Consider the following 105571-nt stretch of genomic DNA (forward strand, 5'->3'; position numbering starts at 1 on the left):
CACTCTTTTGAGTATTCCCCTGTGCATTACTATTCTTGGCTCTAGCGGCCTCCATATTATTCTTAATTTTTGCTGCCAAACCGGATGACGATGTTCGAAACGGTCCTGAACGTCCTGGAAAACTCCCACGAACTATCTGAATCGCCATAAACACTTGGGCAAACTTTAGAGAGGTAACCATGGTTCGAGCATAAGAATCAGAGACAGTTTCTCCTGTATAGGGATGTATTCCGTTCTGGAATGCCTTGATCTGTAGTGAAAATATATCATCTCCAGGTGGTTCAACCTTCACACCTTCCATGCGATTAACATCCAGATGTCCATGATCCTTCTCATACGCCTGAAGGGCAGCCTGATCCGCATCACCATCCTCGTTGACAGGCATCCACACCCACTTTCCAAACATATTGATTCGTGCCATCCGATATCCCTTATCACCCGAGCTTGAATCACCTGCTGAATTGGTCATGATTGCTGCGGCACCGACTGCTCCAGTTGCACCACCCAGACTTACCAACTGAGCATCTGCATCCTGGAAGCGCGTAGCGATGTCCTTCAATTCCTTTGATGTACTCACCATACTCTCCAACGCTTTATCCAGTATAGGGCGTGATTGCTCAAACTCATAGTAAAACCGCTCCTGCGTAGCCCCCATCCACATCGTCTGAATGAACATGATCTGTCTCATCAGATCACCCCGTATATGCTCCAACTGTTGTCTGGCCTGATCCATCTGATTCGATACGTGATGTAGTTGTTCAGGGGTAACTTTAATTGTACTCATACGTTTCTCCGCTCATTTAAAATAGGATTAACCAATGTTAGCAGAAGTTTGTAACATAGACCATCCGGCTAACATCCTGATTTGACCATTTTTTTAAAACATAAGCTGTACCCATCATCGGTGCTATAGTCCTATATGCATTTACCCATTTCAGAGTACTTATCACCAGCAAATAATCCCCTTACCCTATCTCCTCCAAAAACGCCCGATACCGCCCAACCTGCTCCTCCGTCGCACATTCCCGCAACGATTCCAATAGTGCCGCGCATTTTTTGAAATACCGATTCATCTCAAGCTCATCCGCTAACCTGAGTGCCTGCAAAATGAACTCCACCGCTTTCTTTTGCCTTCCCATCCATTGTTCGTATAAAGCCCGGTGATAACAATAATGGTACATATCTGCGTTGTTTGAAGAATCCAATTCTACACCAATACCTTGCACCTGACTCGCAAACATATGTAAAACTCGATCAATCTGCCAACAATACCTGACTGCCGCCTCAATGATCGTTCTCAGACCTGCTATACATTCCTCCGGATGCTCTAGCAGAAAATTCACATACTCCTCCAACAGCTCTGCATGCCCCGCTTCAATCTCCAGCGCATAACGATTCACCTGTGCTCGATGCCTCAACTCCTGCACTACCTGCGTTCCCGCCTCATCCAGCTCTTCCATCCACCCCGGCTCTGCATACTGGTCGATACACGCCCGCGCCTGATCCACCTGTCCCATCTTCTGGTGAGCCAACCCTCGCATCTGGAGGCTGAACCCGTGGTAATAGATCAACGGATGCTCAGTATGGATGTATTGTAAAGGTAATCCCTTGGTATAGTGTTCCTGTCGCTCTTCATGAATGCACTGCACACATTGATACAACATGTCCGCCCTCTCCATTACCTTGTTCCAATTTTCAAAAGCAACAGCCATGTCCAACATTTCAACAATGATGTCCGGTTTGAATGATTTTAGGATAGATTTACGCAAAAGGAAGCCTCCTTTATTATCTATTATCAAATCATTGTATAGTTAAATCAAAAGAAGATCAATATAAATTGTACTTATAAGTACTATTATATTCACAATCAATTTGTATCTGTTAGTCTGTAACGATTCTATAACCTCTTCTAACCTTAAGTGGAGGTGATCATATGAATTTACCAGAAAGTGTAGGGAATCGAATACGCGAGTTAAGAAAGGCCAAGGGTTGGACTCAAGAACAACTAGCAGAAGCAGCAGGTCTTCATTACAGCTATATTGGTGGGGTTGAACGGGGAGATCGAAATATTTCTCTGGAGACTCTAGAAAAAATAATAAATGGATTTCAGGTTCCTGCTGAAGAAATCTTCAAATTCAACGAAGAATCCGAATACAAAAGAGCTTTGGATGAACATATAACATTAATAAGTGGTAAAAACGCAGATGAAATCGCATCATTAACGAAAATTAATAAAGAGATTCTGAATACTATAGAAAAGCTACAAAAAAGTTCTGATTAAACACATCAGCATCGAAATCAAAAAGAGTGGAGTAACCCTCACACTCTTTTTTAATTTCATGAATCTACAAAACAACACCCTCAAACTCCGCAAACTCAATCCGATTACGCCCATTCTGCTTCGCCTGATATAACGCCTTATCCACCGCAGCGAACAGTTGAATCAGATACCCCTCCGGGTTATCCGGTACATGCTCCAATTCAAAATCCTCAATGGACAAAATTCCTATACTGATCGTAATGGACACCTGTTCAATCTCGTGATCCACTACAATGCGGTTGGACTCTACCGACAATCTCACGCGTTCTGCAATTTGATTAGCCACGTCATGCTCCGTGTGCGGAAGGTAGATCATAAATTCCTCCCCGCCATATCGCGTTAGAATATCGGTACTCCGAATGGATTCTTTGACAGCCTGAGCCGTGCGATGCAGCACTTCATCCCCGATGACATGTCCGTAGCGATCATTGATCGCTTTGAAATAATCAATATCCAGCAGTATGAGTGAAAACGGCGTTTTATATTGAATGTTGGTGATAACCTCGTGATTCAGATGTTGGGTCAGATAACGACGGTTGTAGCAGTTCGTCAGACTGTCCGTCAGGGCGAGTTCTTCCAGCTTGCGATTGGCCTCGGACAACTCCAGACGAATGCGATCCAGGGCATGATTACGCTCCTGAAGCGTCTCATTCTGCCTATTCATTTCTTTGACATAGAAGCGCTCTTGAGAGACATCCTGGAACGTAAGGATATGACCCCTGGGTGCGCGCGCAGCATCCACAATGGGAGACGCTTGGAGGATATAATGACGGATGTCATCCCGCCCCACGAGTACTTCAATTTGAGACAAGGTGTTGTCTTTTTGCTTATACTCCTCCAGGAACTTCTGGCGGCTACCCTCTACACGAACAAAACCCAGAAATGCCTCCATATCAAAACAATCCCCCACATGCAGATCCATGAAGGATCGGGAGGCTTTGTTCAATTCAATAATCATCTCATTCTCATCCAGTACAAGGATGCCGTAAGGAATGGTATTGATTACATCCTCATGGGCGATGGAAACCAGATCAAACACATTGTACCTTTTTATGACATAGACGAAGAAAAGGTCGGACACGAAAATCCCCAGTGAAGTCAGTCCGGGAATGATGAACGGTAAATACGCTCTTAGAACCACATTAAGCAGAGCATCGATTGTTGCAAAAGCAGCCAGCACGAATATGCCCCTTAGCGTAACTTTCACCTGATTTTTAATCATGGAAGACGTTCGAGAAGAATAAAGTGCCCGGAATAAAATAAAGAGGGACGTTACAAAGTAACTCACGAGTATAGCCATGACAACCCAGAACCAGTGTCCATATTCCCGCTCGACATAACCGCCTTCAAGTGGAGTTACAAACCACCCCCATGGGTTCAGGATCACGCCAACCGCTCCAATAACCGCAGGTATGAACAATAGTAAGGATCTTTTTGGGCCTAATCGCTCCGCCTCACCCGTAATGAAGATTGTAAGCAGCAGCCAACCACTCCCGAGTAAGGAAACGGCAACAAAAGATAACGTAACATAGAACAACTGCAAGCCTGGATCTTTCGTCAACGTACTCGCAAATTGACAGAATGGCCAGAGCATCATCAACCCATGAAACAAAAAGTAAACCTTATGTAAGTTCGTAATTCTAACCGTAGCAAAAACATATACGTATACACCAAACAATAGGACGAATAGAAAGAGATCATACCATACTAATGGGCTCACGAATCTTCTCCTTTTTGCATGCGACAACGAGGATAGTATTGAACTGGGTTATTCCTTAACGCTATGTGAATCTTCGATAAACCTATAAAAGATATTCCTATATTATTGCTATTGGTTAATTTAACCACATCTTATCACACCGCTAATGGGGTGAGTAGCCCATACAATGGCAAACCAACCAACCTCTGTTTGAATTTTGCGCAATTTTTGCGTTTTTGTGAATGAAATTGAACGTTTAGATGTAAACCGGGAGGAAAGAAGACCTTGTTAGCTGTCGTAAGAAGCAAGCAGGTACGTATGTAGAGCCCTCCGTCACCGGACGGCCCTCTCCTCATTCGTGTACAGTAGTCAAAGGCAAATTGTCCGAGAACAAATCCGGATTATCTTGGAGCATGCTCGTGATTACTTCCGTCAACAAGGCCGCATCACACACTCTGACAGCCGCATCGCCAAGCTGCCCCTTACGCATCGCACCTTTACGTTCAAGAACGTCATCCACTTTCCAAAAATGCTCCGACCACGACAATCCGCAATGTCTCCGAGAAGGCACTGAAATTTCGGTTCCATCGGGTAAAACCGTGCGTAACATCTCAGGCTCATCCGTTAATCTGCCCGGGATGTCGACCCATTCTTCGATACCATGGATAAACGTATTCCGTTTCAGATCAACGCCCACCAAAAGGATGGTTGCCTTCCGATCGAGCAGCTTCCCCCAGGCTGAGCCTCTAGCACAAGGTGTATCGAAAAGATGATCGTCCTTCGTAAATGCTTCGGCGTCGCGTCCCAGAGCAGCTACCGAATGTGTAGGGTGCCAAGAACGTACTACTTCAGGTCGTTTGCGAAATAGCTCAGGCAGAATACCGACACAGCATGGTGAGGATTCCACGTGGAACATCGGATTGTCCGCATTGATCGTGGACCATGTATGCGTTGGCAATACCAGCAGTCCGTCCTTCATATACTCGGTGAATGCATCCAACACCGTATCCGCACCGCCTTCGACTTCGCCCATGCTTTTCATGGAAGAGTGAACGAGCAGCGTCCCTTGGTCGTCAATACCGAGCTGACGCAGTTGGTGGAGCAAACTTTCTTGCGTATGTATCATGAATAGATAACCTCCTTTGGGCTATTATAGCAAAATAGAACGTAGACGACGGTACTAACGTTATCCTTTGTATTGGAGAGAGCATGAGACCCGTTTCAGGCCATACACCATGCGCCTCACGGCAAGACAAAGGGCCGGGGAACCCCCCGGCCATAAGGAAAGAATTTGTATAAGTTCATGATTAACAAAACTATTTAATCACAACGTACTCCAGGTTCACCAATTTCGCATAGGTCACGATTTGATCCGTAGTCAGGTTCAAAGATACTACGGTATGGTGACCGCCGCCATTCTCGATCCAAGCTCTAACCCCATCCTGGAAGTTGGGCTTCACGTTCCACAATACACGTGCTACAGGCAGATTAGGCGCTGGAACTGTCGGTTCAAATGCAGATACTTCGTTGATCAACAATTTGTAATGTGTTCCGAAGTCTGCCATGGAAACCACGACGCCTTCTCCTGCTTTGCCATCGAATACGAGACGCGCAGGATCTTCACGATCGCCAATACCCAGTGGGGACACGATGATTTTAGGTTTATTGCTGGCGAGTGTCGGGTCTACTTCAAGCATATGGGATTGAAGGATAGCCTCTTGACCAGCTGCCATCTCGTACGTGTAATCCTCCATGAAGCCCGTGTTTTCGTTATGGGCCATGACTTTGAGCAAGCGGTCGAGTGCAGCCGTTTTCCAGTCACCCTCTCCAGCAAAGCCGTACCCTTGAGCCATCAGACGTTGAACAGCCAGACCCGGAAGTTGCTTCATGCCATGCAGATCTTCGAAGTTAGTGGTAAAGGCACCGTATCCACCCTCGTCCAGGAAACGTTTGATCGCAATTTCATAACTTGCTTGTACACGTACGCTAGCTTCCCAAGCTTCCTTACTGTTCGTGCCATAATCTAATTCATACAACTCTGCATACTGAGCGATCAAATCATCGATTTCTTGCTCCGTTACGGCATTCACGTATTGCACGAGGTCGCCGATACCGAAATAATCGACAGTCCATCCGAATTGGATCTGTGCTTCCACTTTATCGCCTTCGGTTACGCCCACATTGCGCATGTTATCACCGAAGCGAGCAACTTTGATGTTAAAGCTTTCATTATAAGCTACAGCTACATCCATCCAATCCGCAACCTGCTGCTGCACTTCTGGACGCTCCCAGTAGCCAACGACGATTTTATTTTGTTTTCTCAGGCGTGCATTGATGAAGCCATATTCGCGGTCACCGTGAGCCGCTTGGTTCAGGTTCATGAAATCCATGTCGATTGTCGCCCATGGAATGCTTTCATTGAATTGTGTCGCGAGATGAAGCAACGGTTTTTGCAGCAATTTCGTACCCCGAATCCACATTTTCGCAGGTGAGAACGTATGCATCCAAGTGATCACACCCGCTACCTCGTCGCGATAGTTGACTTCCTTCATCGTACTCGTGATTTTATCTGCGCTTACCGCGAGATCCTGCAATACGAGCGGGTATGGCAGAACGCCACTTGCATTAAGGGCATCCGTAATTTTCTGTGCGTTGGCTTTAACCTCACCCAGTGCTTCTTCCCCGTACAGATGCTGCGAACCTACGACAAACCAAAACTGTTTAGCTGCTGTTGCTGACATGTAATCATCCTCATTTCATTATTTTATAGTTGAACATATGGGTTTACACTAACCACTCCGATGACAGAATAACCTTCTTATCGCTGTTATCCCCAGATTTTTTGATTCCCTTTTATAAAGGGGAAAATCCGGGGATAAAGGCGAACGCTCCGCTTCTTCAGGTTATTTCTGCCCTCTCCGTTATCGTGTAAAAAGTATAGTTGAACAAGTCATTCCCACACTAAACCACTTGGAAGCCAGAACATGCTTCCAGTCACTGTTATAACCAAATTACTTTTGTCCGTAGTACGCGTCTTTTCCGTGTTTCCGCAAATAGTGTTTATCCAAAATGCCTTGCGGCAGTTCTTTTGCAAAGTTATTCAATTGCCGCGCATACAGGTTCATTTTGCATACTTCCTCCAGCACGACGCTGTTTACAACCGCCGACTTGGCGTCTTTCCCCCATGTAAACGGTGCATGTCCATGAAGCAGAACTGCCGGGATTGCCATCACATCCAGCCCGCGCTGTTCAAATGTTTCAATAATGAGACGGCCCGTCTCCGCTTCGTATCCGCGATCAACTTCATCCTGGTTCAAGAAACGGGCACAAGGTACGGCACCATAGAAGGTGTCAGCATGCGTCGTCCCCATCACGGGTACGTCCAGACCAGCTTGCGCCCAGATGGTCGCCCAAGTGGAATGAGTATGCACAATGCCGCCGATTTCCGGGTAATGTTTGTATAGCACCGCATGTGTCGCAGTATCCGAAGAAGGCCTCATGTCCCCCTCTACTACATTGCCGTCCAAATCCACCACTACCATGTCGCTCGCTTTCATCTTGTCATAGCTGACACCGCTCGGTTTGATGACAAACAGACCACTTTCCCGATCCATCGCGCTGACATTACCCCATGTGAACTTCACAAGTCCGTGCTTCGGCAGCTCGAGATTCGCCTCATAGACCTCTTCTTTCAGTTGTTCTAACATGTGTTAGTCCCTCCCGTTCTCTACCAGATGATCTACCGCCGCCTGCTCAATCGCGAGGCCCTTCCGATAACGTTCGATAAATGCTTCAAACCCTTTGACATCCGATGCATCCGGTGCAACTTCCTCACCCTCGACATCGCTGAAGACCTTCTGCTCAAGGAACACATCCAGACTCTCCTGCTGATCTTTGTTGATCATGTACGAGGCCAGAAGCGCCATACCCCATGCGCCGCCTTCACCCGCTGTAGACATGACTGACACCGGCACGTTCATCGCTGCGGCTACAATCCGCTGACCGACGACAGGGGTCTTGAACAGACCACCATGAGCCAAAATGCTGTCAATCGCCACATGCTCGTTCTTCGTCAAAATGTCCATGCCGAGCTTGAGTGCACCAAAAGCGGTGAACAGATGCGTGCGCATGAAGTTCGCCAGATTGAAGTTGCTTTCCGGGGAGCGGACGAACAATGGACGGCCTTTATCGATGCCGGTAATGTTTTCACCCGAGTAATAACCGTAGCTCAGCAAACCGCCACCATCCGGGTCGGCTTCCAACGCCTTATTGAACATCACGCTGAACAATTTACCGGTGTCGACTTCGTATCCCATCGCCTCGGAGAATTCACGGAATAATCCAAGCCAGGCGTTGATGTCACTGGAGCAGTTGTTGGCATGCACCATGCCTACCGGACTGCCGTCTGGTGTTGTAACCATATCGATCTCGGGATACACTTTGGACAATTCCTTCTCCAAGACGATCATTGCGAACACGGAGGTGCCGACGGAGATGTTGCCCGTACGCTTCCTCACGCTATTCGTTGCTACCATGCCCGTTCCGGCATCGCCTTCTGGCGGACACAGTGGAATGCCTGACTGCAAATCATTCGAAGGGTCGAGTAGCTTGGCTCCCGCTTCGGTTAACTCACCAGCATTCTCACCAGCGAGGTAAACCTTGGGAAGAAGGTCTTCGACCTTCCACGGATAACCTTTACTTGCGATCAGTTCATCGAACTGCTTGATCATGGATGGGTGATAGTTATGCGTAGACTCGTCGATTGGGAAAATGCCGGAAGCATCGCCTATACCGATGGCTTTATTGCCCGTCAGCAGCAAGTGTATGTAACCAGCCAGAGTTGTCAGGTGATCGATGCGAGGTACATGGGTCTCTTCGTTCAAGATCGCTTGGTACAAATGAGCGATGCTCCAACGTTCCGGTATATTGAACTGTAGAAGATCCGTCAGCTCCCTCGCAGCCTTCCCGGTGGTCGCATTACGCCACGTCCGGAAGGGTACAAGCAGTTCTCCAGCGCTGTCCAAGGCTATATATCCATGCATCATGGCGGAGAATCCGATGGAGCCTACCGTTTGCAGCGTGATCCCGTATTTCCGCTCTACATCTTGCTTCATCTCACGATACGCAGTCTGAAGACCTGTGATGATATCCTCCTGGTTGTATGTCCAATATCCGTCTTTCAGGAGGTTCTCCCATTCATAACTGCCTGACGCGATGGTCTCAAAACGTTCGTCAATCAGCACCGCCTTGATTCGCGTCGATCCAAATTCGATGCCTAGTGAAGTGGCTCCCTTGGTAATCGCTTCTTTCATATCCACATGACTCATGATCACGTAGTCCCCTCTCTGACCACAGTAGGTAAAGTAACAATATAATTGCCTTAAAGATGATTAAATTGGATTCATATTTCGGTTCATTGAAAAGAATGCGCTTTCCTTTTATGACAGCCTTAGTATATTTTTTGTACGTACATTTGTCAATAATATATAATAGTTATACTTACATTAGTTAAGATATAACGTCTAAACGATCTCATTTCTGTCCTCAAAAGGTTATGTTGTAAGGTACACATCTCTATTTCAAGACGGGATTTGTACGGTTTATTTTGTAAAACTGGCTGCTTTATTTCCATTCAGATCGATTCATGATAAAATATGTACGTACAACTATGAATATGACGATGTTTTTTTATAGATAAGTAACGATGAAAGAAGTGGACTGCGTGAAGCCAAAGTATCAGGTCATCATTGACGATATCAAAAGCAATATCCTATCGGGAACCTATAGCGTAGGCGAACAAATCCCTACCGAATCCGCACTGCAGGACAGCTACAACGTGAGCCGCCAGACGGTACGAAAGGCCATTTTGGAGCTATCGAACGAGGGATTTTTGAGAAGTGAGAAAGGTTCCGGCACCTATGTAAGCAATCTGTATAGATCCAGAACCGGCGGGAACACGATGAAAAAAACAATCGGCGTCATCACGACGTACATCTCCGATTACATCTTCCCCTCCATTATCCGCGGTATTGAAGGCCGATTGAATGAGGACAATTATTCGTTGCTGTTAGCCAGCACCAATAACGATGTTGAACAAGAGAAAAAGGCGCTCGAGATGATGCTGTCCTACGGTGTGGATGGCCTGATCGTCGAACCGACCAAGAGCAACTTGTACAACCCCAACATAGCGTACTATCTTTCCTTTAAGGAACAGGATGTACCGTTTACAATGATCAATGCCTTTTATGAAGAGCTGGAGGTGCCTTTCTTCTGTCTGGATGACGTGCAGTCCAGCTATCTAGCTACCCGGGAACTGATCGCCAAAGGACATAGCCAGATCGGCATTATCGCGAAAATGGATGATTTACAAGGGAAGTATCGGATGAAGGGATATATCAAAGCGCTGGGCGAAGCCAAGTTACGGTTTCATCCCGAGCAAGTGCTGTCGTTCGATACGGCATCGAAGCCGGACCTCTCCACCAATCTGGAGGTGTTTCTGGAGGAAAACAAAGATGCGCTAACATCCCTTGTCTGTTACAACGATGAGGTGGGGCTAGAAGTCGTACATGCATGTAGAAAGCTGGGCATTTCCATTCCTGACGAGTTATCCATTATCGGCCAGGACAATTCTTATATCGCCAAGAACGCCAACATCAAACTCACGACATTAACTCATCCCCAAGAGCAAATGGGCCGTGACGCTGCGGATTGGGTCATCAAGAAACTGCAAGGCAAAAAGGATCTGCCCACCAACACCTATTACCAGCCAGTGCTGGTTGAGGGCGAGACAGTAAAAGAGATTGAGTTGGAATAGTATTGGGACTAAGCATGAAAAAAGGGCCGTTGAATTATTCAACGGCCCTTTTTTATATATAAGTAATTAACTTACTCCCACCGAGTAGAAACCGAATCTACTTCGTTTCAGCTTCATCGTCATATTCCAAACTTACAATGACACCTTTCTTCTCCAGTTTTTTTATAACCTGCTCCGCCTGTTCATTCAACGGATTGCCGGCCAACGATACCTCTATTAAATGGGGTATGGTGTCGAGCACTGCAATATCTTGAATGAGGTTATCCTCCACATAAAGATACTCCAACGTCGGATGGTTCTTTAACGGACTTAAATCTTGAATTTTATTTCCACCCATAATAATCCACTCTAGATTTATTTTCTGAAGAGGACTTAGGTCTGCTACCTGATTGCCGCTGGCAAGCAAACTGGTCAACTTATGTAAATTTTTCAATGGCGTTAGATTTTTAATTTGATTACCACTAACCAGTAGACTTTCTAGATTACTTAACCCGGAGAGTGGGGATAAATCTGAGATCTTATTCCCTTCAAGAACTAAAAACTCTAGTTTTTTCAACTTGCTGAGCGATGTAATATTTCTTATTTTATGACCGGGCATAATTAGATCCACCAGGTTAACGGCTTGTTCAAGTCCTTGCAAATTGGAAATCTTATTTTTGGTATCCTCGGCATATAACGATTTTAATTTCTTCAGATCGCTCGTCTTCACTTCTTTTTCAGATGATATCTTCAATGTTTCCCGAATAACTTTTGCCAGGGCCACATCTTTAATAACAGGTGCAGCCGACATGGTTGTTGCCGGTAATAATATGAGAACCAAACAAAATACAATCATATTTTTTACGAATTGAATGGGCATTTCGAGTCTCCTTTAAGCATCTTAAATTATGTGTCAAATGTATATATGAAATTTCCAAAAAAGTACATCTTTTACGATGGTACTTCCTTTCTATACCTTTGTCCATAAGATCCTGTCATTCTATCATCAGTAGCACAGCAGGCAAGCAATATAACAATTTTGTTCAAATAAACTTCAAAACATCATATAATAACCACTTAACAAACCATTAAAACTGGTATATTATACAATTGTAGCAAAATTTTATTATATTTCGAGAGGGGATTTTAAACTTGAAAAAGACGCTTTCTATGGTTGTCGTCATGAATCTATTTCTCAGTTTTGCCTTCGGCTTTCAAGCGTTTGCAGACGATGACATGGCCGAATCGGGAGTTCACCCTGATGCCCATGTCGCAGAACAGGTAATGCAGCCAAGTGAGGAAATGATATCCACACTTACCAAGGATGTTTCTGAGTTGGATTCGTCCAAACTGAAGAATCATCGGGTAAAAGTACCTGTAAACTTGGAATCGGCTACCGCGTCTTCAGAATTACAAAAGGGACTCATTTCGGCTCCGCAATCGATTATCGCTACAGCCACAGCAGAGACTAATACATACACGGGCTACATCCAACAAGAAGGTACGTCCAGCTTTTTATACCCTATTTATGTACAACCGGGAAGCATACTGCAAGTACAAATGGATAATCCGGCATCGGCGCAGCTAGATTACGATCTATATCTCTACGAATTTGACATGTCCACTGGTGATTTGAACCCAACTCCAATTGATTATTCAATATATGGAACGTATCTGAATAACTACGGAAACGGATCAAGAACCTTGTCTGAAAATGTCGGCACGAAAAATAGCACCGCCAGTTCCAAAGCCTACTTAATTGAAGCCTACGGCGCAGTTGGAGGCAGCATCAATGAAGCATTCACCCTAACCGTTTCAACTAGCTCAACCTATGATTCATACGAGACAGATGAAAATGCACTTCATGCTTATCCTTTCACGGTTGCGACTGGTGGCTCTACTCTTTCAAGCCGCTCCATTAATTCGGAGGTCGATCAGGATTGGTATAAGATCACGGTTCCCGAAAGCAGAAATTACGATGCCATGCATATCGATCTGGATCAAGCCTCTGTAGGTAATGGCTATAAGGCGGAATTGTATGGTGCATTAAGCAACAATCGTATGGCACTAATGCCCTCCACCAACGGCAATGTGTCTCTAGGCACGGGCACATATTATTTGCGAGTGTATACAGCAAGTAACTATTCGGATAACAACTATTCATTACACCTTCAACCAGTGTTAAGAGCGGATAAAGTCGTGATCACAGGTTATAATTCTAATGGCGGTCCGAATGACTACCCCACATATGCCTATGGACGCTACTACCGGATTACGGGAACCAGTTTTACGGTGACTGGCGTTGCCGCGACTTCAGATAACTATGCGGTAGCCAATGCGGAAGTAGAAGTCCTTTGGGAGAATGATTATTGGACGGAAGGCAGTAACAACAGATATCGGAGTGCAAAGGTTATGACAAACAGCAGCGGCCAATTCACTGCTACGTTATCCCTGCCTCCTTCAACCGGGAGCATAAGTCAATACTTGCCTGGAGCTATAAGCTTCACTCACTACTATGATATTTGTGGTGTGCTGGCGAAGGTAACGAATCGTCCGAGTGCAAATGATACAGATATTGTGTATCACTTTGCCTACAGTATTTACGGAGGTTAAACAGATCAAGAAAAAGCAATGGGCGATTCGTCAACATGCCTGTTGCTTTTTTTGTCCAATCATATTAAAAATATGGAATATTATTCCGATAGTATGAAGAGAAGTGAATTATTGGAATACATTAATCGAATAGGAGTGTGTATTTATGAAGGTTCAAAGTACGACTCAGTTTGACCTCAATACCTACATTCAATCGAAACAACGCGCGGATAAGCCCTCTTTAGTCACAGGCACGATACCCGAACTGTCGCATAACAACGACACAGTGGAGATTAGTCCGGCTTCCAGGCAGTTGGCAGCATCCGATATTGTAAATCATTCCGCTACATATTTTGGAACCGTTCAAATCAATGATTCCTTAAATCGCCTACTCACAGATCAACCCTCGGAGGTGAAGGAGGCTGTCTATGGCATCATTCAAGCCAACCTCATTACTAACATAACCGAGGAAGAGGACAGATCAGCATTGCTGGAATTGGGTCTCACACAAGCAAAGTATATCGCGGATAACTATATGAAAGGGGATAAAGCGACGGAATTCATGGATACGATTCGTCAAATCGCCGCCATCTCCACAACCAGAACGGTAGATCCTGAGACGAAAGAAATCCATTATGAGACTCCTCCTCAGAGACCTGTTGGCGCTCCAGATGATTATATCGATCTAACCTATATGATGAAGAAATTTGAACCCAAAACGCTGGATAAGCTCCAGGATGCAATTGTGAACGGAAAAGACTGGAACAGCATTCTTCAAAGCTTCGCCAAAAATGTATCGACTAATCAGGACTGGTTGAAGGAATACAAAGAGGACGTAGCCAAATCTACGGGGAATATCGCTGGGGAGAACAGATTCGAAAAAGCCTCTACTTCCAGCTTGTCTGAGTTTGCCCAAGATATCAAGAACATGATCGCTCATGCTGGATTAGTAAATAGCGATTTTCTGACAGACAATATAGAAGCATTTATACGAACCTTGGCAATCCCGAAATCCAATGGATAATGGAGAAGATTCACCAACATGAGTGACAAGCATGCCACTGAGAATCAAGATAAGAATGTTATACATACCTAAATTGATTCTCAGTGATGTCATGCCCTACACCACTTTTCTTTATTTGAATTTAATGTCAGCCACTTGGCCACTTTCAACAAAACCTATATTTTGATAAACCTTATTCGCATCAGGGTTCTTCAAATCAGCATATAGCATCGGATCTAAACCCTCTGATATGAGGATAGAACATAATTCTGCTACAACTGCACTTGCATATCCTTTCTTACGAAAGGCAGATGGTGTATATACTGCATTAATTCTCGCATGTCTTGGAGAGCGATGTGCAATATTAGCCATGGACACAGGGTAACCATCTACCAGCCATAGATACAGATTACCTGTTTCTATAGCCGACTCTGCTGCTGAGAGTTGACTAGATGGTTCAACTTTAACTCCATAAGCCCCTTCTGAGAAACCAGCTAAAAATTCCGCCACGGTCTCCAAATGCTGTCTTGTAGCTAGGTGCAGTGTCCCTTCTACATGAACTGGTTTCCTTACCTCTGAACAAACGTAGGATTCCATCATCATATAAGGAACAGATTGAACCTCGTTAGCCTCTGAGAATACCTCAGAAAAGTGTCCAACAGTCGCCTGATCTCCTGATATCCCCGGAAGCTCATTTCCCTTGAGAAATTCTAAAAGTTCTTGCAAGAGCTTGTTCTTTGGTTCAGCTGCAAGTTCTTTGGAAATCCACAACCAAGCGTTGTGCCCTTCGGTCTGGGCAAAGATCATTGTTTCATTAGATGCTTTTAGACAGGTTGAACGCTCTGACTCGCATATACGATGAATAAGATTGTACTGGACTTCATCGGCCATAAACATATTCTGATGCAGCACTTGATCGTTTACACCAAACTTCTGCAACATACCCATTCCTCCTCTATTCATGTAGAAGACACAAAAGCCCCATCCGTAGCCAAGAAGCGTACCGTAACGGTCGTTCCAACACCTTTTATACTTTCATAATTAATTTCCCCGTCATATTTTTCTACAATATTAAAACAGATCATTAATCCTAGTCCGGTGCCATTACTTTTTAATGAATAAAACGGCGTCCCGAGCGACTTCACCTCATCCTCTGACATTCCGCTCCCTTCATCCATAATTTTGATCTCAATATAATGTTGATTCCTCTTGGCAATCACAGTGACGGGTTTCCCCATATTCGATGCTTCCAATGCGTTTTTAATTAAATTCATCATCAACTGCTTAAACTCAATGGGATTAATAAAAATGAAGCAATCCTCTTCTGCCTCGATATGCATCTGATTATCAGATAACATCGCATAGGAACGAACCAGACCTGTTACACTCTGAAGAGCATCGTTCACATTCACTTTTTCTGGCTTCTGATCTTTATTCGGCTTGGAAAGGGTTAGAAACTGAGAGGTAATCTGTTCAACGGTATTCAACTCATCAATCATCAATTTGAACTTGTTTTTGACCGGATCATCAAATGCAGGATCTTCTCTGTATAACTGCAAAAAACCTCGAACAACGGTGACTGGATTTCTAATCTCATGCGCCACAGCAGCCGTCAAATGGGCTATCATCTTTAAACGCTCCGATTGTTGTAATTGTTCATGATAGAGCTGTTGCTTTTTCATACGACTAAAGGACAAATGGAAAATGAGAAATAATAAAATCTGACTCGCTATAATATTAATGAGGTTCCCTAGGATGTCATGATGTAAATACGAATATATATTACCTTGATCAATCAGGATGATATAGCCAAATGTGATCAAAATTAAAAATCCATTCAGAATGATGGAGAAATAAAACAGTTTTAAATCAAAAAACAGAATGGCAAGTGAGGGAATCAGACAAATGAGAATGTACGTAGTCCAGGTCTCTGGATATAAGAAGAACAGGGTATAGAAATAAGCAAAGCCAAACAGGATGATGATCTTTCTGAAAACATAGGTTTCATGCTTCGGGTAGATCAACAAACAAACCGCTAGAATGGCCACACAAAAAAAATGGATGACATACCCCACTGTAATTCCGCTTAATTCTGTCGTCGATAGGATTAATCCAGATAACATAAGAGCAATGAGAGTTAACATGGAAATATAATATGTTTTTCGGTTCACCTGACTGTACAATTCTTTCATCCACTCACCACTTTAAATTAATGTCGACACCTCGGTATGTATGTAGCTCTTTTCATTCCTATATTTAAAGGCATCCCACTGGATGCCCTTATCTATAATAGCATTGTATCTCATTTAACTAGCTATACAATATGAAAATTTGAAATAAATGATTCCCAACAACATAAACCCAACATTAGTCAAACTAATGCAAGGCCTAGAATGCCAATTAGCCGTACGGATCACTGTCCGTACGGCTAATCTTGGCTAAAAATATGCTTTTAGCTTATGAACTATTTCCAGAGCTCTTCAGCAATTTCTTTGATAAAAGCAAGCTTCTGCCATTGCTGCTCTTCTGTCAGATGATTGCCTTCTTCCGTGGAAGCGAATCCGCATTGCGGGCTCAGGCAAATCCGGTCCAGATCCACATATTGCTTCGCTTCTTCGATACGCTTCAGAATATCTTCCTTGCTTTCAAGCTCACCAAATTTGGAAGAGAACAAACCAAGCACGACCTGTTGGTTATCTTTCAGGAAACGAAGTGGCTTGAAATCGCCTGCCCGCTCGGTATCAAACTCCAGATAGTAGCCGGAGTAGTTATCAATGTTCAGGAGAGTTTGCGCAATCGGCTCATAACCTCCACCGACACCAGCATATGTTGATACGTAATTCCCACGGCATACATGTGTCGTTACCACGAGGTCCTCCGGCAAACCGGATACAACTTCCTCGTTCAACTTCGCAAGTTCGTTCGCATAATCGGCTACATTTACGCCAATCTGCTCCATGAATGCCATGAACTGCTGATCGCACAATGCGCCCCACGTGCAATCGTCAATTTGAACGCTTCGGCAGCCCGCTTCATACAAGGCCAAGATCGCCTCTTTGTACGCTTTGGCAATATCCGAAAGAAGCTCTTCCCGGTTCGGGTAAATGGCTTGCGTACTTTCTTTATTTTCTGCCCGGTCCAATTCAAACAGGAACTGTGCAGCAGCAGGAATGGATTGACGCGCAACGACGTCATCGCCAGCAACACCTTTTAAGAATACATAATGTGAAACGAACGGATGAGTGCTGAAACTTACTTTGCCCGTCAGACGTGCTGTTTCGGGTCTGGATTTGGCACCGTTAAACTCATAGCCTTGATCAATGATGGTCCGGTCAACACCGTCAAGTCCCCAGAAGAAGTCCAGATGCCACCAAGAGCGACGGAATTCCCCGTCCGTTACAGCTTGAAGGCCAACTTCTTTTTGTTTTTGCACGAGCTTCACAATTTCAGCGTTTTCTACTTCCTCTAGTTGCCCAGAAGTAATTTCACCGTTTTGGTATTTCGCTCTTGCCTCTTTCAACGCGCTTGGGCGCAAGAAACTGCCTACAATATCATATCGAAATGGAGTAACGGTCCGCTGTTTAGGTTCTGTTTGAATGCTCATTGTTTAATCTCCCCGTAAATTAATTATAAGATTAAATATAACATATCCGATCGGATTTACTGTTCTATAAAAGAGCTATAGCAGGTTATAGTTATAAGCTATAGCTGAGTCCAACTTTCCTTTACCCGTGAGGTATTTCCCATCCAAAAGATAAATTTATTTACCTTATTGACTTAAACCATGGTTTAAGTCGTATGCTATTCCTGTCGACAGAGTTAACACCTATTTGGAGGTCTCCAACATGAAGTATTTTTCCATTAGCGAAGCTTCAGCTCAATTGAATATTCCAGATTCAACGTTACGTTTTTATGAGAAAAAAGGACTTCTACCCATGATGGAGCGTGATGATGCTGGCAGGAGATTATTTTCAGAAGTTCAGATGGCTTTACTGGAAACCCTTGTTTGTTTAAAAAACACGCATATGCCCATTAGTCAGATTAAGCAATATATGGACTGGATCATCCAAGGGAACTGTACGCTTGAAGCAAGGCTTGAAATGATGCAAAATCACAAGCAGGCAGTGCTGGATGAAATTTCGTTGATGCAGGAATCCCTAAAGGGCATTGATTTTAAAATTACACGTTACACCCGTCAAATAGAGGAAAGAAACGAACAAAAAGATACCTAAGAGGAGAGATACTATAATGAAACTTTCGGGAAATACAGTACTCATCACCGGTGGAAGCTCTGGGATCGGATTAGCATTTGCAGAACGTTTCTTAAGAGCTGGGAATACTGTCATTGTTACGGGACGACGTGAAGCAGTACTTCAACATGCAAAAGAAACACACCCGGACCTTATTACGTATGTGAATGATCTGAATATTGAATCCGAGCGTGTAGCGTTGTTAGATTGGGTAACCGTAAACTATCCAGAAGTGAATGTGTTAGTAAACAATGCCGGTATCCAACAACGGTTTAATATGCTGATAGCGGATGCGAAGAACGATTGGAGTTATTTTGCCAAAGAAATTACAACGAATATTGAGGCTCCTTTTCATCTGTCCATGCTGTTCGCTCCTTACCTTGCAACCAAAGAAGAAGCCACAATTATTAACGTTACCTCTGGATTAGCCTTCACACCGTTTGCCATTGCTCCGATATATTCAGCAACCAAAGCCGCACTTCACTCCTTTACAATCAGCCTGAGACACCAGCTTTCGGATACGTCTGTAGAGGTCATTGAAGTTGCTCCTCCGGCAGTAAGTACAGATCTGGGTGGAGCGGGCCTGCACACACATGGAGAACCATTGGATGCCTTTGCAGATGGAATTTTCGAAGGATTACAAGAAGGTCATAAAGAAATTGGATACGGTACCTCTGTTGCCCGCCTACGCATGTCCCGAGATGAAGTCGACAAATATGCAGAAAGCATGTATCACGCAACGAAAAACCTTATTGAATAACTCACCTACGAGACATCGTGTGACTCATCCGTTTCTCTGTATATTAACAAAGAGACCATTCCAGCTACGGAACGGCCTCTTTAAATTTTATATAAAACTCATGTATCTACTAATCTTGAATACATATGGAGATCGTTAAATGTTCCTTCTAATGTGAAACGGAGCTTTTGTAAGAGCTTTATCGAATTCACATTTTCGGGATCAACCTTGGCTTCGATTCGGTTCAGTTTTAAAGATGAGAATGCATGATCTACCAAAGTAGAGACCGCCTCTGAAGCATATCCTCTTCCCCACGATGATTTAGCAATATCATATCCAATTTCTGCTTTTAAGTTGTCAAAATCCAAAGAATTATAACCGCATGAACCTATAATCTCGTTGGACTCTTTTTTAATTATGGAGAAACGAATAGCCTTACGATCTTGAGAGAGATCATCCAGAAGTTTGATCATTTCTTTCGCTTGCTCTACGTCAGTAAAACAACTAACATTCATAAATTTAGTAACCTCGGGATCAGACCAAACGGTGAACAAGCTCGAAGAATCCGACACCTTCATTTTTCTCAATTGTAAACGTTCTGTGTGTAACTCTGTAATCAATACTTTTACCTCCATTAGGATTTAATAGTTAGGTTTAAGATATTGATATCTGCGCATATTTCAGTCCCTTCATTTCCAGGCTATTTACATTATACCAGGAATTTTGACCAAATCAGACTCCATTCTAATGATCTCAAGTCAGCGTAAGAATGATCTGTTCTCCGGAACGGGTAATCTTGTAGATACCTTCCTTCATGTCAATGCCATAGTGCTTTTTCAGCAACCACTTTGCGTTACGATCCGTCTCCACGACGACCAGATAATCGTATCCGCTCAGGAGGTTGTCCATATTATCCTCATAGAACAACACAATCCCGTCCACATGCGGAGCATACAAGAAATACTTCCCGACATACTGCATGTAATAATTCGTGACCTGCTGGTCCCTATCCGAGGCGTAGAACAGATATCTGTTGTTGTCCTCCTGACCACCTTTATACCAGCGATCACCGGTAACCGCATGGATTTTGTAAGGGAGCGTTGTATCGTAGGTTTTGGCAATCGAGACGATCCCGTTGTATTCCGATAAAAGGATGGTCGCCGCAATCGCCATACAGCCGATGATTCCTTTTTGATAATGCCCCTTCGTCTCGACCGTCTTGAAGGCTTGATAATCAGGCACTTCACCAATCCGATAGTGGAATGAACGCTCCAGGTCGATTGCAGCGCATAGCACCAGCCCACCGGCGAACAGCACCACAATACTCGAGGCATAACGCTCAAAACCTGCCAGCACGATCGCCTCATCCATCGGCATGGAGAAGAGATACAACGCCAGAATGCCTGCATAATACAGCAGCAATACAACATCCAGTGCAATCAGTGCTTTCCACAAGTTCCACTTCTTCTTGAGTACTACATAGGCAAATACCGAAGCCGCAATCGCTACAAGTTGGAAAATGACAATACCGATGACCGGCCGTGTCGTAATATCCGTACTCGATTTTAAGAACAGCCACAGAATCTCATGCATCTGCTCTGCCGTTTTGCCGGATTGAATTCCGGAAGTGGCCACATCGAATTTGTTATCGACGCCCTGAAACACCGTTGCCATCCGCCAGCTCCAGCCGAAGTATGGAATCAGTGAACCGCAGATGGTGCCAATAACAGCCAGCGCAGTTTTCCAACTGAACTTTTGTCTGTGTTTTAGCCATGTATACACCAGGAAGATCAGGCTGATGGCTGCGAAAATAACGCCTGTGCTTTTGATGACTGTCAGCACACCTGCAAGCGGGAGCATGATAATGCATGCTCGTTTGATATCATGACGATATTGGTATATAACCGCCAGGATGGCGAGCGCATAGATAGGAAGCAAGAAATCCACGAGCAGGTTGGTAATCCGAATCGTAAGGTTGAAGAAAGACAGTGTAGATAACCCGAGTCCAAGAAACGCATACAGCAGAAAACGTTTCTTCTCAGAAACGATGCCAAACATAGCGTAAAAACAGGAAAAGATCAGCAAACCTTGTGCCAAGAGCATCACGGACTGGTCATGCCCCATAAATCGACAGACGTAATAAATAAACGACGAGGTCCCTAGCGGATAATTCTTAAAATCAATTAGGTTCGAGTCCGGTGTCGGAAAAGCATCTGTACTGAGCATCTGCTTCAAGACAATCGCCCAGTGGGAAAAATTATCGTAGTGCGTCAATTGATTTTGGAAGAGTACCAGCAAGAAAATGAACGTCCCTGCCAGGAAAGAAAACTGGAATAAGGAAAAAGAAATGCGAAAGGATGCTCCTCGGCGCATTCCGAGAAACACCATTCCTCCGTACAATAGTAATCCCACGAGAAGAAGTACAAGGCTGCCAATGTAAAGTTGCCCTGCCAAACCGCTAAGAAAGACAATACATGCTATGGAGGAAAACACAAATACAGGGATGAACTCCCAACGTATAGATAGTGCCTTTCGAACAAACTGCATGTAACCCATAAAGGAGAATATCAATAAAACTCCCATCACAAATTGAAGCAAATACAGCATATCTATCTCTCCTAACCCTCTCTGGTGAAACGATCGGCATGTGGATGGGTCAAATCACTCAGCAATTGATCAATCAAACCGCGCTCCACGATATCATCAATATTCTCCACCGAGAGAAGTACTTCGCGACGATTGGCTGTTGTTTTCCCTGTGTGCAGCAAGATGACTTCAATATTACTCTTCGTATAAAAAGTAACGACCTCTCCTGCCGTAATATCACCATGAAGACCCGTAGCGGAAAAGAAACGATAATTAAAGCTGCGCAGCGTACATCCAGCATGATTGGTGAAATGAACTGGAAGCTGGAGGGAAAGCCTCGGCATTTTTCGTTGATCCGATCTAGGTTGAACAATACGTTTTTTTACATTGCGAAGCATATCGTCGTAAGCCGTATCCCACAGATTCATCTTCTCTGGCAATGAGTGTTTACGATCGTAGATGATTTGCATGTATTGACGGTTATCCGTCTCATCAATCGGCTGAACCGTAGCGGAATAACGCCAGCCTTCTCCATCCTGTTTCACATAAACGATGACCGCCTTAAGATTGGCCTCATACCGCTCGGATTTTACGACCAGAGAGATCGTCTTCTGTTCAGGTAGATAAATGGGATAGGGGACATAAAAGGCAATACCTTGTTCAGATACATCTACTGTCTTGGCCTCATAGCGCACTTTCGTGTCCTGATCGTGGATCATGACATCCTCCTGCGCCCGAATCCGCTCTGTCTCCCGATATGCACGACGGCCGATCATGAAGAACAGGGCATAACACAGCGCAATCATATTATGAATGAGCCAGAAAATAATGATACTGCTGAAGAACAGCGCGATGCCATACTTGCCGTTAACATATCGAATCACAGCCGCAATCGAAAGCAAAAGCAGAAAGATATGCGGAAGTGCATATAACAGAGCAGACATCCATTTCCGGCCATTCGCTCTGCTTTTATTCGTAACCTTGAATTTTTTCTCGCGGATGCCCAGCGTTTCAAGTAGAACCGGCCATATCAGATAAGGCATAAATATTGTATCAATAACCTGACTCCAGCGCTGATTCCGAATATTGCTCGACAGATAACGCATCGATACACTGTAGAAGAAATAGGACGGAAGCCAGAATATTAAGATTTGCCAGAAGGTTGTGTTTACAATCTTGAAATCAAACAATGCAAATAAAATAGGAGCCAGAATGAAAATCAAACGGTTAAAGAAGGACCACCAGTATAAGAAACTGCTTAAATAGGTTACCCTCGTCCAGAAAGGAAGCTTCTCGGATATAGGAGCACGTGTATTCTGCAGGCTCTGAATAATCCCCCTTGCCCAGCGGATTCGCTGATTAATCATGCTCGGGACTGTTGTTGTCGTCTGCCCGGCAGCTTGAACCTCTTGAGTCGCATAGGTAATATAGCCTTCCTGCTGTAGGCGGATGCTTGTCTCAAAGTCCTCGGTGATTGTGTTCAGCGGAAAACCGCCGATGTCTTCCATGCCTTGCCGGGAAATGATCGTATTACTTCCGGTATAGGCTACCGCATTGGAGGCATTACGCAGGATGTTCACTTCTCTGGAGAAGAAATCCTGTTCATTCGGAATTCCTTGCTCTGCATACAAGTTAAACTGGAACAGATCCGGATTATAGAAGCTTTGAGGGGTCTGTACCAGTCCCAGCTTGAACTTTTTATCTATTTCATCCTCACGGCGAAGCCGCCATCTCCCGTTCTCTTCTATAAACGTGGAGAGCAGGAAATACGGGACGGTTTTCATCAAAAAGGTGTGTTGCGGGATCATATCTGCATCAAAGGTTGCAATGAGTGGAGAAGAGGTTTTGCTCAAGGCATTATTCAGGTTACCTGATTTGGCATGTTTGTTGCCGGGAAAACCCAGATATCCTACGCCAAACTGCTTCGCAAGCTCCTCCACCTCAGGTCGTGCTCCATCATCACACAGATAGATGTGAACCTTCTGCTTGTCAGGGTAATCCATGAACGTACAAGCATTGACGGTTTTATACAAAAGATCAACCGGCTCGTTATGGGTGGCAATGAACACATCCACATGAGGATAAAAATCGGGAGGGACGATGGGAAAGTCGAGCTGGGTACGTTCCTTTTGCATCTTTTGAAAAAACAATTCAAAGGTGGTCAGTACGGTTACCGTTTCAGCCACAATTAAGAGCATGCCGAAGATGACGTTCAGAACGCCTTCTCCCCATGGCAGTGTAAAGAACATCCGCCATAGCAAATAAATCGACATCAGGATCATGGTGATGACAAAGAAAATATGTTGTCTTTTTTCGTTTTGCACTACAGCTGCTTCCTCCTTGCTGCAAATACCCATCTTCGCTGCAATTGAAAACTGAGCAGGAACAGCAAGGCATCACAGACAAATTTCGCGATTTTCTCATCCACGAAGAAAACCGTATGGAACAAATATACCCCCGTACTGGAAAGCACAATCACGAATCCGCACAACGTCAAATAGCGCCATAGACTGCCCTGACTATCCTCTTTACGGAATACAAAGTGCCTATTTAGTACATAGTTGACGACAATAGAAATAATTCTCGCAATCACGGTTGCGAGCAGAATTCTTAGATAATCCTGCTGACCCAATATAGGCCGCAAAAAGTCGATCAAAAACCATGCAATTCCCAAATCAACGACAGAACTCGCAACGGAAGAGGAAATAAACCGCAGGAAGTTGGAGAACAGCACACCCATCACCCGTGCGCTGTCCTGAATCGCTTTAAAATGTGTCCCTGCATTTCCATTCTCATAGATGACTTGAATCGGCATGGTATGAATCGGGATACCGGACTGAATACATGAGATGAGCATCTGCAGCTCATATTCAAAACGAGTGCCGCGAACATCTTGCATGAAAGCAAGTAGTCCGGGGCCAAAAGCTCGCAGTCCGGTCTGGGTATCTGACAGCTTTTTACCGTAAAGCATAGCAAAAATAAAGGACGTCATCCGATTGCCCAGCAAAGATTTCGGCGGTATGCCTCCCTCGCTGAAGTTCCTTACCCCGAGAACCAATGCATCAGGATGCTGCCTGGCTTCTTTCGCAAGTCTGTATACATCCTCTGCTGCATGCTGCCCATCTGAATCCGCAGTGACGACGAACGAAGATGCATCGAACTGCTGTCCGATATACTTAAATCCGGTTTTAAGTGCAGCACCCTTTCCTAGATTTTCCGCATGCCGAAGCAAGACACACCCGTCCTCACTCAGCTCTTCGAAAATCGACTGATACGCCTCACCAGATCCGTCGTCTACAATGACAATATGGGTCAAGCCATATTCTCGCAATTGCCGTACATAGGCTAGAAGTCTCTCATCTGGCTCAAGCGATGGAATAAGGATGATCGTTTTGCCGTCTTCACTTTTATCTATAATCATCCTAGTTAAGCCTCAATTCGACATATTTTCACAAATTCTTTTTGAATACTGAGAGTATAACATCGAAAGAGTATACAGTAAACGAACAACTTGTATATATTTTGGTAAAAAAGTTGTATACACATTCGCATTAATGTATAGGCAAAAAATACTAGAAATAGGACTGTGGTATACACAACGAAAAACTCGCCATAATTATGGCGAGTGCATGTTCAGATATCATGTAACAATGCTATTCTATTCGAATTGCTTCGATATAAAGCTCGATGCTTACTTCATTTCCGACGACAATTCCACCCGTTTCCAGAGGAGAGTTGAAGCTCAAGCCAAATTCATTACGATCGATACTGGCAGTCGAATGAAATCCCACACGTTCCCGGCCTCGAGGGTCTTTATTAAACCCTTCAAAAACGGTATGAAAAGTGATAGGTTTTGTTATGCCATGCAGCGTTAAATTGCCTGCAAGTTCATATTGCCGTTCGCCAGTAAGAACGCAGTTGGTACTTTGAAACGTAATCGCTGGATACTTGGCAGTATGAAAGAATTCATCGCTCCTCAGGTGTTCATCTCGTTGCCGCTGGCGAGTTGTGATACTATTTGTGTCGATGGAAGCCTGAATACCCATAGTTGTTACATCGTTGGGGTCAAAACTTAAAACCGCTTCGAACTGCTCGAATACACCTTTGATTTTATTAATCATTAAATGCGTCACCGAAAACTCAACAGAGCTGTGGTCCGGATCCACTTCCCATTTGACATTGCTCATAAATAAATTCCACCTCTATAATCATATGATGCGAAAGGTCGCCCTATCTCCAAAGCACTGCGCTATTCGCATGCTCTTAATATACAAAAAGGCTACTGACAACGTGATGTCAGTAGCCTTTTAACGTTCTAGCATTTTCTCATAAATATAGACGAATGGCCGCTTATGCTGATCCCTAATTTGAATTAGAATTACCGTAGAAGTCTGGAAAAAGGCTGTGATTCCAATGTTAATCAAAAGAGATAAATGGCTACAGTATCGCATTCTCCGCAATGCATCCTCTCTCGCTGGACGGTTACCTGAAACACAGTTACTTAAAAAGGACACTTTAACGAAGATGCTGCTTCAATATCAAAGCGTCGTACTGAAACCTCGTAACGGAAGTTATGGAAGAGATATTATTTTTATCAAACGTAACGGTGGGAAATCCTATCGTATTCAAAATGAAAATAATGTGGTCATCATGAGGGATACCGACAAGGTACTTCAATGGCTCCACAAAAGAAACAAAAGTCATGGATACATTGTCCAAAAACGTCTGTATCTTGCCCAAATTGGGCACAAGCCGTTCGACATTCGAATCATTGTTCAGCGCAAAAAAGGCTCTTCAGCCAATTGGAACGTTACCGGCTCCTACGCTAAAGTTGCGGCGCAGGGATATCTAGTCACGAATGTGACTAGCCGCACCATTCCAGTGTTGGAGGCATTCAAATTATCTCGAATTGAAGATCCGAGGAGCCTGCTTATCAAAGCGGAACACACTGCACTATCTTCTGCCAAACGACTTGGAGAGCATTACCCTACGCTTAGACAAGTCGGGTTCGATATAGGTATCGACAGTAAACATCGAATCTGGATCATCGAAGGTAATTATAAACCGGACCTACGGCCTTTCCGGCTTTTGAAAGATTCCTCAATGCATCGCAAAATATTATGGTACAAGAAACATTAAAGCAAAAAAGAGACGACCAGCCTTTTTCTACGGCCAGTCGTCTCATTAGGTTAAATTTTGATGCTTATGATGGATCATGATCGCTTCAGTTATTACTTGAGGCGTCTCGTGGCACTTGTAACACGTGTCACTTGGAATTTATTTACTCCTACCTGTATAATGGCAAACTGGCTGTAAGAAGTACCGGAAGAAGTATACGGCTCGGCTTCAATATTTCCACTTGGCGTTCTAACCGTTGCGGTGATTCTAGTTACCAAGCAGACTCCACGGCTGGAAGCTCTCCAAGTCTCGTCACGCAAAACACTATAATTGTCGTCACTACAAAAGATGGATGCATATTCAACTTTTCCAGACGCATTAAACGAAGTAGAGTTATAGATCTGAACGGGGTCATAACCACCTCTTGGTCCTCCTGGTCTTCTATTTCCCATTATCAAAACCTCCTTATTATTGATAGTTTTATTAAATGCATTTCAATTGTTTTGGTAAGGTATAAATGTGGACAAGGAACAAAAAGTGCGTTTGTCCAGTCGCCTGGGGAGCCTTATATTGATGTTCCTCAAAACAAAAAAAGAACCACCTGTGTTGTTACACAGGTGGTTCGAGAATGATAGATTCTTTTTAAATTATGAAGCTTTTGCTGCAACAGCTTTTTGAATTAAAGCTTTTGCATCGTTAGTAGAAAGACCTTGTTTAGGTTGAAGCAGATTTTTCTCTGCTGCACTAAGAATACCTTTATCAATCAGTTTTGCCATAGGTTTCACCGCATAGGTAGAAACGGTTTTGCCATCTTCAAAACCTGCAATAATCGTAGCCGCATTTTTGTCAGAAGCTTGATCTTTCACCAATTTAGCAAGAATGGTAGCTGCTTCTTCACGAGTGATATCACGATCAGGATTGAAGTTACCACCGTAGCCTTGAATGAATCCAGCGTGAGTCGCTTCAGCGATTGCATCTGCATATAAAGCGTTAGCAGCAACATCCTTGAATGCAGGTGCTGCAGCTACTTCGTTCAGTTTCAACAGGTCTACTAGAGCAGTAACAAATTCAGCACGGGAAATAAATTCTGTTGTTGCAGGTGTTTCTGTTTCTTCTTTAGATGCAGCTAGATTCGTGATACGTCCTTCCGTTTTAGCCACAATGTCAGCGCCTTTATACGTATCTACAATGTACTGGTAGAATACATCCAGATCGATAGGACCAGCCAAGGATGATTTAGCATCTACTAGCACTTTATAGTTATCTCCACCTGCAGCCATAAAGTTGTTAACTACAGCCGTATATGTTTTTGCAGGATCAATAGGTGAGCCATCTTCAAGACTAAGACTAGTAACACGTTCCGCCACTGGTTTATTGAAATCTGCAGTATATTTCAAGCCAGAGATCTGTAGAGTTTTAGTGTTTGGTGTACCGTCAGCGTTGGTACCCCATTGTTGCTGCAACAACGTTTTAATTTGTTCGCCAGTCAACTCCAGTTTCACTAGAGTATTACCAAACGGTTGGATTTTAGCAAGATCAGCAAAGGTCACATCGCCTTTTGGCAGATCCGCACGAATACCACCTGGATTCATAAATGCAAAGTCAGCAGCACTTGCCTTATCCCCAAAGTCTGCTTCACGCATTGAATCTGCAATGAGGTTGCCCAGAGCGGCTTCGTTATTATAAGCATCTGTACGGGTAACAGAACCATCCGTTGTACCTACTGGCTTAGTCAGCTCAGGATGCTTGTCTAATGATTTTTTAATAATAGCTAAAGATTCAGGGTCTTCTTTTACACCCTCTTGGAAAGTCGATGTAACTGTAGCTGATTTTTCGGTTACATCCCCAGTAGCAGGGTCAATCATCAATTTAATATCTTCAAATGCCGTACCATAAGAATACGCTTGAACGATCAATTTCCCATTCACTTCTCCATTAGCCAAGGCATGATTGTCACCTGCAACGATAACGTCAACAGGGGAATCTGCTGGCAAAGCTTTTGCTAAATCAGCCGCTTCTCCAGTGGTTACACCTTCTTTGGTTGATGCTGGATCATGCGCCAAAACGATGATCGTTTCTACACCTTGATCTTGCAATTCTTTTGCATATTTATTAACGGCTTCAACTTCTTCTTCTGCGCTTAAGAAACGCACACCAGCTGTCCCAGATGGGGATACTTTGGCAGGTGTGGATTTCGTCACTAATCCGATGAATCCGATTTTGACTCCGCCTACTTCTTTAATAACATACGGCTTAATCAATGTTTTGCCAGTGGCAGTTTCAATGACGTTCGCATTGACGTAATCAAATTTTGCACCAGCATGAGTTACTTTTCCTTCTTTTGGATCAAGGCCACCAAAGATTTGTGCCTTCAAAGCAGCGACACCTTGGTCGAATTCATGATTGCCTAGAGAAGCTACATCAAAGCCCATCATATTCATCCATTCCATGGTAGGCTCGTCACGATCGAGAGATGAGACTGGAGCAGATGCACCCACAGAGTCTCCATTATGGAAGAGTAGGGAATGCTCATATTTTGCTTGAGCTTCTTTTAAGTAGGTTGCTAGAATTGGAGCCGTTCCTGCCTTTTTATCACTAACGATCGATGTGGTATCTAACTGACCGTGGAAGTCATTGATACCAATCAAGTGTACTTCTACATCTTTGCCTGCGGCAGAGACAGAACCTGCTGCGCCCAATAGTTGGGTGAGTAGTAGTGCAGCAGTTGCCACACGAATTGTGCTTTGGCCCAGAACTTTTTTCCAATACATGAATTAACAAAACCCCTCTCCAATTATAGATCCTGAAATATTTTACCATAGTTCAATTCATAAAAGTCGTAGAATATATCAAATGGATGTAAAAAATTTAAAGATTGATAGAGAAAGGAACGTAGTTTTATCTGTTACTACTTCGTAAGAAGCGGATTAAACAAAATTTCAGACCTAAGATTCGCCCAAACTCAACGATTACAGGTGTGCTATAATATGCTCTAACTGATGAATTAAGAGAATAGGTGTGTGAACCGATGGAAATAAAGCCGGGACATCTACCCAAAGAAAAAAAACCGCTATACCTCACCGTATACGATGAACTATTCAAAAAGATCATGAGTGGTGTGTTCCCCTCCAATAGTCAATTGCCTGCTGAACCTGAACTTGCCAAAATGTTCGACGTAAGCAGAATGACGTTGAGACAAGCATTAGCTCTATTGCAAGATGACGGACTGGTGACGAGTATTCATGGTAAAGGGAACTTTGTTACCCGAACTCGAATGGTGCAGAGGAATGTTGGGCTGGAGAAAATCGGAAATCCTATTTATAAGTGCCATACAGAGGACATTGATCATGTCGACATCCAGTTCAGACTGGACCTTGAGAGTGACTACACGAAAGAGGTTCTGAAAAGAAAAGCCACAGCTGTAGTAGCCATTGAACGTTGGTATATGAGTAAAGGACAAGCGGTGGCTTACGGATTTACCTTTATGGCCATTGAGGCCGTAACAGAATTGAACCTGGATCTCCAGAATGAAGAGCAATTGCTGGACATGCTTGAGAACAAGGTATATGAGCTGGCTAACTCTGCAACGGTAGAGGTCAGACATTCCACCGTGATGAATGCCTCATCTCAAAAATATAAACTGGATGCCGGCGAGGGGTGCGATTTGCTGCTGGAAAGTCTATATGTAAATGAACAGTACCCTATTGTATACAATAAATATTATATTCCTAAAGAATTTAGCCAGATTGTAATTAATGCTTCGAAACCATAGGACTTATTATCATTGCAGGGCAGTGACTTCTCCATATAGGAGAGGTCACTGCCCTTTTGCATACAAGATCGACTACCAGGAAAGAATGCGGGAATTTATTCCATAAAAAATTAGTTGATAGAGAATGCGATGTGTGGTACTTTATTCTCATACCAATTAGACAACTTTTTATACAACTATACCAATTTATAAAGAAGAGGAGATTTGAAATGAGCACATCCCCTAAAGAAACGCCGCATATTCAACCTGGAGGAGTAGAAATCGCAGAGACGATTCTATTGCCAGGCGATCCCTTAAGAGCAAAGTTTATTGCAGAGAACTATTTGGAAAATGTCGTCCAGTTCAATAATGTTCGCGGTATGCTGGGCTATACGGGAACTTTCAAGGATAGAAAAATATCAGTGATGGGTACCGGAATGGGAACACCAAGCATGAGTCTGTACTCATGGGAGCTGATTCATGTATTCGGTGTGAAGAATCTCATTCGTATTGGTTCCGCAGGGGCGATTCAAGATCATTTGAACCTGTATGACATTGTTTTCGCGATGGGTTCTGCAACCGATTCCAATTATGGACACCAGTACAACCTTCCGGGTCACTATTCGATTACGGCATCATTCGAACTTTTGGAAAAAGCCAAGAAAATAGCCGATGCGCAGGGGCAGAAGGTTCATGTAGGCAATGTGCTCTCCAGTGACATCTTCTATAATGCGGACCCAACGGCGCTGAAGAGATGGAGCGAGATGGGAATTCTATGCGCCGAGATGGAATCTGCTGGCCTGTATATGAACGCAGCACATGCGGGCGTTAACGCCCTGTGTATTTTGACGATCAGCGATCATATTTTCAGACATGAATCCACGACCTCGGAAGAGAGACAGACCGCTTTTACTAAAATGATGGAAATTGCACTGGAACTTGCTTGATCATCTGATTCCGGAAAGGAATGTGGCGAATGGCTACAATAACTGAACATACACCGCAAAATACCCCGCCCTTTCAAGCGAAAAGGGCAGTCCCTGTCATTCTGCTCTTTTTCGTCTTTGCCTTAATCATCGATAACTCATTCAAGTTGGTTTCAGTAGCAATAGGCGATGATCTGGGAATCTCGGCAACCATGGTTAGCTTGCAAGCTTCATTAGCGGGACTTGTGATTGGGATTGGCGCCGTCATCTATGCCTCTTTGGCCGACTCCATCAGTATCAGAAAGCTGTTGGTTGCAGGGATTATATTAATCTGCATAGGTTCGATTATTGGGTATATTTTTCAAGACTCTTATCTAATCATTGTTATTGCTCGTATGATCCAGACTGCAGGTCTGGCCGCAGCTGAAACTTTATATGTTATCTATGTAATGAAACACCTACCCAAAGATGAACAGAAGAAGTTCCTGGGTCTCAGCACAAGCAGCTATTCACTTTCTCTTGTTATCGGTTCCATTACTGGGGGGTACGTGTCCACCTATTTAAGTTGGTCAACATTATTTTTAATTCCGCTGCTGTCCTTAATCCTAATTCCCTTCATTCTTAAATATTTGCCAAAGGAACGATCTCGGAAGAGCCATGTTGATCTCATCGGTCTGATTCTCATATCGGCCATTACTACTTCTGTGTTGATGTATTTGACGGATTTCAACTGGATCTTTATTATGAGTTTCGTAGCCACTGCAGCACTTTTTCTTGGCTATATCAGTAAAAGTAAGAAGGCGTTCATTGGGATTTCCTTTTTTCAAAATAAACGGTTTGCATCCGTACTTGCCATAGCCTTTGTGATTTATTCCGTTCAACTGGGCTACATCTTTATTTTCCCATTCCTGCTTCAAAAGTTGTATGATCTTCAGCTCGATACGATCTCACTGCTGCTGATACCAGGCTATGTAACGGCGATAATAGTCGGTTCGCTGTCTGGAAAAATAGCAAAAGTATTGACCAATAAGCAAGCCGTTTCCATTGCTATGGGCATAATCGTATTCAGCTTGGCTTTACCCGGCCTTATTGGAGGCTCGATTCCTGTATATGTTCTCTCCATGCTGCTGTTCTCGGGGTCATTCGCATTCATGTACGCGCCTTTGCTTGAATCCTGTGTACGCTCCATCCCTGCAGAAAAGTCAGGAACAGCCATTGGATTCTACAACTTGGTGTTAAATGTATCCGCTTCCATAGGCATCACCTATACCGCATCTCTTATGGATGTAGTATCTTTTGGAACGGTATTATGGATCCTTTCAATCATTACCTTGTTCGCACTAGTGATGTACGGATTGCTTGTGGGCCGACTCACTGAGTCGAAGTAATTAAAGGTATCCATAGATTAAAACGCTCAAAACCACCATAAACACTCTCAGCCTTCCAGAAACAAAGTAAAAGTTATTGCCGCATAAATAAAGGATTGGTACAATATAATGAAATATTAGGGCACTGCTTCACTAGCATTGCTAGAGACAACCCCGCTACTTGTAGCCGGGTTGTTTTTTGTTTTTTTTATTAAAATGACAAGGTGGAGATTCCAATGATGATCATGAAGGAAACAAGAGCGATCCTAACCAAAGAAGACCTCATTCACAAGTTCAAAAGCTGCGGACTCATGGAGGGACAAACCATCATGGTTCATACTTCGTTAAGCAAGCTCGGTTTTGTTGTAGGCGGAGCAGAGACGTTCATTCGATCCCTTCTTGAAATCATTGGAGAAAAAGGAACTCTGATCATGCCATCCCAAACATGGAAAAATCTCGACCCTTCCACAGGTGTGCATTGGGAGGAGCCCGTAGAGTGGTGGCCTACCATTAGAGAACACTGGCCCGCTTATGATAAGGAGGTTACCCCCGCAATCGGTATGGGTGTCGTAGCCGAGATGTTTCGCAAGTGGCCGGGAGCTCATAGGTCACACCATCCTGCGCGTTCCATAGCAGCGGTGGGCAATCATGCGTCATATATAACGGAAAATCATGATTTAAGCAACATTTTTGGAGATGGCTCCCCGTTGGATAAGCTGTACCAGTTAAACGGCCATGTGCTTTTGGTTGGCGTCGGCTACGAAAAAAACACGTCGCTGCATTTGGCGGAAACAAGGGCAAATTTCCCTGGCAAGAAGTACTCCGAGGAAAGTAGCGCCATGATGATTAACGGCAAGCGCGAATGGGTCACTTACAAGACCCAAGCCGTAAACGACGAAGATTTTATTGAATTAGGGCAGCACTACGATACCGAAAAAAACGTGAAGATTCATAAAGTTGGAGACGCTGATGTCCGGTTCTTGGAACAACGACCGTTGATCGATTGGGCAACAGCATGGATGGAGCGTACTAGGGTGCATCTATAGCAGAGAAAAAGACTGTCCTGGAGGGCGCGGTATCATGATGAACAAACTCGAAGGCAATAATCGGCATATCCGGATGAATATCATAAACTTTGCTGCAAGGGAGCCTTTCAGTTTTTGTTCGGTGAGAGACTGGGGGCTTCCCCCGTCTACCCGACCTCGGCTTTAATGAAGTAGTTTAGCCAGGTTCGTGCTATAATGGTGTTTACCTGATTAACATTCATCATTCTGCCGAGAAGGCGATGATTAAGGAGATTGAACTTTGACGAACAACCATGATATTGGATCAGTTAACGAACTACCGGAAAACTTTGAAGAGCTCAAACGAGCGGCTAATCGGTCGGCAAGCTGGAGAGACAGACTGAATGCGGTGAACGAATTGGGAAACTGGGATACAGTCCCTACCATACAGTTGCTACATTATGTTTTGAAAAATGATCAAGTGTTTCAAGTGCGCGAAGCCGCATATCTCAAGCTCAAGCAGTTGGATGAAGATGTACAAATGCCTGCTAAAAACAAAGGCGATCTGTTTAAAGGTCTTAACAAAATTTTGCTACGGATTAAAAAAAGCCTTCCTGAAGGTCACACATTTGAGCAATTTAAGGAAAAACTGCAAAAGACACGTGTGGATATTTATGATACTTACGAGGGCGACAAAGATGCTGAGTTCGATTCCTGGCTCCATGGAATTTGGGAGACACTAGGTAGAAGATAGCCGCCGTGCAGGCTACAATGTAGACTTTCACAGTCTCCATCGGGCTGATTTAATACTGTAACTTTAACTCGACCCTTTGCTTTATCACGATCGCTATTATACCGTTCACCGTATAATAGCTGAGTACAAAGCCACTCCAGAAAAATGGAGTGGCTTCTTTATTTCTTATTATTTTGATTGTCACCAGATTTCATCTCACTCTTTAGCATTTTGAAGTATGAATGCAGTAACATTTCAGCATTTGTATCATCATTAATGCTTTTGAAGTAATTCCACAGTAAAAAAATACCTCTAAAACACTGTTTTAGAGGTCTGTCTTATATACTGATTTTTATTTTACTTTAAAAAGGAAAAGCATCGGATATTCTTACAGCAACATCCCCTGTAAATTTTCTTCCATCAGATGTTGTTACAGATATTGTATGATCACCAGCAGGAACACCTGCTGCATTCCATGTGTTACTTGAATTAGCAGCTAAAGTATGACTTTTACTGTTACCATGCTCTTGAATAGTAACAGTTACTGATGTCGCTGTAGTGTTTTTAACAGAGAATCTATAATAACTCCATGCTGCTGGTTGGTTCCAGAGATTTAGATATGTACCATTGCTCATTGAAACTCCAGAATCACTAATAACTAAATTGTTTATTCTTGGTTGAATTTTTTGAAATTCGTCAATATAACTACCATTAGAAGTAATTGATTCACTAGAAACAGTAATAGGAGTGGAATGATCGCTGGCAAAAACACTACTTGCACCTATAATTAATGCTGCTCCTAAAAGTAATACAGATAATTCCTTTTTATGTTTCATAAATTGTACCTCTTAGTTTTTTTTCTAAACTATACCGAATTATTTTCGGAAAATAGAATAGTAGTAAAAAAGCATTATACTACATATAATAACAAAATAAAACATTTTTATAATAATTATGATTAATAAAAATACTTACGATAGCCGGATATATGTACAAAAATATAGTAGGTATGTGAATAAGTCTGGCTTCCAAATCTCCAAACTCAGACGAATTTTGCTGTGACGGCCGATTAGCGTTCCGTGGAACAATGAAAAAAACCGTGTTTTGGCTAACAAGCCAAACATGGTTTTTCTTCGATTTATTTCTTTTCTCGGGGGTCATCAAATAATATGTTCCTTTATGACTGGCACAGTGAAATATAATAAGCTGAAAAATGAGTATTGGGAACGAGTGGCTGCTTAGAATTTTTCGTCCTACTTGTGGTACGGTTCATTCCGGTTAATCTTCACTGCGCGATAAATCTGCTCCACCAGCACCAGCCGCATGAGCTGATGCGGCAGGGTCATGCGCCCGAAGCTCAAGCGCTGCTTCGCGCGGCGCAGCACCTCATCGGAGAGCCCATGGCTTCCTCCGATGACAAACACGACATGGCTCGTCCCATAGGTGCCGAGCTTGTCGATCTCTGTTGCCAGCTCCTCGGAACTCCAGAGCTGGCCGTCCAATGCGAGCGCAACCACATGCGCCTCGCTCTTCACATGCGCGAGGATGCGTTCACCCTCGCGCTCCTTCACCGCCCGCACCTCAGCTTCGCTCAGGGTGTCGGGCGCCTTTTCGTCTGCGACCTCGATCATCTGAAACTTGATGTACGGGGCGAGCCGCTTGGCATATTCCTGAATGCCCAGCGTCAAATATTTTTCCTTCAGTTTGCCTACGCCAATAATCTGAATCAACATGAAGATTCATTCCTCCTAATCGTCCTGCGAGATAATCTATAAGTAAGATGCTTCAACACATCGTTTGTTCCAATATTTAAAGCTAACGAACTCCACACACCTTATCTAGCCCAATTTCGGCTCCTTTAAAATCTAAAGAATCTGAGAAACGCTATTTCAGGCAAAACACGCCAAAAACACAAAAAGAGCGCTCCGACACGCTCTCTTTGCTTCTTGCCTGTGATGTTCATACCGGATGGCAGGCGAGCGAGTGCATTCATGACAGACGCACCAACTGCGGATGCCTACACAGTACGCTAGACGACTAGATACTCGGCCTTTTGTTCGCACTCGGCGCACTTCGCAGGCGGGTCCCAATCGGCAAATTCCGTCTCCTTCAGATCAACGATATCTGGAGCGTCCTCATACTCATCAACAAACATGTCGATGGCGATGTCCACGTGTTCTTTGCATACAACGTACATCCGTTCAAGCATCCTTTCTGTATCCAGCTATGCTCCCGATTCACAACCGCTTATCCATACAGGATAGCCACTTCTCTGTTCTATCACACCTGCCGCGGAAAAGAAACCCCTAGCCCCCATTTATCGTGTCCAACTTCCACCAGTCCTCTCATTTCAGCACAAAAAAAAACAAAAAAGCGTCACTTCTCGACACCCCGTTGGCATCCCAAAGTAACACTTCTCCCAATTCCGAATCTATCCCACTCATTCGTTACTATTCAGATTACCGCACATATGAAAGCCATCGTCCTATTGTATTCGAATCCATACTCAATGGATATCGATCTTACTCCAGCCCCAACTGCGCCTTCGTCAGCAGCTTGCCACCCTGGAACGCAATTACTGCATTGGCTCCCGAACCCCCGGTGCCCTTATAGTTGTAGACCACCATATTTTCCGCTTCGCTCAATGCTTCGCCTTCACCGCCAAGGATATCGATAACTTCCTCTACCGCCATGCCAACCTCTAGCTTTTCATACTGGGCAAACGTAATCAGCACCCCATCTCCCTTTCCAGCCGATCCGTTGTTTCCCGAGCCAACAGGTGCTTTACCTCCAGGCTCATTCACCGCAATCACGGTGGTGCTCAGCTCCTCCAGCTTTTTCTCCAGATCCGCGATCTTCTTGTTCTGTTGACTATTCTTCTCGCTCTGGTCCGCAAGCTTCTTCTCCAGACCTGTAATCTGCTCCTGTAAACCACTAACATCAGCAGTCCCTGACGGGGACACCTCAGAAGTACATGCGGACAAAACAAACAGTGCAGATACCAGACTTGTTCCCCCCACCATGGTTTTCGTCAACCGTTTCATTGAATTAACCCCTTCCACTCCAGATTGAGAATACAGATCGACAAACAGATGTTACTCGCACAGCCGCCCATCACCAACACATTCCCAACAGTTTACCATAACTGAAACCCTCTATAACAGAGACTTTGGCTCTGGTCCTAACCTATCATTGGGAAACGACAAAATTCCCCCTGTAACCTCATGAATTTGGTTTATATGTAAATCAAGATTAGTGCAATAAAAAAGAGCGGATCAACAAGTTGATCGACTCTCCTTTATTACCCTATTTCTGTGTGCCATGTACATGAAAGCAATTCCCTTTACTCCGGTTTATCCGTCAGCTTCACCGACACCTTCTCGGCGTTGCCGTCCCGGTAAAAGGTGATTTCAATCGTATCGCCGATCTTCTTCTTATCGTACAGATATTTCCGCAGATCAAGCGTAGAGGTAATTTTTTGCCCATCAAATTCCGTAATGACGTCATTCAGCTTCATACCCGCATCGGATGCCGGACCGGACGCTTCCAGCACAACCACACCACTGTCCACGTGGGATGGGAGCTTCAGGTCTTTACGCTGCTCGTCATCCAGTGGGGCGTATGGATTACTCAGATCGACGGTATATACGCCCAGATATGGACGAGATACTTTGCCATTCAGCAGCAGGGAATCGACCGTTTTCATCACTTCGTTCATCGGAATCGCAAAGCCGAGGCCTTCAACGCCTGTATCCGAGATCTTCATCGTGTTGATGCCGACCAGTTTGCCGTTCAGATCGGCCAGTGCCCCGCCACTGTTGCCTTCATTAATCGCCGCATCCGTCTGGATCACGTTTTGTTCCCAGTCATACACACCGTCCTGATTAATGGATACCGGCAGAATCCGATCTGTGTAACTGACAATACCGGATGTCAGCGTACCGCCCAGACCGAGCGGATTCCCGATCGCCAGCACCGTTTGACCGCGCTGAAGTTTGCTGGAATCACCAAGCTCTGCGGCTGGACCGATGCCCTTATCATCTTGCACAGACAATACCGCAATGTCACTAACCCGGTCTTTGCCCACCAGCTTCGCTTTATGCGTTTCCCCGTCCACCGTAACAATCTCCAGATCACTCGCACCCTCCACGACGTGATGGTTGGTCATGATGTAGGCTTTGCCATCTTCCTTTTTGAAAATGACCCCTGATCCCAACGCAGAATCTTCCATCGACAGGCTGCTGCCCGTTTTATGGTTCACGATGCTCACCACGGAAGGGCGAACCTTCGCAGCTGCCTGGATAATCCGGTCGTACGGATCAGCCGCCTGCGCTGTCTGTGTACCGCCTCCGCCGTTCCCTGCAGCGTTCGCTAGAGGTAATGATGCAGGCTGCATAATAAAGCTGAACAGCGTAACGGTCACGATGGAGCTGATTACCGAACTGATCACGGCTACCTTGACCGTGGAGCTAAAACCCGAGCGTGACTTGCGTGGATTCTGCCAGCGGTCCCGTCCCCTGCCCCTGCCTCCAGGGCGAATGATCTGAAGTTTACCTTTCTGTTCAGGTTCGGCGCGTCTTGATACTTTGGTTGAATAAAAATCGTCTCCAAACAATCCCATCGTGATCCTCTCCCCTTCGTTGTCACGCATCAAGACCCTGACTGCCGCCCGATCGTTGTCGCATGGCCAACGACTGTGTCCTTACGTTACCCCACTCCGGCCACAGCCGAGCTTCCGATCGCTGTTACTCACAAATTTTATTGATTACCCTCTAAATAAGGTGAAAATTTGTTCATAAAGGCGAACGCTTCGCTTCTCCAGCTTCGTTCTGTGTCCTCCGTTACGCGTGTACCGTAAATACCAACTCATTCTTCCATGCGTTCCTGCATAAAAAATCGTTTTGCATATCGCTGCCATTCCTGCTAACTCGGAATGAAGCGTCTATGTACAACAGAACGAATATCCCATTCTGTCTGTGACTCTATCAGAAATGCTCTCGCATTCTACGACATGCCTTTTTGCGCGCAAATCAGCCTCTACTATAAAAGCTCCTTATATACTAAACACGCCAAATCTTAAAAAGTTGCATAATTACGAAGATTAACGGAAATTTCCGCTATAACGCGCTTAACAATAAAGGTCCCTAGTATCTATCACCACAAAATCCAGTTGGCTAAGCGCAATTTTGCCTATTCCCGTGAACTTTTTCATCTTCTTAAGCAAAATGCAGCCCCTGGTTCAGCATACACGTCCCTTACGTGTAATTATAGCGGCAAAAAGAGGAATGTTTTCCATCAAGCCTGACTACAATAATAGTAAAAGACAATTCGAAGCTTCATAGAAGGAGGATTCACATTATGGATCGCACGCGTACACTCACAGCCATGGATGAAGTTCATATGGCGGCCAAGCTGGCCGATCTCAAAGAAGAGCATTACCGCAATACCCTTGCCCTAAGCACCATTATTGAACTACTCGTCGACAAAGGCATTCTGACCCGCGAGGAAGTGGAGCGCAAAGCTACCGAACTCGACAGCTTTATGGCTCACCCACCCTATCCCATGGCGTAGGCCGATCATAATACGTATCACAGAGTTTGAACTCATGATCCCGATAAAAGCAACCACGGCTCTCCATCGCATCACGCACGGTCATTTTCGCCAAGTCCATCATATTATGATCCCGGCTCAAATGTGCCAGATACGTGCGCTTGATGCGTCCGTTCATCAGTTCACTAAGCGCAGCTCCCGCCGCTTCGTTCGACAAATGCCCAATGTCGCTCAGAATGCGGCGCTTGGTGTTCCAAGGATACCGCCCCATACGCAGCAATTCGACATCATGATTCGCCTCCAGCACAAGTACATCCGAATCCGAGATCGCATCGCGAACCTTGTCGCTCATATATCCGAGATCCGTCGCAACGGACAGCTTCTCACTGCCATCATCGAATGTGTACCCTACCGGTTCCGCTGCATCATGGGAGATGCCGAAAGATTCCACGCGCAGGGAGCCAAAATCATGCTTTTCACCCGTCTCAAACACCCTCCGGTTTTCCTCTGGAATCGCCCCAACGGACTTCTCCAGTGCCGCCCACGTATTCGTATTTGCATAGATTGGTAAATTATATTTCCGAGACATCGCGCCTAGTCCTTTAATGTGATCGGAATGTTCATGTGTAACCAGAATCCCGTCCAGCTCCGTTCCCGAAATCTCCCGTTCCAGAAACAATGCCTCCAGCCGCTTCGCACTGAGACCTGCATCAATCATGAGGGATGTGCCCCCATGCTGTATAACCGTGGCATTCCCTGTCGAACCGCTGGATAACACGGTAAAATAAATCCCCATAACGCATTACTCCCCTGGTTTGTCTGTCTTGGGACTGAATACATCCCCACTGATGCCCTGCACGTACAACACTTCGCCACTTTCCAGCACGAACCGCCATGCCGGCATCGCCACCTGCATATCTGAATTGAACAACTGGCCGTAATAGCCCAACTGAATATCTTTAACAATCGCATCATTTGGCAAAAAGTTCTCGATCAGCGTACCCAGCGCCTTCGACGCCGGAAGCACCTGCTGATCGCTTTCCTCCGCTGTCGTAATCCGCACCGGAGTCTGACGGTAACCCGTAATTTTCTGATCGCTGTAGAATAGCTCCAGACTAACATTGAAGAGCGGCCATTTGCCATCCACCAACGGATGAAGCACAAATGCCCCATCCTCCGCCATCAGCTGATCCCATCGATACGTACCAATCTGGGGAATCTCGTCCTGTAGTGCATCCTCCAGCTCGCTTTGCGAGAAGATCAGCTTGCTGTCCACTTTATTTTCCAGTTCAACCTCAATGCCTGTCTTGTTATCTTCAATGAACTCATACGACAGCTTCGGCAGCTTCGGCGTCTCATTCGGAATAGGAGCCAGCACCTGGATGCCCTTCTCTTCCATCGCCTGCTGTGTATTATCCGCCAGTGAGGTGAAGTCCAGATTGGCTCCGGCCGTCTCCCGCGCATCCATCCAGATCTGGTATCCCAGCACCAGATTGAGCAGCAGAAAGGCATAGATCAACACATTTTTCGCCCGTCCCCAATCCAAAACATCCACCTCCTTCATTAGACTACTATCACACTTACCACTCCGTGGTCAGAACAACCTTCCGATCGCTGTTATCCCCAGATTTCTTGATTCCCTTTTCCCAAGGGAGAAATCCGGGGATAAAGGCGAGCGCTTCGCTTCTTCAGGTTATTTCTGCCCCCTCCGTTAACGTGTGATTCTAAACCTCGCCCGGATATCAAATGACTTCATATCCTATAACCCATCAAGAAACGGTGGTTTCCTCCCCGTTCCCAAAGCGGATTACCCATACCGGGATGAGCTTCAGTCCATCCTCAATGCTGGATGGACGGTACGCCGGATACACGTCTACGACCTTACGGTTGGTGCCCGCCACCTTCTGGATGAGCGCCTTCAGCTTGTCCCCACCGGGCAGGGTGACCGATTTCTTCGTCTCCGCGCCTTCGTTCAGATATTCGAGCGAACGTTCATAGCTGGATACCGTCTCCTGCTGCATCTCCATGCTGATCGTGCCGAACCGGAACTGCATCGAGTCCATAATCGGGAAGCTGCTGTAATATTGCTGGAACTGAAGTTTCGTCTTTGTATCGGTTGTATCCAGCATCATGCGCGAACGACCTTTCCAGCCGCCATGCTGATTCACAAAATCAACCGCGGACAGCGCATCCTTCGCTGCGTCAATCTGTCCCGCAGGCGGCGCCGCTGGATCGGTGTAGCTAATCCAGCGCTGCTCTTGCTTCACTTGCAGACTGCGTTTGCTGTCTGTATAGATCTCCGAGCCATCTTTTTCCCGAATGTTTCGGGTCATGCTTGGATCAAAGAATAGGCTGCGCTGCATTTGTTCGACAGTGAACTGGCCTGTAGGCACGTCAGCCTCAATCGTTTCCAGTGCTTCAGCCGGGATATAATATCCGCCGTCCATCAGCGTATAAGGTGTCCAGCTGCTGCCGAAGTCGACATGCTGCTGCACGTCCTGTACTGTCAGATCCGCCTGCGTCGCCTCGTAGACCACGTCGCCTTTGGCGCTGAAGAACAGTGCGTGTGCCTTTGTTTCATTTTTGGCCGTATAGATCGAGATCCGGTTAATCGTTTCCCCCTGGAAGAGAGAGTCTGTCCCGAGTCGCATCACGCGCTGTAACAACGCTACAGGGATGCCTTCCTTGAACGACAGCTCAAAGCCAGGATTCTCCTTACGAATCTGATTCCAGTTGACCGACTGCACACTCCGACGCTGGAAATCATCAAACGTACGTCCCTGCAACCGTGAATAGATCAACTGATAGAACGTATTGCCCGGATAAAACACCGTATGTTTGTCCTCTCCCAGATGAATAACCATCTGATCAGGGAAAATTAAATCTTCAATATTGCGCTCCTGGCCCATATTCTCGGTTTTCACATAGTTCGTCTCTGACGTCACAATCGAATCGCCCCCACCGGGCAAACGATAGATCAAGAAGTAACTTTGTACCAAACTGGCAACGACGAGGGAAGCAAGCACCAGAGATTTAATCCGCTCTTTCAAGGTGCTCACCTCCTTCCTCACGCATGGGCAGTGTGAACGTTACCGTCGTCCCCACGTCCACCTCGGACTCCAGTGAGATATTGCCATCATGGGCCTTCACAATTTCCCGGGCAATGGACAATCCGAGCCCTGTACCGCCCATACTGCGGGAGCGAGCCTTGTCTACCCGATAAAACCGTTCAAAAATACGATCCAGATCCCGCTGTGGAATCCCCATCCCCGTATCGGTCACTGATATGGCGAGAGTATGATCATCATTGCGTCTGGCTGCGATTGTAATCGTGCCACCTTCAAGCGTGTATTTCAGCGCATTGGACACAACATTATCAAGCACCTGATCAATTTGGTCGCGATCCAATGGAACCGCTGGAATCCAGTTCTCTACAGAAAGCACAGATTGAATATCCTTCTGATGCATCTGGAACGAAAAACGATCCGACACTTCTTCCAACATCTCCATGATGTCGGTTGGCTGTTTGCGCAGCATCGCTTCCTTGGAATCGAGCCTGGACAGATGCAGCAAATCCGTAACTAATCGAATCATACGCTCCGTCTCATTCTGGATTACCCCAACGAATCGTCCAGCGAGCTGGGGATCTTCGAGAGCTCCATCATCCAGCGCTTCTGCGTAGCTCTTAATGGTAGTCAGCGGTGTACGCAGCTCATGAGAGACATTCGCCACGAATTCACGCCGTGAAGCTTCCAGTTCTTCCTGCTCTGTAACGTCCTGAAGCACAGCAATCGTACCTGTAATGCCTAGCTCGCGACGATGGACCGGTGTAAACGTCATGCGGATGACAACGGGATCTTCCTGTCCCGCAGGCGCAATCTGGAGCAGCGTCGAGCCTGTAAAACCACTGGCTAACGCTTCAGCATCTTCCGGATCAATGCCCAGCAATACGGCAAAGTGCCTTCCTTCAATGTCCGCCGGACGCATGCCCAGAATGCTGCTAGCACGGCGGTTCACCAGAATGACTTTGCCATATTCGTCCGTTGCGACCACGCCATCGCTCATATTGGTCAGAATGGACGTCAGCTTCTCCTTCTCCTCTTCGTTCTGGGAGAGCGCATCCCGCAATCTGCTAGTCATATAGTTGAACGCCCGACTGAGCTGTCCAATCTCATCCGTTCCGAATACAGGCGTCTGCTGATCGAAGTTACCTTCCGCGACCGCCGTCGCCCTTCGGGTAACTTCCTTGATAGGCTGCGTTATCGTATGTGACAGAATGACACCAAGCACTGCGGTTAATACCAAGGCAATCAAAATGCCTGAGATAAAAATCTTGTTAATGCCCTCCATTGTGGCATATAACTCATTCATCGAGGCGGCGATGTAGACCGCGCCGATAATCTTGCCGCCGGACAGCACCGGCTTGGCAACGACCTTTTTGCGAACATTATCCTCGTCCACGATATATTCCTCATTGTCCCGAATGCCTTGAAGCGCACGGCTGACAACGGTCTGGGTGTTTTTGCGTCCAACATAGTCTGAATGGGAACTTAGCGAGGTGGTCAGCACTTTGCCACTGGCATCCAGCACCTGAATCTCGGCGCCGTTAATGTTGAACAGGTTGTTTACCAACACACGCAGGTTTTCCGTTTTATCCTCGCCAGCCTCGGCTTCTCCACCAGCCATCGTCTCTCCCACAAGCACAGACAGCATCTCAGCCCGTGCCTGCAAATCCTCAGTGAAGTTGCTGGTCAGCGAGTTCTTCATCGCACTCACAAAATAAACGCCGATCAATTGCATCGCAATCAGAATCAGCAGTACATAGATAATAATTAGTTTCGCCTGAATCGTTCGAAAGAACGAAAATCGCGAGAAACGCCCCATTATATCCCCACGCTTTTGGGACTGCGCACGAGATAACCCAGCCCGCGGCGAGTCAGAATCGTTTCCGGTTTGCTCGGGTTCTCCTCAATCTTCTCACGCAGACGACGAATCGTAACATCAACGGTACGTACATCCCCGAAATATTCATATCCCCATACAGCTTGCAGCAGATGTTCACGTGTCATTACCTTGCCGGAATGCTTCGCCATATAATAGAGAAGTTCGTACTCACGGTGGGTCAGATCCAGCGGTTCGCCACCTTTGTAAGCTGTATACATGTCCATATCAAACGCCAAATCAAATAAACGCATGACCTGTTTCTCTTCGTCTTCCGGCGCTTCAGCCGTAATGGCAGGCTTCTGCCGTCTGCGCATCTGTGCTTTCACCCGGGCGAGCAGCTCGCGCGTACTGAAAGGCTTCGTAACATAATCATCCGCACCTAGCTCCAGACCGAGCACCTTGTCGATCTCGCCATCCTTTGCGGTCAGCATAATGATCGGCATCTCCAAATGGGCACGCACCTCGCGGCACACATCCATACCATCCTTACCTGGCAGCATCAGGTCCAGCAGCATCAGATCCGGCTTCTCGGATAACGCCAATTCAACCGCACGAATGCCATCAAATGCGCAGATGACCTCGTACCCCTCTTTTTCCAAATTAAACTTCAGAATGTCCGCAATGGGCTGTTCATCGTCCACCACCAAAATCTTCCCCTGCATCGGCTGTCTTCACCCCTATATCCTGCTTGATCCGCCTTAGCGGTCTATCTCTCTTAATCAACTTATATAAATTGTGTTTCCTACGTTTTCATTGAATATAGTTCATATCATATGGCTTGTTGCCTATAGTCTATAGTTTAACATACCTGAAGCACCGTCACATCCCGATCAGGGCCAATGTGCAGCCCAAACTGAAAAATTTTTACAGCAGCAAAAAACAAGGCCAGCATCAACTGCCAACCTTGCCCTGGATTGCGATATAACTAGTTCAAGTATGTCAATGGATTTTCCACCGTTCCGTTCTTGATAATCTCGAAATGCAGATGCGTTCCGGTTGAACGGCCCGTGTTGCCCATTACGCCGATGCTCTCACCTTTTTCAACGACTTGTCCAACCTTAACACCAATGCTGTTCAAGTGCCCATAAAGTGTTTCGTATCCATTACGATGGTTAATAATAATAACATTGCCATAACCACTCTTCTGTCCTGCAAAAGTAATCACGCCCTCATCAGACGCTTTCACGTCACGGTTACCGACAAGATCGACACCTTTGTGCTGGCGACCCCAGCGTTGTCCAAAGCTGCTGCTCATCGTAGCGTTTGATACCGGCCAAGCAAATTCACCTGTACCTTCACCGACCACTTTGGTTCCACTCAGAACCACTTCAGTAACTGCTGACTTGATGACTTCCTGGCCAAGCCATTCCTCCTGAACGACCTCACCATTTTCCTTCGTTATCCGATATTGCATGCTTTTCAGACCGCTTTGACCTGGTCGCACCACTTTGGTTGTGCCTGCTTTGAGCTCAGCACTTTTGCGTACTTCCACCTGCGGTTTAATCTCAATCTGTTCAACCACCTGCTCAACTGATTTAACGGTAACAGCTGGTTTTGGCACCGTCAGTGTAAGCTCGTCCCCAATTTGCAGTGACGTTTCTTTGATGCCCGGATTATGTTTGCGAATCTCACTTTGCGTAATTTCGTATTTGGCAGCAATGGAAGAGATCGTATCTCCTTCACGCACGACATAAGTTACAGGCGCGTCTTTACCAACGGTTAAAGCATCAACCGCCTCGGATACATCCCATATTTTGTTTGGGTCAGCCTTCACCACATCTGTCGCTACATCTTCCTTGATGCCCACCGACTTCAGCGTAGTACTCGGCCCCTCTGCTTTCTTCGATGAGTTTGCCGATACCGACTTCGTCTTGAGCGAACTGCGCACAGCCGATGCCGATATGTACTTGTTCTGCACTTGTTCCAGAATCGCGTCTGCTGTTGCCTGATCCTTCACAATGCCGATTACTTCACCGTCTACCTTGAGCTCTACACCCTTGGCATAGGCGGTAAGCATGTCGCCGAGCTTGTCCAGCGTCTCATCGCTGTTCACTACGGGTTTGTATGCTTTAATGGTTTCGGTCGTGATGCCATCTGTGTTCAGCACCATTTCCGCTTCTGGATATTTATTTTGGAATTCCTCAGTTTTGTCTGCAAATAATTTCTGTAATTGCGTCTCATCCGTGATGGTGCCAATCTCATTTCCTTTAACCATCACTTTATAATATGGGACGGTGTTTGCAGCAACGTATTGTTTGCCTGCGAATCCGATCGATGCAGCGATAAATAAACCACATGCTGCTGTAATGATCCATTTGCGCGAGGCCAGAACGCGCTTTTTATTACTACTGAAGTTGGACATGCTCATGTTGTTTTTGTCTTCGGCCGTCCGGTGTTCACCGGATTGTTCGTGTTCCCGGTTCTTGCCCGGTTGGCGTATGCCTCTGAAACCTTTCATGATTCTCTCCTTTTCAGCACTTCTCAGTTCGCATTTCTGTCAAGACATCACCCACTGTGTCTGTCCCATGCTTGTCGATATTTGTATTCGGGTGTCCGCAAATCAGGACTTTAGCTGCGCTCGTAAAAGTGTCAAAATTTTAACCTTTTATCACACCCGTATACTTTAACACAGGTTTTACACTCATTTCAACTGTACACGTCACAGCGCAAAGCCGCGCCACGCTTGGTTTCCCTGTATTATCCATAAGATGGCAGATCAATATTCTTCCCCATATCGCCTCTACTTCAGGTATACTATGTACTTTTGATCATTTTTTAAGACTAGGTTCTAAGACCCACCGATATGTGTTTTCTTTTTCATAAAAATACAAACTGAAATCCCTCGTCAGATCATCTCTGGTGAGGGATTTCGTTAAACTCTTGCTATAGAGTGCCTCATATTGGCTGGATTATATGCTAACCAATTTCTGCTTTTATTTCATTTCTAGAATGGCCTAATGAATTAAATTTCTCTAATTTATCGCTCAGGATTCGATTTTCTGATTCCTTTATGAATATTCAGCAAAGGGTCGCAGATTTACGGAATTCCCTATATGAACTTAGTTTATTCCGCCTGAAGGACTTCCATTAGATTATCGTATTCTTCGCTCGTCAGATACTTGGAGATCACCTGCTCAATATCCCGCAGCTCCTGCTCAGTCAGGCCGCCTTCCATGGCGCCTGAGATTTGCTGCATCTCTTTCTGGGGCAGCTTGTTCATCAGCAGACTGAAAATCTTTTCTTTTTCCTCCAACGGCAGCTTGTCCTTCTTGCCTGTGATGTCATCCGGAGATACTACAATCTCATCATTCCCTGAAGAAGGCGTGCCATTGGAATTCGTACCTGATCCGTTGCCCGATGCTGTACTGTTGCCAGGCGTTGTCCCAGAATCACTACCCGCATTTGTGCCAGCATCTGCGTCTGTTCCCGTGCCTGAGCTGCCCCCTGGGCTAGATCCCGTAGCAGAAGAATCCGTTCCTGAGCCTGCTCCTTGACCATCGTCTGTTCCCGTACCCTGTTCAGAGCTGTTGCCTGTATTCGCGCCTGTTTCTCCACTTTCTGTTCCATTGCCCATGACAGATATCGCATCTTCTGGAACGTGTTCCTCCTCCGCTCCTGCCGGCTGATCTGTCGTGCCCGTTCCTGGCTTCTTCTCTTCACCGGACTTACCACCTAATGCACCCTGAAACATGGCCGTTAACCCCATGGGCTGGCCTTCCCACTGAATATTGAAACTCGCCAGCAGCGATTTTACATATGACTGAACGATTAATCCGGTTGTCAGCAGGGTCAGTGAACTGACCAGCATCACGGTAAGCAATATTTTAATGAACCATTGAAGCAACTTCATTCCCGTTCTCTCCCTCCGTTTTCCGACCCCATATCACATTCGATGTTTCAGGATCTATGAGTCTACTGTTAACCAGTATTGACGGAAATCCGGGGATTATATCAGGAAGGCGTGCGAAAAACCCCAGCCATCGCTATTTAAGCGATAACTGGGGCTCTATGATGCCTATATAGGCATATCATTTGGATGAACGTTTACTTCGTATTGCCGAGTTAACCTAGCTGCTTATTCGTAGATAGGAAGAACCTGATTCGTTTGCTCACGGTTACGACCTACAGAGAAGATGGCAATTGGAATGCCTGTCAGTTCGGAAACACGTTTCACGTAATTCTGTGTGTTCACAGGCAGGTCTTCCAGTTTCTTCGCCGCAGTGATATCTTCGCTCCAGCCCGGAAGCTCTTCGTATACCGCTTCACATTCTGCCAGCATTTTCAGGCTTGCCGGATAGTGAGTGATAACCTCGCCGCGGAATTTGTAGCCTGTGCAGATTTTCACCGTTTCCAGACCTGTCATTACATCCAGGGAGTTCAGGGACAGACCCGTGATTCCGCTAACACGACGAGCGTGGCGAACAACAACACTGTCGAACCAGCCGACACGACGCGGACGTCCAGTTACAGTACCGTACTCATGTCCGGTCTCACGAATTTGGTCACCAATTGCATCATGCAGTTCTGTCGGGAAAGGACCATCTCCTACACGTGTTGTGTAGGCTTTAGCCACACCGATAACCTGCTGAATACGGGCTGGGCCAACGCCCGAACCGATACATACGCCGCCTGCTGACGGATTGGATGAAGTAACAAATGGATAAGTTCCTTGATCAAGATCCAACATAACGCCTTGTGCGCCTTCGAACAATACTTTTTTGTCCTCATCGATGTATTCGTTGAGCACAACTGATGTATCACGCACATAAGGACGCAGAATTTCTGCGTATCCCAGGTAATCTTTCAGAATTTCTTCTACATCTACAGGCTCGCCGCCATAGACCTGCTCGATTACACGGTTTTTTTCTTTTACCAAATGACGCAGTTTCAGTTCGAACTCTTCCGCATCAAGCAGATCAACCATACGAATACCGATACGAGCTGATTTGTCCATGTAACATGGGCCAATTCCCTTGCCTGTTGTACCGATTTTGTTCGGGCCTTTGCTCTCTTCTTCCAATGCATCCAATACCATGTGATATGGCAGGATGATGTGTGCGCGTTCGCTGATGGACAGGTTTTTGGTCGTAAAGTCATTGTCATGAATATAGTTAATTTCTTCGATGAGTGCCTTTGGGTTGATAACCATACCGTTACCAATTACACATGCTTTGTCTGTGTAGAAGATACCCGATGGAATCATCGTCAATTTATATTTTTTGTTATCGATCAGAATCGTGTGTCCTGCATTGTTACCACCTTGGTAACGAGCAACCACGTCTGCGGATTCCGCCAAATAATCCGTAATCTTGCCTTTACCTTCGTCTCCCCATTGCGTTCCCACTACAACTACCGTTGACATAGTACATACCTCCGTGGGTGCCTTGCGCACCTTTGTATTGGTCTGTCCGTCCTCTATCTCGGCAGGAATTTGAAGTGAAATTACCAGCGGAGAAGCGTGCTAACGGACAGTGAAAATCCCCCTCGGTTTACATCCAAGGGAAGGTTTTCGCTGCTTTAACGCAGCAGTACTAGTGTACCAGTCCCTTTTTTCAAAGTCAAATCAAATGGCGAACAATTAGATATAGTCAAACTCTAATGTTCGGAATTGACTCCATATTGCGACGCAAAAAACCGGCGAAGCCAGTCAAATCTTGCTTGACAGCTAACCCCGGTTACTCGCTACGCGTTTAAATCCAACGCTATATGTCGTATTCGCAACGTATTTATGAGTTCATATGATCTAATGGTTGATGTCGGGGACAGACGATTTCACTTCCCTATCGAAGCAGTCTGTGCCTGTCCCCTACATGGCAAAGGCATCATTATGTGCCCGCTCGTAGTTAACGAATTTATTAAAGTTTTTCAGGAAGACCAGTTCCACCGTGCCTACCGGACCATTACGCTGTTTGGCGATAATAATCTCGATAATGTTTTTCTTCTCGGTCTCCTGGTTATAGTAGTCATCCCGGTACAGGAACGCAACGATGTCGGCATCTTGCTCGATCGAACCCGATTCCCGCAAGTCACTCATCATTGGACGTTTATCCTGACGCTGCTCTACACCCCGGCTCAGCTGAGACAAGGCAATAACCGGAACTTCCAATTCCCGACCAATCTGTTTCAGGGTACGCGAAATCTCGGATACCTCTTGTTGACGGTTCTCGCCGGCTTTACCACGTCCACTAATCAGTTGAAGGTAGTCGATCAGAATCATGCCAAGGCCTTTCTCTTTCTTGAGACGACGGCATTTCGCACGAATGTCAGCTACGGTGATCCCTGGTGTATCGTCAATGTAGATATTAGCTTCGTTCAAGGCTGCAATGCCCATCGTCAGCTTTTGCCAATCTTCATCACCTTTAAAGTCACCCATACGCATGACACCCGCATCCAGATTGGCCTCTGCACAGATCATACGCTGTACGAGCTGTGCGGCTGACATCTCCAGACTGAATATCGCAACTGTCTCCTGCGCCCGAATGGCTACATTCTGAGCGATATTCAGGGCGAAGGCGGTCTTACCTACAGATGGACGTGCCGCTACAATAATCAAGTCACTCCGCTGGAATCCGGCGGTCATCTTGTCCAGATCGATGAACCCGGACGGAATGCCCGTTGTGGTGCCCTTGTTCTGATGCAACGTCTCCACACGGTCGAACACTTCCATCAGAACATCCTGAATGGCTATAAAACCGCTACTGGAACGTCGGTTGGAAATCTCCAGAATGCGCCGCTCTGCTTCTCCAAGCATAGCCGCGACATCCTCACCGCCCGTGTATCCTTCACTCACAATTTGCGTAGCTGTACGAATCAGGCGACGCAGCATGGATTTCTCTTCGATAATCTGAGCGTAATAATCCACGTTCGCGGCAGTCGGAACACCATGAGCCAGCTTCGCCAGATAACTGACGCCGCCGATGTCCTCAAGCTCGCCTTTATCCTTCAGTAGCGAAGTCAGTGTCACGAGGTCAATCGGTTGATTTCCCTCGCCAAGCTGGATCATCGCTTCAAAAATTAATTGATGGGGTTTATCATAGAAATCCTCGGTTTGCACCCGTTCCATCGCTGTAATCAGGGCTTCGCCCTGCAACAGGATTGCACCCAGCACGGCCTGTTCGGCTTCCAGGTTCTGTGGGGGAATCCGGTCGAATAACATTTCGCCGCCCATCTTACTCCTCCGTTACCTGTACCTTCAAGGTAGCCTTCACTTCAGGGTGAACCTTGACGGTGACTTGCGTTACGCCGAGTGTGCGAATAGGCTCGTCCAGTTCAATTTTGCGTTTGTCGACTTTCAGACCTTTCGCTGCCAGAGCTTCTGCGATTTGTTTGCTCGTGATTGCACCGAACAGACGGCCGCCTTCGCCGGATTTTGCTTTCAGTTCAGTCACTTCAGCTTCAAGCTTTTTAGCCAGAGCTTCCGCTTCTGCTTTCTCTTCCTGCTTACGTCTGTCTTCCGCTGCCTTCTGGTTGTCCAGTGTTTTCATGTTTCCGTCTGTTGCTGGACGTGCGATTCCCCGTGGCAGAAGAAAGTTCTGTGCGTATCCCTCGGACACTTCCTTCACTTGTCCTTTTTTGCCTTGACCCTTCATATCTTTTATAAAAATGACTTTCATTCGAACAAACCCTCTTCCTTTTCGATTTCAGCCAGTACGTTCGTCAGCCGTTTTTCCGCCTCTCCAAGCGTTCCTTCAAGCTGCACGGCAGCATTCGTTAAATGTCCGCCACCGCCCAGTCGTTCCATGACCACCTGAACATTCATGCGCCCCAGCGATCTCGCGCTGATGCCTATCAGTCCATCCGGGCGTTCACTAATGACAAATGAAGCGACCACGTCGGTCATATTAAGCAATGTGTCCGCCACTTGGGCGATCATCATCTGTGGAATCTTGTTGCCAGGGTCCGTGACCGCCAGCGCAATGTTCCCGTATACCATTTTAGCATGCTTTATGATTTCTGCCTTAGCAATATATTCTGACAAATCTTCTTTCATAAGCCGCTGGATCATAATGGTGTCTGCACCACTGCGACGCAGGAAGCCTGCCGCTTCAAACGTTCTCGAGCCCGTATGGAGTGCAAAATGCTTCGTATCCACCGTAATCCCCGCTAATAACGCAGTCGCTTCCAGTGGAGTGAATTGTACCTTGTCATGAATATATTGGAGAAGCTCAGTCACCAATTCTGCTGCCGAAGAAGCATATGGTTCCAGATAGATCAGAACTGCATCGTTAATGAATTCTTCACCCCGACGGTGGTGATCCACAACCACGACACGCGTAGCGGATTGAACCAGCTTCGGCTCCATTGTCATGGATGCCTTATGTGTATCGACAACAACGAGCAGCGTATGCTCCGTCATCATCTGGGTTGCCTGTTCCGGCGACACAAAGGCTTTGGACAGCTTTTCATCCTTATTCACCTGTTCCATCATGCGTTCAATGGAAGGGTTGGGTCCATCCAGTACAATTCGTGCCTCCACATTGTACAGACTCGCCGCTTTCCATACCCCAATAGACGCGCCAATCGCATCCATATCAGGCATTTTGTGACCCATGATAATCACTCGGTCACTCTCCTGCATCAGATCACGCAATGCATGTGCGATAACCCGAGCTCTTACCCGAGTACGTTTCTCCACCGCGTTGGACTTTCCACCGTAAAAGGACAACCGCTGTCCAGATTTTACGGCAGCCTGATCACCACCACGGCCAAGTGCCATATCCAAACTGGACTGAGCCAATTCTCCCATCTCACTGATGGTATCCGAGCCAAATGCCAGTCCAACACTTAGTGTCATCGGCACCTTAAGATCAGCCGTCATCTCCCGGACTTCATCCAGGATGACAAATCGGCTCTGCTCCAGTTCCTGCAAAGACTTATAATTCAACATCATGAGATAACGATCAGAAGAGAGGCGGCGCAGGTATACCTCATACCGTTTCGCCCAAGACGTAATCTCGCTTGTTACACGGGCAATCAGCGCAGTCCGCTGCTGGTCGTCCATGCCCTGGGCTGCTTCGTCCAGGTTATCGAGAACCAGAATGCCCAGTGCCATGCGTTCATTCTCATATTTATCACGAAGAATGGCTAGCTCCGTAATCTCGTAAACATATACATACCGCTCTTGCGGATTATGAATAACTCCATAATATCGATCATCCAATTGGAATTCGTCGTGAAGCTCCTTAGACGGCTCCTTGGTCCCATCCTTTTTTTCCTTCGGTTGAGGAAGTTTGGGAAACAAATTTTGCAGCGGATTACCTACCATCGTCTTCTCTTGGAACATATCCGCGACGAAGCGATTATGCCACTCTACGGTACGATCTTCGCTGTACAGCACAATACCGAATGGGAGCATGCTGACCGCTTCCCCCTCCATTCGTTTGATCCGAATGGAAAGGCCATTAATGTAGTCGTTAAGCTCACGACGGAATGCGAGCTCCGCCTTAATCATGACGATTCCCAGCGCCGAAGCCAGTATCAGACTAATCAAACCAAGCGTCCAGTTGTAGATGGTCACGAACATAACAAGCAGAAGCAGCAGTATGAACGCCCATACGGTATAGTAGCCGTGCCAGCGTTTCTTCAGAAATTTAGGCATGACTCATCACCCTATCGTTTTGGTTTCGATATTGCCTCGCGAAGCGGGAACGCCAGATCGATAATCCCGATAATCCGCAGCGGTCCAATGAAGAAGACTGCTGCCGCCAGCAAATACGGTACAACCGGATTCCATTTCTTTGCATGTGAGAGAAAGAAGAAGAATCCGATGGCTTGAATCATGAAGCCCAAATTGATTAGAGGCGACAAGTTCATGGCGATCATGGTCCAGTACGTTCCGTCACTCTGCCTGGATATCACTTCGAACAACAATGCCAGAAAGTAATACCAGATCAGGGCACGCGGCATACGCCATTCACGCGCAGGTGGAAATTTCGATACAGCCACGCCCATTACGTTTAGAATCGGACGTGCAATGAGATGAGTGATTAGAGCCATGACCAGAGACGTGACCACCAAGGCGAATGGAATCATAAGCTGCGTCTGTCTTGCGACATCCTGAGTCATTTCAGGTGTCCATACAAACCCATTTACCATCTGACTGGATGTATTCGTCAGGGGTTCAATCGTCAATCTGACCACATCATCAATATAACTCGACAAATCAAATTGGAAGATTACACTTCCAATCAACAGGAGCAACAGATACTCGGCCAGCATGGCTCCACTTCCTGCCATTAGGGCGAACAGGGCCGATTTCTTTTTCTTGTAAGCATTGCCCATAACAATGGCGGGCAGGGTGAACAAAAGCAGTAATAACAAATAAATCGGACTAAATATGACCAAAATGATCGCCACTGGGACGAGATGCCATATAAATGATTTTACCGGTAATGAAGCAAACAAAATAACTCCAGGTATCATCATGAAAAATATGGCCAAAACCGATAAAGGAGTTAACAGCGAAAGTAGCAAGAGCAGATAAACTACGCTCCAGACAGCTGATTTAAAGCTAAATTTCAACAAATTCACCTCTTACGCATGTGATCTTCTAGCGCGGAAATATCTTGGTACCAATCTTCCAACTGGTGACCTTCCTGTTTATGCTTTTTCAATTTCTCAACAAGCAGTGCATCCAGATCCTTGAAAGGAATACCGAGCCTGCGGCCCAATATGTAACTACTCATCATCAAACTGGCGAGACTGTCCCCGATTCGGGTTGTACTGCCTTCCCATAACGCTTTGAATAATCGGGATACCTGATCAAGCACTTCGGTTTTAAGCCATTCAATCACTTTAGCGCGTTTGGCTACATCCAGTTCTTTAGGCATATTGGCGAAAGTCACTCTCCCCCGAAAAAGCTTTATTCTCCATTATAGCATAAAAAGGGGGGCCGCAAAATTACCCCAAAAAGCGGAGAAGTCCTCCGAAACTTATCTCAGGTACTTTGCGGGGACCCCGTACAACGAATTCGTATTTTATCTTGTCGAAAATTCATTTAAGTTCGCTCTTGTTCAGCTCTTCTTAAGTTTAACATGATACCGGACGGCTGTGATTATCCACGCAGTTGCATCAATATCGAAATTTGTTTCGACTTACTTCACTTTCATGGATTCCTTGGCTACAATACCCTCGCAATACTCAATAATCTGACTCCGTCTTACGATCCCGATGAAGCGCTCCATATCATCGACAACCGGCACAAAGTTCTGCACTTTCGCCAGATTAATCAAATCCTCCATGTTGGCTTCAATGGATACCGGTTTGATATCCAGCCGAAGTGGAACGTCCTTAAGCAGGAATTTTGAAGCGTTTTCAAATGTAATCTTTCCCTCGGCGTTCTTCATATACCACAGCAGATCACCTTCGGTAACCGTGCCGATATACTTGCCTTCCTTATTCAAAATGGGCACCGCCGTGAACCGATGATATTCCATCCGTTCCAACGTCTGCCGCAGAGTAGAATCCGACGTTACGCACGTAACTTCTTGTTTGGGCAGCAAAAAAAATGCGATGTTCATACCCTTACGTATCCTCCTTGTGAAATTTCATCAGTCAGCTTATTACATTCAACTTACATAGTACGCATTAGAACGCAAGATGTTCCAAAAGGACATGATTCCTTCTACAAAGTAAAAAAAACAGCAGCCCGCCAATAAACGCACTGCTGATCCTTGTCTAAAACATAACGTCTGTATGGAATTGGTTATTCGATCTTCTGCCGGTCAGGAATCATCACTTCACCGGCTGGGGTCGACTCATCCATCCAGTTGTTAATCAGCTCTTTGGCATATTGGACGTCTTTCTCATCTGCCTTGCCATAATAAATTCCGTTTTTCCGCATTCCTTCGCCCAAAATAGTGAAGCTTGAGATTTGCGGTTTTTCCTGAGTCAGTACCTGCTTGGCCAGATCAATAATGAATGAAGGCTGCATATCCGTCTGGAAGCTGTCTCCCATAATCTGAATCAATTCTGGAATTTTGCTGATGGCGTTCAGATTAAGCATCTCATTCGCCATGGCATTCAGGAAAATCTGCTGCCGCTTGGTGCGATTAAAATCGCTATCCTCACGGTATCTTACATAGTAAAGTGCTTCCTGCCCGTCATAGATCTGCTTACCGCCTTCTATTGTGAACTGCACATGTTCAGGGTTCTTGTTCACTATGTCCTCATCAATCGGCAGCTTCACGCCACCAAGCGCATCAACGACTTTTTTGATCCCGTCAAAGTTAATCGTTGCATAATAACCTACATCCGCATCGAGAAATTTCTCCACCGTATTGATAGACATATTCTCCCCACCGAAGGCGTAGGCATGCGCGAGCTTGTCATAATCATCCTCACCATCCTTGTTGGCATCACGTCCAACAATCTGCACATAGGTGTCACGAGGAATGGATACCAGGAGTACGCGGGATTCTTTCGGACGAACAACGGCATAGATAACCGTGTCTGAGCGCCCACGTGTTTTCTCATAGGCACGTTTGTCTGAGCCTAGCAGCAATACCGAGAACGGTTCTTTGCGATATACTGTTGGGTCAGGCGTATTGTTGCCCTCCTGAGGGACATAGGAACGAGACAATTGGTCTTCAACTGAACCAGCGAGAAACAGATCGAAGGCCGCTACAGCAAGCTGCTGACGAAACAAATAGCCCCCGATTAACAAAACAACGAGCGATACGAGCGTTATATATAGACCTTTTCTTCTTTTCTTCTTCTTATCTTTAGTTCTGCTTGTCATCCATCGATTCCTTCTTCACTGTCAAAATGAAATTCGATACTACTACTATATAAGTTGAATTTAACTTATCCTGACCCCGCAACGGTACAGTGTTAATGATCCGTTCAACTTATATAATTACCATTAAACGTGCGCAATGGCTTGTGACACGGTGTTCTCTGAAGTTTTCTCTATCTCAAAAGAAAACGCCGCTCACGCTCGTTCTATTGTAATCATTGCTGGATGATGAAAAGTTACAATACGGTTAAATTGAAAAGAACAGTGCTCCTTTTTTACTGGCAAAAGGTGCACTGTTCTCTTCATGTGGAATGTCCATCCATTCCATTTGTTGATGCTGTCTCCACCCGATTCCTCTTCTCTTTATGACGCTGTCGCCCTGTAATAAACGCAGCGACCAGCGTGAGTACACTGAAAATAACCGCAGACCAGAACAGTCCACTATAACCCTCGCCGATTGTCTGATGAAGAGCCTGTAGCAACACATCTCGAATGCCCGGATCAGGAATTTGGGATAGTCCTTCGGTTAAGCTGGAAATATCGCTTCCTGAAGCTGCACCGCCGCCAGACGCATATTGTTGAAGCGCTTCGGGCGGCACCTGAATGCCCTGATCTGTGAGACCCTGCTGAATATTGGAGCCCAGGTTGGAGAAGGCACGAGCCAGGAAACCGGCAAAAATGGTTGGCGCGATCGCCATAGCCATCTGACGGAACAAGGAACTGGTCGCTACCGCAATGCCCTTGTTGTTCTCACCCGCTTGCTCAGTAACGAGCACGTTCACTGGAGCTCCCAGCATCATACCGAAGCCAATCCCCACAAGTACACTCGCAATCACGAATTGCCAGATATGCTCTACCCACAGCGGGAAGAGCAGGAAGCCGATAGCCGACAGCAATCCGGCTACAGATAACGTCCAGATTGGCCCTTTGCGGTCAACCAGATAACCGCCACCACCTGCACCAATGCCTGAAGCCAGAGCAAGCGGTGTAAACCAGTAGCCGGAGGCTGTGTTGGATACCCCGAGGTATTGCTCAACAAAACCTGGAATGAAGATCACGGATGCTAGAATGGCTCCTGAGAAAAAGGCAATCAGCAGCGTCCAACGAAAGGACGCAATGCCCAGAAGCTGTGTAGATACAACAGGTTCACGTTGTGATCCTTCCAGCCTTTTTTCAAGAAAGTAGAAGAGAACCAGAATGACCACACCTGCCAGGAAGAAGCCATAGAACATCGGTGAGCCAAGACTTTGCAGCATATTTACGCCATCCAGATTGCTAAAGCTGTACATCAGACTGAGCACACCGAGCGTCATGACCGCGATACCACTCCAGTCCACCGCCTTACGGCTCAGCTCCTGTTCTTCATGAATATAACGGATGCCTGCAATAAACAGCAAAATGGCGATCGGTACATTGATTAAGAACAACCAATGCCAATTCCCCGTAATGTCGAGGATAAAAGCACCGATATTCGGCCCTAGAATCGCCGCAACCCCGTTCATACCTCCCAGAAGACCCAAGGCTGTGCCCTGACGCTCCGCTGGGAACTTGCTTAATACATAAGAGCTCGCAATGATAAAGATCCCGCCACCACCCAACGCCTGGACGACACGAGCAATCAGGAAAAACGTAAACGATGTGCTTAGTGCAACGAGTAAAGACCCAATTCCGAACAAAGCCACTTCAATCAGAAACAGCTTCTTGCGTCCATAACGGTCGGAGAGCTTACCCGCAATCGGCACACTCACCGCAAGTCCGAGCGTATAAAGCGTGATTGTCCATGCTCCCCACGTCGGCGACACGCCAAATGACGCATTTAAAGTCGTCAGGGACGACGTAATAATCCCGTTATCCAGCGCAGCCATAAACACCCCGATAGCAAATAGGATAAGCGGCCATTTCATTTGTTTTTGCATTACACGTTTCCTCCCCGATCAGATTGCAATCCAGTAGCGTAAGGCTGTAATGATACATATATATTAAACCGAACCGAACAATAATGACTCACTGGTCATTTTAAAGCAAAATGATTACATATGTCAATTTGTTAATATGCTTGGATACCTCATTCAATTCCCTGCTCCACCAAATAAAGCCGTCCCTCAGGTTCGATGGAACCCGTGGGACGGTTTTATTGTTGAACTTAACTACTATTGCTGCATCAAGTGGCGATTCAGGAATTTCTCAATTGCACGATACAAATCCAATTGATTTTCAACATTGCCGAAGCCATGTCCCTCATTGGCTTTTAACATATATGGCACATCTACTCCACGTTTGCGCAGAGCCTCCACGATCTGATCAGACTCAGCCTGTTTCACACGCGGATCATTTGCGCCCTGGACCACGAACAATGGGGCTTTCATCTGGTCGATATGGAACAGTGGTGAGACAGCTGTCAGCAGCTCCTTGTCTTTCTCCGGATCACCCATACGTTCATAGAACATGTTGCGCTCCGACTCCCAGTAAGGTGGCAGTGAATCCAGCAGCGTGAACAGATTGGATGGTCCAACATAGCTAATTCCTGCTGCATAGACTTCTGGTGTGAATGCCAGTCCTGCCAGAGCTGCATATCCACCATAAGATCCACCGTAGATAGCTACACGCTTCGCATCAACCGTTCCCTCTTCAACCAGCCAATTTACGCCGTCTGTGAGATCGTCCTGCATCGCTTTACCCCACTCTTTGTTGCCCGCATCCAGGAATTCCTTACCGTATCCAGTAGAGCCACGGAAATTCACCTGTAGTACGGCATAACCACGGCTTGCGAGAAATTGAATTTCGGGATTGAAGCCCCATGAGTCTCGGGCCCATGGTCCACCATGCGGAACAACAACCAGTGGCAATTTGGAAGCCTCGGCTCCTTGTGGGAGCGTCAGATAACCATGAAGGGTTAAACCATCACGTGACTTGTACGTAATGGGTTTTACATCCGACATTTTACTCTCATCAATCCAAGGTGCGGCGTCAGCTAATTTATCCAGCTTACCTGTCTTGGAATCGTAGAAGTAATACGTACCCATGGATTTGTCGCTATACGCAACGAACAGAACCTGACCTTCTTCACTTATGTTTGAAATGCTTACTTCTTTACCCGGAACTTTCGCCTGGATATCCTGCATCAATTTTTTGAAATCATTGTCGAAGTATTCATAGCTAACCTTGTCCGTCTCATAGACAGCTGCAAGGATTGTGCCTTTTTCTTTAGAAGGAACGAAAGTGGATATATCCACATCCTTGTTTTCATAGATGGTTTTTGTTACTTTTTTACTGCTTGGGCTGTATTCGACAATCGCTGTTTTATCCCGCTCCAGATTGGATACAGCATAGATGTTTTTGTTATCATACGTGAACATCACTGGAGCAAATGTTTCTCCGAGCTTGGTGGTCATCAAATTCTCAAATGGTTTATCTTCTGATTCACGATACATTAACGAAGAGACATTACCATCACTCGATATGGCCACACGGATTTTACCCTCATGGTCCGTAAGCCAGCCCGTAATATTGCCCGGGTTCTCTGCAGCAAGTACAGCCTCACCTGTCTTGATGTTAATCCGGTACACGTCAAAGATCCGTGGATCACGTTTGTTCATACCTACTAGAATTTCATCCGGAATATTCTCCAGGGAGTCTACCAGGATCGCTCTTGTATTTGGATATGGCGTCAGATCCTTGCTGTTCTTACCATCAATATCCGTTACATAAATATGATAGTTCTCGTCCCCTGCTTCATCATTTACATACAACAGCTTATCCTTTGTCGCCCATACAAATCCCGCTATACTGCGTTCTGTCTCACTCGTGATACGTACCGACTTGTCCTGACCATTCTCTTTCACTACGATATTCATTCGGTTGTTCCAAGGCTCCATGTAAGCCAGATGTTTACCATCCGGAGACATCTGGAATCCTGCTTGAGCCGGCTGTTTGAAGAAGTCTTCCAGAGGTGTTAGACCTTCTGACTGCACATCAAGTCCAAGAGCGAGGTACAGCGCATCAGCAAACTCACCATGGGTCACTGAATTTTTGGCGTTAAACGCACTGCCTTCAATAATAAAATGCTGCTTCAGACGAATCGCATCCTCCGTATGTACCTTCGGAATTTGCGCCATATCACTGTATACAACCTGAATGCCATTATCCTTTAGTTCAAATGCCCGAGTAAACAACGATGCCATCTGTGCTCTTGTGAGAGGTGCATCTGGTGCATATCCTTTGGCTTGCCCTTGAATAAGACCACTTTGCTTCAGTGCGTAAATGGCAGGAGCAGCTTCATCCTTAGCCAATACATCTGCAAAACCTGTAAGAGACGCTGGAGCATCCAGTTTAAGTACACGCTGCAGGATGATTGCGGCCTGAGCACGAGTAATTGGCGTTTGTGACTCTTTCATTCCATCTGTTGTGCCATCTATGTATCCCAGTTGCTGTAGTGTCTGTGTTGCCTTCGAAGCAATGGATTCAGCGACTGTCGCCGTAGGCTTCACCGATTCTGCTGCCTGGACCGCTGGTTGAATCAGAGCGATTGACATCGCCATGGTAAGCGTGAGAGCATACACTTTTTTACTCACTACGTTCAAGTTATTTCCCCCTTTAAAGTGAATTACACGATAATTTGGAATTATACGTAAATCATTTTACCATGATCCACCATAGGTTAACAGCGTAGAACACCCCTCGAATTTCCATCCCAGAGCATTGATTGTGTAACATGTCATGTAAATTTCAAATAACCCTTACTTTGAACCGGAAAATCCATAATTGAATAGCTTTCGTGTCTCGATAAAACGTCCCTCACGACTATCCGAACCCAGTACAACGGAGATCAGTCGCTTGCCATTTCGCTCAGCCGTTCCAACGAAGTGATAGCCAGAATCCTCATCATATCCGGTCTTCAATCCATCGTTTCCATCGTAAGCATAGGGTCCGCCAATAGAGGACAGCATCCAGTTGGTGTTGCTCATGTACATTCCTTTTTGGTGCATCGACACCTGCATTTGGCTGGAAACTCTCAATATTTCGGGGTAGTTATTCAGCAGATAACGTGCAAGCTTGCATGCATCTACGGCGGTCATTACGGTCTGCCCTTGTATTTCCTTCGGATGACTCGGACCAAGTAGTTTTTCACTTAAACCTGTTGCATTCGTAAACACCGTCTTGTCAGACAATCCGATCTCTGTTGCCTTCTGATTCATCTTTTGTGCAAAAGTCTGCTCTGTCCCACTGATATGTTCAGCCAGAGCAATAGCGGCATCATTCGCGGAATAGACGGCTACAATCTGGAATAGCTCCTGCACAGTGAATTGCTCCCCTTGTTTCAAACCCAGGTGGCTGCCACCTACTGAGCTTGCATACAAGCTTATATTAACAGGGTCGTCCCAACGCAACTCTCCGTTGATCACAGCCTCCATTACAAGTAGTTCTGTCATCAATTTGCTAATCCCTGCCGTTGCAATTTCTTCGGAACCGTTAAAGTTGATTAGAATCTGCTCAGAGTTCATATCCATTAATACAGCCGATTCAGCCTTAATCCCCGGTTTGCCCACCAGCATGTCCGGTTTTACACCCAAATATATAATAACCAGTAGAGCCAGCAGCATTCCTGCCCGTATCCACCATTTTTTCATCGGAAAATCACCTCTTACAGATATAGACGAAGTGAAGAGGCATTTTGTCTGCAATTTTTATAAAAAAAGTTAAATTTTTTTTATTTTTTTGTTACCAAAAAAAACATGGACCCCATACCCCCATGCCAGAGTGTACGGAATCCATGCTTTACAAGACTTTTTCTATTCATACCTAGAAGAATCTTTTCAATTAGATCTAGCAACCGAATTCTTAAAAGGACCCCAATCCTTATTGTTGCTAATGCTTTTTTATTACTCTGCTACAACCGCTTTATCTGCATTAACTTGAATGTCATTCAGATATAAACCTGTTCCGTCACCAATCGCATAGTTCATTACACGTTTGTTAACCGGTGCTACAACAGCACGGTACAATGTCGGGAATACAGGAACTTCATCAACCATGTACTGCTGCCATTGGTTGTAGATCTCTTTACGCTTGTCTACATCAAACGCTTCAGCAGATACACCTTGTGCGAGCAATTTGTCATTTTCTTCGCTAGAGAATCTGGAGAAGTTATACAGTGCATCACGGCCATACAGACCTGCTGGATCTACGTCAATACCTACGCCCCAAGCAGCTTGATATACATCAATATTTGGATCATCTTTACCTGTGTTACCTACACGGTCATAGAAATTGTTGAACTCAACCATTTCCAGGTTTACTTTCAGACCGATTGCTGCCCACGATTGAACATAGTAACGTGCCAGTGGTTCAGCTGTGTCGCCACCTGTCATCGATACAAAGTTAATTTCAAGTGGGGAACCGTCCGGTTTCGTACGGAATTCACCATCCAGTTTGTAACCTGCTTCATCCAACAATTTTTTCGCTGCTTCTGGGTCATATGCAACACCCGGATTGTTAGAATCATGGAATTCTGGGTGAGACGGCGGAATCAATGTTGTTGCATTCCAACGCAGACCGTTATAGAAACGTTTGCCCACTTGATCGTTATCTACAGCCATCCACATGGCTTTACGCAGATTCTTATCTCCCATTTTTGCTTCAGCATTTGTTACAACTTTGCCGTTGTCAGCATCCCATGTGCCCAGTTTGAAACCGATATAGGTGTAAGCACGATCGATTGCACCCAGGAATTCAACGTTGGACATATTGGCATTGTCTTTATATTGATCTGTCGGGAATGAATCCACGAGGTCTACCCCGCCAGATTTCAATTCTTGAACAACCGTTGTTGGGTTGATTACTTTCAAAGTCACTTTGTCCAGTTTTGGAGCTCCACGCCAGTAGTCATCGTTTTTAACGAAAGTTACAGACTCACCTGGAGTGATTGTTTCCACTTTAAATGCACCAAAACCGATTGGTTTTTCACGTACTTCTTTGGAAGAAGACATTTTCGCTACATCCATATCACCGAAGATATGTTTAGCCAGTGGATATGTCCATACGCCACCTGTCAGCAAGGAAGGTGTAGATTCCTTGTACGTAATGCTGATTTGTTTTTCGCTAAGAACCTTGATCCCAGAGATCGTTTTTGCTTTTCCAGCGTGATAATCATCCATACCTACTACACTTGTAAAGTTGGAATCGTAACGTGGACCATCATAAGCCTTGTTACCGATAACTTCATAAGCAAACTGCAAATCTTCAGCCGTTACAGGCTTGCCATCATGCCAGTTTACATTATCACGAATGGTCAGTGTGAACGTTTTGCCATCTTCCGATGTTTCATACGTTGCTGCACCATCATTGGTATATACATAGTCTTTGTCCCAAGTCAGCAAACCTTCGTCAAACCATTGCAGAACCATTGCATCCGGATTACCGGAGTAGAAGTTAAAATTCAATGTTCCTTCAAACGCAGTATCGGATACCAGTCCATATGTGATGGACCCACCCTCAATTGCAGTGCCTTCATTCGTTTTGACGTTGTTGAAATCTTCGATAGAGTAAACGCCCTCTTCTTTAGTAGGCTTCTCCTCTGTTTTCTTTTCCCCTGTGTTCGTAGAAGGCGTTGGTGTTGCCGCCTCTTTCTCCGAGCACGCCGCAAGCGCAAGTACGAAGACCAACATCATCGTGAAAAATAGTCCCCGTGAAAATAATCCCTTTTTCATGAACCTTTCCTCCCTTTTTTTAACCTCTTCTTTGTCTTGCATCAGTCGCACGCTTCAGGGCCTGTCCGACATTATTTATACTCAACATCAATACCAGAATAAGTACTGACGCAGGTAGCCATATCCACCATCTGTATTCCAGTGTTTGCGGATTACGAGCATAGCTTACGAGTGTTCCAAGACTGGGTGTACTTTCCGGGAATCCAAATCCCAAGAAGGACAGACCCGATTCGAGGCCAATGTTGGCAGCGAGATTCAACGTCATCGTTACGATGATGATGGAGCTAAGATTAGGAAGTACCTGTGAGAGCATAATCTTCAGATGGGACGAACCTAATGTTTTTGAAGCTTTTACATAGTCCAGTTCCCGTTCCTGTAATGCTTTGGAGCGGATCAACCTGGCAATCCCCATCCAGAGAAAAGCTGTCATGATTAATGAGAAAGATACAATATTATATTTGGGTACTGCAGTAACAAACGCGATTACAATCATCAGCATCGGAAGAATCATGAAGAAATCAACAACGCGCATAAACAAGTTATCGATCATTCCACCGAAGTAACCGGATAACAGACCAACCAGGATACCTATACAACCAGTCATTAAGGTGACGATAATACCAATGGTTAGAGAGTTACGTGTACCGATGATCAGTTGTCCGAAAACATCACGACCACCGTAATCAGTTCCCAGCCAATACTGCGCGGAAGGCGGCTCATACAAAGCAAATAAATCTACCTTAACAATTTCAGCTTGATCCAGGATCAAAGAAGTACCATAGACCAGCAGTATGACCAGTCCCAAAAATATGAGCGAGATTAGTGCCACCTTATCTCTGACAAGCTCCCGCCACAAGATACTCAAGCTGGAGGGGCTCTTATCAATCTTCTGTGAAGTTATAACGACATCATTGGCCTTGCTCATCTTATTTTCACCCCGAAATCTTCAAGTTCTTACTTGATCCGTATACGCGGATCAACAATACCCAGAATAATGTCAGACAGCAACGATCCTAGGATTGTAGCTATGCCATATAACAAGACGAGTGCAGTTACTACACTGAAATCCCGAAGAGAAATAGAATTCAGGAACAACTGTCCCATACCTGGATAACTGAATATGCTCTCAATGAAGATGGTACCTCCGATAAGTCCCGTAATCTCATAACCGAAAAATGCGGCGATCGGCAACAGGGAGTTTCTTAAAATATGTCTGTTGTATATCCGAGATTCCGAGGCGCCCTTGGCTCTCGCAGTAAGAACGAATTCCTTATGCTTGATATCGATAATTTCACTACGCAAGTATTGGACGGTAGATACCGTTGCAATTAATGCCATGGATAGTGACGGTAATAACAAATGATAGAATTTGCTTGTTATATAGCTGAATGTACCTGGTGTAAGTCCAGGTTCCACGCTTCCCCCGGTTGGGAACCAGCCAAAATGGAATCCAAAAATCCATAACATCACCAGTGCGAAGATAAACAACGGGGCTGCAAAGCCCAAGTAGGTGTAACCTGTGATCAACCGATCAGACCAGGTATCGTTGTAACGACCACTGATAATGCCAAGTGGAATGGCAATCAGATAAGTAAACACCAGTGTCGCCAGTGCAAGCCAGAACGTATTGGCTACACGCTGACCAATCAAATCAGATACTGGCATTTTGAACCGGAAAGATTGTCCGAAATCGCCTTGTACAGCATTTTTGATCCAATCCCAATACTGTACATACCATGGATTGTTTAATCCCAGTCGTTCCCGCTGTTCATCCAGCGCTTTTGGATCAATACTCGGATCGAGTAATCCGGTAAGTGCATCCCCAGGCATCGCCTTGGCCATCAGAAAGACCAACAGGCTAAGCAAAAAGATCTGAGGGATCATAATGATAATTCTGCGTACTATCGTTTTCCACATATGGTCTTCAACCTTTCTGAGGTAGAGCTACTCGGTGAGTATCGGAAATGGATTGGAGCGAGTATGCCAGCCCTTCCTCATCAAAGAAATTTCGGTATGAATTTTCATACTCGGATTTGACCTGCTGACGGAAGGCTACCATTTCTTCACGTTTGGTTGGGTCCATATCCGGAATGGCTGCAATTAAACGCTTGGTATAGATATGTTGTGGATTCTCAAAAATATCATCCGTTGTGCCTTGCTCCACATATCGACCTTTATACATAATTCCGATCTGATCACACATATGACGGATAATGCCGAGATCGTGACTGATGAACAGGTAGGTCAGATTCAGCTCTTTTTGAATTTCCTGCATGAAGTTGAGCACCTGGGCTTGTACAGATACATCGAGCGCAGATACTGGCTCATCTGCGATGATTAGCTTCGGCTTCAATGCAATCGCACGAGCGATGCCAATCCGTTGCCGCTGCCCCCCGGAAAACTCATGAGGATACTTATAGATCGATTCGGGACTCAATCCAACCTTCTCCAGAAGGTCTCGGACCTGGCGTTTCTCTTCCGTAGCTGTCAGCCGTTCATAATTACGGAGTGGCTCAGCAATGATGTCGATAACACGCTTCTTGGGATTTAACGAAGAGTACGGATCTTGAAAGATCATCTGCACATCACGCTGTAGTTGTCTATCTTTCCGCCGCTCTGTAGCCAGATCTCTTCCATCGAAAAGAATTTTCCCGGCCGTCACATGGTTTAAGCCAATAACGGCTCTACCCGTAGTCGTTTTGCCTGAGCCTGACTCACCTACAAGGCCGTACGTTTGACCCTGCTCAATGGAGAAGCTCACATCATCAACCGCTTTGATGTTACCAATTTCACGCTTGATCAACCCTCCGCGAATCGGAAAGTGAATTTTTAGTCCTTCTACTTCGAGTAATGCCATTATGTTATTCCTCCTCAGCTTGATCAGGGAAATGAAAGTGCTGATAACAGGTACACCGTACAAAGTGACCTGGCGCAATTTCATGCATCTGTGGGTTTTCTTCATGAGCCGAATCACTTATCCATGGAATTCGGGCCTTGAATCGGCACCCTTGGCGAGGAAGGTTTTTCAGTGAAGGAACAATGCCTTGAATGACATGAAGCTTCGATTTTTCTTCAGAAATGGTAGGAATAGAGTTTAGTAGAGAACGTGTATATGGATGCTTGGCATCCGTCATTAGAGTATAGATATCGGCAATCTCAACAATTTCACCTGCATACATAACTGCCACGCGATCAGCCATCTCGGCAACGACACCCAGATCATGCGTGATCAGGATGATTCCTGCGTTAATCTCGTTCTTCAATTCGCGGATAAGCTCCAGAATTTGTAGTTGGATTGTAACGTCAAGCGCTGTCGTTGGTTCATCGGCAATCAGCAATTCAGGTTTATTGGCAATCGCAATCGCGATAACAACTCTCTGTCTCATACCACCCGATAATTCGTGAGGATACTGCTTGTATAATTGTTCGGGACGCGGAATCCCTACTTGATTGAGTAAATCAATTACTTTGTCTTTCTTTTCTTTCGAAGATAGCTTGGGTTGATGCAGTGTCAGAATCTCTTCGATCTGTTCACCGATCAGCATCAGAGGATTTAATGCGGAAAGTGGGTCCTGAAAGATCATCCCCATCTCTTTACCGCGGAGTTTGTTTAACTTGTTGGGAGATATATTCGCTATATCCTGCCCTTTGTACAGAATTTCACCATCAATTTTGGCTTTGTTATGCAGGCCCATAATTGAAAAAGCAAAGGCACTTTTGCCTGATCCTGATTCTCCCACAATAGCCAATACTTCATTCTTTTTAACCGTAAGATTAACGTGATCAACTGCTGCATAATAGTCATCTTCAATTCTGAATGATGTAGTTAGATTTCTGACTTCCAATAGCTCTGTATTCAAATCAATCACCCTAACCCCATAATTTCTGCGGACTGTATTCATGTGTAGAAGAATGCATCCACTGTATATTTCCATGTTCTTGAAGATAACGAACGAAAGTGTATACAAAATACCAAATCATTAGGAGAATCTATTTTTTATACTGCTATTTAGACCGTTGGTCAATTAATACTGACAATTCCTAGCGGGATAATAAAGCAAAATAATTAATGTAATCATACGTGTAAATTTAGGTGACGTCAATGCTTATTTTGAGATTTATGGTATAAATGTTTTTTATAGCACAGTTCTGGGTATTAGTTATACTTTAAAGGGAATAGATCAAGGAATTTCAGAGCCAGTCAGATACTTTCAATGGTAGAGTTTGAAACTTAAATATACCGATTATCTAAATACATGACATTAGCATTACACAGTATGTGTAGTTAAATGTTATAAATATAGATATAACAAACTATTATGTTAGGTATGAGGGAATTGTAGAGGAAATATTTTATTTGGAAGTGAAATTGGTTTCTAGCCAAATTTTGTGCTTTTAGAGGTATGATTTAGATATTACTAAAGGATTGAAGTTAAATTTCTAGTTATTATAGTATAGTTTCATTTAATCGCTTATGTAAAGAACAAATTGTCATCTTTTATCATTTATTTTACAAAAGAAAGCAAAAAGCCCTGCAAAATGCAAGGCTTTTCTAATATTTATACATATAGATGTATATATAATATTGTAATTACTGCGTAACCGGAGGTCTTTTCCCACGCTTCAAATCGTTGATGCTTAATCCAAAGTCCATCTGCAAGTGAGGATAATCCGGAAAGTTATCCCAATCTCCTCCCCACGTAAACCCTAGTTCTTTGGCAAGTTCCACAACTTCCAGCCAATCTGGCTTTCCATTGCCGTTATCATCACGTTCCATATCCCACACTACATCTCCTTCAGGAGTCCGCAACGCAAAATCAATGGCTAAACCATAGTTGTGATAGGACTCTCCCCCTTTGGCGTTGGTAACGATATTTCCGGAAAGAGAGCGTCCTTGATTATAGAGGGCATCTTGTTCGTTTATGCTGCGAAAATCATGTGTAATCACGATTTCAATTCCTCGTCTAGCTGCCTTTCGAACCAACAACTTCTCACTTTCCGCGACTACCGGGTGAAGTCCAGTGATCGGCACTGCTTCTTGTACATTGGTCCGTGGCCAAATATCATAGGTACCTCCTTTTTGCTGTAACCATACATATATAATGGAAAGCAAAAACGTAGCTACGATCCAAAATCGCAGACTACTCTTGCGTCTCTGTTTTACTTTACGTTTGGATGTATTCATGCTCTCTCCTGATGGTGAAATCTTTATTCGTTTATACTCACGCTATCTGATATCAGCAATATAATAGACTCTATTATAAATCATTTACGCCTTAATTGCTTCTATCGCCGCAGCTCTTTGCGAAATCCAATTACCAGGAGAGAACCAACCTTAATTATTTTTAGATGCAAAAAAGCAGTCGGCTATAAGCCGACTGCTTTGTATCCATGCTGAGTAAGACTACTCAGTTGTGTATGGTAGCAATGCGATTTGACGGGAGCGTTTGATGGCAATCGTCAGCATGCGTTGATATTTAGCGCTAGTACCTGTTACACGGCGTGGCAAAATTTTTCCGCGCTCGCTGATAAATTTACGAAGCAAGTCCGTATCTTTATAATCGATGTGAGTAATTTTGTTAGCTGTGAAGAAGCACACTTTACGACGTTTATTACGGCCGCCACGACGTGCCGGTCTTTTATCGTTGTCTCCGCCTTCTCTTTGCTTGAAGCCCATGCTTTTCAGTCCTTTCCTATCATGTAACCCATATCTCATTAGAGTATCGGCTCACGTTAAAATGGCAAATCATCATCCGATATATCAATCGGTTTTCCGTCATCGGAAAAAGGATCCTGATTGTTGCTACGCGAATTATTGTTATTGTTCGCGCGCCCGCCGCCTCCGTAAGAAGGCTCTTCACGCATCGGTTGACCACCACCGCCGCCACCGTTATTATCACGGTTAGCTGACTCCAAGAAACGGACGTTATCGGCAATGACTTCGGTCACGTATACACGTTTTCCTTCGTTATTCTCGTAATTCCGTACTTGAATGCGTCCTTCGACTGCAGCTAGGCGTCCTTTGCGCAAATAGTTTGCACAAGTCTCAGCAAGCTGTCTCCAGGTTACGACCGGAATGAAATCCGCTTCCTTTTCTCCACCTTGGCTTGTAAACGGTCTGTCCACTGCCAAAGTAAATTGCGTAACTGCTACTCCAGCTGGAGTATAACGCAACTCAGGATCCCGGGTTAACCGGCCGATCAGAATGACACGGTTCAACAATGTAATCCCCTCCTTCAGAGCGTATTGGTGCATTGATCACGAGTTGTCTTAAGCAGACTTAACGTCGTTTGTAATGAGATAACGAATTACTTCGTCAGAAATCTTCATGAGACGCTCAAGTTCAGTAACTACTGCTGGTTCAGCAGTGAAGTGTACCAAAACATAAACACCATCACGGAATTTCTTGATCTCATACGCAAGACGGCGTTTACCCATAACGTCGTGAGCTGTAACTTCACCACCGCCGTTGGAGATGATGCCTTGGAATTTATCGACTGTAGCTTGAACAACTTCTTGCTCAACATCAGGACGAATAATGTACATCACTTCATATTTGCGCATAATTTTCACCTCCTTATGGACTCTGGCCCTCAATCTATGTTGAGAGCAAGGAACGAGCACAAACTCGAACTATATTAATATAACAAATATGATGTCTCAATGCAAGCAAACGTTCCCTCTTCTTAAAACACATGATCATAACTCCAATGGAGCACACTACAGAAGCAACATTGGAATCCATTACGCCGAGGAGGTTTTATCATGGGTGAAAGAACCGAGTTTGAACCAGGAGACAAAGCTCCAAACGATGGTGAGTACACCGAGGTTGGTGAGAAGAGCTTTCATACGGAGATTAACAATCCGAAACGGATAACCCTCCAAAAGGGTGAAGCTTTCCCTGAAACAAGCAATCAGAATCGCAAGTGGAAAAAGCTTACCAAAGCCCGCGTCCACTAAGCGTAAAGATTTTTTCAGACTGCTGTATATAAAACGTACTAATGCACATAATACAATCAGGCGATGCACGAGAGAGGTGTGGTTCCGTTGGACAACGAAGCCGAACATTCACTGTTGGAGATTCATCACGTAATTTAAGAAGCAAGATGGTTGTGTGTAAGGCCTTTGTCTGAAGCACGAGTATTGCTACTTGCAGTACACCAAGTTTCTGATCGTTACGACCGATTGTTTCCTAACAAACCGAATGCATCGCCGAATGAAGAGCCCTTAGGGGCTCTTTGTTTTTTCAATTAAGAAGAGTTATTAGACAACAATAAAAATAAGAAGACCTTCCAGCTGGAAGGTCTTCTTGCATGTATAGAACTCAACACACGTTGAGTAAGTTTTTCAATTACAATTACAAAGCAATATCTATTAGTGGCGGAAAGGGTGGGATTCGAACCCACGCACGCTGTGACACGCCTAACTGATTTCGAGTCAGCCCCCTTGGGCCTCTTGGGTACCTTTCCGCAGCAATAATGATTATAGCATGATCATTTACAGAACGCAATACTTAAGCTATGCCTACATGTAAACGTTATTATGGAGTGCGAAAAGAGTAAACATTAACCAATTTTTCATTAGGATTCAGACGAATCCTCTGTCGAACGAAGTACCTTTTTCATGTTTTTCTCGAATTTCGCTCTGGGAATTAATACGCTGTGTTTACATCCTACACACTTGATGCGAATATCCATGCCCATCCGAATAATCTCCATCTCATTGCTGCCACATGGATGCTGCTTCTTCATCTGCACAATGTCTCCAAGCTGGAAACTTTTACGCTCCACCTATGCCATCCCCCTCATCCTTCTCCTGAGCTGCTGCTTGCTCTAATGCTGCCTGATTGCTCATCTCATGATACTCCAGTGTTTTCTTCACATCACTCTGAATTTGACGCTCTACAGATGCCCTGGAGTTCGGCAAGCACTCAGCAACAATGCGAACCACATATTCCGAGGTAGACATCGACTGGATACCAAGCACGTCAGGTACTTTAACGATGTTCAGATCTCGATCCTCAATCCCAGTCAAAGCTCGTTTCACCAAGTGCACTGACTCGTCCAGGGTCTGTTCACCCTTCATGGGAATGTCCACAACTGCAAGGGAATTAGACATCGAGTAATTAGTTACACTTGCAATCGTACCATTTGGAATGATGTGCACCTCACCCTGCCAGCTAACCAGCTTGGTTGTTCTCAGGCCAATGACCTCAACCGTTCCTTTATAGGTACCTGTTTGAATAACATCGCCCACCGCGAATTGATCCTCCAATATAATGAAGAAACCCGTAATAACATCCTTCACCAATCCTTGGGCACCAAAACCGATAGCCAGTCCAAGTACTCCCGCACTCGCTAACAATGGTCCAACTTTCACGTTGATCTCAGATAACAGTAACAGAATCATAATGAAATTACATGTTATGGAGGTCGCATTTTTCATCAACTCTCCCACCGTTATAAATCTCCGCGGATTGACGCGAATCTTACCTTCCTGCTTACGTGCCATCGTGCGATCTATAATACGTGATACAATCTTAATCACAATACGCGTAATAATGAAAATAATAACGATGCGGATTGAGCTGAACAGAATATTAAACCACATATCTGCATCAGCGACTTTATCCCATAATTGGTCTGTCCAGCGAATGGCTCCCTTTATAGTCCTCCCTGGATCAGGCGAGGTCTCAGCAAACTTAAAAGGCAACATAGATCAAACCTCCTCTACATGGGTATGTTATCATAGCTGTCAGCGGTTTTGAAATAGAGGCCACGGATCTCCACAAATTCGTTACGAATGATTTGTCTCACTCTCTCCAGATCTTCTTTTGGAAACTGAATACATAGAGCACAGCCCGCTGTGATCTCTTTTGGTGTAGGAAATAAGTCGATCTCAATCTCGGCAAACTCCAGCAGCATTTCTGCCCGCAGCGCCTGCTGGGTGGAATCAAAAGCAATCAGCATCCAATCATCAATCCACTCGTCCATGTCCGGCTCCTTTCGTGATACATTCATTCCTTTGAAAAAGCTTGTCCCCACGAAGTATAAAACGTTCTATCCTTCCATATACTGTTACTACTATTCCAAGGGAAAGGATAGATCCTATGAATCCCATTTCGCATTCCTTCTCAGCTCAAGACATGGCCAGTTTGAAAATCCCACATACAGATCCAGGCATTCACTCAGCCATCATTCATCGTTTAATGTTTCATCTCTATAAAGCCCATTCTTTGCAAAATGTAGTTGTCGTCTGTATCGGTACAGATCGCTCTACTGGGGACTGCCTTGGCCCGCTCGTCGGCTCGTCACTTGCCAAGTGGGACAGCCCTCTATTCCATCTCTATGGCACATTGGATGAACCCGTACATGCAATGAACCTGCAGGACACCCTTCACAAAATACACACAACACATCACAACCCTTATGTGATCGGTATTGATGCCTGTCTCGGACAGTCTTCGAGTGTTGGATGTATCCAGGTCGTGAATGGACCGCTCAAACCAGGAGCGGGTGTAAATAAAGAATTACCGCCGGTCGGCGATATCCATCTTACAGGTATCGTTAACGTCGGCGGCTTTATGGAATACTTTGTTTTGCAGAACACACGTCTCAGTCTCGTCATGCGCATGTCCGAGATTATATCCAGCAGTCTCTACTCCGCCATTCGCGAATGGCATACCCGTTCTACTCTGCTTGCTGTGCCAGAGTAATGGCTTCCTTTTCCTCAGGGGAAAGAGTATACGTGGACTCTCCCCCTTTAAGAGGTTTAGCATATACATAGGAACCGTCTCGATTATAGATACCAGTCAGTACCATACCGTCCTGGCTATCGTTAACCATCGCCATGGAGAAACTCAGATCACTGCCAAGCTCCCCATAAGCGTTGTACCGTTTCACGCCCACTTTACCCTGGATGCGGGTCAGCTTCTGCATGACAGTCTTTAACTGATCCGTTTGCAGTGTATGCTCATCCTCAATGCTGTCCATCTGAATTTTCAGATTGATTAACAGCGACTCCAGATCTTCGACTCCACTGCCAGCCATCATGGCCTCATATTTCCGTTTAAACTTCCGTAGCTTTGCGCCTTGAGCAATACTTATGATAAGCAAAATCACCAAAAGTAATGCCATGCCGCCAATAATCCATATCAGCTGTTCCAGAATCAGCTCATTTAATTCAGCCATGTAGTGCAACTACCCCTCTGTTGGTTTGTTCAGGTTAACGTTTGTAGCTTCAAACGTACTCCACATCATCGATCCATTCAGCCAAGAAAAGCCATCCAACGCACTAATATAACCCTCAAGCTTACCCTTATTATTCACCAGATAACCCCTACGGTTAATCACTCGTTTTGGCTTCTTGCCTCTTTTGCTTTTTGCTTATTCAAGCGATTGAAATTCACATTTCATTAGGGTTGCTTCATACAGATTTGGATGCTGTTAATTCGATAACTGCTTCGATCAACGCATCGACATCTTCTCTTGATGTACTATATCCCACGCTCGCTCTGACAGCCCCACTTGCCGTTGTGCCAGCCGAATCATGGGCAAGTGGTGTGCAATGAAAACCTGAACGCACAGCGATGCCATAATTTCGGTCTAATTGAAAAGCGAGTTGGGCCGAATCATATCCTTCAACAGTAAAGGATAACAATCCGGTGCGCGGCTGTCCAATTTCAGGACCAAGCATTCGAATCCCCTGTACTGATGATAACCCATCCATCATATGCTGAGTCAAATCCCACTCCTGTTTGTATATGAATTCAGGCGTCAGTTCAAGCACATGCTGCACTCCGGCTGCTAGACCTGCTATACCCACGGTATTCGGCGTACCTGCCTCATAGCGATCAGGACGAACAAGTGGCTGCTCAATCGCCTCGGATTGGCTTCCTGTCCCTCCGTGAAGCAATGGTTGCACATCCAGCTCAGGAGCAATGTACAGCCCACCCGTTCCCTGCGGTCCCAACAGTCCTTTATGCCCGGGAAAGGCAAGCATATCGATGCCAAGCTGCTTCACATCCACAGGGATAATTCCAGCACTTTGAGCAGCGTCAACAAGCAAAGCCACCTGGTGTTTTTGACACATCAGTGCAATTTCACCAATGGGCAGAATACTCCCCAGCAGGTTCGAACTATGCGTGCAGACAACCAATCTTGTATTGGAACGAAACAAGCGTGCGAATTCGACCAGATCGATCTCCCCGGCTGCATTAACAGGCACATAATCAACCTCTACATTACGAGATCTGCGCATGTACTCCAAGGGCCGTCTTACTGAATTATGTTCAGCCATCGTAGCAATGGCGTGATCGCCTTCTCTTAACCACCCTTGAATAGCTAGATTCAAAGCTTCTGTGGTATTAGAACCCAGTGCAATATCATTGGCATTACGAACACCCAAAAGAGTGGATAACGCTTTTCTGGCACCAAATACAACTCGGCTCGCCTGTACAGCCATCCGATGACTTCCTCTGCCTGGGTTGGCCCCTGCCACATCCAGAGCCTGCATCATGGCTTCCCCGACAGCAGGTGGCTTAGGCCAAGATGTCGCTGCATGATCCAGATAGATAACTCCCTCCACCTCATGACCACCTCTGTCCCTAATTGATCGTTCTGTTTGGATGAAATCCCTATAAACAAACAATGACATATCGTTTCTCCATGGTACAGAGGCGATATGTCATCACATGAAAAAGCCCCGCATGTTGTTCATCGATCATGGAATTACGACTATTATTGCAACAGTTCCAACAGTCGCTCCAAATCTTGTTTGCTGTAGTAGTTGAGCTCAATTTTGCCTTTATCTTTGTTATGCTTAATTTTCACCGTTGTTTTGAACCGTTCACGTAAAGACTCTTCCAATGTATCAATAAATGGATCTTTTTTCTTCAACTTGGATTTGGCTTTCGCTTCACCCGTTTTGGAACGATCCAATTGTTGAACAGCCTCTTCCAGTTCACGTACACTCCACTGCTGATCAATAGTTTGTTTTGCCAGCTGCTTCACAAGGCTTTCATCCTTAACACCGACGATAGCACGTGCATGCCCCATTGACAATGTTCCACGTGAAACATGATCCTTCACTTCTTCCGGCAATGATAACAAACGTAGGAAGTTAGCGATGTGAGAACGTGACTTACCCACTTTTACGGAGAGCTCTTCTTGGGTTAATCCAAACTGGTCCATCAACCCCTGATAAGCAACTGCAACTTCCATCGCATTCAGATTTTCCCGCTGCAAGTTCTCGATTAAAGCAATCTCCATAACCTGCTGATCACTGAAATTACGAACTACGGCAGGCACAGTGGCATTACCGCAATATTGGGAAGCTCTGAAACGACGTTCACCAGCAATGATCTCATAACCTCTCAAAACAGGTCTTACAATAATAGGTTGTATAACACCATGTTGACGGATTGATTCAGCGAGTTCATGTATCGCATCCTCATCAAATACTTTACGAGGTTGGTAAGGGTTTGCCCGCAGTTGACTAATCGGGATTTCTACGACTTTATCATCGTCATTAATTGAAAGCGAAGGAATGAGGGCATCAAGACCTTTTCCAAGCCGCTTACTCATAAGAAATCACTTCCTTTGCGAGCTCTAAATAAACTTCAGCCCCTCGGGATCGAGGATCATACGTAATGATAGACTGACCATGAGAAGGTGCCTCACTAAGCCGCACATTGCGCGGAATAATGGTCTGATACACCTTTTGTTGAAAATACTTCTTCACTTCTTCAATCACTTGAATGCCCAGATTCGTACGAGCGTCGAACATCGTCAGCAATACCCCTTCAATCTGCAGGGATGTATTCAGATGTTTCTGCACCAAACGTACCGTGTTGAGCAATTGGCTCAACCCTTCGAGCGCATAATACTCACACTGAATCGGAATAATCACCGAATCTGAAGCTGTCAACGAGTTGATCGTTAACATGCCTAGAGAAGGTGGACAATCGATCAGTATGTAATCATAGTTTTTTTTCACCATGGCGAGTGATTTTTTCAGGCGAACTTCCCGTGATATCGTGGATACCAGTTCAATTTCGGCTCCGGCAAGCTGAATCGTTGCAGGTATGATATGAAGGCCTTCAATCTGAGTTTCCACAATCGCTTCCTGAGGGGGAACTTCATTAATGATGACATCATATATACAATTGGCCACATCTGCTTTGTTGATTCCGACTCCACTGGTTGTATTCCCCTGGGGGTCAATATCGACAAGCAATACCCTTTTCCCGAGCGAAGCCAGTCCTGCACCCAAGTTAACAGATGTCGTCGTTTTCCCCACACCGCCCTTTTGATTTGCTACGGCCATAATCTTAGACAATTACTTCACCTCAAATAAAATAGGAGTCTTTTCTTGTAGGTTGTGAGCTACAGTTAACAAAAAGCAGGTGGCTATTATCCACACAAACATCAACTACCGTTTCTTCATGGTGCTATTCTACGCTGTTCATGCCACTCTCAACTTTATAGACAGAAAAAGCGGCCCATTGCCGCCTTAAGCTTCAATTATTTGCGTTTCGGGATATGGATAACGATCTCGTAATGGTCCTCATGGTCCGCTTCCTTGGTTTTGATGTCTAGACCGGAGCCCGATACCATATCAATGGATTGACGAATCGTATTAAGTGCAAGTCTAACGTCCTTGGTGAATGAGACACGTTTGGATTTTTTGATCTTCGAGGATTCCTTGTAAAAGGCAACCCGCGCTTCCGTTTGTTTTACATTCAACTCTTTATCAATAATTTCGCCGAGCAATTTCATTTGCAACTCTTCCGTATCCAATGAAAGCAAAGCTCTGGCATGACGCTCCGAAATCTTACGTTCCATCAGCGCTGTCTTAATGCCATCTGGAAGCTGTAGCAACCGGATTTTGTTGGCGATCGTCGACTGGCTTTTGCCTAATCGCTGCGCAAGACTTTCCTGTGTAAGTTGGTGCAGGTCAATCAATTTCTGATAAGCAACAGCCTCTTCAATGGAAGTGAGTCCCTCACGCTGCAAGTTCTCGATCAATGCGATGGACGCTGCCTGAGAGTCGTTGAATTCACGTACAATGGCCGGGATATGATCCAAACCAAGTTTTCGAACTGCACGCCAGCGACGTTCCCCGGCGATAATCTCATATGATCCATTTCGTACGCGGACGACAATCGGTTGTATAACTCCATGTGTCTTGATCGTCTGCAACAACTCATCAATTTTATCATCATCAAAAATAGTACGGGGTTGATATGGGCTACTCACAATTTCATTGACCGGAATTTGTTTAATCTCATCTCCGTTATTGCGCTCCGCCAAACCAAACAACTTCGAAAATTGTTCTTTCATTCCGTATATTACCACCTAGTTTCGTAATAGCTCCCGCAAGGTGCAGGTGCTTCTTATTCAATATGCGACCTGTTCAAATGCTGTCGTTCTTCGAATAAGTTTTGCCTTCCATGACGCTTTCTGTAACCTATACATTAATGCTCAAAAAATCTATCTATACATATAATCTATGATCTCTGTAATCCAGGACCGGATACTTCTATTCTATCATCTTTTCTTCCATAATCCTATGTTTACCTATTCTTTAAACTCTCCTAATTTTCCTGCTTTTTCTTCATGAACATTAGCTATATGACTGCTTGTACACAATAAGATATAGAGAATCTATGTAGACAGGACCTGCTCATAGTAGCTACATTATGTACTCATTTGATACCATGTGAAAATGGTTTTTCAAAAGAATAACTCGGTGGCAGGAAAACCTCTTTCTTACGTATCTCCCTATTCTATAGCTACTACTATTGCCAATGTCCTTCCTCTATCCATAGGTCAATGACCATCATCCAAGAATAGCTTGAACAAGATCAATAGTTATTCATCAAGAAAACTTCTATTTCAAAATAAATATTATCGATTTCACTTTTCTCTGCTCAATGTAATCGTAATGCGGATGTTATCTATACCTAGATAAAAAATCAAAAAAACAAAAAGAGGATGTTTCACGTGAAACATCCTCTTTACTCTTATTCAAAGTTCTCCATTAAATAAACGAAGAATGATCATCTTACCTTTTTAATACATACGATGTTGCGCCAAGAACTATACCAAAGGTGTTTTTAATGGTGTCCCTGGTTTACGTGGATATTTAAAAGGTGTCTTATCAAACTTCTGAATCAGAATGATATGACGTGCCGACTCTTCAACCGGTAGCTGGAACGGATGAACTGCTTTTACCCGTCCTTTCAGCTGATTAAAGCTGAATTCAGCTTCCTTCATTTCTTCGCGCGGGTCTCCACCCTTCATTGCAGCGAATAATCCACTTTTGCGAACAAATGGCAGACAGAATTCGTTAAGCACTGCTAGCTTAGCAACTGCACGCGCAGTAACAAGGTCATAGCTGTCACGATATCCTTCTTTGCGTCCAAGTTCCTCCGCACGACCATGAATCAATTCTACATCGGTCAAGCCGAGCGTATCTACAAGATGCTGCAGAAAGCCAATACGTTTATTTAGCGAGTCAATGATCGTCAGCTTAATATGCGGGAAACAAATTTTAAGAGGTAGTCCTGGAAAACCTGCCCCTGAACCAATATCTGCGAGTTTGTTTACCTTAGACATATCTGTATAAAACGCCAGCGATACCGAATCATAGAAATGCTTTGTATATACTTGTTCACGTTCGGTGATCCCGGTTAAATTCATCTTTTCATTCCAAGCTACCAGCTCCTGAAAATACAACTCGAATTGCTCCAACTGGCGTTCATCTAGCTCCAGTCCATGTTTCTTCAGGCGCCGTTGTAGCTGCTGTTGAATATCGTCCATTATTGTCCCCTTGCTGCGGTTACACGGTTATAATGCTCCAGGTAAACCAGCAGAATGGAGATATCCGCAGGAGTAACCCCGGCAATACGGGACGCCTGTCCTATCGAGATTGGACGAATCTTAGCGAGCTTCTGCTTTGCTTCCATAGCAAGGCCATGAATTTCGTCATATATAATCGTGTCCGGAATTTTTTTCTTCTCCATTTTTTGCAAACGTTCCACGTGGATCAATTGTTTCTCAATATAACCCGCATATTTAATTTGAATTTCTACTTGCTCTTTCATGTCAGCAGTCAGTTCCACCTCAGAAGGTGAGATCTGCTCAATCCAGTCATACCCGATCTCTGGGCGGCGCATCAATGTAAGAAGTGTGCTGCCATCCTGAATCGGTGTGGAACCGATCTCTTCCAGCTTCGAATTTACTTCGACAGGGCGAACTTTAGCTGCCTTCAAACGAGCCACTTCCTGTTCAACTTTTGCCTTTTTGTCCAGGAATTTAGCGTAACGCTCATCGGGAATCAACCCAATATCGTGGCCAATTTCCGTCAAACGCATATCGGCATTATCATGACGAAGCAACAAACGGTATTCTGCACGGGAAGTCAGCAGACGATAAGGTTCATTCGTACCTTTTGTTACGAGATCATCAATCAGTACACCAATGTACCCTTGGGAGCGATCCAGTACGACAGGCTCTTTATCCTGTACTTTACGTGCAGCGTTGATACCGGCCATTACGCCTTGTCCTGCCGCTTCTTCGTACCCGGAGGTACCATTAATCTGCCCTGCTGTGAACAGACCTGGCAGACGTTTCGTTTCAAGTGAAGGCCACAGTTGTGTAGGCACCATCGCATCATATTCAATAGCGTAGCCGTTACGCATCATTTCTACTTTTTCCATGCCCGGAATTGAGCGAAGGACCGCCAATTGAACATCTTCTGGCAGACTGGTAGATAGACCTTGTACATAGTATTCCGATGTGTTTTTGCCTTCTGGCTCCAGGAAAATCTGATGCTTCGGCTTGTCGCTGAAACGCACAATTTTATCCTCGATCGAAGGGCAATAACGCGGTCCGGTACCTTCAATAACGCCTGAGAACATAGGTGCACGGTGGAGATTATCGTTAATAATCTGGTGTGTTTCCACAGACGTATACGTCAACCAGCAAGGCAGCTGCTCATTATCGGAAGATTCCGTTTCATAAGAAAAGAACTTCGGTTTATCATCACCTGGCTGAATTTCCGTTTTGCTAAAATCAATCGTATCCTTATGCACACGCGGTGGTGTACCTGTTTTAAAACGAACCAGGTCAAAACCAAGCTCACGCAGATGTTCGGATAACTTAAGGGAAGGCTGTTGATTATTCGGGCCACTCTCGTACATCAACTCACCCATAATTACTTTACCGCGCAGATACGTACCTGTTGTCAAAACAACAGCTTTGGCCCGGTACTCTGTACCCGTCTGAGTAACCACACCTACACACTGTCCGTCTTCAACGATCAGGCGATCAACCATACCTTGACGCATCGTCAGGTTGCGTTCATTCTCCATCGTTTCTTTCATCGTATGCTGATAAGAGAACTTATCGGCCTGAGCACGAAGCGCATGCACAGCAGGTCCTTTACCTGTGTTGAGCATTCGCATCTGAATAAAGGTCTTATCGATGTTCCGTCCCATCTCTCCACCAAGTGCATCAATCTCACGTACCACATGTCCTTTTGCCGGTCCCCCAATAGATGGGTTACAAGGCATGAAAGCCACCATATCCAGATTGATGGTAATCATCAGTGTTTTCGAACCCATACGGGCTGCAGCCAGTGCCGATTCCACACCAGCATGTCCTGCCCCAACGACGATTACATCATAACTGCCGCCATCAAAAGCCATTCCAGTTTACCTCCTTTTTGCCGCTGCACGCCTAAATTCATGCAAACGATCTATTTTCTGTAAAAATCATAATGAAACACGCTCCGCACTCTACGGAATGCATTTCGATCTATATTAAGCCATCAAGTCTATAGGTACTTCAGACATATTCGCGGATTCTTTGACCACCCACAGATGGACTTTATTATCATACTACTTTTCAGAGCCGGTATGTTTGTCAGGTGTTATTTTCCGAGGCAGAATTGAGAGAAAATTTGATCAATCAACGCATCATGCGCTGTATCGCCCACGATCTCACCCAGTTGCTCCCATGCCAGACGAACATCAATCTGGATCATATCAATAGGAATCAGCTGCTCTGCTGCTTCATAGGCATCAATGAGCGACTGCTTCGCTTTTTTGAGCAAAGCAATATGACGCACATTGCTGACATAGGTCAGGTCGGCCGATTCCAGCTTGCCACTGAAGAACAACGTCGAGATGGCATCTTCCAATCGGTCCACGCCCAGATCATCTTTCACCGACATCGGAACAAGCCGTTCCTCAGGGATATAACGAAGCAGCACTTCGCGGTCCGCCTGCGGCGCTAAGTCCATTTTATTCATAATAATAATTGATTGTCTACCGCGGATTTGTTCCAATAATTCAATCTCGTCCTGATGTAGTGGCTCCGCAGCATTGATAACCATCAATAACAGATCCGCCTCATTCACAGCAGAGCGAGAACGCTCCACCCCGATTCTTTCCACGACATCCATCGTTTCCCGAATACCTGCCGTATCGAGCAGCTTGAGCGGTATATTGTTAATCGTAACAAACTCCTCAATGACGTCACGCGTTGTACCTGGTATGTCCGTTACAATTGCCCGGTTGTCCTGGGCCAACGTATTGAGCAATGAAGATTTCCCTACGTTTGGCCGGCCTACGATAGCTGTTGTGATTCCTTCACGCAGTATCTTTCCTTGCTCTGCTGTTACCAGCAATTTATCGATTTCAGTCATCACCTGACTGGATTTTTCTTTAATAAATTCAGAGGTTAGTGACTCTACATCATGCTCAGGATAATCGATATTTACTTCGATGTGAGCAAGTGTCTCCACCAGCGTGTATCTTAGTTCGCGCAGCTTGGACGACAATTTGCCCTCTACTTGCTTGAGTGCAACGGAGAACGCCCGATCGGATTTGGAACGAATGAGATCCATAACCCCTTCCGCCTGGGATAGATCAATCCGTCCATTGAGAAAAGCACGCTTTGTGAACTCGCCGGGTTCAGCGAGACGAATATCGAGCTGCAACAACAGATCCATTACGCGCTTAACCGAAACCACTCCGCCATGAGCGCTAATCTCCACGACATCCTCTGTTGTGAAAGAACGTGGCGCACGCATCACCGTAACCAATACTTCCTCGATCTTCTCACCAGTCCCCGGATCTATAATATGACCGTAATGAACCGTGTGGGATGCTGCCTGTGTTAGTGGGGTTTTGCTGCGAAAAATCTTCTCCGTCTCCGACACCGCATCCGGGCCGCTCACCCGGATTACAGCGATACCCGCTTCTCCGACCGCTGTTGATATCGCTGTAATCGTATCACTAATCATCGTTATCTCTCCTTGCTCTATTTTAAAATTGCGCCCCTCGGGACGCCATATTAATTTCAATATATAGTTCAGTTGTTCAGTTGCAAAACGCTTCTTTTCGCATTATTCATATCTTGATATGGCTCTTAATGAAATCGCTCTTCCGTTTTGGAAAAGTACTTCTGTACGAAAAAAGCAATGGCTTCTGCACCGGGCAGGAAGCCATTGCGTCTTCAATTTCGTGTTATTTCGTCGTAATGACTACGCGCCGATTGGGCTCCTCGCCCTTGCTGTATGTCTTAATCTGCGAGTGATTTTGCAATTTCGCATGAATGACTTTGCGTTCGAGTGGCGGCATTGGCTCCAGCACAACTTCCTTGCCAGTGCGAATCGCCTGTCCAGCCAGACGTTCAGCCAGATCCTCCAGCGTCTTGCGTCGACGTTGACGGAAATTCTCTGCATCGAGTACGATGCGAACGAAGCTTTCCGAATAACGATTTGCTACAATGTTCGTCAAATATTGAAGGGCATCCAGCGTCTGTCCACGTCTGCCAATAATCATGCCCAGGTCTTCACCGGCAATATTGAAGATATGTCCATCACGCTGTTTTTTGATATGCACTTCAACATCCAGTCCCATACCTGCTGCCACTTCTTTTAAGAAAGCAGCCGCTTCCTCATAGGGATTTTTAGCAGCCACACCCTCAAGTGTTGCTTCAACCTGAGGTATATGTGCGGCCGGCTTGATCGGTTGTAAAACAGGTTCAGGCACAGGCAGAAGTTTCACTTCCACTTTAGCGGCCTTAACCCCGATCAAACCCAGGAATCCTTTTGACGGCTGCTCTAACACTTGTATCTCGACCTTGTCCCGGCTCACGCCAAGCTCAGCCAATCCTTGGTTTACAGCATCTTCAACGGTTTTTCCTGACGCAATGACTTTGGTCATTTCGATTTTTTGGCCCCTTTCGAACCTTTTCCAGAGACAGTTGCCTTGCCACCGTTTTTGCGTTTAGCTCCATTTCCATTTTTGGAAGAGCTGCTCTGCTTCACGTTGACCTCAGCCACGACTTTATCATTATTCCGGTAAAGGAAATAGTTTTGCACGATCGTGTAGATGTTACTGTAGAACCAGTACAGTGGCAATGCAGCCGGGAACTGATACGACATAACGAAGATCAATATCGGGTACACCCACAGCATGAATTGCATCGGTCCAACCTGTTGTGCAGGGTTCATGCGCATCATCATCCACGTTTGAACGAATGTAGTGATGGCAGCCAGCACTGGCAAAATAAACAGGTGATCCGGCGCTCCGAGTTGAAGCCACAAGAAATCATGTGTTCTCAGACTCGAGTTTCCGTAAATTGAGTTATAAAGTGCGATGTAAATCGGCATCTGAATGATAAGTGGCAGACAACCGGCCATCGGATTAACTTTGTTCTCCTGAAACAACTTCATTGTTTCTTGCTGAACTTTCTCAGGTGTATCTTTATACTTGGCTTGAATTTCTTTCAACTGCGGCTGAATAGCTTGCATCGCCTTGGAACTGCGAACCTGCTTCATTGTCAGCGGCAAGATTAACGTCCGTACAATTAACACCATCACAAGGACGGCCAGTCCATATTCACCGTTAAACCAGTTGGCGAATGTATCGAGCGCCAGTGAGAACCAATAAATAACATTGGCTTGCCAGAATGATCCGTTTTTTAGATCTTCCGTAGTAACCCCGGCTCCTTGTGGAGTACATCCGGCGAGTACAGTGACCATTGCAATGACTGCAATGAGGAGAATCCACTTCCCCTTTGATGTCTTCAATCGCGACACTTCATAACCCCTCTCTTAACCATTCCATTCCACCGTAAATCATACCATAATTAGGAGGACAAATAAACCGAAGCTTACCGCTTGCCCGACTTCAAAAGAGAGCCCTTGCGCATCGCATGCAACAGGCTTTTTTCCATATCCTTATAGGACATGTCCAATGCACCTTTTCTGACGATAAAGATCAGATCCATCTGCGTGACAATCTCTTTCTCATGATGACGTACAATTTCCTTAATCATGCGTCTCATCCGGTTGCGTACGACAGCGTTTCCGATTTTCTTGCTGCAGGATACACCCACTCGGAATTGTTCTGTATCTTTACGACGACAGCCGTACACCACAAACTGATGATTGGCAAACGATTTCCCATACCGGTATACGCGGCTAAAGTCCGCCCGGTTTCGTAAACGCAGTCTTTTATACACGGCGCTTCTCCTTGCTGTTTTCCACCAACATTATTGACGAATGCCTAATTACTGATTTAGTATAGGCTTTCTTGAATAACGATAAACCGTCTTGGCGGCAACTTCATTTGGGATGATTGTTGATCAGTCATTTCAACTGAGCAAACATTCATCCTTATATAAGGAACGTTTTCGAAAAAACGGACATCTCATTCATTGAACATAAATGTGTACTTATGCTTTTTCGCAGCCAATTCAGACCTGACCTTTACCAGCATCCAGTCTGAAATGACCTATTTAAGAAAAAAAAGACCACCTCGGTGGTCTTCACATGCATTTAAGCACTCAGGACTTTACGGCCTTTAAGGCGACGTGCAGCCAGAACTTTACGTCCGTTGCTCGTGCTCATTCTTTTCCGGAAACCATGAACTTTTTTACGTTTGCTAACGTTCGGTTTGAATGTAGGTCTCAATGTATTGCACCTCCTCACAAGGAAATACTTATGTGATGAATCACTTTCATCTTCACAGAAAACACCTTTATATATTTAACCATGAACACCTGGAAAAGTCAACTGCGAGCCTCTTGCCTCCTTTCTCCTTTTTAATGCCTATTCCACCCTACCTAAACGGCCATGGATTCGTACTCCTGTTTACTACCTTTTTAAAGCATCATTTAGAAGATCAAAAAGTTATCCCCAGTTCCGATTCATTCATCAAAAATCAGTTTTTACGGTTATCCACACCCCTCAACCCCCTTAATTCTTTCTTTAATTACCATTTCAAGTTATTCACATGTGGATAAGGAATATTTATCGATGACAGACTGTTTCATTGGCTCTACTTTTGGTTAATATTCCTACGTTTCTGAAGAACTTCAGTGGAGCAGCAATCCATTAGATAACCAATATTTTTTGGCTTTTAAAATGACATACTTTAAATTTAATGTATCCGCTTTATTCTATGGTTTACAAGTTTTCGAGAAAGGTGTAGGATAAAAAAATCACATCTTGTATACAAGTATACTTATGGGAAGCACAGTACCGATCCAAACTCATTTATAAGGAAGATAATTATTCCTCTAGCTCTTTGAAAAATCCATTTGAAGCAATATGACGTTCCTAAATTCAGCATACGCACAGAGCATACAGCCATTTATTCTCGTTATAAGGATTGGTGTAAAACGCTCAATCAGCAAATTAGTTGTGCTATGATCAGTATTGAACTGATTACTTATAATAGGAGCGTTAGCCATTATGCTGTTTCCTTCATCCTGGCTTCAGGGATCTTCCCGCGGGGAAGCCATTGCCTGCGAATTAAGACTACGGATCATTAGCGGAACCCTTCGTCCTGGCGAAATTTTGTCAGAAAATCGGATTGCCGCTGATTTTAACAGCAGTCGATCACCTGTACGTGAAGCGTTAAGAACACTGTCGAATGAAGGGCTCATTCGGTTGGAGCGTATGGGCGTGGTTGTCATTGGATTGAAAATTAAAGATGTCGAGGAATTATATGACGTACGTTTCCTGATTGAAAGTTTTGTGCAGCAGCGACTTGCGGGGGATGTACCAGAACAATTGATTACCCAGTTAAGCAATGTGATAGACAAAATGGACTTGGCTGGACGTCACCAAGATGCTGTTGAATTTGCGTATCAGGATCTTACCTTTCACGAGACTATTATCGAAGCCGCCCAGCATTCGCGTATTTTACATCTATGGAAAAGCATTCGTTATGTAGTCATGACGGTTATGCTGCTCACCACCCGCAGGGTTTTTATTCAGGGCGAGCAGAAAGTAAGCGCTGTAATAGGTAAACACCGCTTGCTGATTGAGGCACTTGAATCGGGTGATAAGACACGCATTCAATCTGGAGTTCGCACGTATTTTCAGGATTCAGGCAAGACGCTGCACGAAAGCTTTGATTCCTAATGACATGTAATGAAATTTTATTACATCACTTCATGGAATATCTGTGCAGGGGTTCGCAATCATATCTGTTGTGAATGATTGCCCTTCAACTTGTCGACAAGTATACAAAATGTGATTTGTTTCAATTTTTTGGGGCATATTAAGAGGGATTAAGCCGCCCGCGCTACATGAATTGTAAAGTGTCTTCCCTCCTCCTGATCATGGATCAGTTGTAAGCGTTATATATCAGAAAAAAAGGAGCATACCTCATGAGCACTCTTTTTGGGCTATCCCATAATGCAACGTTATTGGTCTGGACATTGATTGCGATTGTATTCCTGATCGTGTTGATCTCCAAATATAAATGGAATCCTTTCATTACCCTTTTAATATCTGCATTAATGCTTGGATTACTTACAGGCATGAAACCCGCGGACGTAATTACTTCCATTACGGGAGGACTTGGCGGCACACTCGGAACGATTGCCATCGTCATCGGCCTTGGTACCATGCTTGGTAAGATGATGGCTGAATCGGGCGGAGCCGAGCGTATTGCTACCACACTGGTAGATCGTTTCGGTGTGAAACGTGTGCACTGGGCGATGATGATTGTTGGATTTATTGTCGGTATTCCAGTTTTCTTCGAAGTCGGCGTTATTCTACTGATTCCGATCATTTTCACCGTTGCACGTAAAACCAATATGTCGCTGCTGCAGATCGGTATTCCGATTTTGGCAGGTCTCTCTACTGTACATGGTCTGGTTCCACCTCACCCGGCTCCCATGATTGCCATCGAAGCGTACAGCGCCGATTTGGGTAAGACGATCTTGTATTCCCTTATTGTAGGTATTCCGACTGCTATTATCGCTGGACCTCTGTTTGGTAAATTTATCGGTAAAAGAATACATACCGAACCACCTGCAGAGCTGGCTGAACAATTCGCTACGAAAAAAAGTAACAACTTGCCCGGTTTCGGCATAACCTTGTTTACCATTTTGCTGCCGGTCATTTTGATGCTCATTGGCTCCATCGCCAATATCGTAGATCCTGACGCCACAAGCGGATTTACCGTATTCTGTGAATTTATCGGCCATGAAATTATAGCTCTGCTGATCTCCGTTGTGTTCGCCCTCTTTTCACTCGGATTCTCACGCGGGTTCAACAAACATGACATCTCCCGCTTCACCAGTGAATGTCTGGCGCCTACGGCGACCATCATTCTCATCATTGGCGGTGGCGGTGCGTTCAAACAGGTGTTGATCAATAGTGGCGTAGGTAATGCCATTGCTGAGGTCGCCACACATGCCAACATTAACGTGATCCTGTTCGCCTGGCTTGTAGCCGCACTCATTCGGGTTGCTACCGGTTCAGCAACTGTGGCCATGACGACAGCAGCTGGTATTGTAGCTCCGGTCCTTGCACTAACGCCAGGTGCTAATATTGAACTTGTCGTACTCGCTACCGGTGCAGGTTCACTTGTACTTTCTCATGTGAACGACGCAGGCTTCTGGATGATCAAAGAATTCTTCAATATGAGTGTCTCGCAGACGCTGAAGACGTGGACCGTTATGGAAACACTATTATCTGTAGTTGGACTGATCTTTATTTTGCTGCTGAGTACAGTCGTATAAATTGACTACCTATATAGAAGAAGAAAATAAATCCACACCATTAGAGCTTTAATTTTATGGGTTCAAAAGAAAGAAGGTTTATGTAAAGTGAACAACTATATGATTGGTATGGATATCGGTACAACCAGTACCAAATCCGTACTCTTTACGGAACAGGGTGAAGTTGTAAGCACTTCGACTCAGGAATATCCTTTATACACCCCAGCTCCGGATGTCGCTGAGCAGGATCCAGAACAAATTGTTCAAGCTGCCCTTCGCTCCGTACGCGGCGTGATGGAGCAAAGTGGCGTAGCTGCGGAACAAATTATGTTCGTGTCCTGCAGCTCTGCCATGCACAGTGTTATTGCGATGGGACAAGATGGTATGCCCCTCACTCGCTGCATCACTTGGGCTGACAACCGGAGCGCCGCCTGGGCCGCCAAACTGCAAAAGAACGGAATCGGGCATCGTATCTATTTGCGAACAGGTACACCGATTCACCCCATGTCGCCACTGACCAAATTAATGTGGCTGCGCCATGATGAACCTGAACTTTTTCAACGTACCGCCAAATTTATCTCTATCAAAGAATATTTGTTCTTCCGTCTGTTCGGTCAATATGTCGTGGATCACTCCATCGCATCCTGTACCGGTATGCTCAATCTGGAACAACTGGATTGGGATGCCGAAGCACTTGAGGTTGCAGGCATTACACCTGACCATCTATCGCAGCTCGTACCGACCACACATACTATAGAGGGAATGGATCGTACATGGGCTGAAAAAATGGCTCTCTCCCCCTCTACTCCCTTCGTCATCGGTGCAAGTGACGGGGTATTGTCCAATCTCGGTGTGAACGCCATTGAGCCTGGCGTTGTTGCAGCAACGATCGGCACCAGCGGCGCGATTCGCACCGTCGTTGACCGTCCTGTTACCGATCCAAAAGGTAGAACGTTCTGTTATGCCCTCACCGAGAATCTTTGGGTGATCGGTGGACCTGTGAATAACGGTGGCATGCTTTTCCGCTGGGTACGGGATGAATTCGCTGCCTCAGAAGTGGAAACAGCCAAACGGCTCGGCATCAATTCCTATGATGTACTCACCAAGATTGCTGAACGCGTCAGCCCCGGTTCGGAAGGGCTTCTATTCCATCCGTACCTTTCAGGGGAACGCGCCCCTTTATGGAATCCGGACGCCCGAGGTTCCTTCTTTGGTTTGACCCTCCACCACCAGAAAGAGCATATGATCCGTTCCGTTTTGGAAGGGGTTATTTTCAATCTATATACGGTACTGCTGGCCATGGAAGAACAGATCGGACAACCTACCTCCATTCAGGCAACGGGTGGTTTCGCTCGTTCCCCGCTCTGGCGTCAGATGATGTCCGATATATTCAACCAGGAAGTCATTGTGCCCGAGAGCTTCGAAAGTTCCTGTCTGGGGGCCGTCGTGCTCGGTCTTTATGCTACAGGGCGAATTCAGTCGCTTCATGCTGTTTCATCTATGGTAGGTACAACGCACAAGCATACCCCTATCAAAGAACATGCATCGATCTACCAGGAGCTGCTCCCCATCTTTATTCGCATTTCGCGAAAATTGGAAGAAGAATATGCAGATATCGCGGAATTCCAACGTAAATTTTCCGCTCATAACGAGTAAATCATCCCTTTATAACCACCAACCAAAAAGAGGTTGTTCTCTTTGACCACCATTCCGGTCTTAAAGAACAACCTCTTTTTGGCATAAAACAAATCTGCTGCAATGAAGTCACATCCATCTCCAAGGTTTGCGCGCATATCCATCCTACCTCTTTTAGGAATAAATTCTACGTTCATTTCATACAAATCAGTAAACGCTCCTTCCGTTCAACAGGCCCTCTTCTTGATCTCCTCTGCCTTTGATTTTGTCGTTTCCTCAATTCCTCTCTTCGAAAAAGGAAAACGGGCATGGAGAGTCACTCTCCTGAAAATCCCCAAAACGGTAATTTTCACTTTACGGTTATCCACAGAGAGGTTATTCACAAACAGAGAATACTTTTACACACAATTCAGCATCATTTGACGAATAACCTGTGTATAAAATAATTTGGGTTTTTGGGTCATCTTGTCGAAAGTTAAACAATTTATAAACAATATATTGTGTTGTGATTAAAAATTATACACAAGTTATTGAATTTGTGGATAAAATCACGTGATACATTGAAATGCCGGGCTTCTTTTGCTATGATTGTATTACTTTTGGATGTGAATATGTGATCTGACCCATAATATTATCAACAGCCTGTGGATAAAGTTGTGAACAATTTTCCGTTGTTCATTCTTTTTTTGTTTTCGACCTGCGGGGGTTTGGGGATAAATTCAACAATATATCTCGTATTTCGACACTGCATCATGGCTTAAGCCACACTTGGAACATGTAAAAGGAGTGACAGTCTGTGGACAGCCATACTTCTGATTTATGGCAGCAAATTTTATCAATTATACAAAACAAGCTCAGCAAACCCAGCTTTGACACTTGGTTCAAAGCAACCAAAGCTACCAAGCTGAATGATCGTTCGATCGTCATATCCGCACCAACCACGTTTGCCGTCGAATGGCTGGAGAGCCGTTACACCAAACTGGTCGGATCGACGGTATATGAGCTGCTTGGCAAACAGGTCGATGTGAAATTTGTCATCGAGGAGAACAAGCCTGCTGAACCGGACCCTCAACTGCCAGCGCCAACGCCTACAGTTGTTCAGGAAGAAGCGGTACTCAGCATGCTCAATCCGAAATATACATTCGATACATTTGTCATTGGGCCGGGCAACCGTTTTGCCCACGCCGCATCGCTGGCGGTCGCTGAAGCGCCCGCCAAAGCATACAATCCTCTGTTTCTTTATGGAGGGGTAGGTCTCGGCAAAACTCACTTGATGCATGCGATCGGACATTACGTCCTGGAGCATGATCCGGGCAGCAAAGTTGTTTATTTGTCTTCTGAGAAATTCACAAACGAATTCATTAACTCGATCCGTGACAACCGCGGGGAGAGCTTCCGTAACAAATACCGTAGTGTCGATATTCTGCTCATTGATGATATTCAGTTCTTGGCTGGAAAAGAATCGACGCAAGAGGAATTTTTCCATACGTTTAATGCGCTGCATGAGGAACGGAAACAGATCATCATCTCCAGCGACAGACCGCCGAAGGAAATTCCGACCCTGGAAGAACGGCTTCGTTCCCGTTTTGAATGGGGGCTAATTACGGATATCCAGCCTCCTGATCTGGAGACACGGATTGCTATTTTGCGTAAAAAAGCTCGTGCGGAAAACCTCGATATTCCGAATGAGGCGATGATGTACATCGCCAACCAGATTGATACCAATATTCGTGAGCTGGAAGGGGCCCTGATTCGGGTTGTTGCCTATTCTTCGCTGACTAATCAAGATGTAACCACTCATCTAGCAGCTGAAGCACTGAAGGATATTATTCCTTCCAGTCGTCCGAAAATGATCACTATTCACGACATCCAACAAAAGGTCGGCGAGTATTACAGCCTTAAGCTTGAAGATTTCAAAGCACGGAAACGGACCAAGGCCGTTGCGTTCCCAAGACAGATTGCTATGTATCTCTCTCGTGAACTTACAGACTTTTCTCTGCCCAAAATCGGTGAAGCATTTGGAGGGCGAGATCATACCACCGTCATCCATGCGCACGAAAAGATCTCCCAGGCGATTAAAGTCGATCAGGATCTCTATAAAGTTATCAACAACTTAACCGAAAAAATTAAGAATCCAACCTGAATAAGTCCCAAGCCTGTGCACAACGTATACACATGTGGATAGGCTTGGGCTTATGGGTTTATACCCACTTATCCACATATTCAGTGCCCCTATTACTATTATTACTATAAAGATCTAAAAGATATCATCTCCAAATAAGCGATTTCGAAGCTCTGCCTTCGGCCTTTTGAAAAACACATTTCAACACCTCTACACCCAAAAAACCCGCTAGGAGTGAAACCATGAAAATCAGCATAATGAAAAGCTACTTGAACGAATCCATCCAGCAAGTATCCAAAGCCATCTCAAGCCGTACGACGATCCCAATTCTGAGCGGTATCAAATTCGACGTTAATCATCAAGGTGTGACGTTGACAGCAAGCGACACCGATATTTCAATTCAATCCTTCATCCCGCTTGAAGATGGTGATAAAAGTGTTGTTCAGGTGGAACAACCTGGTAGTGTTGTACTGCCAGCCAAGTTTTTTGTCGAGATCATCAAAAAGCTGCCTTCCCAAGAAGTGCACATGGAGGTAAAAGAGAACTTCAACACCTTTATCTCCGCAGGAGCTACCGAAATTCAACTGGTTGGTCTTGATCCAGAAGAATTCCCAGTATTGCCAAGCATCGAAGAGAACCAAACCGTCTCCATTCCAGGAGATTTGCTCAAAAATATGATTAAACAAACCGTATTCTCCATTTCCACACATGAAACTACGCCGATTTTGACAGGTGTACTCTGGAGTTTGGGTGACAATGAACTGAAATTTGTGGCAACTGACCGTCACCGTCTTGCTACTCGTTCAGCAATGCTGGATAATGCAGAAGGTGTGAGATTCAACAATGTGGTGATCTCGGGTAAAACGCTGAACGAACTCAGCAAAATCGTGCCCGATCAAAATACACTTGTGGATATCGTTGTCGCTGACAACCAGGTTTTGTTCAAAATCGACCGTGTTCTGTTCTATTCGCGCATTTTGGACGGAACTTATCCGGATACTTCTAGAATTATTCCGACTTCGTACAAAACAGAACTCGTTTTGGATACAAAAAAATTAAGTGAATCTATCGACCGGGCTTATTTGTTGTCGCGTGAAGAAAAAACAAACATTGTGCGGATGCAAACGATGGAATCCGGATCAATCGAAATTTCTTCAAGCTCTTCCGAGCTGGGAAAAGTAAGAGAAGAGATCGAACCTGCCGACTTTAACGGCGAACCACTGAAAATCTCGTTCAACTCCAAATATATGCTGGATGTGCTGAAAGTGGTGGAGAGTGAGCAGCTGATGATCGCTTTCACTGGTGTCATGAGCCCTATCATCCTGAAACCGCTGGACGACAGTCACAGCTTGTACGTCATATTGCCTTACCGGACGACCAACTAACGAGAGGAAGATCATAGTGAACCAAGTAGCGATTCGTACGGAATATATTAAGCTTGATCAATTTTTGAAACTGGCCGACTGCATCCCAACCGGAGGTATGGCCAAAGCATTGCTTCAGGATGGGCTTGTACGTGTGAATAAAGAGCCTGAGGAACGCCGGGGACGCAAGTTATACCCTGGGGATATCGTTGAGGTGGACGGAGAAGGTTCGTTCGAAGTTGTCGCACAATAAGAAGACCAGTTAGATCCTGCTGCCTCCTGACGGACGGGATAAAAGGGAGGATACCGCGTGTTTGTAAACAGCATAGATCTGCAGCAATTCCGTAATTATGAACATCTGAGACTAGATTCTTTTGGTCCTGTGAATCTTTTGATCGGGCAAAATGCCCAAGGCAAGACCAATCTTGCAGAAGCCATTTTTGTGCTTGCACTCACTAAGAGCCACCGTACATCCCGCGACAAGGAACTGATTCGTTTCGGTGAAGAACGTGCCAGGCTTGCAGCAGAGGTCGACAAAAAGTACGGATCGGTCAAGCTCGAGCTATCTTTGTCGCAACAAGGCAAAAAAGCAAAGATCAACGGACTGGAACAGCGAAAGCTGAGTGATTTTGTCGGAGCGCTTAATGTGGTGATGTTTGCACCGGAAGATCTTGAGATTGTCAAAGGCACACCGGGGGTCCGCCGCCGGTTTCTTGACATGGAGATTGGACAGGTGGCTCCAGGCTACCTGTATCATCTGCAGCAATATCAAAAAGTGCTCGTCCAGCGTAACAATTTGCTCAAGCAATTATGGGGGCAGAGCGCTTCAGCCCAGACCATGCTTGAGGTGTGGAATGAACAACTGGTGGAGCATGGTGTTAAAATCGTCAAAAAAAGGAAACAATTCATAAAGAAACTGCAAAAGTGGGCTGAAACAATTCATCAGGGCATCACCGGAGGCGGAGAAGTCCTGCGTCTGGCCTATCTTCCTTCCTTCAGCGAAGCCGCTGAGGAAGATGAAGCTGTCTTAATGGACCAATTTATGATAAAATTATCACAAATGAAAGAGCAGGAGATTCGCCGAGGCACAACGCTTAGTGGGCCGCATCGGGATGACCTGTCCTTTTTCATTAACGATCGGGAAGTACAAACGTATGGCTCGCAGGGGCAGCAGCGCACAACGGCGTTGTCCCTTAAACTTGCGGAAATTGAACTGATTCATGAAGAAATCGGAGAATATCCGGTCCTGCTGCTGGACGATGTACTGTCTGAACTGGATCCTTTTCGTCAGACGCAGCTGATCGAAACGTTCCAGAGCAAGGTGCAAACCTTTATTACGGCTACCGGAATCGAGAGCTTAAACGTTGACAAGCTCAAAGATGCCAGTATTTATCACGTTCATGCCGGACAGGTTGAACGCTAAGGAGTGAGGGCTTATGTACATTCATCTGGGCGGTGAGAAGATTATCCGATCTTCCGAATTGGTCGCTATTTTTGATATATCGATTGAAAAATCCTCAAAAATTTCCAAGCAGTATGTCACGCATGCCGAGCAGGAAAAAACAGTGGAGCATATTGGTGAAGAGGAAGCCAAGTCCATTGTCGTGACCAAAAACATTGTGTACTACTCGCCTATTTCCTCAGCTACGCTCAAGAAGCGAGCTCACATTTTTCCTGATCTCTAGCCTATCGGCGGTACGAGTTATTGTACCTTTTGCTGCTTGTCTTTATTTAGATTGCTTACTGGAATTAAGGGAATATGTTCATTTCAGCATGCATTCTTAGTTAACGCATATTTACGATATTGAATCTATAGAAGTAGGTGAAAGGCATGTCTATGAATCAACCGTCATATGGTGCAGATGAAATTCAGGTACTTGAAGGGCTGGAAGCCGTACGTAAACGTCCGGGGATGTATATTGGTTCCACCAGTGCCAAAGGTCTGCATCATCTCGTTTGGGAAGTAGTGGACAATAGTATTGACGAAGCACTCGCAGGTTATTGTGATCATATCGAAGTTACTATTCATGAAGATAACAGCGTCACTGTAGTCGATAACGGGCGGGGGATTCCTGTCGGCGAACATGCCAAAATGAAACGTCCTGCACTTGAGGTTGTAATGACTGTTCTGCATGCAGGCGGTAAATTTGGCGGTGGCGGGTACAAAGTATCCGGTGGTCTTCATGGTGTAGGTGTATCTGTCGTCAATGCTCTATCAGAGAAAGTTGTTGTTACAGTTAAGGTTGACGGCCATGTGTATCAACAGGAATACCGTCGGGGTGTTCCGCAGTATGATCTGAAAACGATCGGTACAACGGAGGAAACGGGAACAACGGTTACGTTCCATCCGGATCCGGAGATTTTCACGGAAACAAGAGTTTATGACTATGAAACTTTGCTGACTCGTATTCGTGAGCTCGCGTTCCTGAACAAGGGAATTGGTATGACTTTAACCGATGAACGTACAGGTGTAACCAACTCTTTCCTGTATGAGGGCGGTATTATCGAGTATGTCTCCTTCCTGAACCAGAAGCGTGAAGCACTGCATGAAAACCCGATTTATGTAGAAGGATCAAGAGACAACATTCAGGTGGAAGTTGCATTGCAATACAATGACAGCTACACCGAGAATATTTACTCGTTTGCCAACAACATCAACACACATGAGGGCGGAACGCACGAATCCGGATTCAAGAGTGCCCTTACCCGGATTATCAATGATTATGCGCGCAAAGCGGGCGTAATCAAAGACAGCACAGGTAATCTGTCCGGGGATGATGTACGTGAAGGTCTGACAGCGATTATCTCGGTCAAGATCCCTGAACCGCAATTTGAGGGACAGACCAAGACGAAGCTGGGTAACAGTGAAGTGCGCGGAATTGTCGAATCCCTGTTTGCTGAGAAGCTGCAGGAGTTCCTGGAAGAGAATCCTTCCGTATCCCGTCGCATTTTGGAAAAAGGACTGCAAGCTGCCCGTGCACGTGAAGCAGCTCGTAAAGCACGTGAACTGACGCGTCGTAAAGGTGCACTCGAAGTCAGCTCTTTGCCAGGTAAATTGGCCGACTGTTCATCCAAGGATGCTTCAATCAGCGAATTGTACATCGTCGAAGGTGACTCCGCCGGTGGATCAGCGAAGCAAGGACGAGATCGTCATTTCCAAGCGATTTTGCCTCTGCGTGGTAAGATTCTGAACGTGGAAAAAGCACGTCTTGACCGGATTTTGGGTAATGCGGAGATCAGAGCGATCATTACCGCAATGGGTACAGGAATTGGCGATGACTTCGATATTGCCAAAGCACGTTATCACAAAATCATTTTGATGACGGATGCCGACGTCGATGGCGCTCACATTCGGACATTGCTTCTGACATTCCTTTATCGCTATATGCGCAAAATCATTGAGGCTGGTTATGTATACATTGCCCAACCGCCATTGTTCAAGATTGAGCGCAATAAAGTAATTCGTTATGCTGGTTCCGAGAAGGAACGCGATGAAATTATCGCAACTCTCGGCGAAAATGCGAAATTCAATGTCCAGCGTTATAAAGGTCTCGGTGAGATGAATGCCGGACAATTATGGGAAACGACGATGGACCCTGAGAGCCGGACCATGCTTCAAGTATCGATCGGCGATGCTATGCTGGCCGATGCCATGTTCGACACCCTGATGGGGGATAATGTTGAACCTCGTCGTGACTTTATTCAGGAAAATGCAAAATACGTGAAAAACCTCGACATCTAACGATATTCGAAGAGGCGCCTGCGAGGGCGCCTCTTTTACATTATGGGATTATAGCATAGAGATTTTAGGTTGGACTCTGGAGTGCCTGTTACCGATGTGTGCGGCTTTTGGTAGAGGAGGCCTGGGCTTTGGGAGAGGTACGAGATGTTTTCCCTTTTTTGGAGGGTAATCTGCCGTATGCTCTCGCATAACGCTTGATCTTTCGGTACGTTTCCTTATCAGGCAATAGGCCAAAAGCATAGATACCCGGCAATGTGTTGACTTCAATAATCCATGGCCGTCCATCTTCGTCCAGTGCGATATCGATACCAATCTCTTTGAGTCTTGGAAATGACTTCTGTAGCTGTACCGCTGTATGAATGCCTAAACGATATAGCTCACTGCGTAGTTGCTGGAACCGCTCCTGGTCAAAATGAGGACGTACCAACTCATTAAAGGTGGCCAATCGTCCGCCGCCATGAATGTTGGTAATGATTTTGCCCGGTGCAGCAACTCTCCCCAGGATACCTGTCGTTTCCCAATTGCGTTGTAGATTTTTCTGCGTCAGTACCCGCAGGTCAAAAGGCAACCCATCATGTTTCATCAGCGGAATGCCTTGCTGAATGATGTAGTCGCGCTTCTGGATACGTTCAGTGAGCGCCAGATCCAGCTCATCGAGGGAATGGAAGTGTTTCTCCTCCGTCCCATATCGAAGTTCATACGTTGTCAGGGGGACTTCAGCAGAGATCTCGGCACCGACTTCAGCTGTGGAAGGGAAGAGTGGATCAGCAGAGATTTCTGATGTGTTTGCATCGGTAATCGGGTGTGGATTCATACGGATGGTTTTTACCCGCATGACGCCATTGCCGTAGGTTCCCCGATCCGGTTTGATATAGTTTGACTCGAATAATTCAGTCATCCGTTCCAGGGTCTGGCGATTATATTGTCGTGTTACCGGTATATATCCATTCACATTACGGCTGCGTTGTAACACAGCTGTCTTGGTCCATTTGCTGGAGACACGCTGGATGCCCAAGAGCCATCAGTCCTTTCGTGTTTTAATGGGGTTTATAAGAGTGGCAGACGCGGAGAAATCAAAGGACAAGAGATGATTTCAGTGGTATAATAGAGAAATATGGCGTTTTGTGCGGTTTTGTTGCACAGATGTAGTTTGATCGTAGAACGGGAACGGTCTAAGCCTGAATATACACAGTACAATTGCCGCTTTTTCTAGCATTGTATGTGTAAATGGGGAGGAAGGCAGGGCGAACCCCCAGACTCTCTAAAGTTCCCGGAAGAAAGGCTATTGCCCAGCGGACGTTTAATTGTTTACCTTTTGTGAAAGTAATATAATAAAGAGTAGCGTCCTTGTGCGGTTTTAGCCTTGTTAGGCTCTTCACATATAATTAATTTTCGAATGATTGAATGGAATGTTTGTTGAAGGACAAGAAGGAGGTCCAGCATGGCGGAAGAAATGAACTCGCAGGTTAAAGATCGGGATATTGGCGTCGAGATGCGTGAATCGTTTATGGATTATGCGATGAGCATTATTGTGAGCCGTGCCTTACCTGACGTGCGTGACGGATTGAAGCCGGTTCACCGGCGTATTCTGTACGCAATGTCCGAGCTAGGCATGACACCCGATAAACCACATAAAAAATCAGCCAGAATCGTCGGCGAAGTTATCGGTAAGTATCACCCACACGGTGACTCTGCCGTATATGAAACGATGGTACGGATGGCACAGGACTTCTCCCTGCGCTACATGCACGTAGATGGACATGGTAACTTTGGATCGGTGGATGGCGATATGGCAGCAGCCATGCGTTATACGGAAGCCCGGTTGTCCAAGATTGCAATGGAAATGCTCAGAGACATCAACAAGGATACGATTGACTTCCAGCCGAACTATGACGGTGAAGAAAGTGAACCTGTCGTTCTGCCAGCTCGTTTCCCTAACTTGCTTGTCAATGGTGTCGGCGGGATTGCGGTAGGTATGGCGACCAACATTCCTCCTCATAACCTGGGAGAGGTAATCGACGGCGTACAGGCCATGATCAAAAATCCGGATATCACTTCCATGGAGTTGATGGATTATATTCAAGGGCCAGACTTCCCAACTTCCGGTTATATTTTGGGACGTTCCGGAATTCGCCAGGCGTATCAAACCGGACGTGGTTCAGTAACGATGCGGGCCAAAACCAACATCGAAGAAAACAACAACAAAGCACGGATTATTGTTACGGAACTTCCTTATCAGGTGAACAAGGCAAGACTCGTTGAGAAAATTGCTGAGTTGGTACGTGATAAAAAGATTGATGGTATTACGGATCTCCGTGATGAGTCTGACCGTAACGGTATGCGGATTGTGATTGAGCTTCGCAGAGACGTGAACCCGGGTGTAGTGCTGAACAACCTGTACAAGCATACAGCGATGCAGTCCACCTTTGGGATTAACATGCTCGCGATTGTAAATAAAGAACCTAAGATTCTGAATCTGCGTGAAGTGTTGTATCACTACTTGCAGCATCAGATTGAGGTTATACGTAGACGTACACAGTTCGAACTGAAAAAAGCGGAAGCACGCGCGCACATTCTGGAAGGCTTGCGTATCGCGCTGGATCATATCGACGAAATTATTGCGTTGATCCGTTCATCCAGCAATACAGATGCAGCCAGAGAAGGTCTGATCGAGCGTTTCTCACTCAGTCATGATCAGGCTCAAGCTATCCTCGATATGCGTCTGCAACGCCTGACAGGTCTGGAACGTGAGCGCATCGAAAATGAGTATAACGAACTGATGGTCAAAATTAAGGAATATCGTGAAATTTTGGCCAACGAGCACCTGGTGCTCGAAATTATCAGCACGGAGCTGCAAGAAATCCGTGATCGCTTCAGCGATGATCGTCGTACCGAAATCACTGTAGGTGAAGAGAGCATTCTGGACGAGGATCTGATTCCGCGTGAAGAGGTTATCATCACTATTACCCATACAGGCTATGTGAAACGTCTGCCGGTATCCACATACCGCAGTCAGAAGCGTGGCGGACGTGGGGTTGTGGGAATGGACACCAAAGATACCGACTTTGTTGAGCATCTGTTTGTGACCAACTCTCACAATTACCTCATGTTCTTTACCGACAAAGGTAAAGTGTACCGTCTCAAAGCTTATGAGATTCCAGAGCTTGGACGTACAGCACGGGGAACGCCGATTATCAATCTGATTCAGATCGAGCAGGGTGAATCGGTTAATGCCGTGATTCCAGTTCAGGAATTCGAAAGTGACAAGTATCTGTTCTTTGCTACCCGTCAAGGGGTTGTGAAGAAGACACCACTTGAGGATTACACCAATATTCGTAAAGGCGGTCTGATCGGGATCTCCCTGCGTGATGATGATGCCCTTATTGATGTTAAGCTGACAGACGGACTTCAAGAGATCATTATGGGTACAGCTCACGGGATGTCCATCCGATTCTCGGAAGGAAATGTTCGTTCCATGGGACGGAGTGCAACCGGGGTTAAAGGGATTACACTGGATGAGCAGGATGTCGTAATCGGTATGGACGTTGTTGACCAGGAACTGGATGTTCTGATTGTTACAGCCAAAGGTTACGGTAAACGTACGCCTGTCAGCGATTATCGGATGCAGACTCGTGGCGGTAAAGGGATTAAAACCATTAACGTCACAGATAAGAACGGTGCGGTAGTCAGCCTGAAAATGGTTAAGACAGAAGAAGATCTGATGATCATCACTTCCAGCGGTACGTTAATTCGGATGAGTATGGAAGGCATATCCACTATGGGTCGATACACGCAAGGCGTGAAGCTGATTCATATTCGCGATGAAGATGCCGTAGCTACAGTCAGCCGAATTGACAAGAATGAGGAAGAACCAGATGACGAAGAATTGATTGAAGGTGCAGAAGCTGCTGATTCTGAAGGTTTAGAGTCAACTCTTGATGAGGACGCGGTTTCCGATGCTGAAGTTGAGGGCGATGATTCAGGTTCTGAAGCATAGAATCAATTTTCTATAACGAAAATCATTTCATGATTACAATGAAATTGGAGGGCTCCCATATGGGGGCCCTTTGTTATTTTCACAGCTCCAGGACCATTCTCCTCGAAATCTGGGATGTACAGCCTGATTTTTGAGTAATATAATGGGAATTAACGTGAAAAACCGGGACTATGGTCTTGATATCATTATAGAAGAACGATGAGTGAGGGGAATAAACATGGGATTAATCACCCTGTCTGAAGTCAAACCAGGACTTAAACTGGGAAATGACGTGCAAACGCTTCGTGGCAATGTTCTGTTTCAGAAGGGCAAAGTCATTCTGCCCAAAGATGTGGAAGTACTCAGAGCCTTTATGATTCATCAAGTGGACATCGAGCAAGAAAGAACAGGGACAAGCACTTCAGGTTCTAAGGCTTCGTCGGCCTCTTCAGTCCATGTAGCTAATGAGAAGAACGGAGAGCGAGCAGGGAAAGGCAGCAGCGCAGTCTCAGCACCCGTCTTACCGTCTCTGCATGAAGAGTATGAAAAGATGGTAGGACTGACCAAAAAGGCTTTTCTATCCTCCCTGGCGGCTGAATTACCTGTATATGAGTTGCGTACACAGCTGGAAGCATTGTTTGTTCATCTTAAACAGTATAATGTGCTTACCTTCAGTCCACGAGTGATGCAAGAACATGATTATGTGTATCATCATGCCGTCTTGAGTGCCATTACATCTTATCAGTTGGCCCAGTGGATGGATCTGCCGTCCAAAGACTGGATGCAGGTAGCTTTTGCAGGATTGTTCCATGATATTGGTAATAACAAAGTGGACCCACAGATCCTTCATAAACCCTCTACGTTAACTGCGTCAGAGCAGGCAGAGATCCGACAGCATACGAAATATGGCTATCAGGTACTAAAACAGGCGAAGGCCATCAATGAGGGAGCTAGACTTGCAGCATTGCAGCATCATGAAAAAGTGGATGGGTCGGGTTACCCGCTGCAGCTCAGCGGCACGCAGATTCATATCTATGCCAAGATTGTAGCTATCGCTGATATCTTCCACGCCATGACTCTGGAGAAGATCTATCGTAAGGCACAGTCACCGTACCTGGTACTTGAACAAATTCAGAGCGAGGCTTTTGGCAAATTGGATCCTGCCATCGTAAATGTATTCGTTCAGCGTTCCACACAGATCCATAACGGTATCCGAGTGAAGCTTAGCAATAATCAAATTGGTGAGATCATATTCTCTGATCGGGATCATCCTACACGGCCGATGGTATCGGTAGAAGGAACAATCATCAATCTGATGCAGCAAAGGCAGCTACATATTCAGGAAGTCATTGGCTAGTTCAATCTTCAATTCATATAGAAGAACAGGGTCTTTCCAATATAGAGAGGCTCTTTTTTAGAGAACTTAAAGTAAAAGATAACTTTATTGAAAATAAAGCTTGCGTTCCGAATCTGTACATGGTATATTCTAATTCCGGCCAAGAAAACACGAGAAACACGGTGCGGCAAGCAAATGAAATAAGCTTCGAAAGAAACTTAAAAAAAGAGCTTGCAAAGTTGGTTCGGATGTGATAAGATATAAAAGTTGCTGAAGTGAACAATACACGGCAGTGAAACAAGTTTGATCTTTGAAAACTGAACAACGAGTGAGTAACGATCTTGCTTGCAAGATCGACGCTGAGAAATCGGTACACGTCTTCGGACTGTATGATTTCAAAGCAAAATAAATGAGATTTTTAATCTCGTCAGTTTCAAAATGAGCTTATCGCTCTTTTCAATACTTTAATGGAGAGTTTGATCCTGGCTCAGGACGAACGCTGGCGGCATGCCTAATACATGCAAGTCGAGCGGACTTGA

General features: G+C 45.3%; 94 protein-coding genes, 1 tRNA gene and 1 rRNA gene (1 of these 96 only partly in view). 27 read left to right on the plus strand and 69 right to left on the minus strand.

Features of this window, described 5'->3' with window-relative positions; genetic code table 11:
- Together BUA17_RS13220 and BUA17_RS13225 are read right to left on the minus strand one after the other, a co-directional pair.
- On the minus strand, window positions 1–784 hold the 5' portion of the coding sequence (locus BUA17_RS13220) for a WXG100 family type VII secretion target (RefSeq protein ID WP_072733899.1). The gene continues 368 nt to the left of window position 1, outside the view; the window shows 784 of its 1152 coding nt (coding positions 1–784); its start codon is at window positions 782–784; its stop codon lies beyond the left edge, outside the window.
- Window positions 785–965: 181 nt separating this feature from the next.
- Entirely contained in the window at window positions 966–1769 is an 804-nt protein-coding gene (locus tag BUA17_RS13225) for a DNA-binding protein (RefSeq protein ID WP_083584697.1), read from the minus strand.
- Between the two features lie 164 nt (window positions 1770–1933).
- Between BUA17_RS13225 and BUA17_RS13230 the strand changes: the two genes are divergently transcribed.
- A complete protein-coding gene (locus BUA17_RS13230; RefSeq protein WP_064641512.1) occupies window positions 1934–2281 on the plus strand; it encodes a helix-turn-helix domain-containing protein in 348 nt (115 codons plus the stop codon).
- Between the two features lie 64 nt (window positions 2282–2345).
- Here BUA17_RS13230 and BUA17_RS13235 read toward each other — a convergent pair whose 3' ends face one another.
- The 5 genes from BUA17_RS13235 to BUA17_RS13255 form a co-directional block, all read right to left on the minus strand.
- Window positions 2346–4040, minus strand: a complete 1695-nt coding sequence (locus BUA17_RS13235) for a histidine kinase N-terminal 7TM domain-containing diguanylate cyclase (protein WP_072733900.1) — start codon at window positions 4038–4040, stop codon at window positions 2346–2348.
- 331 nt (window positions 4041–4371) lie between these two features.
- On the minus strand, window positions 4372–5145 hold the full coding sequence (locus BUA17_RS13240; RefSeq protein ID WP_072733901.1) for an AAC(3) family N-acetyltransferase: 774 nt from the start codon (window positions 5143–5145) through the stop codon (window positions 4372–4374).
- Between the two features lie 190 nt (window positions 5146–5335).
- Window positions 5336–6760 (minus strand): L-arabinose isomerase, encoded by a 1425-nt coding sequence (gene araA / locus BUA17_RS13245; protein WP_072733902.1) that lies wholly within the window; start codon window positions 6758–6760, stop codon window positions 5336–5338.
- 270 nt (window positions 6761–7030) lie between these two features.
- Window positions 7031–7726, minus strand: coding sequence for an L-ribulose-5-phosphate 4-epimerase (locus BUA17_RS13250; RefSeq protein ID WP_063565793.1), 696 nt, complete (start codon window positions 7724–7726; stop codon window positions 7031–7033).
- Between the two features lie 3 nt (window positions 7727–7729).
- Entirely contained in the window at window positions 7730–9346 is a 1617-nt protein-coding gene (locus BUA17_RS13255; RefSeq protein WP_072733903.1) for a xylulokinase, read from the minus strand.
- Between the two features lie 395 nt (window positions 9347–9741).
- Between BUA17_RS13255 and BUA17_RS13260 the strand changes: the two genes are divergently transcribed.
- The gene (locus tag BUA17_RS13260; RefSeq protein ID WP_072733904.1) at window positions 9742–10833 is read left to right on the plus strand and encodes a GntR family transcriptional regulator; all 1092 of its coding nucleotides are present in this window, start codon (window positions 9742–9744) and stop codon (window positions 10831–10833) included.
- Between the two features lie 97 nt (window positions 10834–10930).
- Here the strand turns inward: BUA17_RS13260 and BUA17_RS13265 are convergent, their stop codons facing one another.
- Entirely contained in the window at window positions 10931–11692 is a 762-nt protein-coding gene (locus BUA17_RS13265; RefSeq protein ID WP_072733905.1) for a leucine-rich repeat domain-containing protein, read from the minus strand.
- Between the two features lie 263 nt (window positions 11693–11955).
- Between BUA17_RS13265 and BUA17_RS13270 the strand changes: the two genes are divergently transcribed.
- Window positions 11956–13425: a hypothetical protein gene (locus BUA17_RS13270; protein WP_139295658.1), complete on the plus strand. Its 1470-nt coding sequence runs from the start codon at window positions 11956–11958 to the stop codon at window positions 13423–13425.
- A gap of 145 nt (window positions 13426–13570) precedes the next feature.
- Window positions 13571–14428 carry a hypothetical protein gene (locus BUA17_RS13275; protein ID WP_072733906.1) on the plus strand — a complete coding sequence of 286 codons (858 nt, stop codon included), beginning with the start codon at window positions 13571–13573 and terminating at the stop codon, window positions 14426–14428.
- A gap of 111 nt (window positions 14429–14539) precedes the next feature.
- Here the strand turns inward: BUA17_RS13275 and BUA17_RS13280 are convergent, their stop codons facing one another.
- From BUA17_RS13280 to BUA17_RS13290, 3 genes are all read right to left on the minus strand, one after another.
- Window positions 14540–15349: a GNAT family N-acetyltransferase gene (locus BUA17_RS13280; RefSeq protein WP_063565789.1), complete on the minus strand. Its 810-nt coding sequence runs from the start codon at window positions 15347–15349 to the stop codon at window positions 14540–14542.
- 17 nt (window positions 15350–15366) lie between these two features.
- Window positions 15367–16599, minus strand: a complete 1233-nt coding sequence (locus BUA17_RS13285) for a sensor histidine kinase (RefSeq protein ID WP_063565788.1) — start codon at window positions 16597–16599, stop codon at window positions 15367–15369.
- A gap of 272 nt (window positions 16600–16871) precedes the next feature.
- Window positions 16872–18011 carry a 5-methyltetrahydropteroyltriglutamate--homocysteine S-methyltransferase gene (locus BUA17_RS13290; RefSeq protein ID WP_072733907.1) on the minus strand — a complete coding sequence of 380 codons (1140 nt, stop codon included), beginning with the start codon at window positions 18009–18011 and terminating at the stop codon, window positions 16872–16874.
- Window positions 18012–18252: 241 nt separating this feature from the next.
- On the opposite strand from BUA17_RS13290, the gene BUA17_RS13295 reads away from it, so the two are divergent.
- Both BUA17_RS13295 and BUA17_RS13300 read left to right on the plus strand, forming a co-directional pair.
- On the plus strand, window positions 18253–18639 hold the full coding sequence (locus BUA17_RS13295; RefSeq protein WP_072733908.1) for a MerR family transcriptional regulator: 387 nt from the start codon (window positions 18253–18255) through the stop codon (window positions 18637–18639).
- 16 nt (window positions 18640–18655) lie between these two features.
- Complete coding sequence (locus tag BUA17_RS13300) at window positions 18656–19417, plus strand: SDR family oxidoreductase (RefSeq protein ID WP_072733909.1); 762 nt, start codon at window positions 18656–18658, stop codon at window positions 19415–19417.
- Between the two features lie 98 nt (window positions 19418–19515).
- Here the strand turns inward: BUA17_RS13300 and BUA17_RS13305 are convergent, their stop codons facing one another.
- The 5 genes from BUA17_RS13305 to BUA17_RS13325 form a co-directional block, all read right to left on the minus strand.
- A complete protein-coding gene (locus BUA17_RS13305; RefSeq protein WP_072733910.1) occupies window positions 19516–20016 on the minus strand; it encodes a GNAT family N-acetyltransferase in 501 nt (166 codons plus the stop codon).
- Window positions 20017–20149: 133 nt separating this feature from the next.
- Complete coding sequence (locus tag BUA17_RS13310) at window positions 20150–22003, minus strand: hypothetical protein (RefSeq protein WP_072733911.1); 1854 nt, start codon at window positions 22001–22003, stop codon at window positions 20150–20152.
- A gap of 11 nt (window positions 22004–22014) precedes the next feature.
- Window positions 22015–24306 carry a glycosyltransferase family 2 protein gene (locus BUA17_RS13315; RefSeq protein WP_072733912.1) on the minus strand — a complete coding sequence of 764 codons (2292 nt, stop codon included), beginning with the start codon at window positions 24304–24306 and terminating at the stop codon, window positions 22015–22017.
- The gene (locus BUA17_RS13320) at window positions 24306–25403 is read right to left on the minus strand and encodes a bifunctional glycosyltransferase family 2/GtrA family protein (protein WP_072733913.1); all 1098 of its coding nucleotides are present in this window, start codon (window positions 25401–25403) and stop codon (window positions 24306–24308) included. The genes BUA17_RS13315 and BUA17_RS13320 overlap by 1 nt, the downstream gene beginning before the upstream one ends.
- Window positions 25404–25635: 232 nt before the next feature.
- Window positions 25636–26169, minus strand: a complete 534-nt coding sequence (locus BUA17_RS13325) for a YceI family protein (protein WP_072733914.1) — start codon at window positions 26167–26169, stop codon at window positions 25636–25638.
- Window positions 26170–26395: 226 nt separating this feature from the next.
- On the opposite strand from BUA17_RS13325, the gene BUA17_RS13330 reads away from it, so the two are divergent.
- On the plus strand, window positions 26396–27121 hold the full coding sequence (locus tag BUA17_RS13330) for a YheC/YheD family protein (RefSeq protein WP_072733915.1): 726 nt from the start codon (window positions 26396–26398) through the stop codon (window positions 27119–27121).
- 92 nt (window positions 27122–27213) lie between these two features.
- Here the strand turns inward: BUA17_RS13330 and BUA17_RS13335 are convergent, their stop codons facing one another.
- Together BUA17_RS13335 and BUA17_RS13340 are read right to left on the minus strand one after the other, a co-directional pair.
- Window positions 27214–27552, minus strand: a complete 339-nt coding sequence (locus tag BUA17_RS13335; RefSeq protein WP_063565778.1) for a hypothetical protein — start codon at window positions 27550–27552, stop codon at window positions 27214–27216.
- A 195-nt stretch (window positions 27553–27747) separates the two neighbouring features.
- Window positions 27748–29871 carry a 5'-nucleotidase C-terminal domain-containing protein gene (locus BUA17_RS13340; protein WP_072733916.1) on the minus strand — a complete coding sequence of 708 codons (2124 nt, stop codon included), beginning with the start codon at window positions 29869–29871 and terminating at the stop codon, window positions 27748–27750.
- Between the two features lie 257 nt (window positions 29872–30128).
- Between BUA17_RS13340 and BUA17_RS13345 the strand changes: the two genes are divergently transcribed.
- The 5 genes from BUA17_RS13345 (at window position 30129) to BUA17_RS13365 (ending at window position 34902) form a co-directional block, all read left to right on the plus strand.
- Window positions 30129–30872: a GntR family transcriptional regulator gene (locus BUA17_RS13345; protein WP_063565776.1), complete on the plus strand. Its 744-nt coding sequence runs from the start codon at window positions 30129–30131 to the stop codon at window positions 30870–30872.
- 209 nt (window positions 30873–31081) lie between these two features.
- Window positions 31082–31798 carry a purine-nucleoside phosphorylase gene (deoD, locus tag BUA17_RS13350; RefSeq protein ID WP_063565775.1) on the plus strand — a complete coding sequence of 239 codons (717 nt, stop codon included), beginning with the start codon at window positions 31082–31084 and terminating at the stop codon, window positions 31796–31798.
- A gap of 29 nt (window positions 31799–31827) precedes the next feature.
- Entirely contained in the window at window positions 31828–33165 is a 1338-nt protein-coding gene (locus tag BUA17_RS13355; RefSeq protein WP_064641472.1) for an MFS transporter, read from the plus strand.
- 215 nt (window positions 33166–33380) lie between these two features.
- Complete coding sequence (locus BUA17_RS13360; RefSeq protein WP_072733917.1) at window positions 33381–34190, plus strand: AAC(3) family N-acetyltransferase; 810 nt, start codon at window positions 33381–33383, stop codon at window positions 34188–34190.
- Window positions 34191–34449: 259 nt separating this feature from the next.
- Window positions 34450–34902: an esterase gene (locus BUA17_RS13365; protein ID WP_072733918.1), complete on the plus strand. Its 453-nt coding sequence runs from the start codon at window positions 34450–34452 to the stop codon at window positions 34900–34902.
- Between the two features lie 341 nt (window positions 34903–35243).
- Here the strand turns inward: BUA17_RS13365 and BUA17_RS13370 are convergent, their stop codons facing one another.
- The 5 genes from BUA17_RS13370 to BUA17_RS13390 form a co-directional block, all read right to left on the minus strand.
- Window positions 35244–35717: an Ig-like domain-containing protein gene (locus tag BUA17_RS13370; RefSeq protein ID WP_072733919.1), complete on the minus strand. Its 474-nt coding sequence runs from the start codon at window positions 35715–35717 to the stop codon at window positions 35244–35246.
- Window positions 35718–36134: 417 nt separating this feature from the next.
- Entirely contained in the window at window positions 36135–36614 is a 480-nt protein-coding gene (gene rlmH, locus BUA17_RS13375) for a 23S rRNA (pseudouridine(1915)-N(3))-methyltransferase RlmH (RefSeq protein WP_072733920.1), read from the minus strand.
- Window positions 36615–36910: 296 nt separating this feature from the next.
- The gene (locus tag BUA17_RS13380; RefSeq protein ID WP_063870633.1) at window positions 36911–37078 is read right to left on the minus strand and encodes a CxxH/CxxC protein; all 168 of its coding nucleotides are present in this window, start codon (window positions 37076–37078) and stop codon (window positions 36911–36913) included.
- Window positions 37079–37403: 325 nt separating this feature from the next.
- Window positions 37404–37925 (minus strand): hypothetical protein, encoded by a 522-nt coding sequence (locus BUA17_RS31655; RefSeq protein ID WP_244552137.1) that lies wholly within the window; start codon window positions 37923–37925, stop codon window positions 37404–37406.
- A 299-nt stretch (window positions 37926–38224) separates the two neighbouring features.
- Window positions 38225–39502 (minus strand): S1C family serine protease, encoded by a 1278-nt coding sequence (locus BUA17_RS13390; RefSeq protein ID WP_072733921.1) that lies wholly within the window; start codon window positions 39500–39502, stop codon window positions 38225–38227.
- A gap of 737 nt (window positions 39503–40239) precedes the next feature.
- On the opposite strand from BUA17_RS13390, the gene BUA17_RS13395 reads away from it, so the two are divergent.
- Window positions 40240–40452 (plus strand): hypothetical protein, encoded by a 213-nt coding sequence (locus tag BUA17_RS13395; protein ID WP_053781978.1) that lies wholly within the window; start codon window positions 40240–40242, stop codon window positions 40450–40452.
- Here BUA17_RS13395 and BUA17_RS13400 read toward each other — a convergent pair.
- The 27 genes from BUA17_RS13400 to rpsF all read right to left on the minus strand — a co-directional run bounded on the left by BUA17_RS13400 (window position 40421) and on the right by rpsF (window position 72381).
- Window positions 40421–41227: an MBL fold metallo-hydrolase gene (locus BUA17_RS13400; protein ID WP_062327768.1), complete on the minus strand. Its 807-nt coding sequence runs from the start codon at window positions 41225–41227 to the stop codon at window positions 40421–40423. The two genes, BUA17_RS13395 and BUA17_RS13400, sit on opposite strands and share 32 nt — an antisense overlap.
- Window positions 41228–41233: 6 nt before the next feature.
- The gene (gene yycI, locus BUA17_RS13405; protein ID WP_063567362.1) at window positions 41234–41977 is read right to left on the minus strand and encodes a two-component system regulatory protein YycI; all 744 of its coding nucleotides are present in this window, start codon (window positions 41975–41977) and stop codon (window positions 41234–41236) included.
- A 223-nt stretch (window positions 41978–42200) separates the two neighbouring features.
- The gene (gene yycH / locus BUA17_RS13410) at window positions 42201–43481 is read right to left on the minus strand and encodes a YycH family regulatory protein (RefSeq protein ID WP_063567363.1); all 1281 of its coding nucleotides are present in this window, start codon (window positions 43479–43481) and stop codon (window positions 42201–42203) included.
- On the minus strand, window positions 43465–45315 hold the full coding sequence (walK, locus tag BUA17_RS13415) for a cell wall metabolism sensor histidine kinase WalK (protein ID WP_072733922.1): 1851 nt from the start codon (window positions 45313–45315) through the stop codon (window positions 43465–43467). Before walK ends, yycH begins: the two co-directional genes overlap by 17 nt.
- Window positions 45315–46037, minus strand: coding sequence for a response regulator YycF (gene yycF, locus BUA17_RS13420; protein WP_062327757.1), 723 nt, complete (start codon window positions 46035–46037; stop codon window positions 45315–45317). The genes walK and yycF overlap by 1 nt, the downstream gene beginning before the upstream one ends.
- 263 nt (window positions 46038–46300) lie before the next feature.
- Window positions 46301–47833, minus strand: coding sequence for a peptidoglycan DD-metalloendopeptidase family protein (locus BUA17_RS13425; RefSeq protein WP_072733923.1), 1533 nt, complete (start codon window positions 47831–47833; stop codon window positions 46301–46303).
- 606 nt (window positions 47834–48439) lie between these two features.
- Window positions 48440–49225, minus strand: a complete 786-nt coding sequence (locus BUA17_RS13430; RefSeq protein ID WP_072733924.1) for a dermokine domain-containing protein — start codon at window positions 49223–49225, stop codon at window positions 48440–48442.
- 225 nt (window positions 49226–49450) lie between these two features.
- Complete coding sequence (locus tag BUA17_RS13435) at window positions 49451–50737, minus strand: adenylosuccinate synthase (protein WP_063567367.1); 1287 nt, start codon at window positions 50735–50737, stop codon at window positions 49451–49453.
- A 444-nt stretch (window positions 50738–51181) separates the two neighbouring features.
- The gene (gene dnaB, locus BUA17_RS13440; RefSeq protein ID WP_024629551.1) at window positions 51182–52543 is read right to left on the minus strand and encodes a replicative DNA helicase; all 1362 of its coding nucleotides are present in this window, start codon (window positions 52541–52543) and stop codon (window positions 51182–51184) included.
- Window position 52544: 1 nt separating this feature from the next.
- Window positions 52545–52988, minus strand: coding sequence for a 50S ribosomal protein L9 (gene rplI, locus BUA17_RS13445; protein WP_024629550.1), 444 nt, complete (start codon window positions 52986–52988; stop codon window positions 52545–52547).
- On the minus strand, window positions 52985–54973 hold the full coding sequence (locus BUA17_RS13450) for a DHH family phosphoesterase (protein WP_063567368.1): 1989 nt from the start codon (window positions 54971–54973) through the stop codon (window positions 52985–52987). Before BUA17_RS13450 ends, rplI begins: the two co-directional genes overlap by 4 nt.
- An 11-nt stretch (window positions 54974–54984) precedes the next feature.
- On the minus strand, window positions 54985–55896 hold the full coding sequence (locus BUA17_RS13455; RefSeq protein ID WP_072733971.1) for a DUF2232 domain-containing protein: 912 nt from the start codon (window positions 55894–55896) through the stop codon (window positions 54985–54987).
- A gap of 5 nt (window positions 55897–55901) precedes the next feature.
- Complete coding sequence (locus BUA17_RS13460; RefSeq protein WP_024629547.1) at window positions 55902–56204, minus strand: MazG-like family protein; 303 nt, start codon at window positions 56202–56204, stop codon at window positions 55902–55904.
- A gap of 264 nt (window positions 56205–56468) precedes the next feature.
- A complete protein-coding gene (locus BUA17_RS13465; RefSeq protein ID WP_063567369.1) occupies window positions 56469–56894 on the minus strand; it encodes a CBS domain-containing protein in 426 nt (141 codons plus the stop codon).
- 185 nt (window positions 56895–57079) lie between these two features.
- Window positions 57080–58114: an LCP family protein gene (locus BUA17_RS13470; RefSeq protein ID WP_072733925.1), complete on the minus strand. Its 1035-nt coding sequence runs from the start codon at window positions 58112–58114 to the stop codon at window positions 57080–57082.
- A 299-nt stretch (window positions 58115–58413) separates the two neighbouring features.
- Window positions 58414–60027 (minus strand): MFS transporter, encoded by a 1614-nt coding sequence (locus BUA17_RS13475; protein WP_072733926.1) that lies wholly within the window; start codon window positions 60025–60027, stop codon window positions 58414–58416.
- Between the two features lie 234 nt (window positions 60028–60261).
- Window positions 60262–62682: a S9 family peptidase gene (locus BUA17_RS13480; protein WP_244552144.1), complete on the minus strand. Its 2421-nt coding sequence runs from the start codon at window positions 62680–62682 to the stop codon at window positions 60262–60264.
- Between the two features lie 165 nt (window positions 62683–62847).
- Entirely contained in the window at window positions 62848–63738 is an 891-nt protein-coding gene (locus tag BUA17_RS13485; RefSeq protein ID WP_063567373.1) for a D-alanyl-D-alanine carboxypeptidase family protein, read from the minus strand.
- Between the two features lie 252 nt (window positions 63739–63990).
- Window positions 63991–65817 carry an oligopeptide ABC transporter substrate-binding protein gene (locus tag BUA17_RS13490; RefSeq protein ID WP_063567374.1) on the minus strand — a complete coding sequence of 609 codons (1827 nt, stop codon included), beginning with the start codon at window positions 65815–65817 and terminating at the stop codon, window positions 63991–63993.
- Window positions 65818–65836: 19 nt separating this feature from the next.
- Window positions 65837–66742: an ABC transporter permease gene (locus tag BUA17_RS13495; protein ID WP_063567375.1), complete on the minus strand. Its 906-nt coding sequence runs from the start codon at window positions 66740–66742 to the stop codon at window positions 65837–65839.
- 29 nt (window positions 66743–66771) lie between these two features.
- Window positions 66772–67734 (minus strand): oligopeptide ABC transporter permease, encoded by a 963-nt coding sequence (gene opp4B / locus BUA17_RS13500; RefSeq protein ID WP_063567376.1) that lies wholly within the window; start codon window positions 67732–67734, stop codon window positions 66772–66774.
- A 7-nt stretch (window positions 67735–67741) separates the two neighbouring features.
- On the minus strand, window positions 67742–68674 hold the full coding sequence (locus BUA17_RS13505; protein WP_063567377.1) for an ABC transporter ATP-binding protein: 933 nt from the start codon (window positions 68672–68674) through the stop codon (window positions 67742–67744).
- Between the two features lie 4 nt (window positions 68675–68678).
- Window positions 68679–69677 carry an ABC transporter ATP-binding protein gene (locus BUA17_RS13510; RefSeq protein ID WP_064641983.1) on the minus strand — a complete coding sequence of 333 codons (999 nt, stop codon included), beginning with the start codon at window positions 69675–69677 and terminating at the stop codon, window positions 68679–68681.
- A 731-nt stretch (window positions 69678–70408) separates the two neighbouring features.
- On the minus strand, window positions 70409–71002 hold the full coding sequence (locus BUA17_RS13515) for a M15 family metallopeptidase (protein ID WP_072733928.1): 594 nt from the start codon (window positions 71000–71002) through the stop codon (window positions 70409–70411).
- Window positions 71003–71221: 219 nt separating this feature from the next.
- Window positions 71222–71494, minus strand: coding sequence for a 30S ribosomal protein S18 (gene rpsR / locus BUA17_RS13520; protein WP_017691433.1), 273 nt, complete (start codon window positions 71492–71494; stop codon window positions 71222–71224).
- Window positions 71495–71550: 56 nt separating this feature from the next.
- Entirely contained in the window at window positions 71551–72039 is a 489-nt protein-coding gene (ssb, locus tag BUA17_RS13525; protein ID WP_063567379.1) for a single-stranded DNA-binding protein, read from the minus strand.
- Window positions 72040–72087: 48 nt separating this feature from the next.
- Window positions 72088–72381, minus strand: coding sequence for a 30S ribosomal protein S6 (gene rpsF, locus BUA17_RS13530; RefSeq protein WP_024629534.1), 294 nt, complete (start codon window positions 72379–72381; stop codon window positions 72088–72090).
- Window positions 72382–72582: 201 nt separating this feature from the next.
- Here rpsF and BUA17_RS13535 point away from each other — a divergent pair, with 201 nt between their 5' ends.
- Window positions 72583–72777, plus strand: a complete 195-nt coding sequence (locus BUA17_RS13535) for a YjzC family protein (protein ID WP_063567380.1) — start codon at window positions 72583–72585, stop codon at window positions 72775–72777.
- A gap of 418 nt (window positions 72778–73195) precedes the next feature.
- Here the strand turns inward: BUA17_RS13535 and BUA17_RS13540 are convergent.
- The 4 genes from BUA17_RS13540 to BUA17_RS13555 all read right to left on the minus strand — a co-directional run bounded on the left by BUA17_RS13540 (window position 73196) and on the right by BUA17_RS13555 (window position 74810).
- Window positions 73196–73286, minus strand: a tRNA-Ser gene (locus tag BUA17_RS13540).
- 111 nt (window positions 73287–73397) lie between these two features.
- Window positions 73398–73607: a DUF951 domain-containing protein gene (locus BUA17_RS13545; protein ID WP_063567381.1), complete on the minus strand. Its 210-nt coding sequence runs from the start codon at window positions 73605–73607 to the stop codon at window positions 73398–73400.
- On the minus strand, window positions 73597–74532 hold the full coding sequence (locus tag BUA17_RS13550; RefSeq protein ID WP_072733929.1) for a mechanosensitive ion channel family protein: 936 nt from the start codon (window positions 74530–74532) through the stop codon (window positions 73597–73599). Before BUA17_RS13550 ends, BUA17_RS13545 begins: the two co-directional genes overlap by 11 nt.
- A 14-nt stretch (window positions 74533–74546) precedes the next feature.
- Window positions 74547–74810, minus strand: coding sequence for a putative Se/S carrier protein (locus BUA17_RS13555; RefSeq protein ID WP_170867847.1), 264 nt, complete (start codon window positions 74808–74810; stop codon window positions 74547–74549).
- Window positions 74811–74926: 116 nt separating this feature from the next.
- On the opposite strand from BUA17_RS13555, the gene yyaC reads away from it, so the two are divergent.
- Window positions 74927–75532 (plus strand): spore protease YyaC, encoded by a 606-nt coding sequence (gene yyaC, locus BUA17_RS13560; RefSeq protein WP_072733930.1) that lies wholly within the window; start codon window positions 74927–74929, stop codon window positions 75530–75532.
- Here the strand turns inward: yyaC and BUA17_RS13565 are convergent.
- The 13 genes from BUA17_RS13565 to rpmH form a co-directional block, all read right to left on the minus strand.
- On the minus strand, window positions 75507–76007 hold the full coding sequence (locus BUA17_RS13565; RefSeq protein WP_063567383.1) for a DUF4446 family protein: 501 nt from the start codon (window positions 76005–76007) through the stop codon (window positions 75507–75509). The two genes, yyaC and BUA17_RS13565, sit on opposite strands and share 26 nt — an antisense overlap.
- 9 nt (window positions 76008–76016) lie before the next feature.
- The gene (locus tag BUA17_RS31870; protein ID WP_269054689.1) at window positions 76017–76145 is read right to left on the minus strand and encodes a hypothetical protein; all 129 of its coding nucleotides are present in this window, start codon (window positions 76143–76145) and stop codon (window positions 76017–76019) included.
- A 97-nt stretch (window positions 76146–76242) separates the two neighbouring features.
- Complete coding sequence (locus tag BUA17_RS13570; protein WP_072733931.1) at window positions 76243–77403, minus strand: aminotransferase class V-fold PLP-dependent enzyme; 1161 nt, start codon at window positions 77401–77403, stop codon at window positions 76243–76245.
- A 152-nt stretch (window positions 77404–77555) separates the two neighbouring features.
- Complete coding sequence (locus tag BUA17_RS13575) at window positions 77556–78401, minus strand: ParB/RepB/Spo0J family partition protein (RefSeq protein WP_024629526.1); 846 nt, start codon at window positions 78399–78401, stop codon at window positions 77556–77558.
- Window positions 78394–79155 (minus strand): ParA family protein, encoded by a 762-nt coding sequence (locus BUA17_RS13580; RefSeq protein ID WP_024629525.1) that lies wholly within the window; start codon window positions 79153–79155, stop codon window positions 78394–78396. Before BUA17_RS13580 ends, BUA17_RS13575 begins: the two co-directional genes overlap by 8 nt.
- 185 nt (window positions 79156–79340) lie before the next feature.
- The gene (gene noc, locus BUA17_RS13585) at window positions 79341–80159 is read right to left on the minus strand and encodes a nucleoid occlusion protein (RefSeq protein WP_064641439.1); all 819 of its coding nucleotides are present in this window, start codon (window positions 80157–80159) and stop codon (window positions 79341–79343) included.
- A 759-nt stretch (window positions 80160–80918) separates the two neighbouring features.
- Window positions 80919–81641 (minus strand): 16S rRNA (guanine(527)-N(7))-methyltransferase RsmG, encoded by a 723-nt coding sequence (gene rsmG, locus BUA17_RS13590; RefSeq protein WP_063567385.1) that lies wholly within the window; start codon window positions 81639–81641, stop codon window positions 80919–80921.
- Window positions 81641–83530: a tRNA uridine-5-carboxymethylaminomethyl(34) synthesis enzyme MnmG gene (gene mnmG / locus BUA17_RS13595; RefSeq protein WP_063567386.1), complete on the minus strand. Its 1890-nt coding sequence runs from the start codon at window positions 83528–83530 to the stop codon at window positions 81641–81643. Before mnmG ends, rsmG begins: the two co-directional genes overlap by 1 nt.
- A gap of 224 nt (window positions 83531–83754) precedes the next feature.
- Window positions 83755–85131, minus strand: a complete 1377-nt coding sequence (gene mnmE, locus BUA17_RS13600; protein ID WP_063567387.1) for a tRNA uridine-5-carboxymethylaminomethyl(34) synthesis GTPase MnmE — start codon at window positions 85129–85131, stop codon at window positions 83755–83757.
- Window positions 85132–85354: 223 nt separating this feature from the next.
- Window positions 85355–86056, minus strand: a complete 702-nt coding sequence (gene jag / locus BUA17_RS13605; protein ID WP_063567388.1) for an RNA-binding cell elongation regulator Jag/EloR — start codon at window positions 86054–86056, stop codon at window positions 85355–85357.
- On the minus strand, window positions 86053–86934 hold the full coding sequence (locus tag BUA17_RS13610; RefSeq protein ID WP_072733932.1) for a YidC/Oxa1 family membrane protein insertase: 882 nt from the start codon (window positions 86932–86934) through the stop codon (window positions 86053–86055). The genes jag and BUA17_RS13610 overlap by 4 nt, the downstream gene beginning before the upstream one ends.
- Before the next feature lie 74 nt (window positions 86935–87008).
- Window positions 87009–87359, minus strand: coding sequence for a ribonuclease P protein component (gene rnpA, locus BUA17_RS13615; RefSeq protein WP_024629518.1), 351 nt, complete (start codon window positions 87357–87359; stop codon window positions 87009–87011).
- A gap of 316 nt (window positions 87360–87675) precedes the next feature.
- Window positions 87676–87810, minus strand: coding sequence for a 50S ribosomal protein L34 (gene rpmH / locus BUA17_RS13620; RefSeq protein ID WP_024629517.1), 135 nt, complete (start codon window positions 87808–87810; stop codon window positions 87676–87678).
- A 783-nt stretch (window positions 87811–88593) separates the two neighbouring features.
- On the opposite strand from rpmH, the gene BUA17_RS13625 reads away from it, so the two are divergent.
- The 3 genes from BUA17_RS13625 to gntK all read left to right on the plus strand — a co-directional run bounded on the left by BUA17_RS13625 (window position 88594) and on the right by gntK (window position 92513).
- Window positions 88594–89268: a GntR family transcriptional regulator gene (locus BUA17_RS13625; RefSeq protein ID WP_072733933.1), complete on the plus strand. Its 675-nt coding sequence runs from the start codon at window positions 88594–88596 to the stop codon at window positions 89266–89268.
- Between the two features lie 248 nt (window positions 89269–89516).
- Window positions 89517–90878, plus strand: a complete 1362-nt coding sequence (locus tag BUA17_RS13630) for a GntP family permease (protein ID WP_064641435.1) — start codon at window positions 89517–89519, stop codon at window positions 90876–90878.
- Window positions 90879–90977: 99 nt separating this feature from the next.
- Window positions 90978–92513, plus strand: a complete 1536-nt coding sequence (gene gntK, locus BUA17_RS13635) for a gluconokinase (RefSeq protein ID WP_072733973.1) — start codon at window positions 90978–90980, stop codon at window positions 92511–92513.
- Here the strand turns inward: gntK and BUA17_RS13640 are convergent.
- Window positions 92501–92698 carry a hypothetical protein gene (locus BUA17_RS13640; RefSeq protein WP_063567392.1) on the minus strand — a complete coding sequence of 66 codons (198 nt, stop codon included), beginning with the start codon at window positions 92696–92698 and terminating at the stop codon, window positions 92501–92503. The two genes, gntK and BUA17_RS13640, sit on opposite strands and share 13 nt — an antisense overlap.
- 590 nt (window positions 92699–93288) lie before the next feature.
- Here BUA17_RS13640 and dnaA point away from each other — a divergent pair.
- The 6 genes from dnaA (at window position 93289) to gyrB (ending at window position 99720) form a co-directional block, all read left to right on the plus strand.
- Window positions 93289–94635, plus strand: coding sequence for a chromosomal replication initiator protein DnaA (dnaA, locus tag BUA17_RS13645; RefSeq protein WP_024629513.1), 1347 nt, complete (start codon window positions 93289–93291; stop codon window positions 94633–94635).
- Between the two features lie 221 nt (window positions 94636–94856).
- Window positions 94857–95999 carry a DNA polymerase III subunit beta gene (gene dnaN / locus BUA17_RS13650; protein WP_063567393.1) on the plus strand — a complete coding sequence of 381 codons (1143 nt, stop codon included), beginning with the start codon at window positions 94857–94859 and terminating at the stop codon, window positions 95997–95999.
- A 16-nt stretch (window positions 96000–96015) separates the two neighbouring features.
- Entirely contained in the window at window positions 96016–96231 is a 216-nt protein-coding gene (yaaA, locus tag BUA17_RS13655; protein ID WP_024629511.1) for a S4 domain-containing protein YaaA, read from the plus strand.
- Between the two features lie 57 nt (window positions 96232–96288).
- Window positions 96289–97401, plus strand: a complete 1113-nt coding sequence (recF, locus tag BUA17_RS13660; RefSeq protein ID WP_063567394.1) for a DNA replication/repair protein RecF — start codon at window positions 96289–96291, stop codon at window positions 97399–97401.
- Between the two features lie 13 nt (window positions 97402–97414).
- The gene (locus BUA17_RS13665; RefSeq protein ID WP_017691405.1) at window positions 97415–97663 is read left to right on the plus strand and encodes an extracellular matrix regulator RemB; all 249 of its coding nucleotides are present in this window, start codon (window positions 97415–97417) and stop codon (window positions 97661–97663) included.
- A 146-nt stretch (window positions 97664–97809) separates the two neighbouring features.
- A complete protein-coding gene (gyrB, locus tag BUA17_RS13670) occupies window positions 97810–99720 on the plus strand; it encodes a DNA topoisomerase (ATP-hydrolyzing) subunit B (protein WP_063567395.1) in 1911 nt (636 codons plus the stop codon).
- Window positions 99721–99808: 88 nt separating this feature from the next.
- On the opposite strand, the gene BUA17_RS13675 is transcribed toward gyrB, so the two are convergent.
- Window positions 99809–100735: a YheC/YheD family protein gene (locus BUA17_RS13675; protein WP_063567396.1), complete on the minus strand. Its 927-nt coding sequence runs from the start codon at window positions 100733–100735 to the stop codon at window positions 99809–99811.
- Window positions 100736–101161: 426 nt separating this feature from the next.
- Between BUA17_RS13675 and gyrA the strand changes: the two genes are divergently transcribed.
- From gyrA to BUA17_RS13690, 3 genes are all read left to right on the plus strand, one after another.
- Entirely contained in the window at window positions 101162–103717 is a 2556-nt protein-coding gene (gene gyrA, locus BUA17_RS13680) for a DNA gyrase subunit A (protein WP_072733934.1), read from the plus strand.
- Between the two features lie 217 nt (window positions 103718–103934).
- The gene (locus BUA17_RS13685) at window positions 103935–105053 is read left to right on the plus strand and encodes an HD-GYP domain-containing protein (RefSeq protein ID WP_072733935.1); all 1119 of its coding nucleotides are present in this window, start codon (window positions 103935–103937) and stop codon (window positions 105051–105053) included.
- Window positions 105054–105496: 443 nt separating this feature from the next.
- Window positions 105497–105571 (plus strand): 16S ribosomal RNA (locus tag BUA17_RS13690); the annotation flags it as partial.

The sequence above is a fragment of the Paenibacillus sp. ov031 genome (assembly GCF_900143165.1).
GTDB lineage: Bacteria > Bacillota > Bacilli > Paenibacillales > Paenibacillaceae > Paenibacillus > Paenibacillus marchantiae.

Coding starts and splice junctions, on each gene's coding strand:
- BUA17_RS13230 (WP_064641512.1), top strand. CDS start 1,934: ATGAATTTACCAGAAAGTGTAGGGAATCGAATACGCGAGTTAAGAAAG.
- BUA17_RS13665 (WP_017691405.1), top strand. CDS start 97,415: ATGTACATTCATCTGGGCGGTGAGAAGATTATCCGATCTTCCGAATTG.
- BUA17_RS13240 (WP_072733901.1), bottom strand. CDS start 5,145: ATGATACATACGCAAGAAAGTTTGCTCCACCAACTGCGTCAGCTCGGT.
- BUA17_RS13625 (WP_072733933.1), top strand. CDS start 88,594: ATGCTGTTTCCTTCATCCTGGCTTCAGGGATCTTCCCGCGGGGAAGCC.
- deoD (WP_063565775.1), top strand. CDS start 31,082: ATGAGCACATCCCCTAAAGAAACGCCGCATATTCAACCTGGAGGAGTA.
- noc (WP_064641439.1), bottom strand. CDS start 80,159: ATGAAAGAACAATTTTCGAAGTTGTTTGGTTTGGCGGAGCGCAATAAC.
- walK (WP_072733922.1), bottom strand. CDS start 45,315: ATGGGGCGTTTCTCGCGATTTTCGTTCTTTCGAACGATTCAGGCGAAA.
- rplI (WP_024629550.1), bottom strand. CDS start 52,988: ATGAAAGTCATTTTTATAAAAGATATGAAGGGTCAAGGCAAAAAAGGA.
- BUA17_RS13575 (WP_024629526.1), bottom strand. CDS start 78,401: ATGAGTAAGCGGCTTGGAAAAGGTCTTGATGCCCTCATTCCTTCGCTT.
- BUA17_RS13275 (WP_072733906.1), top strand. CDS start 13,571: ATGAAGGTTCAAAGTACGACTCAGTTTGACCTCAATACCTACATTCAA.
- BUA17_RS13400 (WP_062327768.1), bottom strand. CDS start 41,227: ATGGGGATTTATTTTACCGTGTTATCCAGCGGTTCGACAGGGAATGCC.
- BUA17_RS13470 (WP_072733925.1), bottom strand. CDS start 58,114: ATGACAAGCAGAACTAAAGATAAGAAGAAGAAAAGAAGAAAAGGTCTA.
- BUA17_RS13450 (WP_063567368.1), bottom strand. CDS start 54,973: ATGCCTAAATTTCTGAAGAAACGCTGGCACGGCTACTATACCGTATGG.
- BUA17_RS13475 (WP_072733926.1), bottom strand. CDS start 60,027: ATGCAAAAACAAATGAAATGGCCGCTTATCCTATTTGCTATCGGGGTG.
- BUA17_RS13555 (WP_170867847.1), bottom strand. CDS start 74,810: ATGGACGAGTGGATTGATGATTGGATGCTGATTGCTTTTGATTCCACC.
- BUA17_RS13460 (WP_024629547.1), bottom strand. CDS start 56,204: ATGCCTAAAGAACTGGATGTAGCCAAACGCGCTAAAGTGATTGAATGG.
- yycF (WP_062327757.1), bottom strand. CDS start 46,037: ATGCAGGGGAAGATTTTGGTGGTGGACGATGAACAGCCCATTGCGGAC.
- BUA17_RS13255 (WP_072733903.1), bottom strand. CDS start 9,346: ATGAGTCATGTGGATATGAAAGAAGCGATTACCAAGGGAGCCACTTCA.
- dnaN (WP_063567393.1), top strand. CDS start 94,857: ATGAAAATCAGCATAATGAAAAGCTACTTGAACGAATCCATCCAGCAA.
- BUA17_RS31655 (WP_244552137.1), bottom strand. CDS start 37,925: ATGAAACGGTTGACGAAAACCATGGTGGGGGGAACAAGTCTGGTATCT.
- BUA17_RS13265 (WP_072733905.1), bottom strand. CDS start 11,692: ATGCCCATTCAATTCGTAAAAAATATGATTGTATTTTGTTTGGTTCTC.
- BUA17_RS13325 (WP_072733914.1), bottom strand. CDS start 26,169: ATGAGCAATGTCAAATGGGAAGTGGATCCGGACCACAGCTCTGTTGAG.
- BUA17_RS13290 (WP_072733907.1), bottom strand. CDS start 18,011: ATGAGCATTCAAACAGAACCTAAACAGCGGACCGTTACTCCATTTCGA.
- mnmG (WP_063567386.1), bottom strand. CDS start 83,530: ATGGCTTTTGATGGCGGCAGTTATGATGTAATCGTCGTTGGGGCAGGA.
- BUA17_RS13295 (WP_072733908.1), top strand. CDS start 18,253: ATGAAGTATTTTTCCATTAGCGAAGCTTCAGCTCAATTGAATATTCCA.
- BUA17_RS13250 (WP_063565793.1), bottom strand. CDS start 7,726: ATGTTAGAACAACTGAAAGAAGAGGTCTATGAGGCGAATCTCGAGCTG.
- gyrB (WP_063567395.1), top strand. CDS start 97,810: ATGTCTATGAATCAACCGTCATATGGTGCAGATGAAATTCAGGTACTT.
- BUA17_RS13430 (WP_072733924.1), bottom strand. CDS start 49,225: ATGAAGTTGCTTCAATGGTTCATTAAAATATTGCTTACCGTGATGCTG.
- BUA17_RS13515 (WP_072733928.1), bottom strand. CDS start 71,002: ATGAATACATCCAAACGTAAAGTAAAACAGAGACGCAAGAGTAGTCTG.
- opp4B (WP_063567376.1), bottom strand. CDS start 67,734: ATGTGGAAAACGATAGTACGCAGAATTATCATTATGATCCCTCAGATC.
- rlmH (WP_072733920.1), bottom strand. CDS start 36,614: ATGTTGATTCAGATTATTGGCGTAGGCAAACTGAAGGAAAAATATTTG.
- jag (WP_063567388.1), bottom strand. CDS start 86,056: ATGACCAAAGTCATTGCGTCAGGAAAAACCGTTGAAGATGCTGTAAAC.
- dnaB (WP_024629551.1), bottom strand. CDS start 52,543: ATGGGCGGCGAAATGTTATTCGACCGGATTCCCCCACAGAACCTGGAA.
- BUA17_RS13345 (WP_063565776.1), top strand. CDS start 30,129: ATGGAAATAAAGCCGGGACATCTACCCAAAGAAAAAAAACCGCTATAC.
- BUA17_RS13310 (WP_072733911.1), bottom strand. CDS start 22,003: ATGCTGTATTTGCTTCAATTTGTGATGGGAGTTTTATTGATATTCTCC.
- BUA17_RS13550 (WP_072733929.1), bottom strand. CDS start 74,532: ATGTTGCCTTTTAAGTTTGCTGAGACCTCGCCTGATCCAGGGAGGACT.
- BUA17_RS13505 (WP_063567377.1), bottom strand. CDS start 68,674: ATGGCATTACTCGAAGTAGAAGGACTAAAAATTCACTTTCCGATTCGC.
- BUA17_RS13330 (WP_072733915.1), top strand. CDS start 26,396: ATGTTAATCAAAAGAGATAAATGGCTACAGTATCGCATTCTCCGCAAT.
- rsmG (WP_063567385.1), bottom strand. CDS start 81,641: ATGGACGATATTCAACAGCAGCTACAACGGCGCCTGAAGAAACATGGA.
- BUA17_RS13335 (WP_063565778.1), bottom strand. CDS start 27,552: ATGGGAAATAGAAGACCAGGAGGACCAAGAGGTGGTTATGACCCCGTT.
- BUA17_RS13280 (WP_063565789.1), bottom strand. CDS start 15,349: ATGTTGCAGAAGTTTGGTGTAAACGATCAAGTGCTGCATCAGAATATG.
- gntK (WP_072733973.1), top strand. CDS start 90,978: ATGATTGGTATGGATATCGGTACAACCAGTACCAAATCCGTACTCTTT.
- BUA17_RS13685 (WP_072733935.1), top strand. CDS start 103,935: ATGGGATTAATCACCCTGTCTGAAGTCAAACCAGGACTTAAACTGGGA.
- BUA17_RS13380 (WP_063870633.1), bottom strand. CDS start 37,078: ATGTACGTTGTATGCAAAGAACACGTGGACATCGCCATCGACATGTTT.
- BUA17_RS13395 (WP_053781978.1), top strand. CDS start 40,240: ATGGATCGCACGCGTACACTCACAGCCATGGATGAAGTTCATATGGCG.
- gyrA (WP_072733934.1), top strand. CDS start 101,162: ATGGCGGAAGAAATGAACTCGCAGGTTAAAGATCGGGATATTGGCGTC.
- BUA17_RS13535 (WP_063567380.1), top strand. CDS start 72,583: ATGGGTGAAAGAACCGAGTTTGAACCAGGAGACAAAGCTCCAAACGAT.
- BUA17_RS13355 (WP_064641472.1), top strand. CDS start 31,828: ATGGCTACAATAACTGAACATACACCGCAAAATACCCCGCCCTTTCAA.
- yyaC (WP_072733930.1), top strand. CDS start 74,927: ATGAATCCCATTTCGCATTCCTTCTCAGCTCAAGACATGGCCAGTTTG.
- rpsR (WP_017691433.1), bottom strand. CDS start 71,494: ATGGGCTTCAAGCAAAGAGAAGGCGGAGACAACGATAAAAGACCGGCA.
- BUA17_RS13490 (WP_063567374.1), bottom strand. CDS start 65,817: ATGAAAAAGGGATTATTTTCACGGGGACTATTTTTCACGATGATGTTG.
- BUA17_RS13300 (WP_072733909.1), top strand. CDS start 18,656: ATGAAACTTTCGGGAAATACAGTACTCATCACCGGTGGAAGCTCTGGG.
- BUA17_RS13370 (WP_072733919.1), bottom strand. CDS start 35,717: ATGAAACATAAAAAGGAATTATCTGTATTACTTTTAGGAGCAGCATTA.
- mnmE (WP_063567387.1), bottom strand. CDS start 85,131: ATGATTAGTGATACGATTACAGCGATATCAACAGCGGTCGGAGAAGCG.
- BUA17_RS13485 (WP_063567373.1), bottom strand. CDS start 63,738: ATGAAAAAATGGTGGATACGGGCAGGAATGCTGCTGGCTCTACTGGTT.
- BUA17_RS13360 (WP_072733917.1), top strand. CDS start 33,381: ATGATGATCATGAAGGAAACAAGAGCGATCCTAACCAAAGAAGACCTC.
- BUA17_RS13495 (WP_063567375.1), bottom strand. CDS start 66,742: ATGAGCAAGGCCAATGATGTCGTTATAACTTCACAGAAGATTGATAAG.
- BUA17_RS13435 (WP_063567367.1), bottom strand. CDS start 50,737: ATGTCAACGGTAGTTGTAGTGGGAACGCAATGGGGAGACGAAGGTAAA.
- BUA17_RS13340 (WP_072733916.1), bottom strand. CDS start 29,871: ATGTATTGGAAAAAAGTTCTGGGCCAAAGCACAATTCGTGTGGCAACT.
- BUA17_RS13465 (WP_063567369.1), bottom strand. CDS start 56,894: ATGAACATCGCATTTTTTTTGCTGCCCAAACAAGAAGTTACGTGCGTA.
- BUA17_RS13630 (WP_064641435.1), top strand. CDS start 89,517: ATGAGCACTCTTTTTGGGCTATCCCATAATGCAACGTTATTGGTCTGG.
- rpsF (WP_024629534.1), bottom strand. CDS start 72,381: ATGCGCAAATATGAAGTGATGTACATTATTCGTCCTGATGTTGAGCAA.
- BUA17_RS13390 (WP_072733921.1), bottom strand. CDS start 39,502: ATGGGATTGTTTGGAGACGATTTTTATTCAACCAAAGTATCAAGACGC.
- BUA17_RS13425 (WP_072733923.1), bottom strand. CDS start 47,833: ATGAAAGGTTTCAGAGGCATACGCCAACCGGGCAAGAACCGGGAACAC.
- araA (WP_072733902.1), bottom strand. CDS start 6,760: ATGTCAGCAACAGCAGCTAAACAGTTTTGGTTTGTCGTAGGTTCGCAG.
- BUA17_RS13320 (WP_072733913.1), bottom strand. CDS start 25,403: ATGATTATAGATAAAAGTGAAGACGGCAAAACGATCATCCTTATTCCA.
- BUA17_RS13285 (WP_063565788.1), bottom strand. CDS start 16,599: ATGAAAGAATTGTACAGTCAGGTGAACCGAAAAACATATTATATTTCC.
- BUA17_RS13565 (WP_063567383.1), bottom strand. CDS start 76,007: ATGGCTGAATTAAATGAGCTGATTCTGGAACAGCTGATATGGATTATT.